This is a genomic window from Kosmotoga olearia TBF 19.5.1 (assembly GCF_000023325.1).
Classification (GTDB): Bacteria; Thermotogota; Thermotogae; order Petrotogales; family Kosmotogaceae; genus Kosmotoga; species Kosmotoga olearia.
On record NC_012785.1, the window covers coordinates 1,730,145 to 1,845,487 of the forward strand.

Consider the following 115,343-nt stretch of genomic DNA (forward strand, 5'->3'; position numbering starts at 1 on the left):
TAATTTAAGGTGATTCTATATGAAAAGACAACTGTTTCTGTTCATCTTCATACTTTTTTTGGTTTCAATCACTAACGCAACATGGCGGGTTGTATCCACAGAAAATAGTGATGTACCTTACGAATTGGTGAAGCTTATTGATACGGCCGAAAGCACAGTTCTTTTGGTAGCTTATTCCCTTGATCTTGACAGGATAATCGAATCATTGAATGATGCAGTTGAGCGAGGCGTTTTTGTTGAGGCAATTGTTGACGATTCTTCTGTTACGAGGACACTGTCAAAAAAACCTAAATTCAAATTACTCACTGACAGTTCTTCAGCGTTGATTCACGCTAAGTTTTTACTGGTAGACAACAGTTTTCTTGTTTTTGGAACCGGGAACTTCTCTCAATCTGGACTGGTTGATGATTCCAATGTGTTCATAATAACTGATAATGAGGAGATTGTACAAGCGTTCACTGAAATATATTCGGCGGTCATTTCTGGAAATAATTATTTCGATGTTTTCCAAAGTATTGAAATTTATCTTACCCCTGCACCGGAATCCAAGAAGCGGGTTATTGAAGAGCTTACAAATGCAAAAGACGAGATTCTCTTTTTATCTTATGCTTTTACAGATCCCGAGATCCTCAGCGTTTTAAAACTCAAAAGCGCTCAGGGGATCGAGGTGAAAGGGGTTATTGATTCCTGGAACAAAAATTCTTCACCCGTCTTCAAATGGGTAACAACGGGAATGCGGGTGAGAGTCAACCCCAACGAGTGGAGGGTTCACGATAAGATAATAATTATCGATAGAAAAACCGCGATTTTTGGTTCCGCCAATCTCACTTTAAGTGCCTGGGAAAGAAATCGAGAAATCATTGTTATAATTGAATTGAAAGAGATTGTAGACAGGCTTATAAATCATTTTAACTACATCTGGGAGGTTTGTTCAAATGATAGTTAGACTTGGACTCGCACAGATCAACACCACAGTTGGGGATTTGAAAGGTAATGTAACGAAGATAAATGAATACATAGATCTTGCAGAGAAAAAAGGAGTTAGCATTCTTGTTTTTCCGGAATTGGCGATTACTGGTTATCCCCCAGAGGATCTCGTTCTGCGCACGGGGTTCATAAAAGATAATCTTTCAGCTCTTGAAAAGGTCAGAGAATATACAATAGATAAGGAACTTCTTGTGATTTTAGGATTCGTTGATTTTGACTTTGAGATATACAACGCCGCTGCGGTTCTTCATAACGGAGAAAAAGTCGCTGTTTATCGCAAAATGCATCTCCCAAATTATTCAGTTTTTGACGAAAAGCGATATTTTTCGGCCGGAAAAAAGGCTTTAATTCTGAGAAACAAAAACCTCCGCATTGGCGTGAACATCTGTGAGGATCTCTGGGTCCCTTCAGGGCCAATAAATGAACAAACGATATTCGGGGCAAACCTCATAATAAACCTTTCCGCTTCTCCGTTCACTGCCGGAAAGTCAAGAAAACGTTTGGAATTATTATCTACACGCGCTTCAGAATACTCCTGTGCAATCGCTTATTGCAACCTCGTTGGAGGCCAGGACGAGCTTGTTTTCGATGGATTGAGCGCGGTTGTTCTGCCAGACGGAAGGAGCTTCATAGCACGAGGGTTTGAGGAGGAACTGTTCATTACGGATCTGGACCTCGATATCGCAACTCGATACAATCTTTATGAAGGAAAGCGGAAAAGCTTCAAAGCGAATGCTGAACTGGAAGAAAAGGAAATAAGCTTCACACTTCGTGATAACATCGAGTTTTTGACTTCTCACAGGATAGCGGAAGGCATAGAGGAAATTTTCAATGCGCTTGTCCTTGGTTTGAGAGACTACGTAAAGAAAAATGGTTTTAGTACCGTGACCCTCGGTCTCAGTGGTGGTATGGATTCTTCTCTTGCAGCTTGTATAGCCGTTGAGGCACTCGGAAGGGAAAACGTTGTTGGTGTGTTGATGCCTTCAGAGTACACCTCCAACACGAGCATTGAAGATGCCAAAATGCTTGCAAAGAATCTCGGGATAAAAACCCTGACCGTTCCTATAACTGCGATTTATCATTCATATCTTGGAACGCTTTCTGATGCTTTTAAAGGAAGAGAACAGGATGTAACGGAAGAAAATATACAGGCACGAATAAGAGGCAACATCCTTATGGCACTTTCTAACAAATTCGGCTGGCTTGTTCTGGCAACCGGCAACAAGAGCGAACTGGCTACGGGGTATGCCACCCTTTATGGCGATATGGCTGGAGGCTTTGCCGTCCTTAAAGACGTATACAAAACGGACGTTTATAGATTGGCAGATTATTTCAACCGTACTAAGAAAACCGAGATAATCCCCAGAAGAGTTTTTGAAAAACCGCCTTCGGCTGAACTCCGGCCAAACCAGACAGATCAGGACACACTTCCTCCATACGAAACACTGGATAAAATCCTGAAACTTTTTATAGAGGAAGGGCTTTCAGCCAATGAAATACTCGAACATGGTTTCGATAATAATACTGTGAACTTCACGCTAAAGCTGCTTAAGAAAAATGAATATAAGCGAAGGCAGGGGGCACCTGGAATAAAAATTTCAAGGAGGGCCTTTGGAAAAGATTGGCGAATGCCGATAACTAACGATTATAATACAACATTTATGGATGGTGAAAACGGTGATTAATGGTGTCGTTATCGATATAGATGGAACTTTTATAGACAGCGAAGAGAAGATCCCGATAGAAAACCTTGAAGTTTTCAGAGAACTTGAGGCTAAAGGCTTACGAGTGATATTTGCCAGTGGTAGGATGCTTACTTCTGTGAAGAATTTTATATCGAAAATCTCTGATAAGGCTTATCCCATAATCGCGTATAACGGTGCTGTTGTGTATGTGAATGGTGAGAATATCTTTAATCAGGTACTCTTACAGGATACTGCTGTAAGGATCGTTGAGCGTGCCTTGAGTAACAATATGTATATTCAAGCATATGTTGACGACAGGTTAGTTGTTCCAAAAGACTGTGAAGAAGCTCGATCCTATGCTTCACATTCTGGTGTTGATTTTATGGTTGTTGAAGATTTGACAAATTATCTTTCTAAACACCCGACCATTAAACTTTTGATGATAGCTCCTTCAGAGCAAATTGATAACCTCAGATTGGAGTTCAGCGAAATTTTTCCTGAAGTCGATTTTGTAAGGTCTTTCAGTACATATCTTGATATTGTTCCCAAAGGGGTCTCGAAGGGGAAAGCCCTGGAGATTCTTTGCAAACACCTGGAGATCGATATCGGAAAATTAATAGCTTTTGGGGACAATGATAACGACATTTCGCTTTTTGAACGTTGTGGATTCTCTATTGCTATGGCAAATGCCACTCAAAGAGCAAAAAAGGCTGCCGATGTCATTGCACCTTCGAACGATGAAGCTGGATTTGCGAGAGTCATGAAAAAGCTTCTAACACTGTGCGATTAGAGTTTCTGGAGGATTTCCAGAACTTTGTGGCTTTTTCTGGCGAGAGAAAGATGTTTTGTAAGTGCTTTGAGATAGTATTCTTCGGCCCATGCCGGAGCGGTCTTCATTTCTTCCAGCACCGAAGATAAGAATTTTAAATCATGACCTCCTGATACGGTAGCGTCTATCGACAAAATCTCCTTGACGAGTTCATCTTTACTTGTAACTTCGTAATTTTGCTGGTCGTTACCCATCCCACAGCGTTCGTTTAGAACCCTCTCACAATACAATCCTTGAACGAAAAGGGCCTGTAGTGAACGTAGGTTTCTGTGTCTCTGGAAGTATTGCTCACTTGCGTGTAGATAATTGAAGAGATGGATGAAATAAAAGGTCGAATCAATACGCCTTTCAATCATGAACCTGAGCGCCGATAACGCCAGGGATTTTCTTACGGAGTCCGGGCTATATCCAGCATTCAAAGCCTTTTCCATTGTGGTTATTATTCCTCTGTTGTGATACAGTCCGTCGTAGATCAATTCAAACACGTCATCGTCAAACCTCATGGCATTTCCACACCATTTGTCGCTTAACGTGTAGTTCGCGGTTAACTCATCATAAAGGGGAAGAATGACCGGTTGTGAAGAAAGGTATCTAACCATCCAGTCGTAGAAATAGTCAGCATTTTTCGGGCACTTTATCACGAGTTTATAGGCTTTCTCAACAGCTATAGCTTTATGGCCGAGATTTCTCATTTGCCTTCGGGTTGTTTCTTCCACTTCGATTATTCCAAAGAAAAAGAGGAGATCTTCGAGTTCCGGTTTTAATGCGATTGCCTCTCCCTGAAGTTTTTTGAAAAGCGCTACGGCTTCCGGGGTCTGGCCATAAAACAAAGCCCTTCCAAATTCTTCGAGTTCGCCGTCGGCACTGGTTGATTTTTCAGGTTTTGTGTATTCCCATAGATATCGCTCTCGTATATTGTAAATCGCCTGAGACAGAGCAAGGAAAAGATGTTCCGGATAATGTTCTCCTATCTCGAAAGAAGCGGAAAGAACCAGAAGAGCATGGTTTGTGGGTATCGATTTCAGATTGCTCCCTTCTCTGTCCCACTCCACATAACTCTTTTTCCAGATCCTGAATTTCATTTCCCTTACGAGAAAATCCACCAGACTCTCGAGTTTTTCTTTTTCTACCGCACGCTTTATTTTTTTGAATAGCAGGAGCTCATCCATGTTCTTTAGCTGTTCCTGTCTCATAGTTTCCCTCCGAATCCTCTTTTTCTTTTCTTTTTAGAGGAATAATAATAACATCAGCCATAAAATATCCTTCCTCATTTTTAAGACGGACGATGATTGTATCGACTGAGTACGATTTTTTGCCTCCGAATAAATGAATAAGCCGGCCTTTCCAGAAGCCATTGCTAGAGATTTCCTTCTTTACAAGATTTCTTTCTTTCAAAGTTATCTTCACGAAATTGGGTACTAATTTTTTTCCATGAACCTCGGATAAATCCGTGAATCCATTGTGTTTGAGCCACTGGTTGTTAGCGTAAATAATACGACCTTCAAGATCCACAGCAACCAGCATTTGTTGCATATGATACAGCAAGTCAGATTTCCTTAGGAGTTCGCCAAGTAATTTGTTCAGATGTTCGTTTGTTCTTATGGCGAAAACAACCGCAATTTCTTCTCCTTGAACATTTTTAACTATTTGTGAGGAATATTCAATGAGTATTTTTGTGCCCTTTTCGTCGACCACTTCCAGTAGTTCGTTATCGGTAATTTCTTTCTTTTTCCACACAAGCGTTATGAAGTTTTTCAAAAGTTTGGGTTTTATGTCTTCTGCCTGTAATCCATAAACGCTGTCGAACTCCACCTTAAAGAACCTTTCGGCGGCTTCGTTCATGTATATAAGTCTACCATTAATATCTAAAGCAAAAGCAACCTCTCTCACATTCTTCAGAATCAGTGAATGCAGTTCCAGTTTTTCTTGAAGCTTTCTTCTTTCTGTTACATCCATTGCGACTACAAGCTCAAGTTTCCCCAGCTCAGTTTCGATTAGAGTCCTTTTGGTACTCGTAATGAAGAGACTGCCATTCCTTTTTATCCGCCATTCATCGCCTTCCCATCGTTTGTTTTTTCTAAGGATGTTCTTTTGTTCTTCAAGCTCTTTCTCAGTAAATTTTAAATACAATCTTTCAGGGGTGCCTAACATTTCTTCGAGTTCGTATCCGTGGGATTTCGCCGCGAATTGGTTGAGATAAACGATTTTTCCTTCTTTATCAAGCGCCATGGCTATTTCTTCGGCATTGTCCAGAAAATTCCACTGAAAGGCGATTTCTTCGCGATTCCTTTTTTCCTGGGTTATATCCATAAATGTGAATTGTGAGACAACCTCTGCGCCATAGACCATTTCTGAAGTGTTGCACCTAACATAGCGTATATCGCCTAAAGAGGTCTTCAGGGTAGTTTCCAAACATTTGATGCTTCCGGAATTGAGTTTTTTTATTGTTTTGACATTGGTTGTTAATTCATCAAAGACCATTCTGGAGAGCTCGTCTTCAGAATATCCAAGGATATTCTGGGCGACACGGTTAGAAAAAATAATCCTATGATCTCTCTTTCTTATCACAAGGATACCACAGCCCATACTGTTAACGAGATTAAAATACTTTTCTTTCTCGAATTTCAGCCTCCTTTCAAGACCTTGTTTCTCAAGCATGAAGAAAACAACACTGCTGAGATAATGTAAATAACCGGGACCTTTGATCAGGTATTCAAAAGTCTTTAAATTGTATTTTTTTACCTTTTCGATATCTGAAAGCAAGAACAAATAAGGTACATTGCCTTCACGGCACTTTTGGAGGATTTCCGTGTTTAAAAAGTCAAACACGAGAAGGTCTGAATATTTCCATAGGTCATCGTTAATCTCTTCGATATATCTAACATCAAAGCTATCCGGGAAGGCTTCCAGGAGCCTTTTTGCATCTTTCTGACTTTTGCCTACGAGTATAATTCGGGAACCATATGTAACCTCTAACAAAAAGTATCACCTCTTCATTTCCTGAATAAGGAAAACACTCCTCCTTACATTACAGCCAGGTTCCCTTAAAGTAATTTAGAATCCTGCTGAACTTGTCAATCTAATTTTAACACAAGACCACTCATATCTCGCATTTCACTGTTTTGGAGGATGTAAGTAAGGAGAATCAGAGCATTTGTTGTTCTGTTTGTTCAAAAAAGTTTTTTTGGAAAAAGTTGTAAACAAACAAGAATCCGGGATAGGAGACAATTTTAGCCAGAATTAGTAGGTTACTTTAGTATAATGAATGTATATCAAACGATTTGTCACAACATTTCTTACAAGGTAAAACATAGAGGCGAGAGAATGAGGCGGTTTATTTTCCTGGTAGTTTTGGTGATTCTTGCAGTTTTTGGAAGTTGGATTTAAAGAACCTGTTAGGTATAATACATGAATAAAACAAGTCTAATAAAACAAGTCTGATGCATAGCTTGAGGTGATGTTAATGTTTAATTTTTCGAGAACTCCGAAAGTAATGAAAGGTGCGGAAAGTATCCATCTGGAAGGCAATGATAACGCTGTTCTCTTGATTCATGGTTTTACAGGAAGCCCTTTTGAGCTCAAAGAACTTGCTCATTGTTTGAACGAAAGCGGTTACTCCGTGGATGTCCCAAGGCTGCCCGGTCATGGTACGGTTATTGAAGATATGCTAACAACAAGGTATCAGGATTGGCTGAGAAAGGTAGTCGATGCGTACATTGATTTGAAATCGAAGTACAAAAAAGTTTTTGTGGGCGGGCTCTCCATGGGTGGAACGCTTACATTGGCGTTAGCTGAGATATTTGGTGATATCGATGGGATATTCCCTCTGGCTGCCCCTATAAAACTGAACAGAATGGACTTAAAACTAACGTGGTTAATGAAGTATTTTGTCAAAACTCGGCCAAAAGACCCAAAGGGCAACGTTGAAACTGTTTCGTATGATGCCGATCCTATACCTCAGGCGTGGGAAATGAACAAACTTATGGCAATGGTTAGAAAGAATTTGAGAAGGGTGACAGCCCCCTGTCTCGTGGTTTATTCTAAAAAAGATGGAACCGTACCGTATAGCAATGCAGAGCTTGTATACCACGGTATTTCATCGGAGAAGAGGAAGCTTGTGTCCCTTGAAGAAAGTGGTCATATAATTACCATGGATGTAGAAAAAGAAAAGGTTTCGTCGTCTGTGATGGAATTCATAAGAAAAATAGAAAAATAACAAGCCCCCTGGTCGGGGGCTTGTTTGGTGGAGCAGGCGATGAGACTCGAACTCACAACCTCCGCCTTACCAAGGCGGCGCTCCACCGATTGAAGCTACGCCTGCTCGTTCAGTGAGTATAATATCATAGACCTTAAAATCTTTCAACCCGTCATCCTGGGTTATTGTTCTTTGGGTATCCATCTTACCTTTGGCTTTCTGGAAGCCGTAACTTCATCAAGGCGTTTTATAGGTGTGTTGTACGGGGCATTTTTAACGAATTCCGGATCTTTTTTTGCTTCTTCAAGGATCTTTTTTACCACCTCAACGAAATGGTCAAGATTATCTTTGTTTTCTGTTTCTGTTGGTTCTATCATTAAGGCTTCATGAACGATAAGAGGGAAGTATATAGTTGGTGGGTGTACACCGTAGTCCAGCATCCTTTTAGCGAGGTCGAGAGTCTTGATCCCATATTCCTTGACTAATTTTGTGCCATCGAGTACAAACTCGTGTTTGCACAAACCTGGATAAGCTGTTGGTATCAATTCAGAGAGCCTTGTCCTGAGATAGTTAGCATTTAGAACAGCTATCTCACTTGCATAGGTTAGACCATCTTTACCAAGCATAAGAATATAAGCCAATGCCTTAACAACCACGCCAAAATTTCCATAGAAACTCCTAATTCTTCCGATAGAATGTGAGAGATCGGTTTTCAGGATGTAACCCTCGTCTGTTAAATCCACTACAGGTATCGGGAGAAACTCCTTCAAATGACCTTTAACGCCCACCGGCCCGCTTCCTGGACCTCCCATGCCGTGCGGTGTGGAGAATGTCTTATGCAGGTTGAGATGGACTATATCGAACCCCATGTCGCCGGGCCTGACCTTTCCCATAATAGCGTTCAGGTTAGCCCCGTCATAATAGAGGAGGGTGCCATTTTTATGGGCCATTTCAGCAATTTTTATAATGTCCTTTTCAAACAAACCCAGGGTGTTCGGGTTTGTAAGCATTATAGCTGCGACACTTTCATCCAGAGCAGCCTCGAGGTTATCGAGATCAATTATTCCATTATCGTTGGACTTGATTTCTACTACCTGGAATCCGGCCATAGAAGCCGATGCAGGATTTGTACCGTGAGCCGAATCCGGGACGATGACCTTTGTTCTTTGATTCTCACCCTTTACCTCGAAATACTTTTTGACTATAAGCATTCCTGTCAATTCTCCGTGGGCGCCTGCAGCGGGTTGAAGAGTGAAGGCATCCATACCAGTAATCTCTGAAAGGAGAGTTTGGAGCCTGTACATGACCTCTAGAGCGCCTTGAACTTTTTCAATGGGTTCGTAAGGATGAAGCAACGAAAAACCTTCGAGTGCGGCGATTTTTTCATTGAGTTTAGGGTTGTATTTCATGGTACATGAACCTAACGGATAGAATCCGTTATCCACTGAATAGTTCTTTCTGGTTAACTCAGTATAATGCCTAACAACATCTATTTCACTGCACTCAGGGAGTCCTGGTAATTCTTTCCTTAAAAGATGTTCAGGTATGTAGTCTGAAGGACGAATTTCGTCTTTTTTCTCCTCGGGTAGTGTGTATCCTGTTCTTCCAGTGACTGATTTTTCGAATATAGTCATAATATCTCCTCCAGACGTCCAAGAAGAAACTCGATATCTGCATTTCTTACAGCTTCCGTGGTGCAGAAAAGCGCACAACTTTTCATCTCTGGATACCATTTCTCTAGATTCAAAGGTCCGAGAATTTTATGTTTCATGAGTTCCGAATTAATAAATTCCACATCTTTGTTAAAACTTATAACGAATTCATGGAAGAATGGCCCACTGAATACCTCCGTAACTCCTTCGAGCTTCAGTAATCTTTCTTTCAACGAATGCGCTTTGGCGAAGGATTGTTCAGCTACCTCACGAAGCCCTTCTTTTCCCATAACACTCATATATATGGCAGCAGTAACAGCATTGTGGGCATGATTGGAACAAATATTAGATGTTGCTTTACTTCTCCTGATATGTTGTTCCCTCGTTTGAAGCACCATAACGTACCCTGTTCTTCCTTCAGTATCTTTTGTCTCTCCAATGATTCTTCCTGGCATCTTTCGGATGTATTTTTCCAAAGTAGCAAAGAAACCAAAACCAGGGCCACCGAAGTTTGGAGGGTTTCCCAGTGGCTGACCTTCACCGACAACGATATCGGCACCAAGCTTTCCAGGGGCCTCAAGAAGTGATAGTGCAATCGGATTAGCTACAACTATGAACATAACTTTTTCCGGAAGCAACTCACGAATAATTTTTAGATCCTCAATTACTCCGAAAAAATTCGGATAACCAACAATTACTCCGGAAACATCATCTGTGAGTTTTGATTTGAGTGTTTCAAGGTCGATATTCCCGCTGTTTTTATCAAAGTTGACTTCTTCAACCTTTATGTTTTGTCCAGAACAATAGGTTCTGATGACTTCCCTATATTCAGGATGCACATTTTTTGCAACAATAATTTTATCTTTCCTATTTGTCCTTACGGCCATAAGAGCCGCTTCAGCGACAGCTGTTGCCCCATCATACATAGAAGAATTGGCGACTTCCATTCCTGTAAGCTCAACGATCATCGTCTGGAACTCGTAAAGAGCTTGCAAGGTCCCCTGGGAAACCTCAGCCTGATAAGGCGTGTAAGCAGTGAGAAATTCGCTTCGAGATGCGAGAGCTTGAACTACAAATGGAATGTAATGATGATATATACCACCACCACGAAACACTGCCAGTTGTTCGAGATTTGTATTTCTTTCGGCAAGAGATTTCATTTCACGATAAACACTGAATTCATCCGAACCTTTTGGTAGAGCGAGTTCAAAATCAAAAACCTTCGGAACATCTGAAAAAAGCTCCTCAATACTGGGAACTCCTATCGTTTCTAACATCGATTTTATTTCTTCCGGGGTGTGAGGAATGTAAGAATGACGTTCTTTCATGTCATTCCTCCTCTTTACAAAAAGCCTTGTACTCCTCTTCGTCCATGAGCTCGTTGAGTTCATCAGAATTTGAAAGCTTTATCTTAAAAAGCCAGCCTTCTCCTTCTGCATCCTGATTTATGAGTTCTGGTGTCGTGTCAAGTTCTTCATTGATTTCAACAATTTCACCGGATACAGGAGCGTAAATATCACTTGCAGCCTTAACAGATTCAACCGTACAAACAACCTCTTCTTTACTCACAGTTTTTCCAATTTCCGGAAGTTCAACATAAACAATATCTCCGAGATGTTCCTGGGCGTAATTCGTTATGCCTACTGTTCCAATTTCACCTTCGATGGAAATCCATTCATGAGACTTTGCAAACTTTTTCATGACAGATAACCTCCTTTTATTAACCTTTTGATTTTACTGAACCTCTATAAAATGGTGTTTTGGTTACAACCGCTTTTACCATCTTGCTCCTTATCTTAATCTCAACTTCTGTTCCTCTTTTCCAGTATCCTTTCTTGAGATAGGCCAGGGCCACTGGCTTTTTCAATGTCGGCGAAAGCATTCCACTGCTTACCCAACCAATTTTTTCTCCATCAGCGTACACCTCGTAACCGTGCCTCGGGATACCTTTTTCAACGAGCTCTATTCCGCGAAGCTTGTATTCCAAGCCGTTTTCCAACTGCTTCAGAAGTTTGTCCTTTCCGATGAAATCTTTGTCCAACTTCACTGTCCATTTAAGGCCTGCCTCTAGAGGAGTTATCTCGTCGTTGAGCTCATTACCGTACAACATATAACAGGCTTCAAATCTCAATGTATCTCTTGCTCCAAGCCCGATGGGTTTAACGCCATAGGGGGCACCTATCTCAAGGATCTTTCGCCAGAGGGGAACAGCCCCTTCAGGAGATGTGTAGAGCTCAAACCCATCCTCTCCGGTATAGCCTGTTCTGGAGATGATACAATCGATTCCAACAACCTTTCCTTCTGTGAAATGATAGAAAGGAATTTCGCTGAGTTTTACCTGTGCTATTTCCTGCAAAAATTCTTCCGCCCGGGGGCCTTGGAAGGCCAGCTGAGCTGTTTCAGAAGAGATGTTTTTGACTTCGACATTGAATCTGGCAGAGTGTTTTTTTACCCACTCAAAATCTTTGTCTGTATTTGCCGCATTAACCACGAAAAGGATCTTGTCCTCAGAGAACCTGTACACAAGGAGGTCGTCTACAACGCCGCCGTTTTCGTTACACATGGGTGTGTAACAAATCTCGCCATTTTTTAAACCGGAAACGGAATTCGTTACAAGATAATCTGCAAAAATAAGTGCGTTTGGTCCGGTGATCTCAATCTCCCCCATGTGAGAAACATCGAACAGCCCGGCTATGTTCCTCACCGTGTTATGCTCATCAAGTATAGAGGTATATTGCACAGGCATTTCCCAGCCCGCAAAATCCACCATTTGCGCGTCCAGTCGCAGATGTTCTTGATAAAGAGGAGTTCTTTTAAGTTTTTCCATCGGTTATTGCTCCTTTCCTCTATATTCTTTGAGAATATTCTTTGCTTTTTCCAACATTTCATCGGGTACAAGTACATCCGTGATTGAACCTTCCCCAAAGTAGATTGTATCAGTGTATGCAATGTCCGAAGGTTGCAATCTCACCTCAATTCCTTCATTTTCAAGAATGCCTTTGATCAGCTTTGCTTCATAGAGCTGAATAGCTTCTTTAAGCTTTTTCATGGCTTTCACCTCACTTCCGATTAATTATAGCACCGACCGATAAACTTAGTTAATCAACATAAAGCCTTAGCTTAAATGAGATAAGGCGATTAATGTGCTATAATCACGCCAGATTTTAGTATGCGAATACTATCGCAAGGAGGTATCAATAATGATAAAGAAAATTGCTGTAATGACAAGTGGTGGGGATGCCCCGGGAATGAACGCTGCGATAAGGGCGGCTGTGAGAACTGCCGTCACTGAAAACATAGAGATTGTGGGAATTAAAAGAGGGTACTCCGGGCTTTTAGACGAGGATTTCATAGAGATGAGCTACGCATCTGTTGGCGGGATTATGGAAAAGGGAGGTACAATTCTCAGGAGTTCCAGGTGCGAAGAGTTTCAAACCACTGAAGGCAGGAAGAGAGCGGCAGAAATATTGAAAAAATACGGTATAGAAGCATTGGTAGTAATAGGAGGAGAAGGGAGTCTCACCGGGGCCATGCTTCTTTCGGAAGAAAATGACATTCCCGTAATCGGCATCCCAGGGACGATAGACAACGATATAGCGCACACGGATATGTGTATCGGAGTAGATACCTGTTTGAATACCGTTATTGGCAACATTCAAAAACTCAAAGATACCGCTTCATCTCATGAAAGGGCCTTTATAGTAGAGGTTATGGGCAGGCATTCGGGTTATATCGCTCTTGCTTCCGGATTAGCAACGGGCGCGGAAGCAATACTGATCCCGGAAATCCCGGTAGATTATGATGCCATAGCGGAAAAACTCTGGAACGAAAGGAAACGCGGGAAAATAAATTGCATTGTCGTGGTTGCTGAAGGTGTGGCAAGTGCCTATACGGTCGCAAGGCATATGGAACATCGAATAGGCTATGAGACGAGAATAACCATTCTTGGACACGTCCAGCGTGGTGGCTCTCCGACTGCTTTTGACCGCATCCTTGCTTCAAGAATGGGTTACGAAGCGATAAAGGCGCTTCAGGAAGAAGACTTCGGCACAATGATTGCCCTCCAATCAGGAAAGATGGTAAGAATACCTTTGAAAAAGGTTCTTTCCGAGAAGAAAAAAATCGATGAAAAACTAATAGAAATGTCAAAAATCCTTTCGTAGGATCGTAGGAGGAGACACCATGAGGAAGACGAAAATAGTTTGTACTGTTGGGCCGGCAACAGAAAATCCCGATATGTTAAAAAAACTCATAGAAGCTGGCATGAATGTGGTGAGATTAAACACTTCGCATGATGATTTAGAACATCATCGTCGGAGAATTAGAACAGTTAAGAAAATTCGTGAAGAACTTGCTGTGCCTATCACTATATTACTTGACCTTGCCGGCCCAAAGATAAGGACGGGAGACTTTTCTTCAGATACGGTTGTTCTTAAGAAAGGAGACCTATTCACTCTCACGACAGAGGATATTGTTGGTGATGATAAGCGAGTGAGTGTAAGTTACAAAAAACTACCATCTGAAGTTAATTCTGGAGACTTCATCCTCGTAAACGACGGAAAAATAAAGTTGAAGGTTGTAGAAACGAACGAGACAGAGATAAAAACCACCGTCGTTAACGGTGGGGAAATAACGCACCGTAGAGGAATAAACGTTCCTGGAATCGATCTTGGAATAGAAGCTCTTACTTTAAAGGATAAGGAATTTATAAAGTTGGGCATCGAAGAAGGCGTAGACTACTTTGCACTGTCTTTTGTCAGGAAACCCGAGGATGTTATCGAAGCTAAGAAGATCATTTCAAGCTTTGGTGGCAGCATTCCGATAATTTCGAAAATAGAAACAGTGCAGGCTCTAAAAAGAATAGAGTCTATCGCTGAGGTCTCAGATGGTCTTATGGTAGCTCGGGGTGATCTTGGTGTCGAAATTCCTGTGGAAGAAGTTCCAATAGCTCAAAAAAAGATAATACGCGCAGGAAATAAAAATAGAATCCCGGTAATAACAGCTACTCAAATGCTTGAATCAATGATAGAAAACCCTGTTCCTACAAGAGCAGAGACCACGGACATCTCCAATGCAATAATCGATGGAACCGATGCGGTGATGCTCTCAGCCGAAACCTCTGTTGGCAAATATCCTATCGAAGCAGTGAGTGTAATGCATAAAACCGCATTGTCCACAGAAAAGTATATTCGTGCCCACCCCTATCTTCTCCAATGGACTCGCGAAGATGTTGTCACCGACGACCATACGGACGCTATATGCCGCGCGGCGTGGGATATAAGCGAAACATTAAAAATAAAGCTTATCGTTTCGTCTACCTATACAGGGCACACGGCAATAAACGTTTCCGGTTTCAGACCACGTTCGCACATTCTGGCAGTTACCCCAAACAAGAATACGTACCACCGCCTTGGAATGGTCTGGGGTGTAACACCCATGCTATTAGAGCTCGGTTCAACGATAGACGAAATGGTGAAGATTGCCAGTGAAAAGGCCAGAAAGCTCGACCTTCTTGATCCGGGAGATAATTTCATAATCACTGCTGGTGTTCCACTTGGCAAGGCTAACACTACCAATATGTTGAAACTCGAAAGAGCTTAAATTGACAATTAACCCATAGAAATGAAACTAAGAGGATTGCTTGCATTTTTAATAGAAATACGTAGTTTTACTAGTATAATCGGCTTTATTTCCGCATATTACAGAATATTCGCGTGTTATTCGTTATTTTTGTTCTTGAAGAATAACTATGTCTGGTTTATCATTAAATTAGCAGACTCATATAAAGAGTGCTAATTTATAAAAATCAGAATTTATAAAAGTCGAAAGGAGGTAACAGTATGAAGGTTATTCCACTCGGAGAGAGACTTCTCATCAAGCCAATAAAGGAAGAGAAAAGAACAGAGGGCGGTATTGTTCTTCCCGATACTGCCAAAGAGAAACCGATGAAGGCAGAGGTTATTGAAATTGGTAAGGACGTCGAGGATATCGATATCAAAGTTGGCGATAAGGTTATATTTTCCAAATACGCCGGTACTGAGATCAAGATCGATGACGAAGACTATATATTGATTGATCAGGATGATATTCTTGCCAAAGTCGAAGAATGAAAGGGGGTAGTGTGAATGCCAAAGATTCTTAAATTCAGTGAAGAAGCGAGAAGGTCTCTCGAAAGAGGTGTTGACGCTGTTGCAGAAGCTGTTAAGATAACCCTTGGTCCTAAAGGGAGAAACGTTGTTCTTGAAAAGAGCTGGGGCTCTCCAACCATCACGAACGACGGTGTTTCCATTGCCAAAGAGATCGAACTCGAAGATAAGTTTGAAAACCTTGGAGCTCAGCTCGTTAAAGAAGTTGCCTCCAAAACAAATGATATAGCCGGTGACGGTACAACCACCGCAACAGTTCTTGCACAGGCCATGATTAAAGAAGGTCTGAAAAACGTTGCTGCCGGTGCTAACCCGATACTTGTCAAAAAAGGAATCGAAAAGGCTGTTACCAAGGCCGTTGAAGAGATCCGCTCTATGTCCAAGAAACTTTCCAGCAGAGAGGATATAGCCCATGTTGCTGCTATTTCTGCCAACGATCCCGAGATCGGTGAACTCATAGCTGAAGCGATGGACAAGGTTGGAGAAGACGGAGTTATTACCGTTGAAGACTCCAAAACCCTCGAAACCTACGTGGAATTTGTTGAAGGTATGCAGTTCGACAGGGGTTACATCTCTCCATACTTCGTCACCGACCCCGAAAAGATGGAAGCTGTTATAAAAGAACCCTATATCCTCATCACCGACAAGAAACTTTCTGCGGTCAAACCCCTTGTTCCTATACTTGAAAAAGTCGCACAGACCGGTAAACCTCTCGTAATTATCGCAGAGGATGTCGAAGGTGAGGCTCTGTCTACCCTGGTTCTCAACAAACTGAGGGGTACTCTTGAGTCTATCGCAGTTAAGGCACCTGGATTTGGCGACAGAAGAAAAGCCATGCTTCAGGATATCGCCATCCTGACCGGTGGAACTGTTATCAGTGAAGAGGTCGGCCTTACACTTGAAAATGCCACACTTGATGATCTTGGTACCGCTGGAATGGTGAAGGTCAAGAAAGACGATACCATCATTGTTGATGGAAAAGGTGAACCCGAAAAGATCAAACAGAGAATAGGTCAGATTAAAGCTCAGATCGAACAGACAACATCTGAATACGAAAAGGAAACCCTTCAGGAGAGACTCGCGAAACTCGCCGGTGGTGTTGCCGTTATCAAGGTCGGTGCTGCAACAGAAACCGAACTCAAAGAGAAGAAGCACAGAATCGAAGATGCTCTCAGCGCTACTAGAGCAGCTGTCGAGGAAGGAATCGTGGCCGGTGGTGGCGTTGCTCTGGCGAGAGCTAAAAAGACCGTTGAAAAACTCATCGATGAGGTTGAAGATCCTGACATGAAGATCGGTGTTAAGATCGTTTACAAGTCTCTTGATGTTCCGATGAGACAGATCGCTGCTAACGCCGGTCTTGACGGAGCTGTCATCGTTGACAAAGTTCTTTCTGTTGACGATCCGTCCCATGGATACGATGCACTCCGTGACAAATTTACCGACATGTTTGAAGCTGGAATCGTCGATCCAGTCAAGGTTACAAGGAGCGCTCTCCAGAATGCAGCATCTATTGCTGGTATTCTACTTACAACAGAGGCTGCTGTTGTTGAGAAACCCGAAGAGAAGAAAGAAACTACCCCACCGATGCCAGAGTACTGATGAAGTAATCCATTGAATCAATTAAGGGAGAGCGTTTAACGCTCTCCCTTTTTGTTCCTCAGGCACATAACAACAACTCTAATTTCAGTTGATACATCCATCCTGAAGGTAAACACATTCACCCCTGAGCACACATGGGATTATAGAAATCGCAATTACGGATAGTAGGGTGTGATTATCTGGCGTTAACTAAAGTAACAAGAAATATACGCCGGTATACGTTGATTTTCTCCCGAATTCGTGGTATTATTATATTAGATTATTTAGGATTCGACGCGTGAAATCATCAAGGAGGTGAGAAGCGATGAGAGAAGAAAGAAAAACAATCTTCAGAACCAAAGACGATCTCAGGATCAAAACTGATGAAGAGCTCAACCTCCTGGAAGTAACGTTCAAAGACAGGAAAAATCTGCCTCTTTCCAAGCTTCAGGGTTGAAGCTTCAGAGGAAATAGCATCGCTATTTCCTCGCTCCCCCACTTTTTTCCTCCATTGCTTTTGATAATTTGTCATTTTGGAATTAAACAGTTCAATTTTGAATATAAAGTTCAGTTAATGTATAGTGATGTATAATTTCTTTAGAGGCTTTACCTAACCCCTCGGTATTTCAATGTAGAAGAGGGGATTCTGTTGTTTATAGCTTTAATGAGAGATAGCTCACAACGATCAAAAGGAGTGTCTTCTTTGGAATTGCCAACCGTTTCAGTTATTATTCCGGTAAGAAACGAAGAGAATTTTATTGGAAAATGCATAGAGTCTTTTCTGGATCAAGCTTATCCTGAAAATAGGTTTGAAATAATTGTTGTAGATGGAATGAGTGAGGATAATACGAGAACAATTGTAAAGGAGTATATGTCTCGTTATAAAAACATAAGACTGTATGATAACCCGGATAAATACACACCAAATGCTTTGAACATAGGTATTAAAAATGCTTCCGGAAAAATCATTATGCTTGCCAGTTCCCACGCAATATACTCCAGAGACTACATCTCCACCTGTGCGCAAAAAATTGTCGAAGAAAAAGCGGAGATTGTCGGCGGAAAGATGATAACACTTCCCAGAAATAGTAGTATAAAAGCAAAGGTAATAGCCTCTGTATTGAGTAATCCTTTTGGTGTTGGTGGCGCCAAATACAGAATCAGATGTGATAAAGAATCTTATGTTGATACCGTTGCTTACGGGCTTTATAAAAAAGAACTTTTTGATAAAGCCGGACTCTTCAACGAAAATTTGGTGCGAAATCAGGATATCGAAATGAATCTGCGTTTAAAGAGAATTGGAGCCAGAACTTTGTTGGTACCTCAAGTAAGTTCGTATTATTATGCTAGAGATACTTTTACAAGTTTGTGGAAGAATAATTTTGCGAATGGTTTCTGGGTAATATACAGCACGAAGTTTGCAAAAGTACCCTTTTCTTTTAGACATTTAATCCCTCTTTTCTTTGTTCTGTTTTTGGTTTTAGGATGTTTTCTGTCGATGTTTAGTCCCATCCTGGCTAAACTTTATATGGTTGTATTGGGATTGTATATGTTGCTAAACGTGTATTTTTCTCTGAAGATAAGCTTTAGACTTAAAAATTTGCTGGCATTTCCATTGGCTTTCTTTACTTTTCTTAGTTTGCATGTTTCTTATGGGATAGGTTCTTTAATGGCTTTGATCAAGCTAATTTTTGTACGACGTTCATACCAGTAAAAATTAGGTGGCACCACAAATGCCCTGGAGGTTAGTTATGCAGATAGTTGTTGTAGGATATCTTCATAAGAAAATGGATAAAAGGGTTTTTAGGACGGTAAAGGCTTTTTCGAGACACTTCAAAGTACTATACATTTATTGGACAGAGGATGCAAGTGAAAAATCTTACACAGAGGGAAACATTGAATATTTGCCAGTTTACCACAAACTGTGTACAAACCCCTTTAAGGAGTTTGTGAACAGGTACAAGTACGAAAGAGAGGTTTTGAGAATTGTTGATAAATTGTCATTTGACCTTGCTTATATACACCACTTTGCTACCGTAAAACCCTTGGCTATTTTTCGATTGCTTTCCAGAAAGAACGTAAAAATAATTACCGATTTTCATGAATATGTTCCAGAGGAATATCTTTTTGGAGTTGAACAAATTCCTAGATCTATAAAAATGTGGTTGGGACAAAAGCTATACAGACATATGATAATGAAGTCAGACGGAACTGTTTTCGTTTCAAAGAAATTCTTGGAAGATGCTAAAGAATGGAAACCTGATTTGAAGGCTTTTAACTTTCCAAATTACGGGAATCTTAAAATTCCACCAATTAACCAAATCAAAAGACAAAAAGAAGTGATTTTTGCTGGGACTACGGAAAGAAAAATAGAAAATGAATTGAAAATATTTGAAATATTAAATTCCAAAGGATTTTCGATTGTTTCCATTGGCACTGATATAAAGGCTCCTTTCGAAATAAAGAAGCTCCCCTTTTTGAAATATGAGAAGATGATAGAAAGAATTTCTAATGCAGCATTTTCAATAGTCTCGTATAGTTGTAGAAATAAGAAAGGAAATTACTTGAACAAATACGTGTATTCCATGCCAAATAAGTTCTTTGATTCGATAGCTGCGGGAACACCGGTGATACTCGATAAAGATTTTTTGGGTATGAGAGAATTAATTGAAAATGACGGAATCGGTGTTGTAATAGATCGAGATAATCCAAAAGAAAGTGCGGAAAAAATTACAGCCTTTTGGGAAAGTAAAGTGGAATATGAAAAACTTCTATTAAACATAAGTCGAAAGCAAGACCATTATGTTTGGAATGAAAAGAAAGAAAGAGAATTTATCGATTTTATCATGAGAGTTATAGATTCCTAAGAAAGGAAGAGATAACAGTGAAGGTTCTTTCAGTTATCGGAGCGCGTCCACAATTTATCAAAGAGGCAGTAGTGGGAGAGCAATTAAGGGCACTTGGAATGCGTGAAATTCTTGTTCATACAGGTCAGCATTACGACGTAAATATGTCTGATGTTTTTTTCAAGTATCTCAAACTGAAAAAGCCTGATTATTACCTTTCTGTGGGTTCTGGTACCCACGCATATCAAACCGGGACGACAATGATCAGGCTTGAAGAGGTTGTGATTAAAGAAAAACCCGATGTATTGATTGTGTATGGAGATACTAACGCTACCATAGCTGGTGCTCTTGTAGGGGCAAAACTAAAAATCTCTGTTGCTCATGTCGAAGCTGGTTTAAGGCAGGAACCCAAAGATATGCCTGAAGAAATAAATCGGGTAGTTACTGATCATATCTCCAGATTTTTATTTTGCCCAACAAAAAGAGCGGTTGATAATCTCAAATCAGAAGGGATATCCAAAGGTGTGTATTTTGTTGGAGACGTTATGTATGATCTTTTTCTGAAGGTAAAAGATAGTATAGACGTTCAAAAAGTTCTCAAAAAGTATAGATTACAGAGAAAAAATTATATCCTTGCCACTGTCCATAGAGACTTCAACACAGATAACGAAGAACGATTAAGAAATATCCTAACGGCATTGGGAGAAATATCCCGTGAAATTCCTGTTGTTTTTCCCATGCATCCTAGAACGAAAAAGGTTATAAATCAGAAAAATCTGTGGAATTTGTTGGGAAAGACCAGAGTAATAGATCCAGTACCTTATCACGAGCTTGTAGCTCTGTTGACAAATTCTTTGAAGGTGATAACAGACAGCGGTGGATTACAGAAGGAAGCGTACTTCGCAGGTGTTTCGGCAATAGTGTTAATGCCGGATACAGGGTGGATTGAACTTGTAGAAGCTAATTGGAACTATCTGGCTGATACCCAAAAAGAGTTAATAGTTCAGAAAGCGCTGGAAAGTTCTTTAAATAAATGTCCTTTCGAACAATTTTATGGTCAAGGTGACGCAGGAAAGAAAATAGCTGAGATAATATTGCGTCATCAGAAATAAAATCAGAGACTATTAACATCCTGCAATGATAAGAATGATCATAACAGTTTTTTTATAGAATTTATAAAAAGTACTAGACAGTAAAATGGTAATGTTTCCAATGTCAAAATTTGTTGTTTTTCCGAAGCACATCATAATCAAAGTGATTTGAGGTTGAGTATGAAAATATTAATATTTTCAGAAATGTTTCCAAAACCAAATGCTCCTTCAAGTGGAATATTTGTGAAAAAAAGATTGGAATACTTGTTGAAAGAAAAAAGAATGGATTTTGATTTTGCACCAATATCGACTTTTGATACTTCACTAATTTCTTTTGTCAAAAGACTTAAAAAGATTCCAAGGATCGAATTAACTGATTTTCTGGAAGTGGAGCATAAGAAATTCAAAGTTTTTCAGGTTCCTCTTAAAACCGTAACAAGATATGAAATGATAAAAGGAAAAACAAAAGCATGGATCAAATATGCTGAAGAAATGATGAAGACATTGGAACAGAATTTTAAGGTAAGTGATTACAACCTGATTCACGCACATAGAGCTTTTCCGGAGGGTCACGCCGCTTTTCTACTCAGCGAGAAATATAAAATACCTTATATAGTTACATCTCATGGCAGTGAAATTCACTCAGCTGAAAACGATTTTCTAAAGCTCATAATAGATATTTTGGAAAATTCATCAAAGGCTATATTTGTTAGTGAATATCTTCGCAAAGACGCAATAAAAAAAGGTTATAGCGGTAGAAAATCAGTTGTTATACCCAATGGAATAGATACTGATATTTTTAAACCAGTAGATAAAACTAAGGCTAGAAAAAAATTAAACATTTATCAAAAAGACTATAAATATGTTGGTTTTGTTGGTAATCTGATACCTATAAAGCGGGCAGATAAACTACCAGAAATATTTCATGATATATCCAGAAGTATTCCAAATATCCATTTTATTGTTGTTGGTGATGGGTATCTTAAAAGAGATATAGAGAAAAGAACCAAAGATCTTCAGATCACTTTTACCGGTAGAATAAAACCTGAGAGAGTCCCTATTTATATGAACGCTATGGACGTTATGATATTGCCAAGCAGAAATGAAGGATGGCCGTGTGTTGTTCTTGAAGCTCAGGCTTGTGGTGTACCTGTTGTTGGTAGTAGTAACGGAGGAATACCTGAGGCTATTGGAGACAATGATATGATAGTCACGGAAGGTCCGAATTTTGAAAACCGTTTTGCAAAAAGGGTCATATATGTTTTAAAAAATTCTGTATCGCCTAATAAACTAAGGCGAAGGGCTGTAAAATTCAGTTGGAAGTCCATGGTTAGAAGAGAAATTGAGATATATTGTGAGGTTGCCAACTTTAGATTCTAATTTAGAGGTGAGGTTATGGATATAGCTTTAGTATCAATGGATAATCCATATCTTGTTGGAAGAGGTGGTAAACACATACATCAATTACTACTTGAGAAGGGATTAAAACAGTTAGGACATAACGTTAATACTGACTACTATGTCCTGCCTTCCAGGTTCAAATGGTACACTTGGCGTTTGTTTGGGAAGGTATATGCCTTTAAGAAAAAAATGTTGGATATAGAAAAATGGTATCGTAATAAGGAATTTAGAAAATTTGATATTGTGCATGCCCACGATGTAGTTTCGGGAGTAGCAGTTTCTAAAAAGACTAACACACTAGTTTTAACTGTACATGGGTACTTCGCGAGAGAAGTAATAAACTATGGTGCGTATTCTGAGACTGAGAGAAAAAAGGTTTTCTCTTTAGCGATGGATTATGAACGCAAGGCTGTGGAAGAAAGTAAAGGAATTATTGCAGTGGACAGTAGAATAAAAATATACCTTATAGAAGAGCTTGGGTGCCCAGATGATAAGATATTGGTTATGTACAATGCGGTTGACACTGATACATTTTGCCCCGTTACAAAAAATGAAGTTCATAGAATTCGTCAGATTCTAAAACTCCCTCAAAACAAGTTTATTGTTCTGGTTCCGAGGCGTTTTGTTAAAAAGAACGGAGTAGTATTTGCCGCAAGAGCATTGCGCTGGATAAAAGATAGGGATATTCATATGATTTTTGCAGGTGGTGGACCTGAAAAAGAAAACTTGTTATCAGAACTTGAAAATGACGATAGAAGTACGGTTTATGATGTTATAGATCATAATCAAATAGTAAATTACTACAAAGCGGCGGATGTTATTTTGATTCCATCGATAACATCGGATGGTGTAGAAGAAGCAACTTCTCTTGCTATGCTAGAGGGCATGGCTAGCGGAAAACCTGTTATATGTAGTAATATTGGTGGTATGGCTGAGGTTATAAAAGATCAAATCAATGGAATTTTAGTTGAACAAAAAAATCCAGAGGAAATAGCAAGGGCAATTTTGATATTGAAAAATTCAAATGAATTTGTTGAAAGACTTTCAAGTAACGCGCGGAACTACGTAGTAGAAAATCATTCCTATATAAAACACTCAAGTAAGATATTAGAATTCTACGAAAAGATCTTGCAAAAAATCTGAATTTATTTGTCTTTTCAAGGAGGAAGACATTTTGAAAAAGAACAAACCAGTGATTTTATTAGAAGGGAAATATGGACCTGGAAATCTTGGGGATGATATTTTAATGATTGTTTCTTCTAAAGTTCTTCTTGAATGTTGCCGTGATTGCGAAATAGTAATAGAACTTTCTAAGCCTGAGATAGTAAAGAATTGGCTTTCCGGGGTTACTTTATTAAACCATTTCGAATTGAAGAAAGCCCCAGTGTTGAAAGTGCTTGGAGGAGGAGGACAATTTTATTCGTTTCCGCTCTCTTGGAACATTGAAAAAACAAAGAAAGGATTAGGAGTGCGCAAATTAGTTCATGGAAGAAAAGTTCTTTCCGCTTTAAAAAACAGGCTAGGAAAGATTCGAAAGCATTGGCTAACAAAATCAGTTGATACTGCTATTTTTTGTGTTGGAGTTGGGCCTTTTGTTGAAAATAGTCCTCAACAAGAAGAAGCAAGAAATATGTTAATGAAAAGTTCTTACGTTTCAGTTCGAGATAGTAACAGTTTTGCTATTTGCAAAGCTTGGGGAATTCGCAACGTAAAACAATTTACTGATCCAGCATTTCTTTACGAATTCTGGAGAGATGCTAATATACCAGCGAATGAAATAAAATTTTCAAATATTGAGCGATCAATAGCCTTTATTCCACGATATTGGCCACATGATGAAATTGGTCAATCTTATTTGAAGCCAATGTTGAAAGTAGCAAAGAAACTTAACACCCAAAACATTAAGAGCATTTTTTATTTTTTCAGTAAATATTATGATAGAGAAATCATTGAGTTTGTTGATAATCAAGGGTTTAACGTGAAAGTTTGGGATCCTGAGACAAATCAGAAACCTGCAAGGTTCGTTGAACAAATTGCTGAACAAAATATGCTCGTTGTTTCTGCTAGAGCACATGGAGTGATATTACCGGCAATTTTTGGAATCCCTGGTATAGCTGTTGAGATAGAACCAAAACTTGTAAATGTTCATAGAATGTTACCTAGAGGAACCAAACTTTGGCAGAAACCTTTTAATCCTGATTCTCTTTTGAAGATGATTCAAGAAATGTTGGAAAACAATGATGAATTCCGGCGATTGGTTAATGAAGATGTTAGTTATAATCACAATATTGCTCTTGAAGCTAAAGCGGATATTCAACGATTTATCAGAGATTATTTAAAGAAACAACATCATGTTTAAGTATACAACGAAGGGGATTAGCATTTGAGTAAGAAATATGTTCAGTCAGTAGCGGCTGGTGCTATATATATAACATTTTTCACATTAATTTCCAAAGTACTTGGATTCTTTCGAGAAGTACTTGTAGCTGATCTTTTTGGAACTTCATGGCGATTGGATGCAGTAATGATTGCTCTTACTCCTGTCCAGATAATATCTGGAGTAATATCTGCTGGTTTAATAACAGTTTTCATCCCCAAATATATAAAAATTAAAGATGCCAGCATTGAGGAAGCAAAGCACTATGCCTGGGCTATCATAGTTATTTTTGGCCTTTTGTTTTTAGTTTCAGGTATCCTTCTATATTTCTTTTCAGAGCAGTTTATAAAGCTTTTTGCTCCGGGATTTTCCCGAAAAATTGTTGAATACTCAGCAAGAAAGTTAAAAGGCTTGTCCGTGCTTCCTCTAATAATGGGTATTCAGCAAATACTTTCAGGCATCCTCCGGGCAGAAAGGCGATTTTTGCAATATACGTTGGCCCAGCTCTTTTTCAATATAGTTTCTATTCCGGTTATCTATTTTACTGCTCCTTACTTTAACGAAGCTTCATATATACTTGCATGGGTTATTGGAAACTTAGTTGTTAGCTTAGTACTACTCCTTTTTTCAATTGGACAAATCCAGCCTCATCTCAGATTATTTTCAGACGATATAAGAAATACTCTTGTTCTCACATTTCCTCTTATCCTATCCAACGGTCTAGGTCAAATTAACAATATAGTTGATAAGGCATTTGTTTCATTCTTGCCGTCAGGGCGTGTATCCGGTATGCAATATGCTGATGCTCTTCTTGGAATAGTATCTGGGGTTTTTTTAATGAGTTTTATGACTACAACTCAAACCGAATTATCAGAGTTTTTGGTAAGAAAAGATTTTGCAAAAGCTGAAGAAAGAATGAAGAAAACAACGCACACGCTTCTCAGTCTTTCTATTCCAATAGTGTTGTGGATAACGTTCATGGGGGAGCCTTTAATTAAGCTGATTTACGAGCATGGAAATTTTACGAATGAATCAACATCGATAGTTGTAATAGCTTTGATAGGATATAGTGCTAGAACAATAATATTACCAATTGGGCTACTCTCAAGACAATATTTCCTTATTCAAGGGAAAATAAAATTTGCCACTTATTTGACGGTGCTTTCAGTGTTGACTAATGTTTTTTTTGATTGGTTGTTAATTAAACCATTTGGAGTAGGCGGCATTACTGGTAGTACATCGATTGTAACTTTTATAAATACAACTATCTGGATATTGTTGGTTAGAAAGGAAGGAATTTCCTTTTTGCCTTGGAAAAGAATAATAACGCTTATAGTGAGTTGTGGAACCATTATCATTACCTCACTGTTGATTAAAGCGTTGACTAATGATTTGATATACATAATTTTTGGCAATTTTGCTTTTGCGATTCTTACAATCTGGTCTACTTGGGATATAACAACGTTTATCATAAGAAAAACATTTAGCAAGTTACTGAGACCGAAAAAGTGATTAAGTAATAAGTCATTGAAAAGGAAATATAAAAAAAGAACCTTATCTACATGAAACTTCTTCAGAAAAACGAAGAAGAGCTATACAGTAAATTCATTCTGATTCTTTCATAAACTTCTTTTTTGGACTTTTTTAGAACATAGATTGACTCTTCTTTCTTATCACTTCGTTGTTTTTTGCTTTGGCAGGAACAATTTTTTTGTTATAATTCACTCAGTGAATGATTAAACGAGGTGAGAGTATGAACATAGGGGAATTCTCCTTTTTTAACCCATCACCAAACTTTCGTGAAATGAGTATCTTAAAAGCTATTGCGGAAACTCCCAGCATCTCACAAGAACGCCTGGCGGCTGTTGCAGGAGTTGTTCCTTCAATGATTAATAGATACATTAAGGACTTCGAGGAACAGGAATACATAGTGAAAGAAGGAGAAAACAGGAGAAAGATGCAATATATCCTCACAGAAAAAGGAAGATTCAGACTGCAATTTCTTACCATTTCGTATCTTCGTGAAGTTGCAAAATTGTATGTGCAGTCTCGAGAAACCTTTGGTGAAGTACTCGATAAATTGAAAGATGAAGGTTATGAACGGCTCCTTCTTTATGGGGCTGGAATAATAGGCAGCATTCTTGTAGATGTTTTGAGAACCGAAGGATTTGTACTTGTTGGATTCGTGGACGATTCACTTTTCAAGCAGGGCAGTTTCTTTCATGACCTGAAGGTGTACTCTCCAGAGGAAGTATCAAAATTAGAATACGATGGAATCATAGTGGCTTCTTTTAAACATGCTGATACTATTTCAAAGAATGCTATTAGAAATGGCATGAAGAATATTATGGTCTTTGAAATTTCCAGCTCTGGAACGGTTTCTATAAGACGAATAAATGGAGGGAGTACAAATGAAAGTACCGCTGTTTGATATCATAAGACAGTATGAAAAACTAAGGCGTGAAATCCTGGAAGCAATCGACAGCGTGATAAGTTCTGGAAGAGTGATTCTTGGAGAAAACGTGCGAAAACTTGAAGAGGAAATTGCAGAATTTGCTGGAGTAAGGCATGGAATTGGTGTTGCTAATGGCTCAGACGCCCTTTATATCGCCCTTAAAGCCCTTGGAATTGGTGAAGGAGATTATGTCATAACGACACCATATACCTTTTTTGCTACGGCAAGTTGTATAACGCGTAATGGGGCTACTCCTATCTTCGCAGATATCGATCCTGAAACTTTTAATATTAACCTTGATCTGGTGGAAGAGATTCTCAATTCTCATCCCCAGAGGGAAAAAATCAAGGCGTTGATTCCTGTACATTTGTTTGGCCAAACTGTCAATCTGGAAAGATTGGAATATATCAGGCAAAAGTATGGAATCAAAATACTTGAGGACTGCGCCCAGTCTATAGGATCTACATGGACATATTCTGATGGTACTGTAAAGAAAAGTGGTTCAGTAGGAGATGCCGCAATCTTTTCTTTCTTTCCTACGAAGAATCTTGGGGCTTACGGCGATGGCGGAATGATCATTACAAACAATGATGAAATAGCAGAATTCTGCAGAAAATTCAGAGTGCATGGCTCGAAGGTCAAATACCACCACGACGTTGTTGGAATAAATTCCAGGCTTGACGAAATACAGGCAGCTGTACTAAGGGTTAAATTAAAGTATCTTGGTGAATACATCGAGAAGAGAAGAAAAATTGCGAAGTGGTATGGGGAAGAATTCGGCAGAAAAGCGTTAGTTGTTCGAGAACCGAGAACCGAGAACCGAGAGAGGAAGAACCGAGAATCTGAGAATCACAGAACACGAGAGTTCAGTAATTCTTTTTCTCGGACTCTCGGACTCTCGGACTCTCGGATTTTTATAAAGATCCCCTCCGTTCCTTCGGATAATTCCCACGTTTTTCACCAGTATGTTATTAGAGTTGGAAACGGTCAAAGAGATGCTCTAAGAGAGTTCTTGAGAGAAAGAGGCATAGGAACTTCGGTGTATTATCCCATGGGTCTTCATCAGCAAAAGTGTTTTGCATATCTGAATATTCCAGAAGGTTCTTTACCTGAGACGGAAAGAGCTTCCAAAGAAGCTATAGCCCTTCCGATTTTTCCAGAACTTCAAAAACAGGAAATCGAATATGTGGTTCAGACGATAGAGGACTTTTTCAAGGGGTGATATTATGAAAAAAAATATCTCGTTGGGAAAAAACGTTGTCATCGAGGAAGAAGTTGAAATAGGTAATAACTGTACAATAGGTCATAATGTGGTGATTAGAAGGGGAACGATAATCGAGGACAACGTGACGATCGGAGATAATACAGTTTTGGGTAAAGAACCATTTAAAGCGAGTACGAGTGCCACTACTTCAGTGAAGGAATTGCCTCCTCTGGTGATTGGCAAAGGTTCGATAATCGGTGCCGGTTGTGTTATATACAGAGGGGCAAAACTTGGGAAAAACTGTTTTGTTGGAGATCTTGCAACCATAAGAGAGGATGTTGAAATAGGTGATAAAACGATTGTGGGGAAAGGCGTAAGTGTTGAAAATGGTACAAAAATAGGAAAAAGGGTAAAGATTGAAACGGAGGCATATATTACAGCTTTTTCAACCATAGAAGATTACTGTTTCATTGCACCGGAAGTTACTTTTACCAATGATAACTTTCTCGGTAGAACAGAAGAGAGAAAAAAATATTTCAAGGGACCTGTTCTGAGAAAAGGAGCAAGAATCGGTGCCAATGCCACCATCTTGCCTGGAATAGAGATAGGTGAAGATGCCCTTGTAGCTGCTGGAAGTGTTGTTACACGAGATCTTGAACCAAGAAAAATTTATGTTGGTGTGCCAGCAAGATATTTTAAAGACGTTCCAGAAGAACAGTTGCTTGAAAATCAGGAATATTATGAATAATAACGAGAATCCGAGACCCGAGAGACCGAGATTATAGAAGATCGGGTCTAGGGTCTTGGGTGCAGGGTATAGAAAGAGCTGCGAGAACCGAGAATCCGAGATGGCCGCTACGCGGCGGGAAAGCACGCTTCGCGTGGGTGTGCCCAGCTGCACTGGGGTAAGCACGACTTTGTCGTGGATTAGCACGTTGGCGCGTAGGTATGAACTGCTTCCCGACAATGAAAAACAGCAATTCATTACAGCCACACAAATTTGGCTTGTCATCCTGAACTTGATTCAGGATCTCGTGCTTAAGAAAACAAGATTCTGGATTAAACATCTCCAGAATGACAGTTTTTCACCTACTCCGAAGGAGTGCTCACCCTTGGCGAAGCCAAGCTTACCCACGCTTAGCGTGCTTACCGGATTCTCGCCTTCTCGGCTCTCGATGTTTTTTCGTACAACGCACAACGTACAACCAACAACGAAATATAAGGGAGGGAAGAACATGCTGAAAGAGAAGATTCTCAATAAAGAGGCTGTGGTAGGTGTTATTGGCCTGGGATATGTAGGGCTGCCTCTGGCCGTGGAAAAAGCAAAAGCTGGATTTAAGGTCATTGGATTTGATATTCAGCAAAAAAAGGTTGACATGGTAAACAGAGGAGAAAATTACATCGGTGATGTTGTAAATGAAGATCTCGAACAGATTGTCAAAGATGGAATGCTTAGAGCTACGACTGATTTCGATGAATTGAAAAACTGTGATGTGGTTGCAATATGTGTTCCAACACCTTTGGACAAATACAAACAACCAGATTTGACTTATGTTGTGAATTCCACAAAAGAAGTGGCTAAAAGGCTTCACAAAGATATGTTGGTTGTTCTCGAATCAACAACGTATCCGGGAACTACCGAAGAAGTCATGAAACCCATCCTTGAAGAAACCGGTTTGAAATGCGGTGAGGATTTTTATCTTGCTTTTAGTCCTGAAAGAGTTGATCCAGGAAATATCAGATACAAAACCAAGAATACCCCGAAAGTTGTTGGAGGGATAGGTGAAAAATCAACAGAAGTAGCGAAACTCCTGTACGAGTCTGTACTTGATGCTGAGGTTTTTGTAGTTTCTTCGCCAAAAGAAGCTGAAATGACGAAGATCCTTGAAAATACTTTCAGAATAGTGAACATAGCTCTAATAAACGAGATGGCGATTGTTGCGAACAAGATGGGAATAAATATATGGGAGGTTGTGAATGCAGCTTCCACCAAACCCTTTGGTTTTATGCCTTTTTATCCTGGTCCGGGAGTTGGGGGACATTGTATTCCCATCGATCCTTTCTACCTTACCTATATTGCCCGAAAGTACAATTATCATACCCGCCTTATAGAACTGGCAGGAGAGATAAATGACTTCATGCCTGAATATGTTGTTGACAGGCTTATGAAACTCCTGAATGAACAGAAAAAATGCATGAATGGTGCGAAGATTGTAATGCTGGGTATCGCTTACAAAGGTGATATAGACGATATGAGAGAATCCCCAGCCCTTAAGGTCCTTGGACATTTAGAAAGAAATTTAGCTGATGTTACCGTTGTTGATCCTTATGTGAGTGAGTTTAGATGGAACGGTGAAATAATAAAAACCGCAAAACTCACTGCCGAGCTCATTAAAGAGGCTGATGCAGTTATTATCACCACTGCTCATAAACATAAAGTTGATTACAAGCTTGTTGTTGACAATGCCAAGCTGATATTCGATACAAAGAATATCCTGAAAACCCTGGGAATCAGTGGAGAGAATGTGGAAGTACTGTAAGTACATTGTTCGAGAGTCCGAGAAGGCGAGAATCCGAGATGAAATTTAATGGGAAGGATGATTTCCTTGGCTTTTTCTGATATGGAGCTTTATGAGGTCGCGTTAGATTTTGTTGAGGAGATTTATAGTATTACAAAGAAATTTCCTGAGGAGGAAAGATTTGGACTTACTTCACAAATGCGACGAGCAGCGGTATCTATTCCATCAAATATCGCCGAAGGCAACGGTAGAAGATATTCAAGGGAATATTTACATTTCTTGTACAATGCTAGGGGATCTTTGATGGAGTTAAGAACCCAAATTGAAATAGCAAATCGTTTAGGCTATATTTTTCCAGAAGAGCATGACAATTTATTAGATTTTTCTGAGAAGGTCAGATTAATGCTTCAGAAACTAATTGGTTCTATACAAAGGAAAGTCTGATAATTCTCGGGCTCTCGGATTCTCGGTTCTCGTTCAAAGGAGGTGTTTCGGTGAGGTTACGTGCCGCATTAATCGGTTGTGGGCGTATCGGGACGAAAAAGCATATTGAGGCGTTTGCTGGTAATGCTGATAAAATAGAGCTCGTCGCGGTATGTGATATTGTGAAGGAAAAAGCTGAAAAAGCAGCAGAAGAGTATAAGAAACGTTGTGGGTTACATGAAAACGAATACGTACAACCCACAACCCACAACCCACAACGTACTTACAAACCACAAGTTATTACTGACTATTCTGAATTACTTGATAAAGATATCGATTTTGTGACCATTGCCACAGAGAGCGGGAATCATTATCGTATAACCGTGGATTTTCTTTCTGCCGGAAAACATGTCCTCGTTGAAAAACCAATGGCTTTGAGTACCAAGCATATGGACGAGATGATTTCTTTAGCCAGTGAGAAACGGCTAAAACTTGGAGTGTGTTTTCAAAATAGATTCAATCCTCCTATACAGGAATTAAGGAAAAAAATTGAAAGCGGTGCCTTTGGGATAATTTTCAATGCTACTGCCCGAATTCTCTGGAATAGAAACAGGGCGTATTACGAGCAGGCATCCTGGCGAGGTACGTGGAAAATGGACGGTGGAACTCTCATGAATCAATGTTCCCATAACATAGATCTTTTGCAGTGGATGCTCGGCGGGAATGTAAAGCGTATTTACGCTGTTACCAGGAATTACAACCACGATTATATAGAAGCAGAGGATTTTGGCGTGGCTATTGTTGAATTTGATAATGGTACGGTTGGAATAATTGAAGGAACCGCAAATGTGTATCCAAGAAATCTTGAAGAAACGCTGTCAGTATTTGGCGAAACCGGGACGGTTGTAATAGGAGGACTTGCCGTTAACAGAATCCAGACATGGAGATTTCCAAACGAGGAAGAACACCCCTTTATGAGATTACCCGATCCGGAGACTGTTTATGGCAATGGACACGTACCTCTTTTTGAAGATTTTGTTGAAGCAATTGTTGAAGACAGGAAACCCTATGTTTCTGGAGAAGATGGAAAAAAAGCTGTAGAGATAATTCTTGGGATATACAAATCTGCCAAGGAAGGGAAACCGGTTGAATTTCCTATCGGAGAATTCTCAACTGAAGATATGAAGAGATAGAAAGAAACAAATTCTAAGGATTTCATGATGGTATGAAGTGGATAATTCTAAGAAAAGAAAAGCAGGGGAGTGCAATCGCTCTCCTGCTTTCTTAAATTACAAAGGCTAAGTTTATCCGAATTTAGCGTTCTTCAACATCTTCGATAACAAAATCTCCATTGCTTTCCAGACCGACGGTGTTTCTGATTATTGTGTTTTCCAGTAAAGGAGATTCACCGTTGAATCTCAAAAGCGAATCGTCGTTTATTTCTTTGGTGGTTTTTATAACACTTTCGGCAGCTTCGTCTACTACCACACACTCCCCTGTTTTTGGATGATAGAGCACCAGACGATAACGACTGCTTCTGGCGTGTTTATAACCTTTTTTGGTGAGCTTCTGCGCAAATTTCTCAGCTTTTTCATAGTCGTCGAAACGTTTGACGTTTTTCAGTTCTTCAACGTACTCAAAGGTTCCTTTAACGTCCAGTGCTGCCTTTCCTTTCGCAACAAAATAGAAGAGTGTTTTTGTTTTGTTCATATCCATCACCCGCCTTAATGTCATTTGGCCTTTCACGAGTTTTTGACTCCGGAATTCTTTGTTATGTTCGAAGTGTTATCATGAATTTCAATTTACGGGTTGTTTGTGGGAAAATATGAAAGAACAGCAAAAAACAAAAAGGAGGAGTCAGAAGTGTACGAAGAATACAAAAAAGAAATTGTTGAATACGGCAGAAAGATACTTAACTCAAACCATGTTGTCGGTACGTCAGGAAATATAAGTGTTAGGATAGGTAATACAAGTCTTTTTGCGATTACTCCCAGTGGAATGCCATACGAAGAATTAACCGTTGATGACATACCCATAATCGATGTCAAAGGCGAACGCATCGAAGGAACAAAAAAACCATCGATAGAGGTTCGAATGCATGGACTTATATACGAACACTATCCGGATGTTAGAGCGATAGTACATACTCATTCTGTTTATACCACGGTTTTGTCTCTTATTCGCAAACCGCTGCCGATAATAAACGAGACCATGGTAATGGTAGGGGATGTTCCGGTAGCGGAGTTTGCACGCACCGGAAGCCTCGAACTTGCAGAAAATGTCACTAAAGCTCTTAAAGGTAGAAGAGCAGTTATTCTTGCGAATCACGGATTGCTATGTGTCGGAAAAAGTTTGAAAGAAAGTTTTGCGCTTTGTGAAGAGATAGAACGGGATGCCCAAATCTATGTCCTCGCATTGTCAACGGGTATGAGCGTTCATATTATCCCAGAAGAAGAAGCGAAAAAAACCCGTGAGTGGCTTTCAAAAAACTATGGGCAATGATCTTTTAGCAATTTCTCAAATTTAAAAGAGCCGGGGAACTTTATGTGCTTTTATAGGGTTGTTGATAGGCAAAAACTTTGATTGGCAGTAGAGTATTTATCTTTTTTTAAAGCAAGGGGGACTGCTATGTTCGAAGCATATGTAAAAATACTTGAGAAGAAAAAGAAGGTATTTATACCACTTCTTGTGGCTGTAAATATCCTCGCAATAATAGGAGTTTTCCATGTTCGTATCAATCCGGATTTTAAGGAGTTGTTGGCATCGGATTCTGAAGCAAAGAGGAATTACGAAGCCATGGTGGAGAAGTTTGAAACAGGCAATCAGTTGATATATATGCTGGAACTTCCGAAAAATCCCTTTGGCGACGTTTCTGTTTTCAAAGAACTCAGATCCCTTCAGTCTGTTCTTGAGAAAGAAGAAGATATAGCCAGCGTTTCGGGACCAGCACCCCAAAAAATCTTTTCTGGGTTAAGGCTTATTGATATAGGTGAAATAGATGAAAGCGATTTGCCGCTTCTGGAGGATTTTCTCAAGGATATGGGAGAATTGAATCCCATTGTTGAGAGAAGCGGGAAACACTATGCGGTGTTCAATATCTTTCTCAAGCCGGAAGTGGATGATTCAAAGGCTATAAAAGATGTAGATGAACTTTTTGCCAGCCATTCTTTCAACTTCAACGCTTCTGGGGAGTTTTATCTTCAAAAGAAGCTCTCAGACTATATACTATCGATAATAGTTTTTTTGCCTCCTCTGGCAATTTCGCTTATTTTTTTGGTCTTTAGATTCCAGATGGGATCGATTAAAGCAACCTTTCTTTCAATATTGCCTGCCGGTCTTGGAGCCCTTTGGACCATGGGAGTGATGGGGTGGTCTGGCCGACAGATTTCAGTTGTGACCATACTTGCACCAATATTCACCATAGTCATGGGAAGTGCCGACGGGTTGCACTTCATGTCCCATTTTTTGAACAGGATCGAAGACGGCAAATCCGGAAAGCCTGCCGTGCAGAAGGCTCTTGATGCCGTGGGAGTTCCCATGATAATGACTACCGTAACAACGATTGGGGGATTCATGTCCCTGATGGCAACGGGTAATAGTGCTATGGGCGAGCTTGCTATCTTTGCTTCGCTTGGGATTGCCTTTGCAGGTATTGCCACGTGGCTGTTTTTGCCCCTCGTAACTTTAAACATTACTCGCTTTAAAGTAAAGCACGGAAAACATAGAAGCATAAATAACTGGTTAAAAAAAACTTTGGGGAAAGCCTATTGTTGTAATAGCCATCGTGGTGGTGCTTCTATCAATTCCAGGAATAAACCTGCTGAAGGTCGAATTCAATCAGCTGGATATTTTTAAGAAGAGAACGGAGGTTTATAAAAGTTTCATGGCAATCCAGAGGGTTTATGATGGAGTAATCCCGGTGTTTGTTACCATAAAAACGAACAAGGATCAGTTAGACCCTCAAACTGCCGAGAAAATCGCCGAAAAAGAAAGAGAGCTTTTGGATTCTGGCCTGGTTACAAAAGTCGTGTCGATTTACGATGTTATGAGTAATCTGAACAGGCATATTTACAACCTTAAAGAACCTTCCTATCCAAAAAATATAGGCATTGCCAATCTTCTCTATGTAGCGATCACTTCGCAGAAAGGGAATCCTATAAAGAATTTTCTGATCCGGAAAGAAAACCTATCCCGTATGATGGCTTTCCCGGCTGATCTGTCTGATAAAACCATTGAGGGCATTGAAGAGATAGTCAGTTCATGGAACAGTTTTGATGCGACATATACAGCTATTGGCATGCCCTTTATCATGAAAGAGATGAATGATAGCGTTGTTCCCAGTCAGGTTACATCGTTGCTGGTGGCACTCGTTTTTGTCTTTGTTATGCTGTTTATAACCTATAGAAGTATCCTTCATTCGATTTATGGAATTCTGCCCATCGGGTTAACTCTTATAACGCTGTTTACGGCTATGGGAGTTTTCCAGATACCGTTGAATATAATAACGTTGACCATGGCCAGCATCACAATTGGCGTTGGAATAGATTACGCCATACATTTCACATCGCTGTTTTTGAAACACAGAAAAGATAATGATCCTGAGGAAGCCGTTGAGAAAGCATTTAAAGATACTTCACGTCCCATAATGGCAAATGCTCTTGGATTGGCCATAGGTTTAACGGCACTCCAGTTTTCGCCTTTGAGAACCCATAGTTATCTTTCGATCCTCATGTGGGTATCCATGGTTTCAGCATCGATATTCACACTTTCTCTGCTACCGACAATTTACAGGCGTAAATCGACAAAAAGGCGTTGATTAAACGAACTTAGAATGGCCTTGACATTTTATTTCAATAACGATAGAATAAATTGACCCTTGCTCAGTACGTGGGGTGTGCCCGTACTTAGCATGAGGATAAATGTAAGGAGGAATAAAGATGGGTGTTAACAAGGAAGAAATCGTCAGGGAATTTCAGATTCACGACAAGGACACAGGTTCTATCGAGGTACAGGTAGCCATTTTAACCGCAAGAATCAAACATGTGGCTGAGCATCTTAAGAGCCATCCGAAAGATTTCCATTCTAGAAGGGGCCTTTTGAAGATGGTTGGAAGAAGAAGAAAGATGCTTCGCTATCTCAAGCAGAACAAGCCAGAGGTTTACAAGGAAGTTATCGCGAAGCTCGGTCTAAGAGGCTAAAAGTATAATACTCAAGGGGGAGCGGACAGCCGCTCCCTCTTTTACTTGTTTTATGAATAACTGATATAATAAAGATGGATAAAAGGAAAAAAGAGGTGTTAAAATGAACGATTATCGTGTTTGGGAAAGGGAATTTTTTGGAAGGAAAATCATTGTGGAACACGGAAAAATGGCGAAGCAGTCTCATGGTGCCTGTTTTGTTCGATTTGCAGATTCTGCCATTCTTGCAACGGTAAATGCCAGTGAGGAGCCTCTTCCTCAAGCTGGTTTTGTACCGCTTACGGTCGAGTTTCAGGAGAAATTCTACGCTGCCGGTAAGATTCCCGGTGGTTTTGTTAAGAGAGAGGGGAAACCAAGTGAAAACGCCATACTATCAGCGAGGCTGATAGATAGGCCTATCAGGCCGCTGTTTCCGAAGGGTATGTCCAATGAGGTTCAGGTTATCGTGACGGTTCTTTCCGCAGATCCCGATAATCCGCCTGACACAATTGGAATATTTGCAAGTTCGTTAGCCTTGAACATATCGCCTATTCCATTTGACGGTATGGTTGCCGGTGTCAGGGTTGGCTATGTTGACGGCGAGTATATATTCTTCCCGACCAGTGAAGAACTCGAGAAGAGCGAACTTGATATAGTGGTTGCCGGTACAAAAGAAGCCGTTACTATGGTTGAAGGCGAAGCGAAAGAGGTTTCCGAAGAAGTCATGTTGAAAGCGCTCATGAAAGCTCATGAGGCAATCAAGCAACTTGTTGAATTTCAGGAAGAAATTGTTTCGGAGTTCGAGGTTCAAAAATGGGAACTGGAAGTACCCGAACCACCCGAAGGTTTCATAGAAGCTTTCGAATCCCTCTTGGATGATCAGGAAATCATTGAAAGAATGCTCACACCAGGAAAGAAAAATAAAGGTAGAGCCCTTAAAGAATATAGAAATGCGATCATTGAAGAGATGAAAGAGAAATTTACAGATAAGTGGTCTGAAGATGAGTTTGTCGAAAACGAGCATTTCCTCAAAGAACATTATGAAGAAAAAGTAAAACATCTCATGCGTCGTTCAATTGTTGAGCGCAATTTAAGGATGGACGGTAGAAAGACTACCGAGATTCGCCCGATAACATGCGAACTGGACATTCTTCCAAGGACGCACGGTTCTGCTCTGTTTACCAGAGGGGAAACTCAGAGTCTTGCAACTGTCACACTTGGGGCACCGATAGACGAGCAGATAATCGATACCCTGTTGGAGGAAGGCTCAAAAACTTTCATGCTTCATTACAACTTCCCACCTTTCAGCACCGGTGAAGTCAAAAGAATGAGGGGACCTGGAAGAAGGGAGATAGGGCATGGCCATCTTGCGGAAAGGGCCCTTAAAAATATGATTCCGCCTGAAGAAGAATTTCCTTACACGATCAGGGTAGTTTCTGAAATTCTGGAATCCAATGGTTCCTCGTCTATGGCGACGGTCTGCTCCGGTTCTCTTGCCCTTATGGCTGCTGGTGTTCCTATAAAAAGGCATGTTGCCGGTGTGGCAATGGGTTTGATTCAGGAGCCGGATGAAACCGTGATTCTTACGGATATTCTTGGTAACGAGGACCATTATGGAGATATGGATTTCAAAGTCGCGGGAACTCGCGACGGTATAACGGCCTTCCAGATGGACGTTAAAGTTGCCGGCGTTTCAGAAGAGATAATGCTTAAGGCTCTTTATCAGGCAAAAGAAGCTAGGATGAAAATACTCGATCTCATGTACGAAACCATTTCGGAGCCGAGAAAGGAGATCTCTCCATACGCACCGGTAATTAAAGTAATGGCTGTTCCGTACGAAAAAATCGGCGAGATTATCGGACCTGGTGGAAAGGTTGTTAAAAAGTTGAGCACCGATTACGATGCAAGAATATTCATAGATGATGTGAAATGCCAGGTCAAAATAATAGGTAACGATCCGGAGAAGGTTGAAAAACTCATGGGAGTTATCAACGCTGTCATTTCCGATGTCAAAGAGGGGCAGGTTTTCGATGGCGTGATTTCCAGAATAGAACCTTACGGTATTTTCGTAGAAATCGCTCCCGGTAAGACAGGTCTTCTCCATTCCTCTAAATTCGGTGGAGATATGAAGGAATTTATCAAAACGAATAATGTTGGTGCACACCTCAAGGTTGAGGTAACTGCCATCGATAATCTCGGAAGAATTCAATTGAAGAGATATGGTGTAGAACTTACAGACGAGCAGAAAAAGTCGCGTGGAAGGAGCTCCGGCAGACCTTCACACTACGGCAATAGAAGACCAAACGGGCACAAAAAAGAGGGCGGAAGAAATCAATGAGAAGCACTGCAAATGTTAAACTCGTGAAATTAGATAACGGATCCACAATCATCTTTGAAAAGAAGAGTGACACCAGAACGGTGTCACTTGCTTTTGCGGCTAAAGTCGGTTCGGCTTACGAAGATAGTCAATTGAGTGGAATTTCCCATTTTATAGAACATGCTCTTTTTAAGGGCACTAAAAAGAGGAGCGCTTACGAGATCAAAGAACCCATCGAAAGAGTTGGCGGTACTTTGAATGCCTATACCGGCAGAATCTCAACAGTTTTTTACGCTCACGTTCCGGATACCCATGCAAAAGAGGCTCTTGAAATTCTCTATGATATGGTGAAAAACCCGGCTTTTTCGAAAGAGGCTGTCGAGATAGAAAAGGAGGTTATTCTAGAAGAGATCGCTGCAACCCACGATGACCCCTTCGACATGATCTACGATCACACCATTCGTGAGATATGGGATCCAAATTACGGGAGGTCAATACTCGGTAGTCTTGAAACAGTTAGAAAGATCACCCCGGAAGCTTTGCGAAAGTTTCACAACAGATATTATAGTGCCGAACATATGGTTTTTGCGATCTCCGGGAATTTTAATGAATCTATAATCGAAAGGGCAGAAGAACTCCTGCGCTCTTTTTCACGAAACGGTAGTACTCCAACACGTATTGAAGGCTACATGAAACCTAAAAGGCTCGTGTCTCTTGAAACAAAGAAAGACCTCAATCAGGTGCACTTACTTTTGTCCAAACCCGCACCTTCCAGGCTTTCAAAGGATTTTGTGGCCTTTCGCATATTCAATGTTCTTTTTGGGAGTGGCATGAGCTCCGTACTCTTTCACAACATAAGGGAAAAATTGGGCATGGTTTACCACATAGATTCCGAATATGTTGCCTATCATGATTTCGGAACCTTCTTTATCAGTGCTTCAACCAATGAACGGCATATTCAGCGCCTGGTTGATAGTGTCCGGTTTGAATTGGAGCGTCTTGCGAAAGAGGGTGTGTCCGAAAACGAGTACCTGTATGGGAAGGAAAGGCTTAAAGGAAAAATCATGCTCGCTACCGAGAGTACATTGAACTCTTTGAGTTTGTACCTTGATGAGGTTATAATCAATGGTAAGCCTAAAACGGTGGAAGAAATCATAAGCGAGATAAATTATTTAAGTCTCGGTAAGCTCAACGAAGTAATTGAGCGCTACCTTTCAGGCGATTGGAACATTTCTTTGTTAGTACCTGAAGATCTCCAGGAAATAGATCCTGTTAAGCTTAGCTTCAGCATTTGAGCAGGTTTTAGACTTAGTTTTTTTGTAAAATTAGATTCACCAGCGCTAAGCTTATGTTTCTTGTTGGGAAAATCCCGAAAAAATTCTTTCAGAGGGTTGACAGGCATGAGAGGTAATGGTAATATAGTTAGCGCTGGAGATAAGAGGGTCATTGAAAAATGGATAGCGGTCCCAAGGAAGAAAACTTTGAGTGGAAAGAGAGCCATGGATGGAGGGTTTGATCCTGGCTCAGGGTGAACGCTGGCGGCGTGCCTGACACATGCAAGTCGTACGGGCGGACCCCCTTCGGGGGGCGAGCCAGTGGCGAACGGGTGAGTAACACGTGGGAACATATCCGCTGGTGGGGGATAACTACCCGAAAGGGTAGCTAATACCGCATAAGCCCGAAAGGGGAAAGGTGCAACAGCATCGCCAGTGGAGTGGCCCGCGGCCCATCAGCTAGTTGGTGGGGTAAGAGCCCACCAAGGCGACGACGGGTAGCCGGCGTGAGAGCGCGACCGGCCACAAGGACACTGAGACACGGGTCCTACTCCTACGGGAGGCAGCAGTGCGGAATATTGGACAATGGGCGAAAGCCTGATCCAGCGACGCCGCGTGCGGGACGAAGGCCTTCGGGTCGTAAACCGCTGTGGTAAGGGACGAATAGCCGGTGGAGTGGAAAGCCACCGGAGGAGACGGTACCTTACTAGGAAGCCCCGGCTAACTACGTGCCAGCAGCCGCGGTAATACGTAGGGGGCGAGCGTTACCCGGAATCACTGGGCGTAAAGGGAGCGTAGGCGGCCCAGCAAGTCGACTGTGAAAAACCGGAGCTCAACTTCGGTCCTGCGGTCGAAACTGCTGGGCTTGAGGACAGTAGAGGGAGACGGAACTGCCGGTGTAGGGGTAAAATCCTTAGATATCGGCAGGAACGCCGGTGGCGAAGGCGGTCTCCTGGGCTGGACCTGACGCTGAGGCTCGAAAGCCAGGGGAGCGAACGGGATTAGATACCCCGGTAGTCCTGGCCCTAAACGATGCTCACTAGGTGTGGGGTGCGTAGAGCACTCCGTGCTGAAGCAAACGCGATAAGTGAGCCGCCTGGGGAGTACGCCCGCAAGGGTGAAACTCAAAGGAATTGACGGGGGCCCGCACAAGCGGTGGAGCGTGTGGTTTAATTCGATGCTAAGCGAAGGACCTTACCAGGGCTTGACATGCTGGTGGTACTGAACCGAAAGGGGAAGGACCCACCGTTAGGTGGGAGCCAGCACAGGTGGTGCACGGCCGTCGTCAGCTCGTGCCGTGAGGTGTTGGGTTAAGTCCCGCAACGAGCGCAACCCCTGCCCCTAGTTGCCAGCGGTTAGGCCGGGCACTCTAGGGGGACCGCCGCCGACGAGGCGGAGGAAGGGGGGGATGACGTCAGGTATCGTGCCCCTTATGTCCTGGGCGACACACGCGCTACAATGGGACGGACAGCGGGGAGCGAGGCAGCGATGCTGAGCAAATCCCTGAAACCGTTCCTCAGTTCGGATTGCAGGCTGCAACCCGCCTGCATGAAGCCGGAATCGCTAGTAATCGCGGATCAGCCATGCCGCGGTGAATACGTTCCCGGGCCTTGTACACACCGCCCGTCAAGCCACCCGAGTTGGCAACACCTGAAGACGGGTGTCCCAACCGAAAGGAGGGAGCCCGTTTAAGGTGGGGCTGGCGAGGGGGGCTAAGTCGTAACAAGGTAGCCCTACCGGAAGGTGGGGCTGGATCACCTCCTTTCTAAGGAGTCAAGTGCGGACCGCTATCCATCTTTGAGTGACGCTTTGGAGGGCTCGTAGCTCAGTCGGTCAGAGCGCACGCCTGATAAGCGTGAGGTCAGTGGTTCGAATCCACTCGAGCCCACCAGCGTGGGGACATAGCTCAGCTGGGAGAGCGTCTGCTTTGCAAGCAGAAGGCCAGGGGTTCGAATCCCCTTGTCTCCACCATAAGCGAAACTCTCAGGTCATTGAAAAGTGCATAGGGAAGGTAAAGGTACAGAAGGCGCACGGTGGATGCCTAGGCAGCAGGAGGCGAAGAAGGGCGTGGCAAGCTGCGAAAAGCCACGGGGAGGTGCAAACGACCGTTGATCCGTGGATGCCCGAATGGGGAAACCCACCTACCTGAGAGGGTAGGTATCTCCGAAAGGAGAGGCGAACCCGGTGAAGTGAAACATCTCAGTAACCGGAGGAAAAGAAATCAACCGAGATTCCCTGAGTAGCGGCGAGCGAAAGGGGAGGAGCCTAAACCGTGGTAGTGTAGAAGCCTGCGGGCGTTGCTACCACGGGGTAGAGGGACGCAACTGGGCGAGGCCGCAGACTCGCCGGGGAGTTACAAACCTTGCATCTAGCTGAAGGGTCTGGGAAGGCCCACCGGAGAGGGTGAAAGTCCCGTAGGCGAAAGGTGCGAGGCTCCCTGGGTTGTGATCCCGAGTACCACGGGGCACGAGGAATCCCGTGGGAATCAGGGGGGACCACCCTCCAAGGCTAAATACTCCCTGCTGACCGATAGCGCAAAAGTACCGTGAGGGAAAGGTGAAAAGCACCCCGGGAGGGGAGTGAAAGAGGACCTGAAACCGTGTGCCGACAAGAAGTGGGAGCCCGAAAGGGTGACCGCGTGCCTTTTGATTAATGAGCCTGCGAGTTATCGTAGCTGGCGAGGTTAAGCCGGGAGAGGCGAAGCCGAAGGGAAACCGAGTCTGAAAAGGGCGAGGAGTCAGCTGCGGTAGACCCGAAACCGGGTGAGCTACCCATGGGCAGGTTGAAGGTGGGGTAACACCCACTGGAGGACCGAACCAGTTGGCGGTAAAAAGCCATTGGATGACCTGTGGGTAGGGGTGAAAAGCCAACCGAACCCGGTGATATCTGGTTCTCCCCGAAACGTGTCTAAGCACGGCCCTGCATGGTCAGTGATGGGGGTAGAGCACTGGTTGAGCTAGGGGGGCAACCTCCGACCTCAGCCAAACTCCGAATACCATCACTCAAAGTGCAGGAGACAGACTACGGGCGATAAGGTCCGTGGTCGAAAGGGAAACAGCCCAGACCACCAGCTAAGGGCCCGAAGAGGTGGCTAAGTGTTAAAGGAAGTGAAGAGTCGAAGACAGCTGGGATGTTGGCTTAGAAGCAGCCATCATTTAAAGAGTGCGTAACAGCTCACCAGTTGAGGCTCTTCGCGCCGAAGATGTAAGGGGGCTGAAGCCACCCTCCGAAGCTGTGGGACAGCAGCGAAAGGCTGTTGTCGGTAGGGGAGCATTGCGCGGTAGGGCGAAGGCAGACCCGCGAGGGCTGCTGGACGAAGCGCAAGAGAGAATGCAGGCATGAGTAGCGAGAGGAGAGTGAGAATCTCTCCCCCCGAAAGCCTAAGGGTACCTGGGGAAGGGTCGTCCGCCCAGGGTTAGTCGGTACCCTAAGGTGAACCCGAAAGGGTTAGCCGATGGGAAACCGGTTAATATTCCGGTACCAGCTAATAGTGAGGCTTGGGGCGTGACGCAGGAGGATAGGCCTCGCGTACTGGTTGCACAGTGCGTCCAAGCGTCAAGGCCGATGATGGAGGTAGGCAAATCCGCCTCCGGAGGCTGAGGCGTGATGGGGAGCTTCTTCGGGAGCGACGAGGTTGCGTTCACACTGCCGAGAAAAGCGTCGCAAGCCGCTTGAGCTATTAGCTGACCGTTCCGCAAACCGACACAGGTAGGCTGGCTGAGAAGGCTAAGGGGAGCGGGATAACCCCCGTTAAGGAACTAGGCAAAATGGCCCCGTAACTTTGGGAGAAGGGGTGCTCTCTGGTGTGAATAGCACCGGGGAGCCGCAGTGACAAGGCTCCGGCGACTGTTTACCAAAAACACAGGACTCTGCTAACTCGAAAGAGGAAGTATAGGGTCTGACGCCTGCCCAGTGCCGGAAGGTTAAGGGGAGGGGTTAGCCCGAAAGGGCGAAGCTCTGAACCGAAGCCCCGGCAAACGGCGGCCGTAACTATAACGGTCCTAAGGTAGCGAAATTCCTTGTCGGGTAAGTTCCGACCTGCACGAATGGCGTAACGATCGGAGCACTGTCTCAACGGGGGGCCCGGCGAAATTTCAGTCTGGGTGAAGATGCCCAGTACTCGCAGCTAGACGGAAAGACCCCGTGGAGCTTTACTGCAGCTTGGTATTGTACTTTGTTGTGGTGTGTACAGGATAGGTGGGAGGCTGAGAACCCGGCTCGCCAGGGTCGGGGGAGCCGCCGGTGGGATACCACCCTCGCCACAGCGGAGTACTAACCTGGTGGTGTGAAGAGCACCACAGGGACAGTGCTAGGCAGGCAGTTTGACTGGGGCGGTCGCCTCCAAAAAGGTAACGGAGGCGCACGAAGGTCGGCTCAGGTTGGTTGGAAACCAACCGGAGAGTGTAAGGGCAAAAGCCGGCTTGACTGTGAGGCTGACAGGCCGAGCAGGAGGGAAACCTGGTCCTAGTGACCTTGCGGCACTGAGTGGAAAGGCCGTTGATCAGCGGATAAAAGTTACCCCGGGGATAACAGGCTAATACCGCCCGAGAGTTCACATCGACGGCGGTGTTTGGCACCTCGATGTCGGCTCATCGCATCCTGGGGCTGGAGCAGGTCCCAAGGGTTAGGCTGTTCGCCTATTAAAGCGGTACGTGAGCTGGGTTCAGAACGTCGTGAGACAGTTCGGTCCCTATCTGCTGCGAGCGGAGGAGGCTTGAGGAGGGTCACCCCTAGTACGAGAGGACCGGGGTGAGTGGACCACTGGTGAACCAGCTGTCGTGCAAGCGGCAGTAGCTGGGTAGCCAACGTCCATGAGCGATAACCGCTGAAAGCATCTAAGCGGGAAACGTGCTCCAAGACGAGGCCTCCAAGGGTCGTCCGAGAAGAGGACGTAGATAGGCTGGAGGTGTAAGCCCCGCGAGGGGTTGAGCCGACCAGTACTAATCACCCGAGACCTTTACCTATCCCTATGCACCTTTGAGTGATTTGAGAGTTATCCTGGGTGCCGATACCGGAGTGGGAAACACCCGGATCCATCCCGAACCCGGCCGTTAAGCCACTTCGGGCCGATGGTAGTGCGGGGGCAGCCCCGTGCGAGAGTAGGTAGCGCCCAGGGTTTTATGGGAAAAGGGAGAGCGAAATGCTCTCCCTTTTTCGTTGTGCGTTGTACGTAACGACCGAGACTCGGGAGTCGAGAACCGAGATCCGGTGAAGAAAAATTAAAGAGCGAGAATGGATGTTGGAGACTGGAGCTTAGATAAAGATCGGGTATAGGGTCTGGGGTCTAGGTTGTAGAGAAAATATTGAAAAGCAGAGATCTGAGAAAAAGATCGTTGTCGGTTGTGGGTCGTGCGTGAAGGCCAAAAAAACGAGAATCCGAGATGGCGAGAAGGCGAGAAGGCCGCTACGCGGCGGTACGAATCCCTTTCGGGATTGACACGAACTCCTGCGGAGTTGACTAGAACCACTACGTGGTTGTTCTGAACCGCTTCGCGGTTGATTTATTACAACCTCGGAAATCTGGCTTGTCATCCTGAACTTGATTCAGGATCTATCATTCATGACTTTCGTATTCTCGTACTCTCAGTTCTCGAATACCGGATCTCGAATCTCGATGTTCTTAGCGAATAGCTTACTTTGTTTTTGATCAGGGAAAATGTTAAAATTCTGTGTAGGAAGTATCGTAATAGAAACTTTCAAAGATAGGATTTTCAGGCCGAAGGGATAGAGGGTTGGTTTTATGGGAGAAAGCTTTGTACCGCTTAGCGAGGTTTCCAAACTTGAGATTGTGGAACTATTGAATATGATTTTTCACGACTATGTGTTAAAGATGCACTGGAGTCTCGAGAATCTTGAGAGGGAGTTAAAGGAGAATGATGTATCCCTTTCTGATTCTTTTGTCATGTTTGAGGACGGTAGGAAGATAGGGATCGCTTTGTTGAGTGTGCGAAGAAAGAGGTGTCGTATTGCTTACATGGGGATTTTAAAGGCGTATCGCGGTACTGGACTTGGATTCCGCATGATGGATAAAATTGTTAATATATGTAAATGGCACGGTGCAAAGGAGATTGTACTTGAAGTCCCGGAAATGGACAGACAGGCCGTGCGTTTTTATGAAAAGTTTGGATTCAGAAAAAACCGGAGGCTTGTTACGTTCTATAAAAAACTTGTCAGAAAGGTTGACGATGGGAAGTACGAAATCAAAAGCGGTGAATTGAATAAAGTGGTGGAGCTGGCTTACGAAAGCGTCTCACGTTTTAAGAGGAGGCCAAACTGGCATAGAGAGCCAGAGAATCTCAGGTGGTTGGAAGGTTATGAAGTATGTAAGGTGAAGGATAATGAAGGAAATGAAATAGGCAACTGTGTCTGGGGTTGTAAAGATGATGTTATCTATTTTATGGAGATTCTACCCGGAAAGGATGCCGGGTTCGATGAACTCCTTGATATATTACTGGATAATTTTTGCAAGAACTACAATTACATTATGATACCGCTTGTTCCTGAAGATGATCCTTTGTATGAATCTGCGATGAGAAAGGGATTCGATACAGTTGCATGGCATATAGAAATGGTTCTTAAACTTCATTGAACACGGGAGGTTGGAAAAAGTGCGAGTTATTGAAAGCCCAAAGGAAATGCAAAAAATTGCCATAGATATTGAGAGAGAAGAAAAAAGCCATGGGTTTGTACCTACGATGGGGTATCTGCATGAGGGGCATCTCTCCCTCGTCAGGCAGGCAAGAATGGATAATGTTGTTGTTACGGTGAGCATTTTTGTAAATCCCACACAGTTTGGGCCCAACGAGGATTACGATAGATATCCCAGAGATGAGGAAAGGGATCTTTCTTTGTTGAGAGATCTTGATGTTGACTATGTTTTTATTCCGAAGGTTGAAGATATGTATCCGGATAATTACTCCACATACGTTATTGTTGAAGATCTGACGGATGTTCTTTGTGGTGCCAGGCGTCCTGGACATTTTAAGGGGGTCGCCACGATAGTGGCAAAGCTGTTCAATATAGTCAGACCCACGAAAGCCTATTTTGGCCAAAAAGATGCACAGCAGTTCAGAGTGCTCAAGCGAATGGCACGGGATCTGAATTTTCCGGTAGAACTGGTGGAAATGCCTATCGTCCGGGAAAAGGATGGCCTTGCTATGAGTTCAAGAAATGTGTATCTATCTCCCGAGGAAAGACAGGAGGCCTTGCTCATACACCAGGCGTTGCTCGCCGGACGAAAGCTCATAGAGGCGGGAGAGTTTGACCCTGAAAAGGTTAAATCGGAGATGTTAGCAATCTTGAGCAAAGGCCAGCGAATAAAGTCTGACTACGTCGAGATTGTTGATGAGGAGACGCTGTACCCTATCGAAAATCTCGAAGATACCACTAACGGGAAGGTTATTTTAGCCATCGCCGCATTCGTTGGGAAAGCCCGACTTATAGATAATGAAATTGTAAATCTAAAAATGAAGTAGTTCTTTCTGGAAGTTCAGGAGATAATCCATAAGAACGAGGCCGGCTTCCGGATTTTTCTTTATCGCTGTATTGAGAAAGGTATCTTTGTCTAAGACTACTATCTTTGATCCTTTGTTTGCTACTGCGGTGACATCCCATTTTCCGGCACAAAGGGTGTGGATTTCACCGAAGGATTCGCCTTTAGTTATCTCCTTTAACTTTAGGAAGCCGTTTTCTCTTTTTTTCACAAGACGAATCTCACCTGATATGACGAAATAAATCGCATCAGCTATTGTGCCGTTTTCAAAGATGACCATCTCATTTTCGATGATTCTCAGTTTGTTCGAGTATTGATCCTGAATATAACGCAAAAAGTCTTCGGAATAATTTGGGGTGCCAAAAGTAACTACGAAAGCCGATTCTTTCAAGCCGAGAGCCCTCAGCATTTCATGAACGTATTTGGAGACGTAGTCAGGGGCTTCCTTCAGCAATTTGAGCATGAGCTCTATGGCACGGTCATTGCCCTCACGGCTTATTTCAGCAAGTGCCAGAAACATTCTGACAGGTCTTTCAAGGGGCGAGTTGGCAAACTGGCTGAGATAACTTTCAAGGTATGCAATTGCTCCATCGTAATCGCCCTTTCTCAAAAGGCTTACAGCTTTTCTGTAAAGAGGTTTCTCGCCTATTATGAGTGGCGGGTACTTATCAATAAAAAATTGGCGTTTTGCCGTGAGATGAGCCAGAAGTTCTTCAACAGAATTGTTTATTTCCTCATTTCTGTTTAGATGATAGGAAAGGCTTTCGATTATCCTTATGATTGCGTGATGAAGGACTTTTGGATGTTTTTTCATGAAATCGACAATTTCTTCTTTGCTTCCACACAGGAGAACTGTTTTTCCAACAGCGTAAACATCCCCGCTACTGTTAAACGTAACAAGACTTAACGGATCGATAAAATCTCCAGACATGAAAATTCTGTCTTCATCATTTGGATTTTTTAGTATCGCACCACCACTTAAAACAATATAGAATTGGGATATATTTTGCCCTTTTCTAGAAATCTTTTTGTCTGCTTCAAAGGTGACTTCTTTCACTTTGACACCTGCCTCTTCACAGAAATTTAGAAATACCGTGCGCCAATTCGGCGCACGGCTGACAGATTACCACAGTTTCAATTCTTTGATACCCTTCTCAACGATTTCTTTAGTGTCTCTTGCTATCACAAGTTCCTCGTTTGTCGGAACGATGAGGACTTTTACTTTAGAATCAGGAGTGGAGATGATTTTCTCACAGGATTTACAGTCGTTTGCTTTTTCATCCAGGGTGATTCCTAAGTAACCAAGATATTTTTTGACGACATTCTCACGAAGATAAGGGCTGTTTTCGCCGACACCAGCGGTGAAGGCTATCGCGTCAACACCGTTCATAGCAGCGGTGTATGCGCCTATGTATTTGGCTATTCTGTATTCGTAGATATCGTGAGCGAGTTTACACACAGGATCGTTGGCAATAGCACCTTCTTCTATCTCACGCATGTCGCTGTATTTACCGTCCGTTAGGCCAAGCATTCCGCTTTTTTTATTCAGCAGATCGTTAATTTCTTTCGGGGTTAAGCCTTCCTGTTCCTGAAGGAAAACGACAATTGCTGGATCAATGTCACCGCTTCTGGTGCCCATAACGAGCCCTTCAAGGGGGGTAAATCCCATAGATGTATCGACAGAACGACCGCGATCTATTGCGGCAATTGAAGCTCCGTTCCCGATATGAGCGGTTATTATTTTTAATTCATTTAAGGGTTTCCCGAGGATTTCTGCTACTCTTGCAGCTACATATCTGTGGCTGGTACCGTGAAATCCGTACCTTCTGATCTTGTACTTTCGATAGTATTCTTTCGGGATAGCGTATAGATAAGCTTTTTCCGGCATTGACTGGTGAAAGGCTGTGTCAAATACCGCTACATGAGGGACATCTGGCAATAATTCCATGGCCGCTTTTATACCCTGAATGTTTGGTGGGTTGTGAAGAGGAGCAAGAAAAGCGTTCGCTTCGATCTCTTTGATTACCCTGTCATCTATCAAAACAGAGGAAGCGAATAATTCTCCACCATGGACCACCCTGTGACCGACGGCATCGATTTCATTGATATTTTCAATAACACCTGTTTCTTTGTCTGTAAGTGTTTTAATAACGAGATCGAGCCCTTCTTTGTGATTGGAGATTACTTTTTCAATGGTGATCTTTTCTTTCCCTTTTTTGTGTTTGAGCCTTGAACCATCGATTCCGATTCTTTCAACGATGCCCTTTGCCAGAACTAATTCGTTCTTCATATCGAGCAGCTGGTACTTTATTGATGAGGATCCGCAGTTAACAACGAGAATTTTCACCAACGCCACCTCCAGCAGATTCAGGCTTTATTTGAACAACCTAATAGTCTCATTCGTGCTTTGATAACTTCTTTAACGTATTCCTTAGCTGTCTTGAAATATTTTCTCGGGTCAAATTCGCCAGGATTGTTGGTTAAGAATTCTCTAAGACCAGCAACATATGCCATTCTTAGATCTGTATCGGTATTGACTTTGTTGATTCCAAATTTAACGGCTTTCTTCAGTATATCCGAAGGAACTCCTTTGGCTCCTTTGAAGTTAGCACCATAACTTTCAGCAAGCTTTACAATATCTTCTGGAACACTTGAAGCTCCATGCAGAACGAGAGGAATTCCTGTGAGCTCTTTGACCTTCTTCAATCTATCAAAATCCAGTTTTGCTTCACCTTTGAATTTAAAAGCGCCATGACTCGTTCCAATAGCTGGAGCAAGGAAATCAACGCCCGTATTTTCAACAAATTCCTTCGCTTCGTTTGGATCAACTAATACGGCTTCGTGTTCAGCAACAACGACATTATCTTCTATACCAACCAATCTTCCAAGCTCTGCCTCAACGGAGACGCCAACACTATGAGCTATTTCCACTATTTTTTTAGTTTCTTCAAGATTTTTCTCAAAGGGGTATTCGGAAGCATCTATCATGACAGAAGAGTATCCTGCTTTAATGGCTTCCATAATAATGTTAAAATGTTTGCCGTGATCCAGATGAAGTGCTACCGGAACCGGTACAGTATTTGCAAAAGCTCTTACCATCGAAACGAAGAGTTGTGCTCCTCTTCTGATATCACCATTTCCAGCGTACTTTATCGCACCTTCAGATGTTTCAATGATTATTGGTGCATTTTCTTCAATACCCGCGTCAATAATAGCGTGTAGAAACTCAAGATTGTTGATATTTAGCGCTGGAACAGCATAACCCTCTTTACTCGCCTTTTCAAGAATATCTTTTGTGTTGACATACGGCATAATATCCCCTCCTTCGGTTATGATTATAACATCTCAATATTTATGTCAGAATATGCTTACACGTGTAACCGATGTTTTCATACAATGTTTGCTCTCCATTTTCCGGTACTTTCAGTAACAAGTCCTTCGAGCTGCAACCGTGTGAGTTCCAGTAGGAGTTCAGTGTGTTCAAGTTTGGTGTGTTCTAGAAGCTCTGAAAATTCAAGTTCACCAAATTCGGAGAGTACTTTTAAGACCGATGACTTTATTTGAATGTCCTTGGATGAACTTCTAGAAACAGTAGGAAATTCTTCCAATATGTCTTCAATCGATAAGATTAGTTTGGCGCCATTCTGGATTAACCAGTTCGTCCCTTCTGAACTTCGTTTGTTTATATCTCCGGGAATAGCAAAGACATCACGTCCATTATCCAGAGCTAGTCTGGCAGTGATAAGTGAACCACTCCTCTTTGTAGCTTCCACGACGAGAACGGCTTTCGATAAGCCAACAATGATTCTGTTCCTCCTTGGAAAATTGTATTTCATTGGAGGAGTACCAGGAAGGAACTCGCTTACTATACAGCCATGTTCAGTTATGAAAGAGAATAGTTTACGATTGCTTTTTGGATAAACGATGTCTATTCCAGAGCCGAGGACTGCCACGGTCTTTCCAGTTGATTGCAGGCTTCCGCGGTGTGCTGCTCCGTCTATCCCCACAGCCAGACCGCTGATTATGCAAAGTCCGGCATTATCCAATTCACGCGAAAAACTTTCAGCCAGTTTCAATCCGTATTGTGTGGCCTTGCGAGAACCAACAATAGCCAGCGAATTTTCTTCATTGAGTATATCCGGGTTTCCTTCATAAAAAAGAACTGGAGGTGGAAAAAGACTGGCTTTCAGTTTTTCAGGGTATTGTTGGTCCTGAAAGGTTATGAAATTTCTGAATTCTTTGAGTTTTTTTTCGACGCTTCGGCATTTTGAGATTATTTGCTTCTGCTTTCGCTCGTTCAATAGTTCTATACGGCTGGTTGTGAGTTCTTTTAACCCGATATTATGTGATTGCAAAATCGAGAGATCATCAACAGTTAGATCTCCCGCTAAAGCCAGTATCGCGTATTCTAACCTATTCATAGCTCACAGGATAAATGCGCTCAAATCCTCATCGGCCAGGATTTCTTTTATTCTCGTGTTTACGTAATCTTCGGTGATAATAACCTTTGGTTCAGAAACGTCGGGTGCTTCAAAGGAGATTTCCTCGAGAACCTTTTCTACAACTGTGTACAATCTTCTGGCCCCGATATTTTCAATCCTTTCGTTCAGGTCATGAGCAACGCGTGCGATTTCTTTGAGACCTGCTTCAGTGAATTCAAGGGTGATCCCTTCTGTTTCCAGAAGGGCTTTGTACTGTTTGGTGATAGCGTTTTTGGGTTCTGTGAGTATTCTCAGGAAATCCTGCTCTGTCAAAGGGTTCAGTTCAACGCGTATGGGAAATCTACCCTGAAATTCCGGTATGAGGTCGGAGGGCTTCGCAAGATGGAAAGCACCTGCTGCAATGAACAGTATGAAATCGGTCCTTACAGGTCCATATTTGGTGTTAATCGTTGTTCCCTCGATTATTGGCAGAAGGTCTCTCTGCACACCTTCTCTGGAGACATCGGGTCCGTGGCTTCCGCGGGCGGTAACTTTGTCGATTTCATCTATGAAAACGATACCCCTGTTTTCAACTCGTTCGATGGCTTCTGCGATAACCTTATCCATATCCAGAAGTTTCTCGGATTCGATCGGCAGAAGGACTTTTCTGGCTTCTGCTACCGACATTCTCTTCTTTTTCTTTCTTTTTGGGAGCATGTCGCCAAACATGCCGGACATATCTATTCCCATTTCTTCCATACCGGGAATCATTATCATCTGCTTTGGCTGTTCCTCAAGTTCGATTTCGATCTGGAGGTTTTCCAGTTCGCCGTCTCTCAATTTTTGACGATATTCTTCCCTTTTTCTCCGCAGATTTTCCGCTTCTTCCGGGGAGATTCTTTGCTGGGGGACGCCCTGGAAGAGTTCGAAGATGTTTTTCGGCTGGCCCGCTCTGTGTTTCAATCCTGGGACAAGCGCTTCAAGTATCCGGTCCTCTACGAACTGCTTTGCTTTTTCTTCTACTTCCTTCATTTTTTCCTGTTTTACCATGTTGACGCCAAAGGCCACCAATTCGCGGATCATGGAATCCACATTTTTACCGACGTAACCCACTTCTGTGAAGCGGGTGGCTTCAACCTTTATGAACGGGGATTTTGATAATTCCGCCAGTCTCCTGGCAATCTCGGTTTTACCCACACCGGTAGGCCCGATCATGAGGATATTTTTGGGTATGATTTCCTTTCTGACATCTTCCGGTAGTTTCTGCCGTCTGATTCTGTTTCTCAAGGCTACCGCTACGGCACGTTTCGCTTCCGCCTGGCCTACGATGTATTTGTCCAGCTCTTCGACTATTTTTTTTGGGGTAAGCTGTGCCAGATCTTCGTCTATCTGTGGCATTATTTTTTCACCTCCAGGGCTTCTACGGTGAAGTTCGAGTTGGTGTAAATGCATATCTCACTCGCTATTTTCATCGCCTGTTTGGCTATTCCTTCGGCATCCATGTCTGTATTTCTGAGTAGGGCCTGGGCAGCGGCAAGTGCATATGGTCCGCCAGAGCCGATAGCGATGACGTTTTCATCGGGTTGAATCACTTCGCCGTTTCCCGAGATAAGTAAGATATTGTCCGTATCGGCAACGAGAAGTAGCGCTTCAAGATTCCGGAGTATCTTGTTCGTTCTCCATTCTTTTGCAAGGTTCACTGCTGCTCTTAAAAGGCTTGAATTGCTTTCGCGGTATTTTTCTTCGAATTTTTCGAAGAGCGTCAGGGCGTCGGCTACCGAACCGGCAAATCCGGCAAGTACTTTGCCGTCTCCAAGTTTTCTCACTTTTCTAGCTGAACCTTTCATTACCGTTGCGCCGAGAGTGATTTGCCCATCACCTGCAATTACCGTTTTACCGTTTCTTCTGACAGCGAGTATCGTTGTTCCATGCATTTGTTCCATTCTTTCACCTCCAGTTTCAATCAGGTTTCAGGGCTTCTTTAACTATCAAATCGATGAGTTCTTCAAATCCCATCCCTGCGGCCCGGGCGGACACCGGCAGATCGCTGAGGTCCGTTAAGCCCGGGATGGTATTTACTTCGAGAAAGTAAAATTGATTTTCTTTAAGTATGCCGTCTATCCTGGCGAAATGCCTGCAACCCAGAGCGGTGAATATTCTTTTTGATAGTTTCTTTATCTCCTCTTTGAGTTTATCATCTATGGGGGCCGGAACAATAAATTCCGTGAGACCCGCTGTATATTTTGCTTCGTAATCGTAAAAGCGCCGTTTGGGTTTGAGTTCGAGAATTGGCAGAACGACAGGTTGGCCACCTTTTTCAATGATGGATATCGTTAGCTCACGTCCTTTTATATACTCTTCGAGTATCAACGTTTTGTATTCTTTTAGAACTTTCGTGGTTTTGTTTTGAAGCTCCTCAAATGTGTCGCATATATAGACTCCGATGCTTGAGCCTTCGTTCGCTGGCTTTATAACCGCAGGAAAGTGTTTCCAGCCTTCCAGTTCTTCTTCTGAGGTTATGGTCTTCCAGCGGGGCATGGTGATCGTGTTTGAAAGGAGTTTGTAGGTGAGGTTTTTATTGAAACAAATGGCGCTAACGAGACTATCTGAGCCAATGTACTCTATGCCGAATAGTTCGAGAAGGGACTGAATTTTGCCATCTTCGCCAAATTTTCCGTGGAGCGCGATGAAGACCAGATCAGTATCCCTGAGCTTTGCAAGTTCGGTAATATTATCGGCTCTCAAGTCGAAAGCATCCACGATGTATCCGAGCTTTTCCAGAGCATTTATAACATTTGAACCACTCTTCAAAGAAATAGGCCGTTCCTTCGAAAGCCCACCATAAAGCACGGTGATTCTTCGACGAAGTTCATTCATTTATCGGGAACTCCTTTTTGCATTTTTCACAGTAAAGTACTTTTTTACTTCTTCTTTTAAACTTGAAGAAGAGTGGGTCTCCACAAACTTCGCACTTCTTGCCAGCGGGTTCGCGCCAAAACATCTTTCCGCAATCTACACATTTAAAGTAGGTTTTTCCCTTTTTGCTTCGCATTTTTTTGACAGAACCGCCGCATTCTGGGCATTTTGCATCTACGTATATGTCTCGTGTGTAGGTACATTTAGGATATGCAGAACATGCTATGAATGAGCCATATCTTCCTTTTCTTATGACAAGTTTGGAGCCGCATTCAGGACAGGTTTCATCTAATTCGTTCTTTTTGTTGTTGGTTTCTATAATGTCGTGAAGGATTACCTTGCCTTCTATGATGGGGGCGAATACAGTCATGTCAAGAGATTGATTTTTGCCGCATTCGGAACATTTCAAATAGCCGCCGTATCTTCCAAATACGACCTTGAATTCGCCACCGCAATCGCATTTTCTGTCGGTCGGGTATTCTATTTTCAACTTTCCGTTCTTTATATCCTGTTCTAGCTTGTTCAGATCCTGCGCGAAGTTTTCGTAAAACCTTAAAACAACTTCCTTCCATTGGCGTTTGGCGTTTTCAATCTCATCCAGTTCTTCTTCCATGTTAGCCGTGAATTTTTCATTTATAATATCCGGGAAGCTTTTTCCGAGAAAGTCGGCAACTATGTTCCCTAAAAGCGTTGGCCTGAGCTCTCTGCCGGATTTTACCACGTACTTTCTTTCGAGCAATGTAGAGATTATTGTAGCGTAGGTTGAGGGACGACCTATGCCCTTTTTCTCTAATTCCCTTACGAGTGAGGCTTCTGTGTACCTTGCCGGGGGTTTCGTCTGGTCTTCTTCCCATAGAAAGGTGTCTGGTTTTATTGTTTTCCCTTCTGGAACGATAGCGGTTTCGTGGTTACCGTTTGTTTTCTTAAGAATACGTTCAAACCCGTCAAATACACAGTTTCTGGTGGTGTATTTGAAGACGTATTTCCCATTTTCATCGGCTATTTTTATCGTAGTTACATCATATTCCGCCGCTGCCATCTGCGAAGCGAAGAAACGTTTCCATACGAGTGCGTAGAGGCGAAGGTGATCACCGGAGAGAAGTTTTTTCGCCTTAACCTCTTCCGGTGTGCGTTCAGGATATGTAGGCCTTATAGCTTCGTGGGCATCCTGGACATTTTTCTTTCTGGATTTCTTCGTTTTTGCAGTTCCGAGGTATTTCTCTCCGAATTTTTCCAGAATGAACACTTTCGCTTTTTCTTTTGCTTCCTCCGATATTCTGGTTGAATCTGTTCTCATGTAGGTGATGAAGGCTATATGACCTTCCGGGGTATCGATGCCTTCGTAGAGTTGTTGTGCTACTTTCATGGTCTTCGAAGCGCTCCAGCCGAGTTCGTTTATGGCAGTTTGCTGCATGGTCGAGGTTATGAATGGTTCAGGTGGTTTGATCTTTTTTCTTGTTGTTTCAATACTGGAAACTACAAAAACGGATTGTTTAAGTTCGTTTAGGATTTTATCGCGTTCTTCTTCCGTTCTGATGGATTTATTGCTGAATTTCTTTCCATTTATTTCGAGAAGCTGTATCTTTTGTTCACCGACGCGCATGAAGATTTTATAAAATTTATGGGGCTTGAATGCCGCGATCTTGCTTTCCAGGTCAGATATGAACTTCAAAGCCACCGTTTGAACCCTTCCGGCACTGAGTCCGCGAGAAACGGTTTTCCAGAGCAATGGGCTTAGCTTGTAACCAACTATCCTGTCCAGGATTCTTCTGGCAACCTGAGCGTTTACTTTGTTCATATCTATCGTTCTTGGATTTTTAACGGCTCGCTTTATCGCATTTTCGGTGATTTCGCTGAAAATGATTCTGTTTTTCTTTGTTTTGGGAAGGCCGAGTATTTGAGCCACGTGCCACGCTATTGCTTCACCTTCTCTATCCATATCTGAAGCAAGAAGAACCTCTTTTCCTTTTGCTTTTTCTTTCAGCTGTTTGACAACCTTTTCCTTTCCCTTAAGAATTCTGTATGTTGGGGTGAGGCTGTTGAGATCGACACCGAATTCAGATTCGGGAAGGTCTCGAATGTGTCCTTTTGATGAAGTTACCTCGTAATCCTTGCCAAGGTATCTTCCGATGGTCTTGGCTTTTGCGGGGGATTCAACTATAACGAGTTTTTTGGACAAGATATCACCTCATTGTGCTGAACTGTCACGGTTTTTCATGAAGATTCTGCGGTTTAAGAACCTGTCGTAATTACTCCAACCGTAACCAGAAGCGTTTGATTCTCGATTTTCTATTTCTCTGAACTGCGCGATTTTGGAATCCAGGTTGTCAGCCATATGGAGAACTATGGCTTCTGTGGTTTTTGGAACCACGGGTGACCCCCACTCCATTTCGCCATGGTGCGACAGAATGAGGTGTTTCAATTCTATAAGAAGGTCTTCCGGGAAGTCGCGAATCCTACCGGCATAGTGCGTAATCATTTCCGAACCGATTGTTATATGGCCTATGAGCTCCCCTTCGTCGGTTTTATCTATTCCAGCCTGATTGAGCGAATATTCCCTGACCTTTCCGATATCGTGAAGCATCGCGCCAGCTATGAGCAAATCTCGATCAAGGGATTCTGCATATTTGTTTGAGAGAAAATCGCAGATTTCTACAACATCCAGCGTATGCTCTAAAAGCCCGCCTTTGTACGCGTGATGGACGGTGACCGCTGCTGGAGAGGTGACGAAATGTTCAACGAATTCTCTGTCTTCCTCGAAAACGCATTTCAAAAGCTGCTTCAAAGGTTCGTTTTTGATAGAATTCAGGTACTTTTCCAGAGATTCATACATTGATGGAATACTTCGTTTGGTGGTTGCGAGAAATCTCGACGAGTCGTACATACCATCTTTGAGCAGATCGAGACCATTCTGGCTGTCTAGGTTGAGCTGAAGTCGTTCCTCATAAACAACGATTCTCCCTCTAACCCTGACGAGCGAACCTATATCTATTTTTGCATCGTTTTCTTCTGCAGAATGCCAGTCTATTCCCCTTATCGTTCCGGTGCGATCAGAGAGAGTCATGAGAAGAAATTTCTTTCCATCGCGGGTTTGCTGTAAACGTTTGGAAATAACTTTCAGATCCAGTGTTACATTCATTCCCGGTTTGAGGTCGGAAACGAAAGGCATGGGGGTATCGGATCTTTGTGTCTCGTTTATTTTCTTTACCACTTCTTCTCCAAGGATATCCTTAAGTTTCATTTCATTACTCCTTTCCAGTATATAACCTTGGCACGCGGGCGGTTATTGTACAGGTTATTTCGTAGTTTATTGTGTTCAGTAAATCGGCTATTTCTTCTACCGTTATTCTTTCTTCGCCTTGTGAGCCAATCAGTACAACTTCATCGCCTATTTTTGGTTTTTTGTGCAGGTGCGTAACGTCTACCACGAATTGATCCATACAGACTCTACCAAGGATTTTACAACGTTTTCCGCCGATTAGCACTTCGCCACGGTTGGATAATCCCCTGCTGTAACCATCCCCATAACCCACGGGTACGGTGGAAACCACCATTTTCCTGTCCGCGATAAAGGTTCTCCCGTAACTCACGCTGTCACCTGGCTTTAAAGTTTTGACGTAAGATACAGCGCTTTTCCATGTTAAAACGGGCTTAAGTTCCGGAATGACGAAATCTCCGGAAGGTTGCAAACCGTAACTGGCTATGCCAAGTCTTATATAATTATATTCCTCACGGTTAAACCGCAATGAACCCGCGCTGTTACATAGATGTTTTACAGGAATTTTTATCCCTTTGCTTTCAAGGGTTTTCACCGCGGATTCAAAGGCTTTTCTCTGCTCTATAGAAAACTGTTCTATTGCTTCATCAGCGACGGCAAAATGTGAATAGATTCCTTCTATGCTAAACCCATTTTCCAGAAGGTATTCTATCAGCGATGTGCATTCGTTAGCAGAGGGACCGATACGCTTCATTCCGGTATCCACATTTACATGGACCTTCAGTTTTCTGATCTGGTTACCAAGGACACTTTTAATTCCTTTCATCTGTTCTATCGAGTAGGCTGTGATTGTAAGGTTATTTTCAAGTGCTAGAGAGGAGTATTCTGGATCAAAATAGTTAAATACCAGTATGGGAACGTTTATTCCATGGTTTCGCAGTTCGATTCCTTCTTCTAAGAAAGCCACAGCCAGCATGTCAATACCGGATTCAACAGCAGCTTTTGAAATTCCAACAGCTCCATGGCCATAGGCGTTGGATTTTACCACGGCCATAACTTTTGTGGGTGAAACTTTTCGCTGGAAAAACTCTAAGTTTTGTTTGTAAGCTTTCAGATCTATTTCCAGATAGGTTCTCCTGCTCAACATATACACCCTTGAAAATAAAAGCGCGCTTTGCGCGCTTTTATACTGCTCTCTGGACTTTTCCGGCTTTAAGACATTTGGTACAGACTCTCATCTTTTTGACTTCGCCATCAACTATGACTTTGACCTTCTGGACATTTGGTTTCCACCAGCGTTTGTTTTTCTTATTGGAATGGCTGACAGTATTACCTGTAGTCGGCCTTTTCCCGCAGATCTCGCAGACCTTTGACATTGTGATTGCCTCCTTCCAAAATGCATTCTTTTACATTATAGTTGAGATGTAGTTGTTTTTCAACGGTTATTTTACTACATGGCGAAATTATAGTAGGAATCAAAACTTTAAGGAGTGATGAAAATATGGGTATCAACACGTTGTGTTACCTCTTTGATCTTGATGGAACCCTGACTACCCTGGATGACGATACTTTTATTAAGATCTATTTTAAGCTACTTTCGGAATATTCCCGGGACAGGGTAGACCCAAAAAGATTGTTGGCAACCATATTAACAGCCGTTAAAAATCTTGAGGTAGAGGTTGAGACGCGGGAAAACAATTACCAGCGTTTTATGAGGTTTTTCTCTAAGAAGATGGGAGACAAGAGCCAGCAATGGTATGAGAGCTTTTTCAACAAATTCTATGAAACGGATTTTGACGGGCTTGAGACTTTTATAAAACCGCGGGAAAATGCAGTGAAAGCTTTGCTGGAGTTAAAAAAACAGGGGCACAGAATTGTTCTGGCAACCAATCCGGTCTTCCCATACATAGCTATCGAAAAAAGGATTCGATGGGTGGGTCTCACTCCAGAAATATTCGACCATATTACCACGATGGAGAACAGCCATTTTGTTAAACCATTGCCGGATTATTATCTAGAAATCATGGAAACTGTCGGCGTTTCGCCGAAGGAATGCATTATGATCGGGAACGATGAGATAATGGATGGCGCCTGCAGAAATGTTGGTATTGCATATATCAATGTTATGGAGCTGGAAGTGTTGTTGAAGGATCTTTAGATTCTTGCTGGAAAGATACTGGTGAAACGAAAAATTTTTTACTTCTCCCTGGTTCTGAATGGTATACTTTTTGGGGAGTGATTATATGACGCGTTTCTTTCTTGTCCTGTTACTTTTGATGTCGAGTTTGGTTTATGCGAAAGGTGCGTCAAACACACTGGAGATCGGTACTTACACTTTTTACTACCTTTCTCCTGATAGTATCCCTAACAATCTTTTAAAAGCCCTCATAGTAGGACAAACTACAGATAGAAAGCTTAAAATCTTATATGAAGGGCGTGAATTGAAGTTGACCTTGCCAGGAATAACCTTTCCGGAAGAGGAAAGTGAGACCATTTGGAGCATGAGGAAGCTTCTGACTGACAGGCTTTTGCTTGGCGAAGAAGTATATTTGACTTTTTCGGAAACCATGAGAGATGAGACGGGAAATTTGACTCCATTGCTGTGGGTTAAATTTGAGAATGACGTCTTCTTACTTCAATCTTTGCTTCTATCCAATGGGCTGGTTGAATTTGATGAGACTACCTGTCCTAAGGATTACAGGGATTTTTTAAAAGCCGCTGAGTTATTTGCAAAAAATAATGGACTTGGTATCTGGACTTCTGAGGATGGAAGTATAAAAAAAATTAAAGTACTTGGGTTCAGTGATATTGGAACCAAGACTGTGAAAGCTTCGTTAGGAGATCTAGTAATAGTTGAAATAAGAGAACTTTATGAAATGGGAAGAGGAATCATTGTTATTGAATCACGAGCGAATGAGGTGGAGTTATCTGGAGTGAGGTTAGCGATACTTTCTGATGTTGATGGATCTGAAGAGGATTCTTTTATCTTTGAAGAAAAGAGAGTTTTAGATAGTGGTGAAAAGATTGTTATAGCTGTTGCGCTGGATAGGTCAATGGTTGAGGTGAAGAATTACGATTATGTATGGGAAACCACCATAGATAGTGAGAGAGGCAAGTTGAAGATTGCTTATCCCGATGGTAATTACGATATTTTCGAATACAAATACGATAGAAAACTGGATGGTTATGAGGTAACACCGATAGTGGAATAGTTATAAATTGAGTTCAACCATTTTATCTCAGTTTATTTGTGGCAGTACATAACAAGAGTATGAAGAAGGGAGGTACGGGTGTTCTTTCTTCCCCGGTTAAACGGGAAGCGTTTGGATGCCGAAAGCCTATGAAGTTTCTGAGAGTATTTTTTCTGGTGTTAATATTCATGGTGTTTGTGGAGACGGTTTTTGGGTTTGAAGCGTTGGCAACCGGTAAATCCGCGAAGGATTTTGGGGGTAATACGGTTTTGATCGTTCATTATCATCGTTACGATGGAAACTATAATGGTTGGAATCTTTGGGTATGGCCTCATAAACCGCAAAGTCTTGAGGGGAAGAGCTATAAGTTCACAGGTAAAGATGATTTTGGAGTACTGTCTATTGTTGTTTTCCAGGACAGATACACGCAATTAGGTTTCATCGTAAGGTTGAGGGAATGGGAAGCAAAGGATATTAACGCCGACCGATTTGTCGATATTCCGGAATCAGGTGTTGCCGAAATATGGGTTTTGGAAGGAGAAATGGAGTATTACACAGATCCTTCTAACGTTGATCTTAGTCCGAGGGTGAAGGCGGCATTTTTGGATAGTTTTCAGGAAATTTATGCCTACCTCTCAACTCCTTTTAACACCAACAAATGGAAAGGAAAACTTTTGATCAGTATTGATGGAAAAAGCGTGGCGGTTAAAGATGTAACAAAAGCAGATCCAACGGACATTTCTACTACAAAATATATAAAGATAATCCTTGAATCGCCCTTAAAACCAAAGGATGTTTCAAAAGATATAAAGTTGAATATAAGAGGTTACATTGAAAAAACTGTTATTGTACGGAAAGTCCTTGACGATGATGAATTTTATTACAGTGGGGATGACCTTGGAGCAAACTATTCACCTCAGCGTACCGTTTTCAAAATCTGGTCACCGGTTTCTTCGAAAGTGGAACTACTCCTTTACGATGATTTCAATTCGGAAAAACCGTCAAAGGTTGTGGAAATGCAAAGAGCCTCTGAAGGGGTATGGACAGCTACTGTTGAGGGAGATCTTCACCTTACAGCATATAAATATCGCTTCTATTCCTACGGTAAGATCAGGGAAACCGTGGACATTCATTCCAGGGCGGTTACCAGAAACAGTGAAAAGTCTGTAATTGTTGATCTATCCAAGACGAATTTTTTCGGTTGGGAGAAGGAGGTAAAACCAATCCTGCTCGCTCCGGAGGATTCTATAATTTATGAAATTCACATCGCCGATATCACCGCTGATCAATCAACGAATATCGTTCACAAGGGGAAATATCTCGGACTTACCGAAAAAGGCGCAACGGGCCCCGAAGGAGTAAAAGTGGGGCTTGACCATCTTGTGGAATTGGGAATTACCCATGTCCATATAATGCCGATTCATGATATTTATTACATCAAAGAAGGCGAGCCGGATCAGTATGGCTGGGGCTATGATCCCTATCTTTACTGGGTTCCCGAAGGGCATTACAGTACGAATCCTTCCGATCCTCTTTCAAGAATCGTTGAGGTAAAAAAGATGATAAAGGCCCTTCATGAAAATAATATCAGGGTTATCCTTGATGTGGTTTATAACCATACTGCTCAAACCGGCCCGGGCTCTCCTTTCGACCAGACGGTTCCTTATTACTTCTATCGAACAGATAAAGCCGGGAATTATACGAATGGCTCAGGTGTTGGAAACGAAATTGCCACCGAACGACCGATGATGAGAAAGTACATTGTTGATTCACTGCTTTACTGGGTTAGGGAGTATCATGTTGATGGTTTCAGGTTTGATCTTCTTGGCCTGTTTGACAGGAGAACAGTTTTAGAGATAGAAAAGGCTCTCCATAAGGTGGATCCAACGATACTTCTGTATGGTGAACCCTGGGGAGGCTTTGGTGCGAAGGTTACCTTTACCAAAGGCGATCAAAGAGGGACCAATGTTGCCCTTTTTAACGATGGTTTCAGAGATGCCATCCGGGGTAGCGTTTTCAATAAGACGGCGAAAGGCTTCGCGTTTGGTTCAAGAGGGAAGGAAACAAGAATTAAACGCGGTGTTGTGGGCAGTATAAAATACGACAGCAAAATCGTTGATTTTGCCGCGGATCCTGAAGAAACGATAAACTACGTTTCTTCCCACGACAATCAAACCCTCTGGGATAAGAACCTGAGCGCTATGTCGAGTGCTTCCGAAGAGTTTCTTAAGTCAGCCCAGAAATTATCGAATGCGATCATTTTGCTTTCTCAGGGAATCCCATTCCTTCACGGCGGTAGCGACTTCTGCCGGACCAAGTATGGTAACGAAAACAGTTATAATGCCGGAATTGAGATCAACAAATTCGATTGGGCGAGAAAAGTCAAATTTCTGGATGTTTTCGAATATTACAAAGGGCTTATAGAGCTCAGGAAAAAGCACATCGCCTTCAGGATGAGGACGGCAGAGGATATACGCTCGAACCTTACCTTTATAAACACGCCGCAAAAGCGCATGGTAGCGTTTATTATAGACGGCAGAAAGCTTGGAGACACCTGGAACAAAATTCTTGTGGTTTTCAACGCCAACACTTCCCCCGTTTATTTCAGGTTGCCGGATGGGGAATGGGAAATGGTTGTTGATGGGAAGATTGCCGGGATAGCCACAATAAAAACCGTTAAGGGTATCGTAAGGCTTGATGGAACAAGTGCGTATGTGTTTCATAGTAAATAACATAAAATGATGGGCATTTTGGAGGTGCACCATGTACAGAAGCTCTGTAATAAGGGTTCTTGAAACCGGCTATCTGGATGAAACCCGTTCCGCCGCACTGGAGTGCAAGAGGATACTGGAAGCGCATGGGTACAAACTGGCTAAACAACTGGATGTGGAACCAATTATGAGCAATTTGAAGGACGCTATATATACCTTAACGCGGGAGACAGGGCTTGTTGTGATTCTTGGCGGAACCGGGTTGTTAAGTCAAGACATTTCCCCGGAGGCTCTTCTTTCGATCATCGATAAACGTGCGACAGGTCTGGAGGTCGCTATGATCCACAGTGCTCTGAAACACGATCCAGGGTTGGCGCTTTATCGTTGTACCGCCGGTACGATACTGAATTCGGTGGTTTTGTGTATCCCGGGGTTTGTGGAATCAGTGTCGTGGCTTTTAGAGCCTATTCTGGATAGTTTGAAGGTGCTAATAGATCAACTGAATCAGGAGGACGGATAAGGTGTTCACGAAGTTTAGAGGAAAATATGTAGCAATTGAAGGGGTTATCGGGGTAGGAAAGACAACGCTCGTGAGGTATCTCTCTCAAGAGTATGCACTGCCGCCAGTTCTTGAGGTTGTTGAAGAAAACCCTTTTCTATCGAAGTTTTATGAAGACATGGAACGTTGGGCTTTTCAGACCCAACTTTTCTTTCTTGTGAGCAGGTTCGATCAGCAGGAGAAGTTGAAGAAAACTCTTCAGATGGGAATGGGTGCTGTTTCTGATTATATATTTGATAAGGACAGGCTCTTCGCCAGCCTGACTCTGAAAGGTGAGCATCTAGGCCTTTATGAAAGAATTTTTGGGCTTCTCAAGAGCCACACGCCCACGCCGGACCTGGTTGTTTATCTTTATGCAGATATTGATGTTCTCATGGAAAGGATTGCTTTGAGGGATCGACCTTTCGAAAGAAGCATGGATAGAGGTTATATTTCGAACCTTGCCGAAGCCTATGAAAGCTTTTTTGGGAACTACGCATGCGCGCCGGTGTTGAAAATCGATACGACAGAAATGGACTTTGTGAGAAACCACAGTGATCTCAAAAAGATATACTCGTTGATAGAGGAGAGATTACCATGATAATAGGTATTTGCGGAAATATAGGAGCCGGGAAATCTTCTTTGACATCGCTTTTACAAAAAGAATTGGGATTTACAGCCGTTTACGAAGCGGTAGATGAAAACCCATTCCTCGAAGATTTTTATAGGGATATGCATAGATGGGCCTTTCATTCTCAACTCTTTTTTCTAATAAAGCGTTTTGATTTCCTGAAGAAGGTGAAGGATGAGGGAACGGTTATCCTGCAAGACAGGACTATTTACGAAGATGTTGAAATATTTGCCCGAAACCTTCATATGATGAAATACATAGATGAAAGAGATTGGAAGCTGTATCATGATACCTTTACAACCCTTTCGGACCATTTAACCCCGCCTTCAGGACTGATATATATAAAATGCTCACTGCCGACGCTGTTGAAGCGTATCCAGAAACGCGGCCGGGGTTACGAGTCGGATATCGATCCCAGGTATCTGGAAAGGCTCAATAATCTTTATGAAGAATGGTTTAGCAGATTTGAATTATCTCCAAAACTTGTGGTTGATGGTGATAAATTGGATTTCGTGGAAAACCCAGAGGATAGAAAAATAGTTTTGGAACAGGTTAGCGGTTTTGTAAAAAATATTGCAACAGGTGTTCAATCAAAACTTTTCAACGGTGGCAAAACATAATTCGGCAAAACATAATTCATTGTAAAAGAAAACGTTAATTTGGAAAGCTGCCGACAATAAACGATCCCTGAGTTTGGGAATGTGGTGATTAACCAATCTTAAAGGATGTTAACCGATGTAGCGAGTTGTTTGCTATAATTGACTTTTATTGCTGTTTTTTGCTATATTTGAATGGGGGATTTCTAAATGTCCCCGGGTTTTCTTATTAAATGTGAGAAATTATTGTCAACATAGAGGGGGTGCACGGAATGAAAAGGTTTTTGGTCGTCTTATTGGCTATTCTTTTGTTGACCCTCACAGGCTTTGGAATTGAGCTAAAGATCAACACAGTTACCGCAAAGCCTTTTATCACGGGGCCAGGTGGAAGGGTATTGTTACGTTGTGATGCTAAAGGTTCAAGATTGCTTGCCTACGAATGGATTGTCATGGATGGGAAGATACTGAAAGATTATGGAAATGGCGTTGCAATCTGGCAAGCTCCAGAAAAAGATGGTGCGTATAAGATACGTGTCATCGTTGATAATGGTATTGAGAAAGTTGAGGGAGAGGTTGTTGTAAAAGTTGACAGTACCTCAGAGAATCGACCACCATTTCAGCCTGATGTTATTTTTCCAAAAGACGGTGTAGAGGAAATACCACTAGATGCGTTGTTATTCTGGGGAGCAGATGACCCGGATGGAGATGTTCTTTTCTACAATATCTATCTGTCAACTGCTACACCTCTTACTGAACCGATTGAAATCGGTTATTTCACACCGGATTACCCAAATACGTTTGCACCTGAACTTGAAAGTAACAAATGGTACTACTGGAAGATTGTAGCTGACGATGGCAGAGGGATGCAATCGGAAAGCCCCGTTTGGTCCTTCAGAACCTTTGATTTCCCACCTGAGTTAGATCTTCCAGAGCAGGTTGTAACAGAAGGAGAACTGCTTTCTGTAAATCTTGAAGAGCATGCCAGCGATCCTGACAGCGCTGACTTGAGTTTTGCATTGATTTCGGGACCTGGAACGGTTGAGAATAGCAGCTACAGTTACACGCCGGATTTCGATGTTGTCGAATCAGGACCGGACGCCTCCAGAACCTTCCTGGTTAAAATAGGGGTAACCGACGATTACGGCAAGAAAGCCTCTTCTGAATTCGTGCTTACAGTTCTTAATAAAAATCGTGTACCTTTTGCTCCATTCAACTGTTTTCCGGCAGACGGAGCAACTGAATTGCCAACTGATACGGTGCTAAGCTGGGCCAGCAAAGATCTCGACGGTGATGAACTTTTTGCTGATCTGTACCTTGGGGAATCCCCAGACGATCTTCAGCTTGTAGATTCGGGAATTCAGGGAACAGTTGAAAATGTGGACGAAACGGGTGCAAAAGACTATGCTTTCGAGATTCAACCGATTTTGAAACCTCACACAAGGTACTTCTGGAAGGTTGATGTTTACGATTATGCTGATTCTACGAGTAGCGAGATTATGAGCTTTGAGACCCTTAATCATCTACCTGAGCTCAGTGTACCGGATCAGGAAGCTACGGAAACTGAAACCGTGGTAGTTAAACTGGGTGAGTACGCCCATGATCCTGACGGAGATTCTTTGAGCTTTAAACTCGTTTCTGGAGTTGGCGCTCTCATTGAAAAGGAAGACGGTGTGTATTACGAATACAAAACAGATTATTATGCTTCAGGAACGTATATTGTTGAAATTGAAGTTTCTGATGGTATAGATTCGGTGTTAGATCAATTTACAGTTACTGTATACGATCTCAACCAGGCACCAATGGTTGACCTTGTTTCTCCTGTTGATGGGGCAACCAATCAGGGGCTTGAGCTGACTCTGAGATGGATTGGTAAAGATCTTGATGGAGATAAGATCGTATACGATGTTTACTATGGTATCGATGGTTTACCAGATGTAGCGGTCATAGAAGGTATTGAGGATACGAGTGTTACGGTTACGCTCGAACCTCACTCGAAGTATGTGTGGAAAGTTGTTGCCCATGATGTCAGACCTGATTCACTTACCGGCGAAAGTCAGACATGGAGTTTCACTACCCTGAACAATCCACCTGATTTGCTGGATGCTGAGTTTGACATCAAAGAGAATGAAACTCTTGAGATTGACTTCAGGGATTACACCACAGAAATTGATGGCGATCCTCTTGCGTACGAGTTGCTTTCAGGCAACGGTACTCTCACGCCTGAAGGTCTCTATAGCTGGACACCTTCCTTTGAAGCATCCGGGACTCATTTCATAAAGGTTAGTGTTACTGATGGAATCGATGGTGCCGTTAAGGTTTACAGAATAACCGTGTACGATGTCAATAGAATGCCAACCGTTGAACTGGTTGCTCCTGAAAACGGGGCCGTTTTCGACGCTGCAGAACAGCCTGAAGTGAAACTTACATGGAATGCTTCTGATCCCGACGGTGATAAACTGCTCTTCAACCTTTACATAACTGATCTGATAACTGGCGAGACCCTGTCTTTCGACGCTCTTGAGCACTTAGAGAAGAGCTTTGCTCTCAAACCACACACAAATTACCAGTGGAAGGTTAAAGTCTGGGATGACAGACCGGATTCATTGAGCAGCGAAACCGATGTGTGGAGCTTTGGAACAATCAACCACAAACCTGAGATAGCAATCCCGGACGTGAGTATAAACGAAGGAGCCACTCTGACAGTAAATCTACTTGATTACGCTAGCGATGTTGACGGTGACGTTCTCGGCTTTGAAGTTGTCGAAGGCCCCGGTGAAATCATTGATGGTAGTTATGTTTACACACCAGACTACGATACAGCTGGCGAGCATTTAGTTAAGGTTAGCGTAACTGACAGTATAGATGAAGTTGCTACTGAGTTCACAATCACTGTCGTGAACGTTCCTCAGAAACCCATCTTGATTGAACCGGAAAACGGAACAATAAATGTGACACCGTTTGTAACGCTCAAATGGACACATTCCGAATACGACTACGAAGGAATTCTGTACGATGTTTACTTCGGTGAAACGGCTGATAGCCTGGAAAAGATTGCTGAAAACACGGCGGATACTGAATTAAAACTTCCAAGGTTAGAATACGGTAAAACCTACTACTGGAAAGTTGTAGCGAAAGATAATGGATTTGAAGCCGAAAGTGATGTATGGTCATTTACGCCAACTATCTTTATCGACGTTCTCTGGAAACATCTGCAGGACGGATTGATTTATTCATCTGCTGCCTGTCTTGAAAATAGCCCAATTTACAACATTGTGGATGGAAAACTCTATGCTTACAATCCAGAAAACGGCGAGGTAGTCTGGAAATTTGAAACTGGTGCTCAAGTAGAACAATCAACGCCATCTATTGACGATTATGGCACCATTTACTTTGGTACCACAAATGGTGTTCTCTACGCCGTAAATCCAGATGGTACGGAAAAATGGTCAGTCAAGCTCAACGGTAAGATAAACGCCAGCCCTGCTATATCTGGTGATAGGACCATTTACATTGGTACAGCTAGTGGATACTTCTACGCTGTTTCTCCTGCGGGAACTATCCTGTGGGAACTCAAAATAGGTTCGAAGATTGTTTCCAGCCCGGCTGTTGGAAATGATGGAACGGTTTACTTTGGTGCTGCAGATAAGAAGCTTTATGCTGTCGATTATGCTGGAAACATTGAATGGAGCTTCGAAACCGGTGATTGGGTCGAATCAAGTCCTGCGATTGCCGAAAATGGAGACATTATTTTCGGTTCCGATGATGGAATCCTCTACAGAGTTGATAGAAATGGAAATCTCGTGTGGACATTTGAAACAGCCAATCCAATAAGAGGCGGAGCAGTTATAGGACCTGATGGAACGGTTTACGTAGGATCTTATGACTGGAAGCTCTATGCTATCAATCCTGATGGTACCGAACGCTGGAGCTTCGAGACCAATGGACCCGTTCACTCCGTTCCGACGTTGACAAAAGATGGAAACATTATCTTTGGTTCCATGGATGGAGGCCTTTACTCTCTGAAATCCGATGGAAGCATTAAATGGAGGCTTATAACAGATGGCTGGATCTGGGCAAGCCCGCTGGTAACTGATGATGGAACAGTGTACATTGGATCCCACGATAGATATATGTACGCACTTAGCGATGATAATGGTGGCATCGCTAACGGCCAGTGGCCAACATTTGCACTCAATAGTGCCAGAACTGGAAATCTCCAGCCTGTAGTAATACCTCGTGAAGTTCTTGACATTTTGAGCGATTCCCTCTATATAGTGAAACTTAAAGAGTTTGCTGACTTCAACGTTGAAACACTAGTAAACAATGGAGCTGTAAAAACCGAAAGTGGTTATGTAGTTTGGGAAAGCGCAGTGAAAGAAAAGCTAGAAGCTCTGACTGATATTGATGGAAATATTCCAATTGTCGATCTCGGAGAAGCAAGTATAAAGTATGTTGTTGATGAAAACGGTAATCTCTATGCCGGACCAGTCGCCGATACAGCCAAACAACTGGCTCTGCTCGCAATTCCAGCAAACCTCAACTACAAGGACTTTGAAGGGAATTACTTGAGTACTGAAGTGGTTTCCGAGCCGAAAGACGCCGCTCTTGAAACCTCTATTAAGACAACGCTGCTTATGGCTTTGATCAGCGAGGAATACAAAGAGCTTCTTGCAAATGGGGTTGTAACGGGTGGTCCGGAAAATTACTACGAATTCTACAATGAGCCTGTAATCTTCTATAACGCCACGGGTACCGACATCACGATAACCAGGGCATGGCTCATCCACATATGGAAACATGAAAAGGTCAGTGAGGAATACCTGAAGTACGCCGATGAGTGGAACAAGAAATGGTCACCAATCGTTCCAGATGCCAGTACAGGTATCGAATTTAGTAAGACACTAAAACTGACCTTTGAAGGTGTAGAAACAGATTCCGTTTTTGTCGAAACCTACAATGAAAACTTTGCTTCTCCTAAGATCCTGCTCAAGGAGAACGAAACGATTCTCGAAATCTCCGGTATCGGGAACACGAAGAGCACGGTCCTGCTTGACGATGAGTTCCCAACCACGGTCGAGATGAAGTCGATCAGTAACTGGCTCGTGACGAGGCATGTAATATCCATTGCAACACTTGGTGGAATTGTCGAGGCTTCTGCCAGTGAAATACCGGCTGACGGTTACGATCAGAATCCACAACCTGAACAGGTGGTGTTCACACCGGGTACCAACAGATAAGTTAAGTAAGTGCGATTGAGTTTCCCCGGGGCTATTTAAGCTCCGGGCTTTTTTTGAGTATGGTGCGGAAAAATCATGTATAATTGCTTCTGATTGCTAACTTTTTGGGGGTAAGTATCAGTGCAGAGAGTTTATATATTGAATGAGCAGATGACACCGGCATTGTTTAAACTTGCGTGGCCTACCATCCTTTCTATGCTGTTCCAGACGCTGTACAACGTCATAGATGCTTTCTGGCTGGGAAAGTTGGGAAAGATAGCCATTTCAGCTCCAACGATAGCGTGGCCTGCCATATTTCTTTTGATTTCTCTTGGGAGTGGTCTCGGGGTTGCCGGACTTGCGATGGTATCCCAGTATGTTGGGGCGGGGGATTTCAAGAAAGCGTCAAAAGCTGCAGGACAGATCATATTGATAAGTACAATATTTGCGACAGTTATTGGGATTATTGGTGGAATATTCAGTGGTGGTATTTTGAAGCTCATGAGGATTCCACCGGAGATGTTTGACAGCACCAGGATCTATATGCAAACCATATTCTTTGGTGCCCCATTAACCTTTGGAACTTTTGCTATTGCGTCCCTGTTTTCCGGTTGGGGTGATACAGTTACCCCAATGATATTAACGGGTCTGTCGGTTCTTTTCAACGCCGTGCTAGACCCTCTGATGATTTTCGGTATCGGTTTTCCTCGGTTTGAAGTATTTGGAGCTGCACTGGCAACAGTTATATCCCGTGGAGTGGTTGTCATTTTCGCGCTGTACATACTTTTTAGTGGTAGACGGGGAATAAAACTGACGTTTCACGATATGGTGCCAGATGTTTATATGATCAAGAAAATATTTTCAATTGGGTTTCCATCATCGTTGGGGCAATCAGTTACCGCTTTTGCCTTTTTAATAATAATGGCAATAATATCCAGATTTGGGCCTGTTGCCACTGCTGCAGTGGGTGTTGGTAATAGGGTTACTTCTATTGCGACAATGTTTTCTTTCGGCCTTGCACAGGCAACATCAGCTATGGTTGGTCAGTACCTCGGGGCAGAAAGAAATGACGATGCTTACAGGGTTGTATGGAAATCTGCGGGAATAAATATGGTTATTGTGGGTGCTATGTGTACTGGAACTTTTTTCTTTGGCAAAGAAGTAACCGCGTTCTTTATAAATGAACCGGATGTACTGGTTGAGGGATTCCGGTATTTTCGGATCGTGTCTCTTTCAATTCCATTTTATGCCACTTTCAATATATTCGATGCTGCTTTGAGGGGTTCCGGTTATACGGTCGCTTCTATGATTTTGAATATCGTCAGGCTTTGGGGTATACGCCTACCTCTAATATACTTATTTGGGTTGTCAATGGGAACTCTTGGAATCTGGTATGCAATGCTGATCAGTAACATTTCTATCGCAATTGCAGCTGCTTTTGTTATAAGTTCTAAAAAATGGCTTAAAAAGGTGATATAGAGAACAAAAGCCGTGGATACGCCACAGCTTTTGTTCTGTTTTTTTTGAGGGTGAATTAGACAGTGATCAGAGAAAGAGTCTCTTCGTAATCATCAAGCCAGTATGCTTCAGGATTTCTTTTCAGTATCAGGAATTTGTTGTAGTTTTCGGGTTTAGCCGCCCTATGGTATTTCATATAAATATGTTCGTCATCAAGACCAACAACTTCAATTTTTCCTGTCATATGGGACATTGCAAAACGTGCTCTTTTAGCTAATCCTGAAACCATTGCGGTCGCTTTTCTGAAGATCTCGTACCCTTCTTCGATCGGAACAGAGTAAGCTTTGTTACCTTTTGTCGGTCGGCATTGGAAAACATAATAAGGTGGAACCCCTATAAAGGAAAGTTTTCTGAACAGTTCAGCGAGTGTTTCTGGACTATCATTAATTCCGCGGATCAACGGAGTCTGGTTTGCCAGTTCTGTGCCTGCTTCTTTAAGGAGATTGATTGCTTCGATGGCAACATCCGTTATCTCTCTTGGGTGGTTGAATTGAGTCATTATGTAAATACGTTTTTTGGGAGTACTGTATTTTTTGAGTAGTTCTATGAGCTTTGGATCGTCGATAATCCTATAAGGGTTGAAAGCGACCATCTTTGTTCCAATTCTAATAATCTGAACGTGATCAATTTTTCGCAACCTGCTTATTATGTTTTCCAATTTACTTGTTGAAAGCATCAACGGATCTCCACCAGAGAGCAAAACATTCGTAATCTCTTTGTGTTTTTTTATGTATTCCAATCCGGGTTCAACATCAATCATGATTTCCCGATTTCCAGCAAGAAAAACCCTCTTTCTAAAACAGAAACGGCAAATGCCGCCGCAAACACGTGAAACGAGCATCAGAGCAGTATCTTTGTATTTATGTTCCAGCCCGGGTGCAACCGTATACTTGTGCTCGTTGGAAGCGTCGAGTTCTCCCCATTCGATGAGTTCATCCATCGATGGAATGATTATCCTTTTGATGGGATCGTTGGGATCGTCCCATTTGATTAAATTCAAGTAGTATTCGTTAGTCCTGAATACAAATTTTTCCGTAACCTTTTTTAGCTTTTCTTTTTCAGTTTTATCGAGTTGAGAAATCTGGTCAATTCTGGTGAGATATTTTGGATTACCCACGATAACAGCACCTCCCTGAATTTTTGAAAGTACAAAAAACTTACCCGGCATGTAAACGAGCCAGAATTGGATGAACGGTTTTTGAGCGTATTACGAAAGTAAAACCATTGACATTTATGAAAGGGGTTTAAGAAGCTCTCCTCTATTATACCATATTGGAATCATCTCTTGTTCTCAATTAATGCTGGTCACAAGGATTTCAATTTTTGTAAAAGGCTTTAGAAACAGAAAAGTTACCGTAATGCCTCAAAAATAAATCTACTTGAAATAGATTGGATGCCTCAAAATAGAATCTACTTGAAATTGAGAGGGACATAGTTGAGGATCCCTCCTTTCGATTTGTCAATCTGGATGCTCAGTAATTGCTCTTGCAAATGTGTTATTATACTCTTGAGTTTGTAAATGTCTAGGGCTTCGTGTTGTCTGCGAAGCCTGTCTTTTTTATCTTGGTCAACCCAGGGAGATCGCATGATCCTTTCGTATGGTGTAGTAGGACGGTCGTATTTCTTGCTTACCTTGTTTCCTTTTCTAATTTTCTCAACGATTTTCTGATTTGGCTGAAAATGATTATTGTACAGATTCAGCGACGCGTACAACTCCTTCAGTATTTGGAATTCTTCCTCTGTATCGTATCTGTAATATCCAACGGCTCTTCTTACAACAGACCAGTTCTTTTGTTCGACATGACAATTATCATTCTTGTTGTAACTCCGGGTTCTGGTGAATAGAAGCCCTTCATCTTCACAATAACGGTATAGGTGTCTGTTAATGAATTCTGATCCGTTATCTGAGTGAATACCTAATAAAGTGAAAGGAAGCGTTTTCCTCAACTGAATTATAGCTTTTAATGTCCAGATTTGCGCTTTGTTTCTTATTGGTGCCACTACACTCCAACCACTTGCTACATCTACCATGTTGAGGCTGTAGCAAAAATCACCACTTACACTCCCGCCATCATGCCCAACGAGATCAATCTCAACAAAGCCTGGTCTTGTATCGTCCCACTCGTAATGTGTTTTTATTCGTATGTGCTTTTTCAGAAGAGTTCCGGGTTTTGTATGAGATCGTCCTTTGAGTTCCATCTTTTTCCTCTCGCTGGTTAACAATCTATCGATAGTGGAAGCACTTATATTAAGAAGCTTCCTCTTTGTTTCTTCAGTCAATGTTAGATGCCCATTACGAACAAGATTATCTATTACTTCGTCCATCACTGCTTCGAGCCTTTTACCACACGGAAAATCCATTATCTCCCATATCTTCACGAGTTTCACGAAGACTTTACGATCATATTTTTTCTTTCGGCCTTTTTTCTTGCTGGGTGAGGTTGTCTTTCGCTTTTTCAAGGCTCCTCGTAGTAAAAACGATGCGTAACTACGATTATACTTGGTAACTCGGGTGAATTCATCTAGAATCTCGGATTTTTCTTTTTTGCGAGCTTTTCTGTACCTTTTTGAATAATCTTCCACCACATTTTTCATATCTAACCTCTTCATCTTCTCGCCTACCTTCTTTGGTATTCGAGAAGATTATCCCTCTTTTTCGAGTAGATTTATTTTTGACGCAACGTTCCCTTTTCGAGTAGATTTTTTTTGAAGCAATTCGGTTACTTGACCTGATAGGGATTCTTCTGGTAATATACAACAAAACTTTTTCATAATCGCAGGGGAGAGAATTTATGGTCAAAGAGATGCCTGTTTGTTTGAAAAAAGAAAATTCAAAGAAGCATGTCAAACGGTGTTGCCCGGGTTTTTCCGTCGGCAGCACAGTTTGAACGTGCTGTAGATAAAGGAGGAACGCCGGGCGAGAAATCGCCCGGCTTTTTTTATATCAGAGGAGGTGTTTGTGGTGAGGAGAACAACTTTCTTGGTAGTCGTTGTAAGTATTCTTTTGGTGAGCTTGACGTTCGGAAGCTTGATCGATGAAATCAAAGAACGAGGTGTGTTGAGAGTAGGTCAGGACGCCGGGTATATGCCCTTGTATGGAACCGACATGTACGGTAACCGTATAGGACTTGAAGTTGACGTTCTCAAGATTATGGCAACACTTCTTGGTGTTAGACTCGAATTCGTGGTTGTGAACTGGGATGGCATTATTCCTGCGTTGCTGTCTGAAAAATTCGACATCATCTGGTCCGGGATGACAATAACAGATGAGCGGGCTAAAAAAGTTGATTTCAGCGAGCCTTACCTTAAGATTGGTCAGGTTCTTGTCTACAACAACAGGAAAATTAGTTCAGTTCCTTCTCTGGAAGAGCTGAATAATCCCTCTGTAAGAATTGCAGTGCAGCTAGGAACTACAGGAGATGAAGCGGCAAGGAGGTTGTTCCCCAGAGCAAAAATTTTAACCTTTGACTCCATGGATGAAGCAGCTTTTCAGGTTGCTTCGGGTAGGGCTGACTTCACGGTCGTGGATTCTATATACGCACAGTACGTGGCGAAAAAATACGATCGTCTGAGTGTAGCTGATGGATTCTTGACCAGTGAAGAACTTGGGGTTGCGATTAGAAAAAATGATCCTGAAACATTAAATTGGATCAACAATTTTATCGAAGGACTTAAATCATCAGGATTCATGGAACTCCTGGAAGAAAAGTGGTTTGTTGAATATGAACCAGAATTGTAAGTATGAGGTGAAAAGATGCTGAAGTTCATGTCCAGAGTGCTTTTAGTGATCACGGTAACTTTGATATTCTTTTCTATTTACGCCTCCCTTTCGAAGGTGTATCCCTTTAATTGGTCGGTGATACTGAAGTATCGCCGACTCTTTTTTGATGGATTGATGACAACACTCCGGTTGAGTGTTACAGCGCTTGGGTTGTCACTCTTGGTGGGTTTTATAATAGCACTTTTTAGAACTTCCAGGATTTTAGTTCTGGAAGAGCTCGGTATGATTTATGTTTGGTTTTTCCGAAATATGCCTCTTCTTGTAATCATTCTCCTGATCTACTACGGAATTGGTTCTGTGGTAGCAATAAACCGTTTTTGGGCGGGAGTGATTTCCCTAGCACTTTTTGAAGGTGCTTATGTAGGTGAAATATTCCGTGCAGGAATAGAAGCCGTCCCTCGTGGCGAAATTGAAGCTGGTGAAGCATTGGGAATGTATAAATATCAGATCATGGGATCGATTATTTTTCCAAGGGCTTTAAGGATTTCCATTCCACCTCTTGTCGGACAGATGGTGAGTCTTGTAAAGGATAGTTCTCTCGTCTCAGTAATTGCACTTGGTGATTTGACTATGAGAGCAAGGCAGGTAGGTACTCAAACACTTGCAAGCCTTGAAGCGTATCTAGTGCTGGCAGGATTTTACTTAGCCATAACCTCCCTTCTTTCCTTGGTCGGGAGGTATTTAGAAAGGAGGTTGGCTATACCATGAATTCTCTTGTTTTAAGTGTCAAGAATATCTCACAGTTCTTTGGTTCTTTTCAGGTATTAAAAAATGTATCAATCGATATACATCAAGGTGATGTTGTAGCTATACTCGGTAAATCAGGAGCAGGTAAAACAACGTTACTTCGGACTATGAATTTGCTTATTGAACCGGAGTCCGGAGATATATTTTTCCGTGGGCAAAAAGTAAGTAGAAAGAAAAAGGTTATTCGTTATGTTCGGTCACGAATAGGTTTTGTTTTTCAGAATTTCAACCTGATAAGCCATCTAACTGCTCTTGATAATGTTGCTCTGGGTCTGGTGAAGGTCAAGGGAATGAAATGGTCTGAAGCCAGAGAGATCGCCGCCAGGAAGCTCTCCGATGTGCACCTTTCGGATAAACTGGGAAGTTATCCATCACAGCTGTCAGGCGGTCAGAAACAAAGAGTGGGAATTGCCCGGGCCCTCGCCATGGAACCTGATCTGATTCTTTTCGACGAACCTACTTCCGCTCTCGACCCTTCTCTTGTAGGAGAGGTAATGGGCGTGATAAAGGAACTTTCTACAAGAGGGATCACCATGGTTGTTGTTACTCATGAAATAGCCTTTGCTAAAGGTATAGCCAACCGCATTGTCTTTATGGAAGATGGTCAGATTGTTATCGATACTTCCCCCAAAGAGTTCTTTGATTCCTCTTCAGAAAAGATTCGCGAGTTTCTCGATGGGATTCTGTGCGGTGTGTGATAGCGGGATAAATCAGACAATATGATAGAATCATTTGTGTATTGGCAGAAGATTTTGAAAATCCCTTTTTGAGGAAGTGATTATGGGTCTTTACATTGTTATCACTGCGGATATTGTGGAATCAAGGAAACAGAAAAAATATATGAAAGAGCTTTCCGGGAAGCTAAAAAAATTAAAGGTGTCATCGGCAATAATGCCGTTTACAGTTTCAAGGGGAGATGAGTTGCAGGCGGTCCTGGGGTCTTTTGATGAACTGCCTGCTGTCGTCCGCCGATTGAGGTATATCGTCAGGCCTCTTGAATTGCGGATCGGGGTTGGAATTGGTGAAATAGATACAACGGGTTTAAACAGGGCGCGTTCTTCGTGGGAACTTAGTGGTGAAGCTTTTTTCAACGCAAGGGCTGCCCTTGAAGAAGCCAAGAGCTTGAAGATCAGTCGAACTTTTGTTAAGAGTGGTATAGAAACCCTGGATACATCGCTGAACACGATATTTTTGCTTCTTGATACAATTGTGGATGACTGGACCGAAAAGCAATGGGAAGCTGTCCATATATACGAACAGCAGGGGACGTATGAAAAAGCCGCTTCACTTCTGGGAGTATCCATTCAGAACGTTCAGCAACGCTGCAAAAGCGCAAAATGGAAAGTTGTGCGTAAAGTTGAACAGAATATAGCTTTCCTTCTCAGCGTTTTTCTAGATAACCGGCGATGATTTCAATGGTTTGGGGTTGAAAAACATAAATTCAATTAAAAATAGTTGAAATCGTACGTATCAACCCGGGCAGGTAGAAGATCGGAGGTTCGATGGTTTGATACCGTTATTGCTATCGATTCTGGGTCATGTTATGGCTGACTTCATCTTTCAATCCGATAACATTGCGGATGAAAAGCGCAGAATGTGCGTAAAAGCGCTCTTTGTTCATTGGCTTGCTGTATTCGTAACGCTTTTCATATTGTTGCTGGCGTATGATTTCAAAGTGGTTTTCTGGTATGCCCTCTGGTTATCGATTATACATATAACCCTTGATCTTTTTAAGGCGCTTTTTGAAAAGGTAGGATCTCCTGCCAGGGAGCTTTTTTTGTTTTTCATAGATCAGATTATGCATCTGGTTGTAATCGTGTTTTTTCTCCCTATATTTACCTTCGAGCTTAACGAAACTTTTAGTAAAACTATGAGCTCAATTTCAAAATATGCCGGTATTGAGCTATCGCAGCTGCCTGTTGAAAAGATTCTTTTGGTAGCTATAATCTACATATATGTTCTTTTTGGCGGCGCGGTTTTAATGAGGAAGCTTATCAATTTTATATACAGGAAAGAAGATGGCTCTCTTGAAAGGATCGCGGGGTCATCATCTGTTTTGAAGAACGTAAAAACCGGGAAGGTTATAGGGATATTTGAAAGGGCCATTGTTTTGACTTTTTATATAACAGGGAATGTGGCTTCGATTGCTTTCGTTATTGCTGCGAAATCCCTTGCCAGATTCAAGAACTTCGCTGAGAAAGATTTTGCTGAATATTATCTGATAGGTACGCTTGCCAGCGTTTTGATTGCCATGATCGGCGGTATCATCCTGAAATGTCTGGGAATTTGAAAATCTGCTGAAGCTTGCCGGAGACCGAGGTGAATCTTCTGTAAAAGTACTCTTTTGATTTTTATTCTACTTAACGTATAATAATATATGAGAGGCAAATACCAAAAGGAGGAGAAAGCATGGAATATAGAAAGGTTGGAAAATGGGGAATTAGAATCAGTGAACTTTCTCTTGGTTCTTGGTTGACCTTTGGAAACCAGCTTGACATTCGTGGAGCTAAAGAGTGCGTAAGGGAAGCTTTTAAAAATGGAATTAACTTCTTTGACACGGCTGAGGTGTATGCCAATGGCATGGCAGAATCAATGCTTGGAGAAGTTTTGAAAGAGTTCAGAAGAGAGGACATAGTGGTTTCGACGAAGATTTTTTGGGGTGGGGAAGGACCGAATAAGAAAGGGTTGTCCCGCAAACACCTGCTGGAAGGAACCTGGGGATCTTTGAAACGACTTCAGCTGGATTATGTAGATATTTTATATTGCCATAGACCAGATCCAGAAACCCCTATCGAAGAAACCGTTCTCGCAATGGATTATCTTGTAAGAAACGGCCTTACTCTTTACTGGGGAACGTCCGAATGGAGTTACGAAGAGCTTGAAGCAGCTCATAAGGTCTGTAAAGAGCTCAACTGCATTCCTCCGATTGTAGAGCAGCCGCAGTATAATATGCTCGTTAGGGAAAAGGTTGAGAAAGAATACGCGCCTATTTACGAGAAATACGGCATTGGTTTGACAACGTGGAGTCCCCTTGCATCGGGGGTATTAACCGGAAAATATAACAATGGTATCCCCGAAGGGAGTAGATTGGCGAGGTTTTCCTGGTTGAGAAAGAGTCTTGAAGAGAAGGGACTACTCAGTGATGAGACACTTTCAAAGGTTCGAAAACTGGAAAAGATTGCAAAGTCACTTGATGCTAAATTGTCTCAACTGGCTTTAGCCTGGTGTTTAAAGAATCCTCATGTCAGCAGTGTAATACTGGGAGTCAGCAGTGTGAACCAGTTGCATGAGAATATGGCAGCTCTTGAGGTGAAAAGCAAATTAACCGATGATGTGATGAATGAGATAGAGAATATTCTTTCAGGCAAATAACGAAAAAGGGGGCTAAACCAGCCCCCTTTTTAGGTCGGTGGTGTTGAGAACATGAAAGAAGAAATCATGGAATTCATCGAGAAGACGGTTTATGAGTATGAATTTCAAGGAGCTGTTGTTGGTATTAGCGGCGGGATAGATTCAGCCGTTGTCGGTAAACTCTGTGTTGAAGCCCTTGGGCGCGATAGGGTTTATGGCCTGATTTTGCCAGAAAGAGATTCATCACCGGAGACAGTGAGCGATGCAACACTTGTTTGTAAATATCTTGGAATAGATTATGCGATCAAACCCATCACGAAGTTACTCAGGGTTATGGGTGTTTATAAACTTGAGCCCGCTGCAATGTTCATCCCCAGAAAGCTTCAGGAAAATTATGTGAGGAAGAAAATGAGAGAGCTTTCGTATTCCGACAACCCTTTTATTGATGATCTTGAAAGTAAAGGTAATGCAGAATTTTTGAAAGGGCTGGCTTATTACAGAGTCAAGCATCGTGCGAGAATGTGTATGTTATACCTTGAAGCTGAGAGGCGAAACTACGTCGTTGTTGGCACTACCAACAAAACAGAAGAAGCCACCGGATTTTACGTTAAGTGGGGAGATGACGCGGTGGATGTAGAGCCGATAATGCATCTCTACAAAACACAGGTCTATCAACTGGCCGAACTTCTGGGTGTTCCTGAAAGAATTCGGAGAAAAGCACCTTCGCCGGATTTGGTTCCCGGCATTACAGATGAATTTATGTTTGGTATGAGCTATGAGGAACTGGACAGAATTCTCATGAAACTGGAAAAGGGGAAAACCCTTAAAGGTGAATCGAATGAAAATGTTGAAAAGGTGAGAAAAATCCTTGAGGCTGCTAAAAAAAGGAAACTCCGACAAATTAGCCTTCGGTAGATCTGCGTCGTATGGTTTACAACGATAAATAGAAGATCAGGATAGGTCGAAAACTCAGAAAAGAGCAATAATAGTGCCCAAAATATGTTCCCGTAAAATCAGCGATTAGATCCCCGAACTCAGCGCAGCCTCTTCCTGAAATGAAGTCGTAAGCTTCTTTTCCTACCCCGAGCAGTGTTGTAAAAAGAAAACCGCCTACTTCTCCAAAAAAATACCTGGATATGCCGTAGGCGGTGAAACTTACCGAAAAATGCAAATACTTATCGTACCCTTCAATGGAAAACGCAGCAGTCGCTATAACAAGCAATAATACCAGGAAAATAAATCCTTTGAATTTCACAATACCTAGAATGTCCAGATGACCTGCAGACCACTGGTAAAATACTCAGGCAATCCCTGTCCAATATACAGGTTTGCTGGATAGTCTTTAACCCACATGAATCTGAAGAATCCCGATAGGTAGAGATCGTTCATTACAGGAGCTATGATTTGCATTCCAACACCAGGAGCTACATGCAAATCTCCAACGCCAGGGATATCGGGCTCTCCGTCAACCGTGTCAACTAGAATTCCAAGAACACCGAGAGCATTGATGGCAATACCTCCGGGAATTTCGGTAATCGTATAGTACAGATCAACGCTTCCGAATGCTGCTTTGTTATTTAGTGCACGCATTGCAATTTCGCCGTTGAGAATAAAACCGTAATTCTCAGCAAGCGGTATCTGAATGCTCAAACTGCCCCCGGGTAGAGATACTTTTCCTGTTTCGAGCTTGGTGGCATGAAGTACAAGACCACCACCCACCAGGATATTAGCGAAAGAAAAACTGGCAATGATAAGGGAAAGTAAAACCAATAAAAGGCCTTTCTTCATGTTCCTTCACCTCCTATTCTGAACTTCTTACAGGGAAATTATATCACAAGAGCTATGATATCTAACAAGGGGGTGAACAGATAGCCTATACTGAGTAATGGAGTGTTAACTTCAACCTATTGTCATTCTAACAATATGCTCCTTGTGCATTCATCGCTATTTTATCGAGTTTTAGGTGTTTGCAATCTTCAATGCGGGTTTTTGATTTCTAATTCCTTTTGCTAATAACTTTACCAATCGACTCTGTCGTTTGTATTAAGTGTTAGTTCCCTAAAAATATTCTTTATAGCTTGGTAGAATAGAAAGAAAAGGATTATCATATATTTCAGTGTAAGAAGCAGGTTCTGAATTGGTATGAAAAGTGAGGTGTTGTGGCTATGTCGAAGTTTATTTTGATAGGTGCGGGTGGAGCAGCGGGAGCGATAAGCAGATATCTTCTTTCTAAAGTGGTTAACTCCCTTGCACCGATTGGATTGATACCGTGGGGAACAGTACTGGTGAATGTTATTGGCTCTTTTTTGCTTGCTTTTCTCATGATTTCATCTGCACAAAGGGTTAGTATAGATCCCCGATATATTTATCTTGTCGGAACCGGTTTTCTGGGGGCTTTTACGACTTTTTCGACCTTTTCATATGAGTTCATCACTCTCATATCAAAGTCTTCCTTTAGAGGGGCGTTGTATTTTCTACTTACAATTTCACTCAGTGTAATGGCTGCATACTTCGGGTTCATTTTGGGGAGGGGTAGATGATGAAAATGAAGAAGATGAGCGTATATCTTGGCGAAAAGGATAGGTACCAGCACAAGGAAATGTACGAACACATCCTTGAAATTTGCTACAACAACGGAATAAAAGGGGCAACGGTGATAAAAGGTATTATGGGATTCGGTGAAAAAAGACATATACACAGGAACGATTTTTTTACCCTTTCTGAAGATCTTCCAATTGTAGTGGAAGTAATTGATGTGGAAGAGAGGATAAATTTTCTGGCATCCAGGGTAAGAGAACTACCATTTGATGGGCTAATAGTGATTCAGGATGTAGAGGCATATTATGTAACAGGGAAAAAGTAGGGAATTTGTTGCTTCCAATCATGATAGTATTGTATGTAGGTTATTTATAACGGAAGGATGTGGTTTTGTGAAGAAATTCCTGATTATTTTGGTTGTATTTGTTTTAGGGGTATTGGGTTTTACCAACAGCATTATTGCCGAACTTACTGTTGATGGAACAATTACAGGGGTTCATGCTTTCCAGGTTGGATACGATGAGTACGAAAGTGCTCTTCAAGGGGCTCTGGCGAATTACGAAAGCCAGGGACAGAGTATCGACAAGTATTTTGGAAAAGAATCGCTGCCAAGCGAGATACAGCTGGGATATAGTGTCCTGAAGGTTTTGCTTGATAGAAAGGTTATGGCCTTTTTTGCTATGGAGCAGGATGTATTTCCAGATGAGGCTCAGGTTCAACAGATCACAGATGAGCTTGTTTCAAGATACATCTCGGATGAGACAACCAGAGCACAGCTTGAGATGTATTACGGTTCTATAGAAAACTTTAGAAAGGTCGTTGAGGATATTGTGTTTGTGAGAACCCTTAGCCAGAATGTCTTCAATGCAATCGTTCCGGATTATGATGCGAGTGCAACGGAATATTTTGAAAAAAATAAGACTGACATTAAGAATGAATACGAAAGTGTTAACGCAGCTCATATACTTGTTTCAACTGAAGCAAGCGCGATGGAGCTGAAAGAAAAGATACTTTTAGGGGAGCTTTCTTTTGAAGAAGCAGCCAAAAGGTATTCTCTGGACCAATACTCAGCCCAGCAGGGAGGAAATATTGGAGAGTTGAAACATGGTACCGTGATTTTAGAATTTGAAGAGGCAGCCTTCGCTGCCACTCCCGGTGAGATTGTAGGGCCGGTGAAAACCGATTACGGTTATCATCTTATAAAAGTGAACAGCAAGACCACTTTTGACTCATATGAAGATCTGAAGAATAGCAAGGCTTATGAGGACATAATGAGTCGGTTTGAGAATGAGGCCTTTCTTGGCTGGATAACAAAGTATAGACAGGATAAAAAGATACACTATATCATTTACGAAGAAGATCTGAAAACCTTTGGCGAACTGGCGAATCTGACCGATCCTGGGAAGTTCTATAACCGCATCGTTAATTCACTGTTCGATGAAAACAACGAATTGAAAGCAGGGGTTCCCGGGATTATCGCCGCGTTTTATATACAAATGGCGGACGATGAGCTCAAACAATATGAATCTCGTGAAGAAGCTTTCAAAACGATAATAGGAATTTGTGAGAGATTGCCGGAAGAGGAAAAGGGTGTTGAGCATTTTTCCGAATTAAAGGATAAAGCTGCGGAAAACGAAAACGTTAAACAGCTCCTGGATTACGCTGAAATCCTTGGAGTCGATTCGATTGAAAATGTGCACCTCAGGTTAGAGGAAATCAGGAATTACATGCGGGAAATCATGAATAAGGCTAAAAAAGTGGCATGGTATCTTTACGACAAAGCTCCTGATTCAGAAAAACTTCTAGAATATCTTTATCGTTTCGATTCCGATAATCCTAAAGCCGTTTATCTGTACACGGAGAATTTTTACAAAAATCAGGTTCAGCCTGTTCTGGCGGATTCTGATATATTTTCGAGCTACATAAATGCATACAAACAATACCTTGGTGAAAATGCTACGGAGACGCTTCTCGGTTACCTGATTAAGGGATTGGAAGGAAGGCTTGTTGAAAAAATCGTGGAAGACGAAAGTGTATCTGAAGATCTGAGGAAATCCGCGCTTGAGTTACTCGTTGACGCCTATGAAAATGCATGCAATCTTCCACTGGATAATAGGTTGAAACTTCAGTATCTGGGAACCGAGAGAGATTATCTCCTGAAGCTTTCGGAATTAACTCCTGAGGCCACAGATGTTAAACAGTTGTTGGATGCTGTGGATGAGAGATTGAAGGAGCTTCGGTAGTTTTTCCGCCAAAGAAAAAGCGCCCCAGATGGGGCGCTTTTTTAGCTTAAATTCAATTTGAATATATCGGAAGTTCCTTAAAGAGGTTGAGAACATCGGTTGTGATGTCAAAGGCTTCCGTAAATCTATCAATGAATGGGCTGCTTATTCTCGTGAAGAAGTTCAAGGGGGCGGTTGTGGTATTTATCTCAGGTTGCATAGTTGTGCTATCAAGAGGAACAGCAACCTGACCTGATAACGTTACCCAGGAATCTACTAAGTTGTAGGATAAACCGCTTCCTGCTGTGATGTTACTATCTATAAAGCCTTCACCACTTACATAGGTTTTGTAAGGATCCTGACCAGCAGGTATTTCCCAGCTACCGATATTTTGGAATACACCGTATGTGGTTGCAGCGGCGGGAATGAATTGTTCAATATTTGTTGAACCTATTAGTTTGTAATCGACGCTTACGTTAAATACCGCAAAGAGTTTTTCCTCACCGGTGAAGGGTTCGGTTGTGGTGACATAAAGCTCCGGGGTTGCAGCGGCGGTAACTTGGAGGTTGGTAAATGTAGCCTCGTAACATGTGACGGTTGCACTTGTTGCGCTATCAACGGTAAAGTTTCCAAGATAACCCAGATATCTTGCCATGCCAGTCTCCGAACCGACTTCATAACTCGGAGTTTCGGTAGGATCATAAAAAAGAACATAAAGATCGTAAGGAATACCTTTCAAAAGGTAAATGCTTCCAATCTCAAATGTAGACTGAGTGGAATCATAAGTTGCCGTAATGGTATTCACAATATCTTGACTTCCCGCAATGGTCACAATGGTTTTTACTGTATATGATTTGCTGGATGGATCCGCATCGCCCGGAAGTATGCTGGGTGTAAACGGGCTTGGTAACTTTGCAACAACCCTGACCCCGCTCTTGTCACCATGTAGTTTATCGGAATTCAAATCCCATTCTGTAGGTCCACAGGCTGCTAAAATGAGTAATACTGTGACTAGCATGAGAAAAAGTTTTTTCATATAAGACCACCTCCACCATGAATTTCAATCAGAAGATATAATCAATTTTACCATTTTTACCATCTACCAAAAAATGTTGCTCCCCACATGAACTCGATATCGATGTTCTGATCGGTGATAGTGTTGTTGAGATTTGCGCCAACACCAAGAGAGAGACCCATATTTCCTGCGGTAAGTTGGAATCCTCCGCCAACGACGACGTCACTGTTTGTCCAGTTCAGATCGACGTTGTAGCTCACGCCTCCCCTCAGCGCCAGAGCGTCGAACAACTTCAGATCGAGGGAGATACCAGCGTACCTGACGTTCATTCCAGCTCTGGTACCGAACTCTATTCCTAGCCTGAAGGGAAGGGTTACTATTCTGAATCCTACGAACAAGTCGAGTTTTTCAGCTGTGCTGTTAGAAAGGCTTGTCCAGATCAAGGCGTTGTTGAAAGCGGCGACGTATTGCACAAAATCACCTGTAGCTCCGGTTATTCCAGCACTTGCCATGAGCCAGTAGGTATCCAGACCGGGAGTGGTTATATCTTCAACATCGAGCTTCAATTTTACTCCATAATTGGTTGTTGGTGATAAAGGTCCGGAAACGGTATAACTTATCGAACGATAATCATTGACAAGGCCAGCGTCCATGACCCACTCGAGGATTCCGGCCATTCCACCCTCAGAGGGATCGAAAAAGAGAATATGGAGTTCGCGTTCAACGGTTTCAGAGCCGGCTCGACGGTATTCGAGCACTTGTGTGGACACTGCGGAGTTTAATATCCCATAAAGGTCTGAAGGGCTTCCGTAATTTGCCCAGTAACCCGTTGCCAGAATTGAATTTCCGCCAGTCTGAACAAGGAACGGGTCAAAGGAAAAACCTGTAACCGATAATAGACCCAGAAGAATTATGAGATAATATTTTTTCATTCAATCACCCCTCGGATACATTTACCCCGGTATCGTTCTTGATTAACTGTTTTCGGGTACACAACTCTTTGAACTCTAAGAATCTTTCTTCGCGAATGGCATTTCTGAGTCGGTCGGTGAAATCCAGCAAAAAATGCACATTATGGTAACTCAGCATCATTTTTCCAAGGAGCTCATCACGTGAAAACAGGTGATATATGTAACCTTTTGAGTAGCTTCTGCAAACCTTACAGTTGCACTCAGGATCGATGGGTTCTTTGGAAAACTTGTGCCTGGCAGCTTTGAGATTGATTTTTCCGGACCATGTTAATGCTGTTCCATGCCTTCCCATTCGCGTTGGAAGGACGCAGTCGAACATATCGATGCCGTTCTCGACAGCCATGATTATCATATCTGGCGTACCAATTCCCATGAGATATCTTGGCTTATCCTCCGGAAGGAGTTTTGTTGTAAACTCGAGAATATCCCTGGTCACCTCAAAGGGTTCACCAACACTCAAACCACCTACGGCGAATCCATCGAAATCCATGGCTGTAATTTCCCTGGCGCTCTTTTCGCGCAGGTCTTTGTAAAAAGCACCCTGAACGATTCCAAAGAGCGCCTGAGAACGGTCATGATACGCTAAGCACTTTTCTGCCCATCTGGTTGTCCTTTCCACCGATTCTTGTGCGTAGGTTCTGTCTAACTCAGGCGCGACACATTCGTCGAATGCCATCGCTATATCCGATCCGAGCGTCATCTGTATTTCCATGGATAATTCCGGTGTCATCATGATCTTGGAGCCATCGATGGGCGATTTAAACAGAACACCTTCGTCCAGAACTTTTTTATCTTTAAGGCTGAAAACCTGAAATCCTCCACTGTCGGTGAGTATAGAATTATTCCAGTTCATGAAACTGTGCAGACCGCCAAAGCTTCTTATTACCTCGAGACCAGGCTTTAAATAAAGGTGGAAAGCATTGCCAAGAATGATTCTTGCCCCAAGCTCCTTTAATTGCTCCTGCCAGAGTCCTTTGACGGTAGCGTTGGTACCCACAGGCATAAACACAGGTGTTTCGAAAACACCGTGTTTTGTTTCTAGCTTTCCAGTTCTCGCGGATGTTACCGGGTCTTTTTTTGTGACGGTGAATTTAACCATTTCTCTTTTTTATCACCTCGAGTATCCTCCGGTAGGAGGCTTCGATTTGCTTTTCGAGATGGTCCATTTCTTCTTTGATCCAGTTACAGTACCGTGGATCTTTCAGTGACTTCATGTTGATCATTACGTTGGCCTTTGCGACATAATAAACTGCGTACAACAAATGTGCAGCACTTTCAGCGTCGGAAATAGCGTTGAGATTGCCCCATTTTGCCAGTCTTTCCACGTTCACTATGACATTTTTACAACGTCTGGCAAGATCGAAGGGCACTTCGATGGCAGTTTTTAAAGCTTGTTGGATCTTCACTGTTCTGACGGCTTTTTCTTCTTCAGAATTTTTAGGAAGCCTGTAAGCTGCCATTACCTGATCGAAGGCTTGAACGTCCTTATTTACGAGATCACAAAGGTAGCTCATCTCGTTGCCGAAGATTTCGAGACATGCTTCCATCTGACTCTCAACGTCTTCGTATCCTTTCTTGCCGATGGTAAGGTTCGAAACCATAGCACCAAGTGCAGCGGCCAAAGCAGCCGCAACAGCTCCAACAGCGCCTCCACCTGGAGTCGGTGATTTCTCGGCAACTCGCTTTATGAAGTCCTTAACGCTTAACGAGCAAAGATCCATCCAAATCCCCCCTGTTGTATTATTTTTTGCCTATTATTTTCATTCCAGAACTCGTTCCAATTCTGTCGGCGCCCGCAATCAACATCCTTATCATATCTTCCCTGGTTCGCACACCGCCTGAAGCTTTTACCTTCACATTATCTCCCACGACGAATTTCATCAGGGAGACATCTTCTGCTGTTGCGCCGCCTGAACTGAAGCCTGTGGATGTTTTGACGAAAGCGGCTCCAGCTTCTTTTGCTATAACGCACGCAGCGATCTTCTCTGCCTCTGTGAGCAACGCCGTTTCAATTATAACCTTTACGACCTTGTCTTTTGCGGCTTTTACCACCTTTGCGATATCTTCGAAAACCAGGTCGTAAAGGCCCGCTTTGAGGTAACCGATATTTATAACCATGTCAAATTCATCGGCACCGTGATTCAGGCTCCACTCCGTTTCATAGACCTTTACATCGGTCGGAACAGCGCCAAGAGGGAATCCGATGACAACAGCACGCGCCACATCAGTGCCTTCAAGAAGCTTGGTGACTAACGGAAGATGACAACTGTTGACACAAACACTGAAGAAGTTGTTCTCTCTGGCTTCCATACAAAGGGTTTTAATCATTTCGGGGGTAGCATCAGGTTTCAACAGGGTATGATCGATATAACGAGCCAAATTAAGCTCTCCAGAGAGCTTGCGATTGATCGGTTCATAGCTTTGGTTCACCCTTTCTATGACCTCTTTAATTGTTTTTTCAAGCATGAATTTATCCATTTTTTTCACCTCACAAACCCAATTCTTTTGAAATTCCCTGCATCGCTTTGAGCGATATTTCTAAAAATTCATCGAGAGATAGTCCAAGATCTTTACAGCTTCGCATCTGTTCCCTGCTTGCACCCTTTGCAAAGGATTTTTCCTTGAACCTGTTTTTTAAGAACTGAACGTCTAAGTCGGAAAGCGTGCTTCCTCGACGAATAAGAACGGCTGCAACGATAAATCCCGTTACGGGGTCAGCAGCATAGATTGATTTTTCCAATAAGGTTTTCCTTTCTTTTTTACCACAGTGGGCAAGTATCGCATCTTTTACTTCCTGAGGAACATCGTAGGCTTCGAGCATTTCAACGGTTTTTAACCCATGCTTTTCTGGATTGTTTTTTGTTTCTTCATAGTCCAGATCATGAAGAAGCCCTGCGAGTCCCCAGAGTTCTTCATCTTTACCGAAATGTTTAGCCAATGCTTTCATCACCGCTTCCGTAGCCAGCATATGCTTGATAAGATTCACGTGTTTGATCTCTTTCTTTACAAGCTCCATCGCGAATTCTCTGGAAATCATCTCGCACCTCCGAGACATTTGTTTCTTTTTTTGAGGCGAAACTGTAATACCTTCCCTTTCCTATTATAACGTGATCTAAAAGCTTAATGCCAAGTGTTTCTCCAGCTTCTTTTAATCTTTTTGTGATGGCTTCATCTTCTTTGCTTGGGTTTGGGTCACCCGATGGATGATTGTGAACGAGAATGATTGCAGCGGCTGATTTTGATATAGCCGGCTTGAATACTTCCCTTGGATGCAGGAGGGAGCTGTCGAGGGTGCCGATAGTTATGGTGTTCATTCCTGAAAACATGAGTTTATTGTTTAAAGATATAACCCTTACCATTTCCTGGGTGAGTGTGGTCATGTCGTGGCATAGGTAATACACACTCTCTGGATCCGCTATCTTTGTTTTTGAGGTTTCGGTAAGTTCTTTGAAAACCCTATGGCCGATTTCGAGAGCGGCTTTTAAGGTTACGGCCTTTGCCTCTCCTATTCCCTTAAATTTTGCAAGTTCTTCATAACTCGCGCTCAGCAATCCGGAGAGTGAGCCGTACTTTTTCAACAATTCGGAACTTAATGCCATAACATCCATGCCTTTTGTTCCGGTTCTCAAAAGAATGGCAATCAACTCGGTCTCGCTCAAGTTGGGCGCACCAACAGCGAGTAAACGTTCTCGAGGCATATGATTATTTGACGATTTCAATCGTAGTACCCCCTATTCCTCAGGATCTCCCATATGCGGCCAATGGGTAACCCCATCACATTGTAGAAATCACCTCTTATTTCTTTGACGAACAACGCACCGTAGTCCTGTATACCGTAAGCGCCTGCCTTGTCCAGGGGGATTCCGGTGGCGACGTAGTAATCTATGGCGTCATCAGGGAGATCCCTGAACGTTACAAAGGTTTTTTCAACAAAAGTTATTTCTTCATTATCAGGAAAAAGCAATGCTACCCCAGTGTACACAATGTGGGTTTTGCCTGAAAGCCTTTTCAAGAAAGCTTTCGCCTCGGTTCTGTTAATTGGCTTTCCGAGTATCTCGTTGTCGAGGACCACTACAGTGTCCGCTCCAATTGTAACAGAGTCGGGGTAGATGTCAGAAATGCTTTTGCACTTCTTTACAGCTAGCCTCATCAGTTCGTTTTCCAGGTCACAGGCGTCGATGGTTTCATCAACATCTTTGGGGCTGACGCAGACAAAATGCACCCCAAGATATTTCATCAATTCTCTCCGACGTGGTGATGTGGATGCGAGAACTACTTTCTTTGACTTCATAACAAATCACCGATCCTTTTCAATACTGTATACGCCAATATAGCGTTTGCTATTGCTGAAATAGTTCCGATGATAACAAAATACGGATAAAGGTACATAATGGCAATGCTTTTAACAATGAACCATGCGGCAATCGCCAGCTGAACGGAATTGTTTATAATAGCTCCTGTCATGCTGATCCCAATCAGTCCGAACTTGCCTGACTTACCCATCAGCCACATGAAAAAAGTTCCTATTTCGATTCCCAGGAACCCCATGAAGAATCCCGGGGTTGCCAGTTTTCCCATCAAAGTGTTACCGATGACACTTTTTAAGGCAGCCAGAAACAGGAGCTCTTTCAACGTTCCACCGGGTATGGCGAGCAGGATTATCACGTTTGAGAACCCCCAACGGCCGCCCGGGATTGGCAATAAAAAAGGTATAAAGCTTTCAACAACGTATATAGCGGATCCCAGGGCTATTAAAAGTGAGAAAGAAGCAATTTTTCTTGCATTCATCTTGTTATCGCATCCATTTCTGTGTCGCCCTTTTTACCGTTAGAAGGAATAATGATGGTAATTTTGTTTGGGAGACAGACGATGGGAATATCAGGATGCGAAATCCAGCCGCTTTTAACGCACAGTTTCTCGGGACAATCTGATTCAATCACTCGCACCGATCCTTCACTAACTTCTACGACCATGTGGTCAAGGACATTGTAGGTTGCCTCTTTTGTGAGATCTAAAGTCCTGTAAAGCATTCCATCGTGGTAAATCTCAGCAATATTTTGAGCCAGGCCAGGAGATTTTCCTGAAAAAGCGAATATGGTAACCACGAGAAAAATTATCACCAGCAAATCTAAAGGCCTAAATAGCCTGTATTTCATTTTTTCTGATACACCTCAAATCCCGGTGATTTGTACGTACTCAGATCTTCCATAACAAGCATGACAAGAGCGCCATATCTGGGGAAAAAGGTTATCCCGGGTGAGGTTCCTATAACAAAAGCCGCCGTGGCAAAGGCATCAGCTTCCAGAGCGCTTTTGCTTATTACCGTTGCGCTTATCACACCGGATCTAGCGGGTCTTCCCGTGGTAGGATTGAAGATATGATGATATCTGATTCCGTCTTCAATGAAATATCGTTCGTAATCGCCCGATGTGGCAATTGCTCCATCATACATATAAACATACTCAATCACGTCGTCAGCCCTATCGCTTCTGGGATTCCTGATTCCAATTACCCACGGCCTTTTTCCGTATTTTGGTCCGATTATGCCTATATCACCGCCGGCATCGATGAACCCGGTGGCGGTTTCATCCATAGACTTAATTCTGGCAATAGCAAGATCAACTGCGTACCCTTTTGCTATACCCGAAAGGTCGAGTTCCGCTCCGTTGAGGATCCATACCTTGCTTGAGGATACATCGACAACGATGTTTTTGTATCCTACACGCTCGAGAGTTTTCTCGATTTCTTTTTCGGAAGGGACTCGCTTTTTGCTTGACGAACTATCGAATCCCCAGAGTTTGGTTATCGGGTAAATCGTGGGATCAAAAGCTCCACCGGTTTTTTCGGCTATATTGATTACTGCGCTGAGTAAAAAGGCAGTCTCTTCATCCACTTCCATTCCATTCTCACCGGCTTCCGCCATACTCTTCACTATTCCTCTATCTGATCCAAACTTTTTATCGATTCGGGTTATTTCTCTGAAAGCTGCATCGGCAAGAATCACGGGGGAAATCTTCTCCGATGCCACCTTTATGGTGACATAAGTGCCCAGTAGATATTCAGTTCTCGTGTAGTATTCCTCAGGTCGGTTCTTCAGGTAAACAAAAATAAGGGTCGCAATAGCAGCGACCATGAGTATTGAATAAAGGATCGTTCTTCCTATCAAAGAATCACGGGAATCTCTTTTCCGCAATTGGAGCACCTACTTTCCTCGGTAAGGTTTGCTATTTCAACGTCGAAGCCTCTGCGTTTTATCAGAGATGTACCGCAATCAGGACAATAAGTAGTGTTGAGATCTTCTGATGGAACGTTCCCTATATAAACGTAGTTAAGATGCTCTTTAGCCACGTTGTGGAGTTCGTTCAATGTTTTAACATCAGTGGGTGGAATTGTGTATTTGTAGTTGGGGAAATATCTGGTTATATGCAACGGGATGTCTCTGGAGAGCGAAGCCAACCATTTTGCTTCTTCACGCATTTCGTCCAGGCTGTCGTTTTTTCCCGGGATAATAAGGGTGGTAATCTCCACATGAACACCGGCAGATAACACAAATTCTATGGTGTCAAGTACATGTTTTTTCGAAGCCCCCAGTTCTTTTGCATAGAATTCGTCATTCCAGCCTTTAAGGTCAATATTCATAGCACTTATAGACTGGACGAGTAATTTCAGAGGTTCCTGCTCGATGTAGCCGTTGGTTATAAGAACGCTATAAATTCCCTCTTTTGCTGCTGCTCGCGAGGTATCCAGAACGAATTCAAAGGACACAGTGGGTTCATTGTAGGTAAAAGCTAAACCAGGAGTTCCCTCGGATCTGGCTATTTCTATCAATTGGTGTGGAATCACCCTTTGAACGATTCTGGGGCGTCCCTTCGATATTTCCCAGTTCTGGCAGAAATCGCAACTTAGATTGCAACCCCATGATCCGACGGAAAATATCATCGTCCCTGGATAAAAATGGTACAGGGGCTTCTTTTCTATGGGATCAGTTCCGATCGATGTAAGTTCACCGTAGTTCAGAGAATAAAGCATACCTTTGACATTCTTTCGTGCTTTGCAGATCCCGGTTTCTCCGGGTCTTATAATACATCTATTGGGGCATAGATGACACTGTAAAACATCCCCTTCCAGCTCATCGAAATAAATAGCCGGTTTCATGAGATCACCTCTTGTTCAGGTTAATAGTAGCGAGTAGCTGAAAACCTGAAGATTTTATAAGGTTCGTTGGGTGAAATTCCAGCTTTCAACAGGGCAATCCTTAATTGTTCCTGAACAGTGACAATTCCCGGTAAATCTGGCAATAATACGCCTCGCCGCCATCCAGCTTCAACAATGACACCGTATTTTTTGGGGTCAAGATCTTCGGGTTTGCACTCCTCGGGTTCGCTGAGTATATCAACGGATATCACCAGATTGTTCAGCTCTTCAGGCTGAACTGGTGGGAACCGCGGGTCTTTTGTAGCGGCGGCAATGGCATTATCTCTTATCTCTTCGGCGAGGTTTCGCTTTGTTGGTAAAATCGTACCTATACAGCCTCGCAAATCCCCATTTGCTTTGTGAAGGGTGACAAAACAAGCTGCTCGCCTTTGGGTGAGTTCTTCAGGCAAATTCCCAGAAATGCCTGGATATTCATTCCTGAGTATGTAAGATTCGATTACATGCCAGGCCCATTCAACATATATCGATCTCGCGGTACTCACCCCTTCATCCAAAGAATATCTGCGCGAGTTTGTAGTATTCGAAGGGAACGAATTTTTTGGTGGCTATCCCATATTCCAGAGGAATTGAAACGATTGCATTTCCACGCAGAGCTACCATTCTACCAAAATCCTTTTCGAGAACGAGTTTCATTGCATGAACACCGTAACGGGTTCCAAGTATCCTGTCAAAAGCCGTGGGTGTTCCGCCCCTTAACAGATGTCCAAGAACAACAGAGCGGGTATCATATCCGGTTTTCTCCTTTATTATTTCAGCAAGGTAATGGGCGATTCCTCCAAGACGTATATGGCCAAAGGCATCGACTTCATTCTTATCACCGATGACATTTTCAAGGTCAGTGGGTTTAAATCCTTCCGCAACCGCTATGATCATGTAGCTCTTTTTATCCATCCTTTCATTCACGTACCTGACGATCTCTTCAAGAGTCATCGGGTATTCGGGGATTAGTATCAAATGAGCACCAGCTGCAAGTCCTGCTTCTAATGTTATCCAGCCTGCTTCTCTGCCCATGAGCTCAACGAAGAGAACTCTCCCGTGGGATTTTGCTGTTGAATGAAGTCTGTCTATGGCATCAGCACCAACGTTCACCGCTGTATGATAGCCAAATGTGTAATCGGTGTTGGAAACGTCGTTATCTATGGTTTTTGGAACACCTATAACCTTGTAACCCAGAGAGGATAACTTTGCTGCGACAGACAGAGTATCGTCTCCACCAATAGCGATGAGGGCATCAAGCCCGAGTTTCTCTATGTTTTCAAGCATTTTATTCTTGTTTTCCTCGCTTTTAAAAGGGTTTGTTCTTGAGGTACCGAGTATCGTTCCACCTATGATGTGAATCCCTTCGACGTCATCGTCAGTAAGTTTTGTGACCTCGCCAGTAATCAGCCCTTTCCAACCGTGCATTATCCCGATAATTTCTATGTCTTTGGGAGCTGATTTAACGATTCCACGAATAACCGCGTTTAGCCCCGGACAGTCTCCACCACCTGTAAGAATTCCGACCTTCATTTTCATTACCTCCTGCGCTCTAGAAGTGAGATTCAAAAAGAACATTTCGTGTATAATTATACCATGAACATCTATCTCTCTCCGAGAGGAGGAACGCTTGTATGAAGATCAGTAAAAAGAAAATTTTAGAGTTGTTAACTTCCGGGAAATACGTGCCGTCGACCTTTAAAGCTATCGCTAAGATTCTTGAGGTTAAAGATAAAGATGATAAAAAGAATCTAAGAAAGCTTTTGAAGGAATTAATAGAGGAAGGAAGGATAATCAGGGATTCTCGTGGAAGGTATGTGATTCCTGGCGAAAATATGGTGATTGGAGATATACAGTTTACCAGAAGAAGATTCGGGGCTTTTGTTTCCAGAGACGATGGGGAAGAGGTATACATTGCCTCAGACGATACGGGGTTCGCCCTCGATGGTGATCGTGTGCTGGTGGAAATAACAGGAACGTATAGAGATCTTCCGAAGGGTTGTGTTGTAAAGGTTTTGAAAAGAGGTCGAACCAGGATAGTCGGAACCTTTGTAACCAGAGGATTGTTCGCTTTCGTGATACCTGATGATCCGAGGATAAAATACGATTTCTATGTTCCACCGGAAGGGTTCAACGGTGCCAAACCGGATGAGAAGGTGCTTTTGAAGATAACCCGGTACCCTTCGCCCGGGAGAAATCCGGAAGGTGTTGTCGACAAGGTACTGGGTAACGCCATGGATCCAGCCGTTGATCTACCAACGGTTATTTTCAAGCACAATCTCCCTGAACCCGGATATTTTCCGGAAGAGGTTTTAAAAGAGGCGGTTAAGGTAGCGAAGCCTCCTACCAAAAAAGAGATATCGAAAAGGAAGGACTACAGAAAAGATAGAATTTTTACGATTGATGGTGAGGATGCAAAGGATTATGATGACGCGATAAGCATAAAAAAATTGAAGAACGGGAATTATCTTCTCGGGGTGCACATCGCAGATGTTTCTCATTATGTTAGGGAAGGAAGTGCGCTTGATAGAGAAGCTTACGAAAGGGGTACCTCGGTTTATCTTCTTGATACGGTTATTCCCATGTTGCCTTTTGAGCTCTCGAATGGCATTTGTTCTCTGGTAGAAGGTGAGGACAGGCTTACCCTTTCTCTGGAGATGGAGATCGATCCCGGAGGGAAAGTGGTAGATTTCAAAGTTCATGAAGGGGTTATACGCTCCGTAAGACGACTTACATACACCGAAGTAAACAGATTTCTTAATGGAGATAATGATCCGGATCTCCTGAAACATCTCGAACCCGTAAAAAAAGAATTGCTTGTGGCGAGAGAGCTGGCGAGGATATTGAGGGATTGGCGTAAGAAACGCGGTTCGGTGATGGACATATCTTCGCGAGAGGTGAAAATACTGTTTGATGAAAAAGGGCGCGTCGTGGATATTCTTCCTCAGGAACGTGGAGAATCCGAAATAATGATTGAAGAGTTTATGATTAAAGCAAATGAAACCATCGCCGAGATCTTCAACACTCAGGATATTCCCTTTGTTTACAGGATTCACGAGAAACCCGATCCGGAGTCTATTATTCAACTAAAACATTATCTTGAGGCTATTGGAATGAAGCTGAGAATACCCAAGAATATTCATCCAAAAGTACTTCAAGAAATCCTTGAAAAAACGAAAGATCATCCTCTTCACAGTTCGATTGAGCGAATACTCGTTCGCTCTATGAAACGTGCGGTTTATTCCGAGAGAAATATAGGACATTTTGGCCTTGCGTCCCAGGCTTATACACACTTTACATCGCCGATAAGGCGTTACCCTGATCTGATAGTTCACAGGTTGCTAAAAAAAATAATTGAAAAGGGACATTTCAGCCCCGAGGAAATAGACCGTTATGAGAAAGAACTGCCAAGAATTGCTCAGCACTGTTCAAAGAGGGAACGGATCGCCAACGAAGCCGAATGGGATCTCCTCGACATGAAGAAAGTTGAATACATTAGCTATCATATCGGTGAAATCTTTGATTCTGTGATAACAGGAGTAACGAAGTTCGGTTTGTTTGTGGAAATACCTGAAAAAATGCTTTCCGGTCTAGTGCATGTTTCAACCCTTGATGATTACTATGAGTACAACGAAACACAGAATATTCTCGTGGGAAAGCACAAAAAACGGGTTTTCAGGATAGGAGATGGAGTGAAAGTAAGAGCGGTTCACGCTGATAAAACAACCATGGAGGTTGATTTCGTTATTGTTGAAAAGGAAAACAATAAAAATAACAAAAGGAATAATTCTAAAAACAAAGCAAAGAAAAGGAAGAAAAAACGGCGTTCTTAGTTCGGAGTAAAAAAACTGATTTTTTGCAGAGTATTACGTCCTAATTCGGTTAAATCAATTGTTGACCTTGTCTTTTTAATCATTGAGATACGTTTTCTGTATGGTATAGTTTATTTGAGGAAATGAATGGAGGCGATGTGATATGGAAGTAATCAGAATTACCCATAAAGGAAAGAGTTTTGACATAGATGAATTGACTCCTTTCGCAATAGCGATATTGGATCTCGTTTACGATGGTGATCTAAAGGTTGCAAAGGAAGATTTGAAAGGGACAACCCTTGAGGCTCGTTTGAAGGTTATAGAGGAATTGAGTGAGGAATTTCCCGTTCTTGAGCCCACGGTTTATGCTCCCATCGAATATCAGGAATTCAAGCTGTATCTAGAAGAGGCGAAACTGGATCTTTCAACTTTTAAGAACGGGACCTTTAGTGGATTTCGCGACAAGGTAATGGCACTTGCGGATAAAAGCGAATATGGCGAGGCACAGGCTTTTCTGCAAATGCTATACGATGCAGGACTCGATCAGGCAGCTATGGCTGAGATGAAAGGAACGCTTTACATCGAAGAAGGAAAGATTGATGAGGGAATAAAATGGCTAGAAGAAGCAATAGAGAAGAATCCCGCCCTTGTTTCTGCCTATTCTGCCCTTGGCCAGGCTTACTTCAATATGGGGAAGTATGAAGAAGCAGCTCAATACTGGGAGAAGGAGCTGATTCTTGTTCCTGGCAGAGTGGTTACCTATTTTATGCTTGCGGACGCATATTCGCTTTCAGGCCAGAATGATAAGGCAATAAATGTTTTAAAGACGCTTATTAGCAACGATCCAAACAATCTGCTGGCAAGGTATCAATTGATAGAACTTTACAGAGAAATCGGCGAGGAAGAAGAGGCGAAGAAACTCAAAATGGAGATATTGAATGCGATACCTACCCATACAAATGATATAGAGATTTGGGCCCGGGTGCAGTTTGAGCACGGTAATTATGATAGAGTAAAAGAGATTATTGAAAAGTTTGTTGAGACGTCTCCTGACATGCAGCATCTCAAACTCCTGCTGGTTATTCCCTATGCGAAAACCGGAGACACACAAAAGGCTTGCAGATTGTTGAAAGAATTCAAAAACAACGAGATGTGGTACTATTACGGTAAGAAGGAGCTTTTTGATGAATTCCTGACAAACGATGAGAGAAAGGCTTGTGGAATCCTTTGATGGCTGTAGTTTCCTTCATCTTTGGTCTGGTTTTTGGAAGCTTTTTTAATGTGGTAATTTATCGATTGCCGAGGAAAGAATACACCATAAATAGACCTGCACGGAGTTTTTGTCCTTCGTGCGGCCATGAGCTGGTGTGGAAGGACAATATACCATTATTGAGTTATATTGTTCTTAGAGGAAGGTGCAGGTATTGCGGAACCAGAATACCGATAAGATATCCAGTAGTAGAAGCTATTACAGCGGTTTCTTTTACAATCAACGCGCTTATATTTCCTGTTCCGCAGGCGCTGGCCCTTGATCTGGTTGCGGCGGGATTGATTATTTCGAGCTTTATCGATCTGGAACATTACTTGATACCCGATACGGGAATAATCCTTATCGGGATTGGTGCGGTTCTCTTTTCCTATTATCAGGGGAGATTTCCAGAAATTTTGATTCATGCTGCCCTTGTGACTGGGGCAATGGTCGCGTTTTTCTTGATTGCCAACGCCGTGAAGAAAGATTCCTTTGGTTTTGGTGATGTTGAACTTATAGGTGCACTTTCCCTGGCAAGTGGTTTACTTGGGTCCTTATATACGGTTCTTTTTTCTTCGATAGCTGCTCTTCTGACGTATCTGGTGATTATTGGGGTGAAAGGTGAAAAATTTGAAGGAACGAAGCAGATTCCTTTTGGCCCGTTTATAGCTATCGGTGGGTATACCGCTATTCTTCTTCTTGATGAACTCAGGCTTCTTTATGGATTGGTGGGGTAGAATTCCCCGATTTTTCTTTAAGTGTCGATTTTAGTGGTTAGATTTTCAAGGAAGTTTTCTACTACCTTTCTCCGGGATCTTTTGTCAAAGCAATACATTGCGATAACCATTGACTGGGCCTTGAGACCGAGCCTTTTTGCCAATTCAGAATAGCTCTGATTTTCCAGTCTTATACCCCACTTCCGGTTGTATCTGATATAATTCCTGATAAATTCATCTACGAGTTCTCTTGTGGTTTCGTCTGTGGAAAAATAACTGTTGAGGAATTTTTTTGTCTTTTTTGGTGGAAAATGATTAATGAATAACATCGCCAAGGCTTTTCTTGCTTTCTCGTAATCTGAAAGGGTATTGCAAGCGTAAAGGAAGTACGACCAGATGAATTTTGAGTCCAACTCCTTTTCCAGATTTTCTGGATCATCCAGTAGTGTAAACAATCTATCTATGGAACCTTTTCTTGTTAAATTCCGAAATAAATCTCTTCTTCCAGCAAAGCAACTGTAAGCGGTAAACACTTCTTTTTTTCTTTCTAATGGGTTTAAGTTATAGAGTTTTGAAAGATAGATTCTGCTTTGTTCGTCTATTCTTATTTTCACCCATTCGCTAACTATCGGCCCGGGAGCTGACATGGGATCAACATGAAGATTCAGCCCGGCAATAATCTTTCTAAGAGTTTCTCCTTTTATTGTTCTCGTTTTTCCGTGAATTATCCTTGAAATATTTTTCCGATCGATCCCGGTCAATCTGGAAACTTTTGAGATATTTCTAATGTATTTATCCAGATATTCCCTTAATTCATGTGATACTTCGTATTTTGAATTACCGGTGGAAGAGAACAGAGAATAAATCTTTCGGGCCTTTTCAATTACCAGTTTCGATCTTTCTTTTTCCCATTCCGGCAGTCGTGTTATAAGACCAACAATTGTTCGGGACAGCGGAACAAGACATCTTTTTCTTGTTTTGCTAAGCAGAGTAAAAAGGGTGTGTAGGACGTAAAAATTCCACGGTCTATCCGTAAAGTATCCAGCAAGATAGGCGGCTTTTTCTGCAACTTTAAGTCCAAGTACAGGGTGTTCTTCCCTGGAATACCATGCAATGGCATTAAGAGCGAGAATCATTCCAGCGGGATGTTTGGATTTCTCAGCCATTTTGAAACTCTCAATAAATTTCTTGATACCTTCGCGAGTTTTTCCTTTCTTCACAAGTTCTCTTCCCACATTGAGCAGAGTAAAACTCAAAGCATTTTCTTCCATATTGTTGAGCTTTAATTTTCCAAGACAACTAGTATAAGGTCCTTCAACTTTTGAACAGTATAAAAGCAAAGCATTTATCGTCAGCGTGTAACGTATCTCAGGGGTGATTTTATGGAGGTTTTTCCGTAACGATATATAGATCGGTCTTCCTTCCTTGTATCTTCCTGATTTTAGAAGAAGGGACAATTTTCGAGTCAGTAAGGCGTATCGCAAGGAAGGAACCAAACATTTTTTTAATGCTTTGTTGATCATCGCCAATGCTTCTTCGTATTTTCTCTCTCCTTCAAGTTTCAAGGCAACAAAAAAACTTCTCCATACCCTGTCCTCATCGTTGGACGGGGTGGAAAGTTCCTTTTCAACCACGTAGGTGAAAAATGGCCTGCCGAATCCGCCAAAGGAAAAAAGAATTTTTGTAACCGTCAAAAATCTTCGATTCATGAATTTTGCTCCTGAACTAAATCTTGACAACAGTGAGGTGTTATCTATCACATTATAATATTTTCCTATTTTCAAAGAAAAGTATATCAATGTCTCTCGCTAAAAACGAACAATACAGAAACCCTGAATCTTGAATATCAGAATAACCATTGTACCCTCTGTTTGAGGAGGGGATGGTTATGGTGAAGAAAGGGTTGATTTCGGAACTCGTAATAGTTTTGGTAGTGTTTCTCTGGTTTCTAATGGGTTCAACAACCGGTGTGAATATTTCTGTCAGTGATTACGACCCGCCTGATGGAGAGGTTGTGGATGGAGTTATTTTCACAACGCCGTGTATCGTGGATTACGATCCACCCGATGGGGAAGTTGTGGATGGAGTTTCAGAATTCAGGTTTGAATTGTGAAGGGAGAGATTTCATGGCACCAAAAGCAAAGGATAGTAGTAACAGTACGTCACTTGTTAAAGAACTTGAAGAAGAAACGGAATCAATTGTTGAAGAGGTTTACGATGAACAAGTAGTGTTTTAGTTGAAGTAAAGCGCCCAAAAAGTGCCTGTTTTTTTGGTAGATTACATATACAGGATGTGATTGCATGAATTTTTTTAGCCTGCTGTTGTTCTCAAGCTTTTTCAGTTTAGTTGCTTTGGGAGCAGTAACTGAGAGAGTTTTGGTGGTTGGTGTTGAGAATCCACCGTATTCTTTTTATGATAAATCAGGAGAACCCCAAGGAATTAGCGTAGATATGTGGAAGCTTTGGTCTGAAAAAATGGGGATAGAAGTTGAATACATAATTATGGATGATGAGCAAGCAGAACGTATGGTGAAATTAGGGACAGCTGATATCACAGATGGTCTTCTTCGTTCTGAGGAAAATGAAAAGTACTTCGACTTTTCACAACCCTATTTGAAGGAAACGGTTAACATCTACTATCATAAAATGTTATCAGGGATAGGTTCTCCAAGGGATCTTTCTGGTTTTACAGTAGCTGTTGTTAGAAGTGAGCCTTTTTCAAATGATTTGCCCAAAGAAAACATAAATATCCAATATTATGATTCCTGCGAAGAGGTAATAAAAGCCGTTGTGGAAGGAAAGGTGAAGATATTCATAATGAACGATATTTCAGCAAGTTATTATTTGATAAAGTACGGTATAGAAGATGAATTCAAGAAGACCTCACCTTCCTTTTTGCAAAATTTGTATGCTGCCGTAAAAAAGGGAAAAAAAGAGCTACTCGAAACGGTTAATAAAGGCTTGAAGCAGATAACACTTGGTGAGAGAAGGGAAATAATAGAAAAGTGGAACGGTGTAGTACCATTCAATAGAGAATTGAAAAAGTATTACTGGTTAGCGGGAATTTTGGCACTTGTCTTTTTTCATATGGTAGTCTTGAAAATGATATACAGTTATTTTGAAAAAAACTCTTTAGAATTCAGAATGCTCTGGAGAAGATGAAAACAGAATTGAAGTTGAAAAACAGAGATATAGATTTTTTGTACGACCATTCCACGGAGATGACAACCAGATTATCGCACGTACTCTCGCTGTCATCACGATTAACCGATGCGGCTTTGAAGAATGACGAAGTTTTTTTGAAAGAGTTGCTGGAAATGGCAATGAAGCTTATTCCAACTGCGGATTACGGTAGCATATCTGTAATTGAAGACGGTAAATGGAAGTACGTTCATGCAATAGGACACGATATTGAGAAACTCAAAGCCATCGATTTAAAAGAGGAATACTTCGTTGATTTATCAGATGGACCAACCATAATCAACGATCTGCTTCATAGAAATTATTCTAAAATGCCTGCAAAAATTGCAAGAGCGATTGAAGAAGCGACGAGAGCTTTTGAGGAAAGCATGGTCGTTAGGTTGACCGTAAATGGTAAACTCATTGGCGGATTCTCTCTGGAAATTGCAAAAGGAAGCAAAAAAAGGTTTACCGAGGAAGATCTACAAATCTTTACCGCTCTTGCTGAACTCGCTAAAGCTTTCCAGACCATAAGACAATATATTATCATGCAGGGGAAATTCCAGAAAGAACTCGTTTTTTCGGTTGTAAGAATACTCGATTTGCACGATGCCAGTACGAGGGGGCATTCTGAAAGGGTAGCAGAACTTGCAGCGCTAACCGCGGAGATACTTGGGTTACCCAGCAAAGATATAAAAGATGCTTATTGGGCTGGATTAGTTCATGACATAGGAAAGCTTTTGATACCGAAAGAAATTTTGGACAAACCCGCAAAACTTACGGACGAAGAATTGGCGCTGGTCAAAAAACATCCCTTCTGGGGTTATAAAGTACTTGTCTCCTCTGAAAGGATGGAGAAATTGGCAAAATATGTTCTGTATCACCACGAACGATGGGATGGGACAGGGTATCCTCAGGGGTTGAAAGGCGAAGAGATACCGCTGATATCGCGAATATTGGCTGTGGCAGATGCTTATGATGCAATGAGAAGCGACAGAGCTTACAGAAAAGGGTTGACAAGGGAAGAAGCTATAAGAGAACTGCAAAAGAATGCCGGGAAACAATTCGACCCGAAATTGGTGAAAACGTTCGTAGCCATTCTTCTGGAAATTTTGAGTGAATATTCTGAAACAGGTAAGGTACAATAAAACATACCACGGGAACAATTCCCGTGGCATGTTTTTACCCTTGATAAATCGAATTTACTTTATGTTGTAGAAAGAATCCAGACCCAGGAACTTGGCGTCTTCTCCCAGCTCTTCCTCGATTCTAAGAAGCTCGTTGTACTTGGCAATTCTTTCGCTTCTTGAGGCTGAACCTGTCTTTATCATGCCGGTATTTGCCGCTACTGCAAGATGAGCGATGAACGTGTCTTCTGTTTCACCGGATCTGTGGGAAATAACACAAGTCATTCCGTGTTTCTGAGCGTACTCTATGGTATCCAGAGTCTCGGTAACTGAACCGATCTGGTTGAGCTTTATCAGGATAGAGTTGGAAGAGTTATTTTCCACACCCTTCTTAAGTCTTTTCAAGTTGGTAACGTACAGGTCGTCTCCAACGATCTGGACTTTTTTGCCGACTCTTTCGTTGAACTTTGTGAAGGCTTCCCAGTCTTCCTCGAAGAATGGGTCTTCAATGCTGATTATCGGATATCTGGAAACGAGGTCTTCATAGTAGTTTATAAGATCTTCCGAAGTCATTTCCTTGCCATCGATGTAGTATATGTTTTTCTCTTCATCGTAGAATGAACTTGCTGCACAATCAAGAGCAACAAAAATCTCTTCTCCCGCTTTGTAGCCAGCGTTCTCAATAGCTTTTATAATGTACTGAATGGCTTCTTCATTGTTGGAGAAATTCGGAGCGAAACCACCTTCGTCACCAACGGCAGTGACGTGTCCGTCAGCTTTCAGCAATTTTTTCAGGTGTTGGAATGTCTCCACACCTGCTCTCAGAGCGTCTTTGAAGGTTTTGAAGCCTGCCGGGACAATCATGAATTCCTGGATATCGAGATTATTGTCTGCGTGTTTACCACCATTAATGATGTTCATGAAAGGGACCGGAAGCTGTTTGGCGTTGACTCCGCCAAGGTATTGATACAATGGAAGGCCGAGGCTTTCTGCTGCTGCTCTAGCTACCGCCATGGATACGCCAAGGATCGCGTTGGCACCGAGTTTTTCCTTTGATTCCGTACCATCGAGTTCCAGGAGAATCCTGTCGATCTCTGTTTGGGCGAAAGCGTTCATTCCAATGATTTCAGGTGCGATAACCTCGTTCACGTTGTCTACAGCTTTCAAAACACCTTTACCGAGAAATCTCTTTTTATCTCCATCTCTCAATTCGAGAGCCTCAAACTTTCCAGTAGAGGCTCCTGATGGAACGATTGCCCTTCCATAGGCTCCATCGTCCAGCCAGACTTCAACTTCTACTGTTGGTGTTCCGCGTGAATCGAGAACCTCTCTTGCGATTACATCAACTATCTGGGCGTACATATTAACACCTCCTGTATTCAGTCGGGAATTACCAGAGTACCAACTTTCTCGCCAATTATAGCACGCAGCAGATTTCCGCTGGTAAAGAAATCGATAACGATGATAGGTATTTTATGTTTTTTGCAAATGGAAAAAGCTTCTATATCCATTATCTTTAAATCCCGTTCAATTGCTTCGGTGAAAGTGATTCTGTCGATTTTTTTCGTGTCAGGATGTTTCTTTGGATCGAGTTCGTATACACCGTCAACCTTGGTGGCTTTTATTATGATGTCAGTATGAAGTTCAATTGCTCTGATAGCGGCTGCGGTATCGGTGGTGAAGTAGGGAATTGTCGTTCCTCCACCGAGAATAACGATGTTTCCTTCCCTCAGAAGTTGTTCTGCTCTGCTGTATTTGTAAGGCTCGAAAGATGGGAACGAGACAATCGATGAAATTGCCACCGCTTTCAATCCCTTTGAAGAGAGATAATCCTTCAGATAGAGTGTGTTAATCAGGGTTCCCAACATCCCGATCTCGTCGGATACGGTGGGAGAAATATGTGTTAGCTCTTTGCCTCGGAAGAGGTTGCCTGCACCTATGACGATTGCAATCTCGATTCCACGTTCCTTTACGCCGCGAAGTTCGTTAACGAGATATTGTAACCTTTCTTCGCTGAATCCTTTATTGCCCTCGCCACTAAGGGCTTCACCACTGAGTTTTAACAATACTCTCCTGTACATAGCACCCTCCAAAAAAAGAGGTGAGCAATGCCCACCTCTTTATCTTTCATTATTAATCGCTTTCCCCAACTTCCCATCTAACAAATCTGCTAACCTTTATATTTTCACCAGTTTTGGCGATGGTTTCAACAATCAGGTCTTTGATTGTTTTACCTTTTTCAAACACATATTCCTGCTCCATGAGACAATTTTCCTGGTAGAAGGATTCGAGTTTGTTTTCAATAATTTTGTCGATTATGTGTTCGGGTTTTCCGGAATTCTTCATTTGTTCACGATAGATTTCCTTTTCCTTTTCAATGACATCGGCTGGTACATCTTCTCTTGAAATCCAGCGTGGAGCCATTGATGCGATCTGCAGAGAGATCTTGTGGGCGAGTTCCTTGAACTCATTGGTTCTCGCAACGAAGTCGGTATTACAGTTGAGCTCGAGCATGACACCGATTCTACTGTTGTGGTGGATGTAAGAGTAGATTATTCCTTCACCGGTAGCTCTTCCTGCTACTTTGTCAGCTTTCATAGCACCTTTCTTTCTCAGGTATTCCTTTGCTTTCTCGAAATCACCGTCATTTTCCATAAGAGCCTTCTTGCAGTCAAGCATACCGGCTCCGGTCATGGCTCTCAGCTTTTTTACCATGTCAGCGGTAATTTTTGCCATTCTGTGTCTCCTCCTTTCTAACATCTCCTTATGGATTATATCTTAACTTGAGAAAATAATATTTCAAAGTCGTTAAGTTGAACCTGAAAATTTTCTTTTCAGGGCTTCCTCAACGTATGGAGGAACCCATAAAGAAACATCTCCACCGAAACTTGCAGCCTCTCTAACAATAGAAGAAGATAAGAAAGAGTATTTAGGATCCGTCATGAGAAAAACCGTTTCCAGGTCGGCGTACATGGCCTTATTGATGTGTGCCACCTGAATCTCCATTTCAAAATCGGAGATAGCGCGAAGACCTCTAACTACTATCTTGATACCGGCCTTTCTAGCGTAATCTACCAATAACCCTTCGTAAGAATCTGCTCGAGCGTTTTGAATTCCTTCAACCGCTTTTTCAACCATCGACAACCTTTCGGAAAAAGTAAAAAAGTATCTTTTGTTGATGTTCTTCATTACCAGAACAACAACCTCATCGAAGATCTTTGAAGCGCGTTTTAAGATATCCATATGACCGTAGGTTATTGGATCAAAGGATCCGGGATAAATTGCTTTCACCTTGACTCCCCCGTTTCTGGTTTCTCTTCGAGTTGCAATTCTATCCGTTTGTTCTTTTTTAGTTTTTCTCCTATTTCTATTAGATCAGCCAGCGTCATTTTTCCAAGCTCACGCATCATGGAATTATAAAGCCGGAACCAGACATATTTTACAGTACAATTCGGATCTATATCACATTCTGTATTTTCTCTTACGCAGACGTATGAATTCATTGGTTTATCGAGTTTGAGTATTACATCCCTCAGGTAGATTTCGTTGGCCGGTTTGGCGAGTACATAACCACCATAGCGTCCCCTTGTTGCTTTAACGAATCCTGCGTCCCTGAGCTCTGCGAAAATCTTTTCCAGAAAATCTCTCGGGATCATGTCGCGTTCCGCTATTTTTGCCAGCGATAGTTTTGGATTGCCGCTTTCAGCGGCAAGTGCAAGCTCGTAAAGCGCTCTGAGAGCGTAGCTGCTTTTAACGGTGAATCCCATGGATTACACCTCCGCATCCATGGCTTCTTCTGTTGCCAGAAGGGCATCGACGAATTCTTCCGGATCGAAGGGTTTTAAATCATCGACACCTTCGCCAACACCGATGTATTTAACGGGTGTTTTAAGCTCTTTTTTTATTGCGAAAACAATACCGCCCTTGGCTGTACCATCGAGTTTCGTTAGAACAATACCCGTGATGTTAACTGTTTCAGCGAACTTTTTCGCCTGCACCAGCCCGTTTTGCCCCGTTGTCGCATCTATAACCAGCCAAACATCGTGAGGGGCACCTGGTAGGACTCTTCCAATCGTTCTATGAACCTTCTTTAACTCTTCCATGAGGTTATGTCGGGTATGCAACCTTCCGGCGGTATCGATTATGACAATGTCCTTTCCCTTGCTTTTTGCGTGCATAACGGCATCATAAGCCACGGCAGCTGCGTCTGCTCCCTGGCCCTGTGAAATGAAATCAGCTCCCACTCGTTCGCTCCAGACCTTTAACTGTTCAACGGCCGCTGCCCTGAAGGTATCTGCCGCCGCCAAAACAACACGTTTTCCCTGTTCTTTGAAAATCCTTGAAAGCTTTCCGATTGTGGTTGTTTTTCCCGTACCGTTAACTCCCACGATCAGCAGGACGTATGGTTTGGGTGCTTCCTTTTTTTCTTCTTCTTCTTCTTTCAGGATGTCTATGAGAACTTTTTTTAAAGCTGTATTTGGATCTTTCACTTCTTTGACCTTTTCTTTTAAACGCTCTATTACCTCTTCAACGGTTTCAACACCCATGTCTGAAAGAATTAAAAGTTCTTCGAGTTCCTCAAGGGTTTCCGCATCAAGTTTTTCGAGACTTAGAATGTTCTTGACTTTGCTGAATACGCTATCACGGGTTTTTTTCAGACCTTCTTTTATCTTAGAAAGGAATCCCATGTTAATCTACCTCCGCCACCTTTGCAGGATCGTATTTTTTCAGCAGTTTTTCCACGGTTTCAAGGACTGAATCATAACCTTCGGAGATAGAGACTTCCACGAGTTGTTTTTCGGTCCGGAGTTTCAGTTCTATGAGCCCTTTTGTGAGTTTTTTACCCACGGTGATCCTCAAAGGTATTCCTATGAGGTCTGCATCTTTGAACTTAACACCAGGGGAAGCCTGCCGGTCGTCCAGGAGAACCTCGTATTTCTCCTTCAGAAGTTCGTACAATTCCTCTCCAACCTTAGAAATCTGTTCCTGAGATGGATTCACCATGGTAATGATGATATGGAAGGGTGCAATGGAAAGGGGCCATATCATACCGTGCTCGTCATGCATCTGTTCAACAACAGCACTCATGGTTCTTGAAATTCCCCAACCATAACATCCCATTATATAAGGATGATTTTCGCCATTTTCATCTGTGAAATATCCGTTCATCTTTTCGGAGTATTTGGTCCCGAGCTTGAAGATATGCCCTAGCTCTATACCTTTGGTCATCTTCATTGGTTTTCCGCACTTTGGACAGGGATCGCCTTCAACGGCTAGTTTGAGATCGAACCATTCATCAACAGAAAAATCTCTACCTAAACAGACGCCCTTATAGTGATAGCCTTCCTTCATTCCACCAACAACGAAATTTCTCAATGGTTTTACTGTGAAATCGGCTACGATTTTGACCTTGTCGTTCATACCCACAGGCCCTATGAATCCTATCGGGACGCCGAAGTTTTCAAGAACTTCTTCCAGAGTTGCCATTGTCAGGGTCTGGTCCTTCAAATGTGCCTTAAGCTTGGATTCGTTCAGTTCCTGATCGCCTCTTATAAGAGCCATTACGAACCCTTCTTTGCCCCTGTACAGCAGGGACTTTACAATCTGCTCCGGTGTTACTTTCAGGAAATCCGCAACTTCCTGTACGGTTCTGACGCCGGGTGTTTCAACCAGTTCAAGTGCCTTTTCTTCCTGAACATCAGGATCTTCGTCGCTGAGCATCATGTATTCAGCCTTTTCGTCACTTGCCGCATAGCCACAATCACAGTAAAGCAACGTTGACTCGCCTGTGTCTGCTAGGGCGTTGAATTCATGTGATTCATCTCCGCCTATTGCGCCAGTATCCGCTTCAACGACGAGATATTTAAGACCTATTCTTTCCATGATTCTGCCATATGCTTTATAGAAATCTTTATAGGCTTTATCTAAAGACTCCCAGTCTGTGTGAAAACTGTATGCATCTTTCATGAGAAATTCTCGTGCCCTTATCAAACCAAAGCGTGGCCTTATTTCATCCCTATATTTGTTGGCTATTTGAAATAGAGAAAGAGGAAACTGTCTATAAGATCTTAATTCATTCCTTACTATGCTTGTCAGTAACTCTTCATGTGTTGGACCGAGAGTAAAATCACGTTCATGACGATCCTTGAATTTCATCATTTCTGGACCATAATCGTCCCATCTTCCGGATTCGAACCACAGCTCCGCAGGCTGAATGATGGGCATGAGAATCTCCTGGCAACCGATAGCTGCCATTTCTTCACGGACGATTTGCTCCACTTTTTTTAATACCCTGAGTCCGAGCGGCAGATATGTATAGACTCCAGCTGCATTTTTCCTTACAAATCCTCCCCGGATTAAAAGTTTGATACTTACAAGATCGGCATCGGAAGGTGCTTCTTTTAGTGTAGGGGCATACAACTGTGAAAAACGCATATATTCGATTCTCCTTTCGTTACCAAAATAGACTATTTCGGTTGTGATTATAACATGTCCAGACATAGTTTTCCTGATTTGTTATAATCTAATTGAAGTTAACAAGTTGAATTAGTGAGGAGGGAAACAGAATGTCTATTTTTGATCTCAAAAAAGAAATTCAGGAATATGTTCAAAAGGTAAAAAATTCAGCTCATTATCTCGAAGAGAGATTTCCTGAGAATCCAAAGATAGGTATTATCCTTGGGTCCGGTTTGGGTGATATATCCAAAAGTCTCGAAGATCCCATTGCAGTGCCTTATTCTGAGATACCTGACTTTCCAGAATCAACAGCTCCCGGGCATAAAGGAGAACTGATTTTTGGTAAAATCAGTGATCAACCGGTTATCCTTATGAACGGAAGGTTCCATTATTATGAGGGTTATGATATGCGTACCGTGACTTTTCCGATACGTGTCATGCAGGAACTTGGCGTCCAGATTTTAGTGGTTACCAATGCTGCTGGTGGACTCGATCCCGATTTTGAAGTAGGTCATCCGATGATAATAAGGGATCATATAAACTTCATGGGGAATAACCCGCTGATTGGCCCCAATATTGAAAAATGGGGGCCAAGATTCCCGGATATGAGTGAACCCTATGACAGAAAACTCAGCGAATTAGCCGTTCTTAGTGCTAAGGAGCTTGGTATCGGAGTATATCAGGGTGTTTACGTTGGTGTTTCCGGGCCGAGTTTCGAAACCCCGGCAGAGCTCAGGATGTTGAGACGCTTTGGAGCTGATGCTGTTGGAATGTCCACAGTTCCGGAGGTTATAGTAGCTAAACACGCGGGAATGCGTGTCCTGGGGATTTCTGCCATCACAGATAGAGCCGTTCCTGACGATTTGAAACCTCTTACAGCGGAAGAGGTTATAGAGGTTGCGAACAGAACGGGGAAACAGATTGCAGCAATTATCCTCAAAGTTATGCAGAAGATAAAAGAATCGAAGTGATTTCGAAGATAAAAAACGGGGAGACAGTTTGTCTCCCCATTTTTTATTTGGTGGGTGCGGCAGGGATTGAACCTACGACCTCTTCCTCGTCAAGGAAGCGCTCTCCCACTGAGCTACGCACCCTCCAACGATGTAAATTCTAACATCGACAATTGAAGTTGTCAAGCGTCAGCAACGCCAGAACTTTAGAAAGTGTACTTCGTTCCTTCCGGTGTATCCATGAGTTTTATTCCAAGTTCGTTGAGCCTATCTCGGATCTGATCAGCTTTCTCGTAGTTTTTATCCTTCTTGAATTCTGCGCGTATCTCTATCAGTAGTTTTACGAGACCATCGATGTTTGCACTTACCTCTTCGTCCTTTTCGAGTATTCCCAGAACGGGGCCGAATTCATTTCGGATAAGATGATAGATTTCCAGTTTTCTGTTTCTGTTTTTTGTCTCACCCATTTTATTGATCAGATCGAACATCAAGGCAACGGCTTTTGGGGTGTTAAAGTCGTCATCCAGTGCTTCGATAAAACGTTCTATTTGTTCCTTCACGAAAGGCGTCTTTTTTGAAAACAGTGGTTTGTCACCTTCGGATTTTTCGAAATCCCGGAGTATAGCGTTTACCCTTTTCACCGCTCTCAGGTTTTCAGCGAGCATCTCTTCAGAGTAGTCTATCGGCGAACGGTAGTGCTTGGAGAAGATAAACAATCTGATTGCGTCCTTTCCATATTTTTTGACGGCATCTTTTATCGTGATGAAATTTCCGAGAGATTTTGACATCTTGGAGCCCGCGAGTCTCATCATGCCGTTATGCATCCAGTACCTGGCGAAGGTCTTGCCATGTCGCGCTTCTGATTGAGCTTTTTCATTCTCATGGTGCGGGAATATCAGATCAGCTCCACCAGCATGGATGTCAAAGGTCTCGCCGAGGATGCATGTTGACATCACCGAGCACTCTATATGCCAGCCGGGCCTTCCGGGTCCCCAGGGGCTGTTCCAAAAAGGTTCCCCTTCTTTTGCGGCTTTCCACAATGCGAAATCTTCCGGGGATTTCTTCTTTTCACCCGGCTCGATTCTCGCACCTGCTATCATATCTTCGAGTTTCCTGTGAGATAGTTCTCCATAATTTTTGAATTCCGAGACATTAAAGTACACGTCGCCGTCTACAACGTAGGCAAAACCCTTATCGATCAGATCCTGTATGAATTCTATAATTTCATCTACGAAATGAGTCGTTCTCGGGTGGAAGTTTGCCGGCCTTATCCCCAGAGCCAGAGAATCCTTCCAGTACTGAACGATGTAACGCTCAGCGATTTCCAGCGCATCCACACCTTCCTCATTCGCTTTGATGATTATTTTGTCATCAATATCGGTGAAGTTTTGAGCAAGAATTACCCGGTATCCCCGGTACTCGAGATATCTCCTGAAGGCATCGAAGGTTATGGCGGGGCGGCTGTTCCCGAGATGCACAAAATTGTACACCGTGGGTCCGCAAACGTAGATCCTGACCTCTCCGGGGGTTATCGGGATGAATTCTTCCTTTTTTCCTGTGAGAGTGTTTGTTATCCTCAGCACAGATTACCCACCGCCCTATCTATTCTGTCTATCACTTTATTTCTTCCAAGCAGGTAGAGAATTTCAACGAGTTCAGGCCCTTCGTCCATACCTGTGAGAACCTTCCTGAAGGTGTGATAGAAAAGCTTCCTGTCTGGCTTAATCTCTTTTATCACATTTCTAATAACATCTACTACTATTTTATGGTCCCAACTGTCGAGCTCGTCGAGGCGTTCTTTGATTTTTTTAAGGGCAAGTGCGACTTGTTTTTCCTCCTCGGTTTTAATCGAGAGCTTCATGGTTTCAGGTCCTTTGAAGTAAACGGCTAGTTTTTCGGGAATTTCTTCAAGGGTTTCGACGCCTTTGCGTACAGAGTCCACGGCTTTTCTAAGCCATTTTATGTTCGCTCTTGCTTGTTCTTCCGTCATATACCCTTTCTTGACGATATATGGGATAGCCAGCTCAGTGACTCTTTCTATACTTGTCTGGCGTATGTAAACCCCGTTCATCCAGCGTGCCTTGGTAACGTCAAACACCGCAGGACTTGAATTCAAGCGTTCAAGTGAGAACTTTTCAATCATTTCGTTTTCGTCCATGATCTCTTTACCGTCCGGATGAGACCATCCAAGGAGAACAAGAAAGTTTACGAAAGCTTCAGGCAAGAACCCCTTTTCTCTGAATTCCTCGATGGAGGTATGTCCATGGCGTTTGCTCAGTTTTTTGCCATCAGGCCCGAGAATGGTCGAAACGTGCGCGAAAGCAGGCGCTTCAACCTCAAAGGCTTCGTATATGGCGAGTTGCCTCAAGGTGTTTGAAAGATGGTCGTCGCCACGAATAACGTGTGTAATTTTCATCGTCATGTCGTCTACAACCACGGCGAAGTTATACGTTGGAAGGCCGTTTGACCTCAGTATAACGAAGTCACCTATCGACCCTTCTTTAAAAGCAACTTTCCCTTTTACGATGTCTATGAACACGAACTCCCTTCGTGGCATCTTGAAGAAGATCGCCGGTTGGAGGCCGCGCTCTTCCAGCTCTTTTCTCCTTTCAGGTGTATCAAATTGTTTAAACAATTCTTCAGAATAGTGAGGCGGCTTGCCTTGTGCAAGCAGTTCATCATGTATTTTTTCAATTTCTTCAGGGTAAGCGTATACTGGATAGGCCTTCCCTTCTTTGATAAGTCTGTCACAGTGTTCACGATAGATCTTCGTTCGCTCGCTCTGCCTGTAAGGGCCATAAGGGCCACCAACATCTGGACCTTCGTCCCAGGAAATTCCGAGCCAGAGGAGAGATTCCATCAGTTTCTCTTCAGATTCTTTTGTTGATCTTTCGATATCGGTGTCCTCTATCCTCAAAACGAATGTTCCACCGGTATGCCTTGCAAAGAGATAATTGAATAACGCCGTTCTTGCACCACCCACGTGCAAATATCCTGTGGGACTTGGCGCGAATCTTACTCTGATCATTGTATATCACCACCTATTTCTAATTCTATCAGCAAAGAGAATTCCGGCAATGGTTTTACCATCCCTTATCTTTCCTTCTAAAATGAGCTGAAGAACTTCTTCAAAAGGCATTTCGATGGCATCGATTATCTCGTCTTCATCCGGATTGGGTGCGGAGTTACGCTCTACTTCCGCCAGATAAAGATATATCCTTTCATCAGAGAACCCCGGGGAGGTGTATAACTGAGTCATAAGCGTTATTTTTTTTGGTGAGCAACCTGTTTCTTCCATTAATTCTCTTTTAGCGCATTCTAGGGGATCCTCACCCATTTCGAGTTTTCCAGCCGGAATTTCCAGCAGATCATCTTCAACGGGAAATCTGTACTGTTTAACCATCAATACCCTGTCTTCTAAAAGGGCTACAACA

102 protein-coding genes, 4 tRNA genes, 3 rRNA genes and 1 pseudogene (1 of these 110 only partly in view) are annotated in these 115,343 nt (G+C 42.5%); 60 read left to right on the top strand and 50 right to left on the bottom strand.

The window, feature by feature from the left end; translation table 11 throughout:
* Positions 1 to 19: 19 nt before the first annotated feature.
* Genes KOLE_RS08135 through KOLE_RS08145 form a run of 3 tightly spaced genes read left to right on the top strand, consistent with a single transcriptional unit; the run spans position 20 to position 3,462 of the window.
* Positions 20 to 946 carry a phospholipase D-like domain-containing protein gene (locus KOLE_RS08135; RefSeq protein WP_015868948.1) on the top strand — a complete coding sequence of 309 codons (927 nt, stop codon included), beginning with the start codon at positions 20 to 22 and terminating at the stop codon, positions 944 to 946.
* A complete protein-coding gene (locus tag KOLE_RS08140) occupies positions 936 to 2,672 on the top strand; it encodes an NAD+ synthase (RefSeq protein WP_015868949.1) in 1,737 nt (578 codons plus the stop codon). The genes KOLE_RS08135 and KOLE_RS08140 overlap by 11 nt, the downstream gene beginning before the upstream one ends.
* The gene (locus KOLE_RS08145) at positions 2,665 to 3,462 is read left to right on the top strand and encodes a Cof-type HAD-IIB family hydrolase (protein ID WP_015868950.1); all 798 of its coding nucleotides are present in this window, start codon (positions 2,665 to 2,667) and stop codon (positions 3,460 to 3,462) included. The genes KOLE_RS08140 and KOLE_RS08145 overlap by 8 nt, the downstream gene beginning before the upstream one ends.
* Here KOLE_RS08145 and KOLE_RS08150 read toward each other — a convergent pair.
* Both KOLE_RS08150 and KOLE_RS08155 read right to left on the bottom strand, forming a co-directional pair.
* Entirely contained in the window at positions 3,459 to 4,694 is a 1,236-nt protein-coding gene (locus KOLE_RS08150) for a hypothetical protein (protein ID WP_041288723.1), read from the bottom strand. The two genes, KOLE_RS08145 and KOLE_RS08150, sit on opposite strands and share 4 nt — an antisense overlap.
* Positions 4,663 to 6,480 carry a PAS domain-containing protein gene (locus KOLE_RS08155; RefSeq protein WP_015868952.1) on the bottom strand — a complete coding sequence of 606 codons (1,818 nt, stop codon included), beginning with the start codon at positions 6,478 to 6,480 and terminating at the stop codon, positions 4,663 to 4,665. The genes KOLE_RS08150 and KOLE_RS08155 overlap by 32 nt, the downstream gene beginning before the upstream one ends.
* 484 nt (positions 6,481 to 6,964) lie before the next feature.
* Between KOLE_RS08155 and KOLE_RS08160 the strand changes: the two genes are divergently transcribed.
* A complete protein-coding gene (locus tag KOLE_RS08160; RefSeq protein WP_015868953.1) occupies positions 6,965 to 7,717 on the top strand; it encodes an alpha/beta hydrolase in 753 nt (250 codons plus the stop codon).
* Between the two features lie 28 nt (positions 7,718 to 7,745).
* Here the strand turns inward: KOLE_RS08160 and KOLE_RS08165 are convergent.
* The 6 genes from KOLE_RS08165 to KOLE_RS08190 form a co-directional block, all read right to left on the bottom strand.
* Positions 7,746 to 7,822, bottom strand: a tRNA-Thr gene (locus KOLE_RS08165).
* Between the two features lie 56 nt (positions 7,823 to 7,878).
* Positions 7,879 to 9,330 (bottom strand): aminomethyl-transferring glycine dehydrogenase subunit GcvPB, encoded by a 1,452-nt coding sequence (gcvPB, locus tag KOLE_RS08170; RefSeq protein ID WP_015868954.1) that lies wholly within the window; start codon positions 9,328 to 9,330, stop codon positions 7,879 to 7,881.
* Positions 9,327 to 10,676 (bottom strand): aminomethyl-transferring glycine dehydrogenase subunit GcvPA, encoded by a 1,350-nt coding sequence (gene gcvPA / locus KOLE_RS08175; RefSeq protein WP_015868955.1) that lies wholly within the window; start codon positions 10,674 to 10,676, stop codon positions 9,327 to 9,329. Before gcvPA ends, gcvPB begins: the two co-directional genes overlap by 4 nt.
* Position 10,677: 1 nt before the next feature.
* Entirely contained in the window at positions 10,678 to 11,049 is a 372-nt protein-coding gene (gene gcvH, locus KOLE_RS08180) for a glycine cleavage system protein GcvH (RefSeq protein ID WP_015868956.1), read from the bottom strand.
* 19 nt (positions 11,050 to 11,068) lie between these two features.
* On the bottom strand, positions 11,069 to 12,175 hold the full coding sequence (gcvT, locus tag KOLE_RS08185) for a glycine cleavage system aminomethyltransferase GcvT (RefSeq protein WP_015868957.1): 1,107 nt from the start codon (positions 12,173 to 12,175) through the stop codon (positions 11,069 to 11,071).
* A gap of 3 nt (positions 12,176 to 12,178) precedes the next feature.
* Positions 12,179 to 12,397, bottom strand: coding sequence for a putative signal transducing protein (locus tag KOLE_RS08190; protein WP_015868958.1), 219 nt, complete (start codon positions 12,395 to 12,397; stop codon positions 12,179 to 12,181).
* A 154-nt stretch (positions 12,398 to 12,551) separates the two neighbouring features.
* Here KOLE_RS08190 and pfkA point away from each other — a divergent pair, with 154 nt between their 5' ends.
* The 18 genes from pfkA to KOLE_RS08275 all read left to right on the top strand — a co-directional run bounded on the left by pfkA (position 12,552) and on the right by KOLE_RS08275 (position 32,581).
* Positions 12,552 to 13,511, top strand: a complete 960-nt coding sequence (gene pfkA / locus KOLE_RS08195) for a 6-phosphofructokinase (protein WP_041289001.1) — start codon at positions 12,552 to 12,554, stop codon at positions 13,509 to 13,511.
* 19 nt (positions 13,512 to 13,530) lie between these two features.
* Entirely contained in the window at positions 13,531 to 14,949 is a 1,419-nt protein-coding gene (pyk, locus tag KOLE_RS08200) for a pyruvate kinase (RefSeq protein ID WP_015868960.1), read from the top strand.
* Between the two features lie 239 nt (positions 14,950 to 15,188).
* The gene (gene groES, locus KOLE_RS08205) at positions 15,189 to 15,458 is read left to right on the top strand and encodes a co-chaperone GroES (protein ID WP_015868961.1); all 270 of its coding nucleotides are present in this window, start codon (positions 15,189 to 15,191) and stop codon (positions 15,456 to 15,458) included.
* Between the two features lie 15 nt (positions 15,459 to 15,473).
* Entirely contained in the window at positions 15,474 to 17,093 is a 1,620-nt protein-coding gene (groL, locus tag KOLE_RS08210) for a chaperonin GroEL (protein WP_015868962.1), read from the top strand.
* A 304-nt stretch (positions 17,094 to 17,397) separates the two neighbouring features.
* Positions 17,398 to 17,529, top strand: coding sequence for a hypothetical protein (locus KOLE_RS11830; RefSeq protein WP_015868963.1), 132 nt, complete (start codon positions 17,398 to 17,400; stop codon positions 17,527 to 17,529).
* 237 nt (positions 17,530 to 17,766) lie between these two features.
* Positions 17,767 to 18,786, top strand: a complete 1,020-nt coding sequence (locus KOLE_RS08215; protein ID WP_237697560.1) for a glycosyltransferase family 2 protein — start codon at positions 17,767 to 17,769, stop codon at positions 18,784 to 18,786.
* Positions 18,787 to 18,823: 37 nt separating this feature from the next.
* Positions 18,824 to 19,939 (top strand): glycosyltransferase, encoded by a 1,116-nt coding sequence (locus tag KOLE_RS08220; protein WP_015868965.1) that lies wholly within the window; start codon positions 18,824 to 18,826, stop codon positions 19,937 to 19,939.
* 17 nt (positions 19,940 to 19,956) lie between these two features.
* Entirely contained in the window at positions 19,957 to 21,030 is a 1,074-nt protein-coding gene (wecB, locus tag KOLE_RS08225) for a non-hydrolyzing UDP-N-acetylglucosamine 2-epimerase (RefSeq protein WP_015868966.1), read from the top strand.
* Between the two features lie 159 nt (positions 21,031 to 21,189).
* Entirely contained in the window at positions 21,190 to 22,389 is a 1,200-nt protein-coding gene (locus KOLE_RS08230; RefSeq protein ID WP_015868967.1) for a glycosyltransferase, read from the top strand.
* A 15-nt stretch (positions 22,390 to 22,404) separates the two neighbouring features.
* Positions 22,405 to 23,553, top strand: a complete 1,149-nt coding sequence (locus KOLE_RS08235) for a glycosyltransferase family 4 protein (RefSeq protein WP_015868968.1) — start codon at positions 22,405 to 22,407, stop codon at positions 23,551 to 23,553.
* A 31-nt stretch (positions 23,554 to 23,584) separates the two neighbouring features.
* Positions 23,585 to 24,769 carry a polysaccharide pyruvyl transferase family protein gene (locus KOLE_RS08240; RefSeq protein WP_015868969.1) on the top strand — a complete coding sequence of 395 codons (1,185 nt, stop codon included), beginning with the start codon at positions 23,585 to 23,587 and terminating at the stop codon, positions 24,767 to 24,769.
* A 24-nt stretch (positions 24,770 to 24,793) separates the two neighbouring features.
* Complete coding sequence (gene murJ, locus KOLE_RS08245) at positions 24,794 to 26,299, top strand: murein biosynthesis integral membrane protein MurJ (RefSeq protein ID WP_015868970.1); 1,506 nt, start codon at positions 24,794 to 24,796, stop codon at positions 26,297 to 26,299.
* A 241-nt stretch (positions 26,300 to 26,540) separates the two neighbouring features.
* On the top strand, positions 26,541 to 27,218 hold the full coding sequence (locus KOLE_RS08250) for a MarR family winged helix-turn-helix transcriptional regulator (protein WP_015868971.1): 678 nt from the start codon (positions 26,541 to 26,543) through the stop codon (positions 27,216 to 27,218).
* Complete coding sequence (locus tag KOLE_RS08255) at positions 27,199 to 28,464, top strand: DegT/DnrJ/EryC1/StrS family aminotransferase (RefSeq protein ID WP_015868972.1); 1,266 nt, start codon at positions 27,199 to 27,201, stop codon at positions 28,462 to 28,464. The genes KOLE_RS08250 and KOLE_RS08255 overlap by 20 nt, the downstream gene beginning before the upstream one ends.
* A 4-nt stretch (positions 28,465 to 28,468) precedes the next feature.
* The gene (locus KOLE_RS08260; protein ID WP_015868973.1) at positions 28,469 to 29,194 is read left to right on the top strand and encodes an acyltransferase; all 726 of its coding nucleotides are present in this window, start codon (positions 28,469 to 28,471) and stop codon (positions 29,192 to 29,194) included.
* Positions 29,195 to 29,681: 487 nt separating this feature from the next.
* Positions 29,682 to 30,986: a nucleotide sugar dehydrogenase gene (locus KOLE_RS08265; RefSeq protein WP_015868974.1), complete on the top strand. Its 1,305-nt coding sequence runs from the start codon at positions 29,682 to 29,684 to the stop codon at positions 30,984 to 30,986.
* Between the two features lie 57 nt (positions 30,987 to 31,043).
* Positions 31,044 to 31,409 (top strand): four helix bundle protein, encoded by a 366-nt coding sequence (locus KOLE_RS08270; RefSeq protein WP_237697561.1) that lies wholly within the window; start codon positions 31,044 to 31,046, stop codon positions 31,407 to 31,409.
* Between the two features lie 50 nt (positions 31,410 to 31,459).
* On the top strand, positions 31,460 to 32,581 hold the full coding sequence (locus KOLE_RS08275; RefSeq protein WP_015868976.1) for a Gfo/Idh/MocA family protein: 1,122 nt from the start codon (positions 31,460 to 31,462) through the stop codon (positions 32,579 to 32,581).
* A gap of 121 nt (positions 32,582 to 32,702) precedes the next feature.
* Here the strand turns inward: KOLE_RS08275 and KOLE_RS08280 are convergent, their stop codons facing one another.
* The gene (locus KOLE_RS08280; RefSeq protein WP_015868977.1) at positions 32,703 to 33,098 is read right to left on the bottom strand and encodes a hypothetical protein; all 396 of its coding nucleotides are present in this window, start codon (positions 33,096 to 33,098) and stop codon (positions 32,703 to 32,705) included.
* 153 nt (positions 33,099 to 33,251) lie between these two features.
* On the opposite strand from KOLE_RS08280, the gene KOLE_RS08285 reads away from it, so the two are divergent.
* From KOLE_RS08285 to panC, 13 genes are all read left to right on the top strand, one after another.
* A complete protein-coding gene (locus tag KOLE_RS08285) occupies positions 33,252 to 33,890 on the top strand; it encodes a class II aldolase/adducin family protein (RefSeq protein WP_015868978.1) in 639 nt (212 codons plus the stop codon).
* Between the two features lie 126 nt (positions 33,891 to 34,016).
* A complete protein-coding gene (locus KOLE_RS11235) occupies positions 34,017 to 35,243 on the top strand; it encodes an MMPL family transporter (protein WP_049753271.1) in 1,227 nt (408 codons plus the stop codon).
* Positions 35,244 to 35,271: 28 nt separating this feature from the next.
* Positions 35,272 to 36,204, top strand: coding sequence for an efflux RND transporter permease subunit (locus KOLE_RS11240; RefSeq protein WP_049753272.1), 933 nt, complete (start codon positions 35,272 to 35,274; stop codon positions 36,202 to 36,204).
* A gap of 121 nt (positions 36,205 to 36,325) precedes the next feature.
* Positions 36,326 to 36,586 carry a 30S ribosomal protein S15 gene (gene rpsO / locus KOLE_RS08295; protein WP_015868979.1) on the top strand — a complete coding sequence of 87 codons (261 nt, stop codon included), beginning with the start codon at positions 36,326 to 36,328 and terminating at the stop codon, positions 36,584 to 36,586.
* Positions 36,587 to 36,689: 103 nt separating this feature from the next.
* The gene (locus KOLE_RS08300; protein WP_015868980.1) at positions 36,690 to 38,903 is read left to right on the top strand and encodes a polyribonucleotide nucleotidyltransferase; all 2,214 of its coding nucleotides are present in this window, start codon (positions 36,690 to 36,692) and stop codon (positions 38,901 to 38,903) included.
* Positions 38,900 to 40,177, top strand: coding sequence for a M16 family metallopeptidase (locus KOLE_RS08305; protein ID WP_015868981.1), 1,278 nt, complete (start codon positions 38,900 to 38,902; stop codon positions 40,175 to 40,177). Before KOLE_RS08300 ends, KOLE_RS08305 begins: the two co-directional genes overlap by 4 nt.
* Positions 40,178 to 40,382: 205 nt before the next feature.
* Positions 40,383 to 41,921: ribosomal RNA gene (locus KOLE_RS08310) — 16S ribosomal RNA — on the top strand.
* Between the two features lie 49 nt (positions 41,922 to 41,970).
* Positions 41,971 to 42,047: transfer RNA gene (locus KOLE_RS08315), tRNA-Ile, on the top strand.
* A gap of 4 nt (positions 42,048 to 42,051) precedes the next feature.
* Positions 42,052 to 42,127, top strand: a tRNA-Ala gene (locus KOLE_RS08320).
* Positions 42,128 to 42,166: 39 nt separating this feature from the next.
* Positions 42,167 to 45,120 (top strand): 23S ribosomal RNA (locus KOLE_RS08325).
* A 34-nt stretch (positions 45,121 to 45,154) separates the two neighbouring features.
* Positions 45,155 to 45,271: ribosomal RNA gene (rrf, locus tag KOLE_RS08330) — 5S ribosomal RNA — on the top strand.
* The 16S, 23S and 5S rRNA genes sit together here with 2 tRNA genes alongside, the layout of an rRNA operon.
* A gap of 625 nt (positions 45,272 to 45,896) precedes the next feature.
* Entirely contained in the window at positions 45,897 to 46,745 is an 849-nt protein-coding gene (locus KOLE_RS08335; protein ID WP_015868982.1) for a GNAT family N-acetyltransferase, read from the top strand.
* A 19-nt stretch (positions 46,746 to 46,764) separates the two neighbouring features.
* The gene (gene panC / locus KOLE_RS08340) at positions 46,765 to 47,631 is read left to right on the top strand and encodes a pantoate--beta-alanine ligase (RefSeq protein ID WP_015868983.1); all 867 of its coding nucleotides are present in this window, start codon (positions 46,765 to 46,767) and stop codon (positions 47,629 to 47,631) included.
* Here the strand turns inward: panC and KOLE_RS08345 are convergent.
* The 11 genes from KOLE_RS08345 to rpmB form a co-directional block, all read right to left on the bottom strand.
* Positions 47,617 to 48,705, bottom strand: a complete 1,089-nt coding sequence (locus KOLE_RS08345; protein ID WP_015868984.1) for a cyclic nucleotide-binding domain-containing protein — start codon at positions 48,703 to 48,705, stop codon at positions 47,617 to 47,619. The two genes, panC and KOLE_RS08345, sit on opposite strands and share 15 nt — an antisense overlap.
* Positions 48,706 to 48,771: 66 nt before the next feature.
* Entirely contained in the window at positions 48,772 to 49,995 is a 1,224-nt protein-coding gene (locus tag KOLE_RS08350) for an acetate/propionate family kinase (protein WP_015868985.1), read from the bottom strand.
* Positions 49,996 to 50,015: 20 nt separating this feature from the next.
* Positions 50,016 to 50,960 carry a class II fructose-1,6-bisphosphate aldolase gene (gene fba / locus KOLE_RS08355; protein ID WP_015868986.1) on the bottom strand — a complete coding sequence of 315 codons (945 nt, stop codon included), beginning with the start codon at positions 50,958 to 50,960 and terminating at the stop codon, positions 50,016 to 50,018.
* 77 nt (positions 50,961 to 51,037) lie between these two features.
* On the bottom strand, positions 51,038 to 52,069 hold the full coding sequence (dprA, locus tag KOLE_RS08360) for a DNA-processing protein DprA (RefSeq protein WP_015868987.1): 1,032 nt from the start codon (positions 52,067 to 52,069) through the stop codon (positions 51,038 to 51,040).
* A gap of 3 nt (positions 52,070 to 52,072) precedes the next feature.
* Positions 52,073 to 53,467: an ATP-dependent protease ATPase subunit HslU gene (gene hslU / locus KOLE_RS08365; RefSeq protein ID WP_015868988.1), complete on the bottom strand. Its 1,395-nt coding sequence runs from the start codon at positions 53,465 to 53,467 to the stop codon at positions 52,073 to 52,075.
* Entirely contained in the window at positions 53,467 to 54,012 is a 546-nt protein-coding gene (hslV, locus tag KOLE_RS08370) for an ATP-dependent protease subunit HslV (RefSeq protein ID WP_015868989.1), read from the bottom strand. The genes hslU and hslV overlap by 1 nt, the downstream gene beginning before the upstream one ends.
* 16 nt (positions 54,013 to 54,028) lie before the next feature.
* On the bottom strand, positions 54,029 to 54,946 hold the full coding sequence (locus KOLE_RS08375) for a D-alanine--D-alanine ligase (protein ID WP_015868990.1): 918 nt from the start codon (positions 54,944 to 54,946) through the stop codon (positions 54,029 to 54,031).
* Positions 54,939 to 57,164, bottom strand: a complete 2,226-nt coding sequence (gene topA, locus KOLE_RS08380) for a type I DNA topoisomerase (protein WP_015868991.1) — start codon at positions 57,162 to 57,164, stop codon at positions 54,939 to 54,941. Before topA ends, KOLE_RS08375 begins: the two co-directional genes overlap by 8 nt.
* A gap of 9 nt (positions 57,165 to 57,173) precedes the next feature.
* A complete protein-coding gene (locus tag KOLE_RS08385; RefSeq protein ID WP_015868992.1) occupies positions 57,174 to 58,226 on the bottom strand; it encodes a 3'-5' exoribonuclease YhaM family protein in 1,053 nt (350 codons plus the stop codon).
* Positions 58,227 to 58,230: 4 nt separating this feature from the next.
* On the bottom strand, positions 58,231 to 59,349 hold the full coding sequence (gene alr / locus KOLE_RS08390) for an alanine racemase (RefSeq protein ID WP_015868993.1): 1,119 nt from the start codon (positions 59,347 to 59,349) through the stop codon (positions 58,231 to 58,233).
* A 37-nt stretch (positions 59,350 to 59,386) separates the two neighbouring features.
* On the bottom strand, positions 59,387 to 59,578 hold the full coding sequence (gene rpmB, locus KOLE_RS08395) for a 50S ribosomal protein L28 (protein WP_015868994.1): 192 nt from the start codon (positions 59,576 to 59,578) through the stop codon (positions 59,387 to 59,389).
* A 125-nt stretch (positions 59,579 to 59,703) separates the two neighbouring features.
* Between rpmB and KOLE_RS08400 the strand changes: the two genes are divergently transcribed.
* From KOLE_RS08400 to KOLE_RS08435, 8 genes are all read left to right on the top strand, one after another.
* The gene (locus KOLE_RS08400) at positions 59,704 to 60,360 is read left to right on the top strand and encodes an HAD family hydrolase (RefSeq protein ID WP_015868995.1); all 657 of its coding nucleotides are present in this window, start codon (positions 59,704 to 59,706) and stop codon (positions 60,358 to 60,360) included.
* A gap of 85 nt (positions 60,361 to 60,445) precedes the next feature.
* Positions 60,446 to 61,414, top strand: a complete 969-nt coding sequence (locus tag KOLE_RS08405; RefSeq protein WP_015868996.1) for a hypothetical protein — start codon at positions 60,446 to 60,448, stop codon at positions 61,412 to 61,414.
* Positions 61,415 to 61,542: 128 nt separating this feature from the next.
* Positions 61,543 to 64,125: a type I pullulanase gene (gene pulA, locus KOLE_RS08410; RefSeq protein WP_015868997.1), complete on the top strand. Its 2,583-nt coding sequence runs from the start codon at positions 61,543 to 61,545 to the stop codon at positions 64,123 to 64,125.
* A gap of 31 nt (positions 64,126 to 64,156) precedes the next feature.
* A complete protein-coding gene (locus tag KOLE_RS08415; protein WP_015868998.1) occupies positions 64,157 to 64,624 on the top strand; it encodes a MogA/MoaB family molybdenum cofactor biosynthesis protein in 468 nt (155 codons plus the stop codon).
* 1 nt (position 64,625) lies between these two features.
* Complete coding sequence (locus KOLE_RS08420) at positions 64,626 to 65,243, top strand: deoxynucleoside kinase (RefSeq protein ID WP_015868999.1); 618 nt, start codon at positions 64,626 to 64,628, stop codon at positions 65,241 to 65,243.
* A complete protein-coding gene (locus tag KOLE_RS08425; protein WP_015869000.1) occupies positions 65,240 to 65,893 on the top strand; it encodes a deoxynucleoside kinase in 654 nt (217 codons plus the stop codon). The genes KOLE_RS08420 and KOLE_RS08425 overlap by 4 nt, the downstream gene beginning before the upstream one ends.
* Before the next feature lie 248 nt (positions 65,894 to 66,141).
* Positions 66,142 to 71,106 carry a PQQ-binding-like beta-propeller repeat protein gene (locus KOLE_RS11245; RefSeq protein ID WP_015869001.1) on the top strand — a complete coding sequence of 1,655 codons (4,965 nt, stop codon included), beginning with the start codon at positions 66,142 to 66,144 and terminating at the stop codon, positions 71,104 to 71,106.
* A gap of 120 nt (positions 71,107 to 71,226) precedes the next feature.
* On the top strand, positions 71,227 to 72,564 hold the full coding sequence (locus KOLE_RS08435) for an MATE family efflux transporter (protein ID WP_015869002.1): 1,338 nt from the start codon (positions 71,227 to 71,229) through the stop codon (positions 72,562 to 72,564).
* Between the two features lie 55 nt (positions 72,565 to 72,619).
* Here KOLE_RS08435 and KOLE_RS08440 read toward each other — a convergent pair whose 3' ends face one another.
* Both KOLE_RS08440 and KOLE_RS08445 read right to left on the bottom strand, forming a co-directional pair.
* The gene (locus tag KOLE_RS08440) at positions 72,620 to 73,720 is read right to left on the bottom strand and encodes a KamA family radical SAM protein (RefSeq protein WP_015869003.1); all 1,101 of its coding nucleotides are present in this window, start codon (positions 73,718 to 73,720) and stop codon (positions 72,620 to 72,622) included.
* Between the two features lie 293 nt (positions 73,721 to 74,013).
* Positions 74,014 to 75,198 carry an ISNCY-like element ISKol11 family transposase gene (locus tag KOLE_RS08445; protein ID WP_015868496.1) on the bottom strand — a complete coding sequence of 395 codons (1,185 nt, stop codon included), beginning with the start codon at positions 75,196 to 75,198 and terminating at the stop codon, positions 74,014 to 74,016.
* A 367-nt stretch (positions 75,199 to 75,565) separates the two neighbouring features.
* Here KOLE_RS08445 and KOLE_RS08450 point away from each other — a divergent pair, with 367 nt between their 5' ends.
* From KOLE_RS08450 to nadE, 7 genes are all read left to right on the top strand, one after another.
* Positions 75,566 to 76,342 carry a transporter substrate-binding domain-containing protein gene (locus KOLE_RS08450; protein WP_148208024.1) on the top strand — a complete coding sequence of 259 codons (777 nt, stop codon included), beginning with the start codon at positions 75,566 to 75,568 and terminating at the stop codon, positions 76,340 to 76,342.
* A gap of 15 nt (positions 76,343 to 76,357) precedes the next feature.
* Positions 76,358 to 77,092: an amino acid ABC transporter permease gene (locus KOLE_RS08455; RefSeq protein WP_015869005.1), complete on the top strand. Its 735-nt coding sequence runs from the start codon at positions 76,358 to 76,360 to the stop codon at positions 77,090 to 77,092.
* The gene (locus KOLE_RS08460; protein ID WP_015869006.1) at positions 77,089 to 77,829 is read left to right on the top strand and encodes an amino acid ABC transporter ATP-binding protein; all 741 of its coding nucleotides are present in this window, start codon (positions 77,089 to 77,091) and stop codon (positions 77,827 to 77,829) included. The genes KOLE_RS08455 and KOLE_RS08460 overlap by 4 nt, the downstream gene beginning before the upstream one ends.
* Before the next feature lie 82 nt (positions 77,830 to 77,911).
* On the top strand, positions 77,912 to 78,541 hold the full coding sequence (locus KOLE_RS08465; RefSeq protein WP_015869007.1) for a SatD family protein: 630 nt from the start codon (positions 77,912 to 77,914) through the stop codon (positions 78,539 to 78,541).
* Positions 78,542 to 78,638: 97 nt separating this feature from the next.
* Positions 78,639 to 79,421 (top strand): DUF3307 domain-containing protein, encoded by a 783-nt coding sequence (locus KOLE_RS08470; RefSeq protein ID WP_015869008.1) that lies wholly within the window; start codon positions 78,639 to 78,641, stop codon positions 79,419 to 79,421.
* A 119-nt stretch (positions 79,422 to 79,540) separates the two neighbouring features.
* Complete coding sequence (locus KOLE_RS08475) at positions 79,541 to 80,503, top strand: potassium channel beta subunit family protein (RefSeq protein WP_015869009.1); 963 nt, start codon at positions 79,541 to 79,543, stop codon at positions 80,501 to 80,503.
* 51 nt (positions 80,504 to 80,554) lie between these two features.
* Positions 80,555 to 81,397, top strand: a complete 843-nt coding sequence (gene nadE / locus KOLE_RS08480; RefSeq protein WP_015869010.1) for an NAD(+) synthase — start codon at positions 80,555 to 80,557, stop codon at positions 81,395 to 81,397.
* A gap of 16 nt (positions 81,398 to 81,413) precedes the next feature.
* Here the strand turns inward: nadE and KOLE_RS08485 are convergent, their stop codons facing one another.
* Positions 81,414 to 81,737 (bottom strand): hypothetical protein, encoded by a 324-nt coding sequence (locus KOLE_RS08485; protein WP_015869011.1) that lies wholly within the window; start codon positions 81,735 to 81,737, stop codon positions 81,414 to 81,416.
* A gap of 5 nt (positions 81,738 to 81,742) precedes the next feature.
* Positions 81,743 to 82,270, bottom strand: coding sequence for a hypothetical protein (locus KOLE_RS08490; RefSeq protein WP_015869012.1), 528 nt, complete (start codon positions 82,268 to 82,270; stop codon positions 81,743 to 81,745).
* A 377-nt stretch (positions 82,271 to 82,647) separates the two neighbouring features.
* On the opposite strand from KOLE_RS08490, the gene crcB reads away from it, so the two are divergent.
* From crcB to KOLE_RS08505, 3 genes are all read left to right on the top strand, one after another.
* Positions 82,648 to 83,022: a fluoride efflux transporter CrcB gene (gene crcB / locus KOLE_RS08495; protein WP_015869013.1), complete on the top strand. Its 375-nt coding sequence runs from the start codon at positions 82,648 to 82,650 to the stop codon at positions 83,020 to 83,022.
* The gene (locus KOLE_RS08500; protein WP_015869014.1) at positions 83,019 to 83,345 is read left to right on the top strand and encodes a DUF190 domain-containing protein; all 327 of its coding nucleotides are present in this window, start codon (positions 83,019 to 83,021) and stop codon (positions 83,343 to 83,345) included. Before crcB ends, KOLE_RS08500 begins: the two co-directional genes overlap by 4 nt.
* Before the next feature lie 67 nt (positions 83,346 to 83,412).
* Positions 83,413 to 85,263 (top strand): peptidylprolyl isomerase, encoded by a 1,851-nt coding sequence (locus KOLE_RS08505; RefSeq protein WP_015869015.1) that lies wholly within the window; start codon positions 83,413 to 83,415, stop codon positions 85,261 to 85,263.
* A gap of 52 nt (positions 85,264 to 85,315) precedes the next feature.
* Here the strand turns inward: KOLE_RS08505 and KOLE_RS08510 are convergent, their stop codons facing one another.
* The 14 genes and pseudogenes from KOLE_RS08510 to KOLE_RS08575 all read right to left on the bottom strand — a co-directional run bounded on the left by KOLE_RS08510 (position 85,316) and on the right by KOLE_RS08575 (position 95,952).
* Positions 85,316 to 86,278: a hypothetical protein gene (locus KOLE_RS08510; protein WP_015869016.1), complete on the bottom strand. Its 963-nt coding sequence runs from the start codon at positions 86,276 to 86,278 to the stop codon at positions 85,316 to 85,318.
* Between the two features lie 56 nt (positions 86,279 to 86,334).
* On the bottom strand, positions 86,335 to 87,189 hold the full coding sequence (locus KOLE_RS08515; RefSeq protein ID WP_015869017.1) for a hypothetical protein: 855 nt from the start codon (positions 87,187 to 87,189) through the stop codon (positions 86,335 to 86,337).
* A 4-nt stretch (positions 87,190 to 87,193) separates the two neighbouring features.
* A complete protein-coding gene (tgt, locus tag KOLE_RS08520; RefSeq protein ID WP_015869018.1) occupies positions 87,194 to 88,327 on the bottom strand; it encodes a tRNA guanosine(34) transglycosylase Tgt in 1,134 nt (377 codons plus the stop codon).
* A complete protein-coding gene (locus KOLE_RS08525) occupies positions 88,320 to 88,949 on the bottom strand; it encodes a cyclodeaminase/cyclohydrolase family protein (RefSeq protein ID WP_015869019.1) in 630 nt (209 codons plus the stop codon). The genes tgt and KOLE_RS08525 overlap by 8 nt, the downstream gene beginning before the upstream one ends.
* A 19-nt stretch (positions 88,950 to 88,968) precedes the next feature.
* Entirely contained in the window at positions 88,969 to 89,694 is a 726-nt protein-coding gene (gene deoC, locus KOLE_RS08530) for a deoxyribose-phosphate aldolase (protein ID WP_041289011.1), read from the bottom strand.
* Between the two features lie 22 nt (positions 89,695 to 89,716).
* Positions 89,717 to 90,265, bottom strand: a complete 549-nt coding sequence (locus KOLE_RS08535) for an HDIG domain-containing metalloprotein (RefSeq protein WP_015869021.1) — start codon at positions 90,263 to 90,265, stop codon at positions 89,717 to 89,719.
* 22 nt (positions 90,266 to 90,287) lie between these two features.
* Positions 90,288 to 90,926, bottom strand: a pseudogene (gene radC / locus KOLE_RS08540) (RadC family protein); the annotation flags it as partial.
* 17 nt (positions 90,927 to 90,943) lie between these two features.
* Positions 90,944 to 91,519, bottom strand: a complete 576-nt coding sequence (locus KOLE_RS08545) for a Maf family protein (protein ID WP_041288724.1) — start codon at positions 91,517 to 91,519, stop codon at positions 90,944 to 90,946.
* Positions 91,516 to 92,016, bottom strand: a complete 501-nt coding sequence (locus KOLE_RS08550; protein ID WP_015869023.1) for a Gx transporter family protein — start codon at positions 92,014 to 92,016, stop codon at positions 91,516 to 91,518. The genes KOLE_RS08545 and KOLE_RS08550 overlap by 4 nt, the downstream gene beginning before the upstream one ends.
* Positions 92,013 to 92,384 (bottom strand): NusG domain II-containing protein, encoded by a 372-nt coding sequence (locus tag KOLE_RS08555; RefSeq protein WP_015869024.1) that lies wholly within the window; start codon positions 92,382 to 92,384, stop codon positions 92,013 to 92,015. The genes KOLE_RS08550 and KOLE_RS08555 overlap by 4 nt, the downstream gene beginning before the upstream one ends.
* Complete coding sequence (locus KOLE_RS08560) at positions 92,381 to 93,421, bottom strand: FAD:protein FMN transferase (RefSeq protein WP_015869025.1); 1,041 nt, start codon at positions 93,419 to 93,421, stop codon at positions 92,381 to 92,383. Before KOLE_RS08560 ends, KOLE_RS08555 begins: the two co-directional genes overlap by 4 nt.
* The gene (gene amrS, locus KOLE_RS08565; protein WP_015869026.1) at positions 93,391 to 94,383 is read right to left on the bottom strand and encodes an AmmeMemoRadiSam system radical SAM enzyme; all 993 of its coding nucleotides are present in this window, start codon (positions 94,381 to 94,383) and stop codon (positions 93,391 to 93,393) included. The genes KOLE_RS08560 and amrS overlap by 31 nt, the downstream gene beginning before the upstream one ends.
* A 20-nt stretch (positions 94,384 to 94,403) precedes the next feature.
* Complete coding sequence (amrA, locus tag KOLE_RS08570) at positions 94,404 to 94,925, bottom strand: AmmeMemoRadiSam system protein A (RefSeq protein ID WP_015869027.1); 522 nt, start codon at positions 94,923 to 94,925, stop codon at positions 94,404 to 94,406.
* Between the two features lie 4 nt (positions 94,926 to 94,929).
* On the bottom strand, positions 94,930 to 95,952 hold the full coding sequence (locus KOLE_RS08575) for a 6-phosphofructokinase (protein ID WP_015869028.1): 1,023 nt from the start codon (positions 95,950 to 95,952) through the stop codon (positions 94,930 to 94,932).
* Between the two features lie 101 nt (positions 95,953 to 96,053).
* On the opposite strand from KOLE_RS08575, the gene rnr reads away from it, so the two are divergent.
* The 3 genes from rnr (at position 96,054) to KOLE_RS08590 (ending at position 100,217) form a co-directional block, all read left to right on the top strand.
* Complete coding sequence (gene rnr / locus KOLE_RS08580) at positions 96,054 to 98,252, top strand: ribonuclease R (protein ID WP_015869029.1); 2,199 nt, start codon at positions 96,054 to 96,056, stop codon at positions 98,250 to 98,252.
* Between the two features lie 142 nt (positions 98,253 to 98,394).
* Complete coding sequence (locus tag KOLE_RS08585; RefSeq protein WP_015869030.1) at positions 98,395 to 99,462, top strand: tetratricopeptide repeat protein; 1,068 nt, start codon at positions 98,395 to 98,397, stop codon at positions 99,460 to 99,462.
* Positions 99,462 to 100,217, top strand: coding sequence for a prepilin peptidase (locus KOLE_RS08590; protein ID WP_015869031.1), 756 nt, complete (start codon positions 99,462 to 99,464; stop codon positions 100,215 to 100,217). The genes KOLE_RS08585 and KOLE_RS08590 overlap by 1 nt, the downstream gene beginning before the upstream one ends.
* Before the next feature lie 17 nt (positions 100,218 to 100,234).
* Here KOLE_RS08590 and KOLE_RS08595 read toward each other — a convergent pair whose 3' ends face one another.
* Positions 100,235 to 101,905: a helix-turn-helix domain-containing protein gene (locus KOLE_RS08595; protein ID WP_015869032.1), complete on the bottom strand. Its 1,671-nt coding sequence runs from the start codon at positions 101,903 to 101,905 to the stop codon at positions 100,235 to 100,237.
* Positions 101,906 to 102,084: 179 nt separating this feature from the next.
* On the opposite strand from KOLE_RS08595, the gene KOLE_RS08600 reads away from it, so the two are divergent.
* The 3 genes from KOLE_RS08600 (at position 102,085) to KOLE_RS11685 (ending at position 104,524) form a co-directional block, all read left to right on the top strand.
* Entirely contained in the window at positions 102,085 to 102,309 is a 225-nt protein-coding gene (locus KOLE_RS08600) for a hypothetical protein (RefSeq protein ID WP_015869033.1), read from the top strand.
* A 188-nt stretch (positions 102,310 to 102,497) separates the two neighbouring features.
* The gene (locus KOLE_RS08605; RefSeq protein WP_041288725.1) at positions 102,498 to 103,358 is read left to right on the top strand and encodes a transporter substrate-binding domain-containing protein; all 861 of its coding nucleotides are present in this window, start codon (positions 102,498 to 102,500) and stop codon (positions 103,356 to 103,358) included.
* A complete protein-coding gene (locus tag KOLE_RS11685) occupies positions 103,355 to 104,524 on the top strand; it encodes an HD-GYP domain-containing protein (RefSeq protein ID WP_201030046.1) in 1,170 nt (389 codons plus the stop codon). The genes KOLE_RS08605 and KOLE_RS11685 overlap by 4 nt, the downstream gene beginning before the upstream one ends.
* 54 nt (positions 104,525 to 104,578) lie before the next feature.
* Here the strand turns inward: KOLE_RS11685 and eno are convergent, their stop codons facing one another.
* The 7 genes from eno to KOLE_RS08645 all read right to left on the bottom strand — a co-directional run bounded on the left by eno (position 104,579) and on the right by KOLE_RS08645 (position 110,938).
* Positions 104,579 to 105,865, bottom strand: a complete 1,287-nt coding sequence (gene eno / locus KOLE_RS08615; RefSeq protein ID WP_015869035.1) for a phosphopyruvate hydratase — start codon at positions 105,863 to 105,865, stop codon at positions 104,579 to 104,581.
* Positions 105,866 to 105,882: 17 nt separating this feature from the next.
* Positions 105,883 to 106,584 carry a UMP kinase gene (gene pyrH / locus KOLE_RS08620; RefSeq protein ID WP_015869036.1) on the bottom strand — a complete coding sequence of 234 codons (702 nt, stop codon included), beginning with the start codon at positions 106,582 to 106,584 and terminating at the stop codon, positions 105,883 to 105,885.
* Between the two features lie 52 nt (positions 106,585 to 106,636).
* Positions 106,637 to 107,239: a translation elongation factor Ts gene (gene tsf / locus KOLE_RS08625; protein WP_015869037.1), complete on the bottom strand. Its 603-nt coding sequence runs from the start codon at positions 107,237 to 107,239 to the stop codon at positions 106,637 to 106,639.
* A gap of 72 nt (positions 107,240 to 107,311) precedes the next feature.
* Positions 107,312 to 107,794, bottom strand: coding sequence for a pantetheine-phosphate adenylyltransferase (coaD, locus tag KOLE_RS08630; RefSeq protein ID WP_015869038.1), 483 nt, complete (start codon positions 107,792 to 107,794; stop codon positions 107,312 to 107,314).
* The gene (locus KOLE_RS08635) at positions 107,791 to 108,270 is read right to left on the bottom strand and encodes an RrF2 family transcriptional regulator (RefSeq protein WP_015869039.1); all 480 of its coding nucleotides are present in this window, start codon (positions 108,268 to 108,270) and stop codon (positions 107,791 to 107,793) included. The genes coaD and KOLE_RS08635 overlap by 4 nt, the downstream gene beginning before the upstream one ends.
* Positions 108,271 to 108,273: 3 nt before the next feature.
* Complete coding sequence (gene ftsY / locus KOLE_RS08640; protein WP_015869040.1) at positions 108,274 to 109,191, bottom strand: signal recognition particle-docking protein FtsY; 918 nt, start codon at positions 109,189 to 109,191, stop codon at positions 108,274 to 108,276.
* A gap of 1 nt (position 109,192) precedes the next feature.
* Positions 109,193 to 110,938 carry a proline--tRNA ligase gene (locus tag KOLE_RS08645; protein WP_015869041.1) on the bottom strand — a complete coding sequence of 582 codons (1,746 nt, stop codon included), beginning with the start codon at positions 110,936 to 110,938 and terminating at the stop codon, positions 109,193 to 109,195.
* Positions 110,939 to 111,069: 131 nt separating this feature from the next.
* On the opposite strand from KOLE_RS08645, the gene KOLE_RS08650 reads away from it, so the two are divergent.
* Positions 111,070 to 111,930, top strand: coding sequence for a purine-nucleoside phosphorylase (locus KOLE_RS08650; RefSeq protein ID WP_015869042.1), 861 nt, complete (start codon positions 111,070 to 111,072; stop codon positions 111,928 to 111,930).
* A gap of 48 nt (positions 111,931 to 111,978) precedes the next feature.
* Here the strand turns inward: KOLE_RS08650 and KOLE_RS08655 are convergent.
* The 4 genes from KOLE_RS08655 to KOLE_RS08670 all read right to left on the bottom strand — a co-directional run.
* Positions 111,979 to 112,053: transfer RNA gene (locus tag KOLE_RS08655), tRNA-Val, on the bottom strand.
* Positions 112,054 to 112,115: 62 nt separating this feature from the next.
* The gene (cysS, locus tag KOLE_RS08660) at positions 112,116 to 113,489 is read right to left on the bottom strand and encodes a cysteine--tRNA ligase (RefSeq protein WP_041289015.1); all 1,374 of its coding nucleotides are present in this window, start codon (positions 113,487 to 113,489) and stop codon (positions 112,116 to 112,118) included.
* Positions 113,486 to 114,937, bottom strand: a complete 1,452-nt coding sequence (gene gltX, locus KOLE_RS08665; protein ID WP_015869044.1) for a glutamate--tRNA ligase — start codon at positions 114,935 to 114,937, stop codon at positions 113,486 to 113,488. Before gltX ends, cysS begins: the two co-directional genes overlap by 4 nt.
* A 6-nt stretch (positions 114,938 to 114,943) precedes the next feature.
* Positions 114,944 to 115,343: the 3' portion of an NUDIX hydrolase gene (locus KOLE_RS08670; protein ID WP_015869045.1), read on the bottom strand. Its footprint extends 128 nt past the window's final position; the window shows 400 of its 528 coding nt (coding positions 129-528); its start codon lies off the right edge, out of view; it ends in the stop codon at positions 114,944 to 114,946.

Bases quoted from the DNA above. Each gene is read 5' to 3' on its own strand.
- KOLE_RS08550 (WP_015869023.1), bottom strand. From the start codon at position 92,016: ATGAATGCAAGAAAAATTGCTTCTTTCTCACTTTTAATAGCCCTGGGA.
- pyrH (WP_015869036.1), bottom strand. From the start codon at position 106,584: ATGTACAGGAGAGTATTGTTAAAACTCAGTGGTGAAGCCCTTAGTGGC.
- KOLE_RS08515 (WP_015869017.1), bottom strand. From the start codon at position 87,189: ATGAAAAAATATTATCTCATAATTCTTCTGGGTCTATTATCGGTTACA.
- KOLE_RS08220 (WP_015868965.1), top strand. From the start codon at position 18,824: ATGCAGATAGTTGTTGTAGGATATCTTCATAAGAAAATGGATAAAAGG.
- KOLE_RS08490 (WP_015869012.1), bottom strand. From the start codon at position 82,270: ATGAAGAAAGGCCTTTTATTGGTTTTACTTTCCCTTATCATTGCCAGT.
- KOLE_RS08140 (WP_015868949.1), top strand. From the start codon at position 936: ATGATAGTTAGACTTGGACTCGCACAGATCAACACCACAGTTGGGGAT.
- KOLE_RS08425 (WP_015869000.1), top strand. From the start codon at position 65,240: ATGATAATAGGTATTTGCGGAAATATAGGAGCCGGGAAATCTTCTTTG.
- KOLE_RS08190 (WP_015868958.1), bottom strand. From the start codon at position 12,397: ATGAAAAAGCTTAAAGAAGCTATTCAGCTCTATGAAGCAAAGCTGATC.
- groES (WP_015868961.1), top strand. From the start codon at position 15,189: ATGAAGGTTATTCCACTCGGAGAGAGACTTCTCATCAAGCCAATAAAG.
- KOLE_RS08385 (WP_015868992.1), bottom strand. From the start codon at position 58,226: ATGAAACTTAAGGATATCCTTGGAGAAGAAGTGGTAAAGAAAATAAAC.
- KOLE_RS08230 (WP_015868967.1), top strand. From the start codon at position 21,190: ATGAAAATATTAATATTTTCAGAAATGTTTCCAAAACCAAATGCTCCT.
- KOLE_RS08595 (WP_015869032.1), bottom strand. From the start codon at position 101,905: ATGAATCGAAGATTTTTGACGGTTACAAAAATTCTTTTTTCCTTTGGC.
- deoC (WP_041289011.1), bottom strand. From the start codon at position 89,694: ATGCTTGAAAAAACAATTAAAGAGGTCATAGAAAGGGTGAACCAAAGC.
- hslU (WP_015868988.1), bottom strand. From the start codon at position 53,467: ATGCCACAGATAGACGAAGATCTGGCACAGCTTACCCCAAAAAAAATA.
- KOLE_RS08375 (WP_015868990.1), bottom strand. From the start codon at position 54,946: ATGAATGAACTTCGTCGAAGAATCACCGTGCTTTATGGTGGGCTTTCG.
- KOLE_RS08405 (WP_015868996.1), top strand. From the start codon at position 60,446: ATGACGCGTTTCTTTCTTGTCCTGTTACTTTTGATGTCGAGTTTGGTT.
- KOLE_RS11240 (WP_049753272.1), top strand. From the start codon at position 35,272: ATGGCAATCCAGAGGGTTTATGATGGAGTAATCCCGGTGTTTGTTACC.
- fba (WP_015868986.1), bottom strand. From the start codon at position 50,960: ATGCCGTATGTCAACACAAAAGATATTCTTGAAAAGGCGAGTAAAGAG.
- KOLE_RS08650 (WP_015869042.1), top strand. From the start codon at position 111,070: ATGTCTATTTTTGATCTCAAAAAAGAAATTCAGGAATATGTTCAAAAG.
- KOLE_RS08135 (WP_015868948.1), top strand. From the start codon at position 20: ATGAAAAGACAACTGTTTCTGTTCATCTTCATACTTTTTTTGGTTTCA.
- KOLE_RS08575 (WP_015869028.1), bottom strand. From the start codon at position 95,952: ATGAAGGTCGGAATTCTTACAGGTGGTGGAGACTGTCCGGGGCTAAAC.
- KOLE_RS08415 (WP_015868998.1), top strand. From the start codon at position 64,157: ATGTACAGAAGCTCTGTAATAAGGGTTCTTGAAACCGGCTATCTGGAT.
- KOLE_RS08555 (WP_015869024.1), bottom strand. From the start codon at position 92,384: ATGAAATACAGGCTATTTAGGCCTTTAGATTTGCTGGTGATAATTTTT.
- KOLE_RS08300 (WP_015868980.1), top strand. From the start codon at position 36,690: ATGAACGATTATCGTGTTTGGGAAAGGGAATTTTTTGGAAGGAAAATC.
- KOLE_RS08235 (WP_015868968.1), top strand. From the start codon at position 22,405: ATGGATATAGCTTTAGTATCAATGGATAATCCATATCTTGTTGGAAGA.
- KOLE_RS08255 (WP_015868972.1), top strand. From the start codon at position 27,199: ATGAAAGTACCGCTGTTTGATATCATAAGACAGTATGAAAAACTAAGG.
- KOLE_RS08460 (WP_015869006.1), top strand. From the start codon at position 77,089: ATGAATTCTCTTGTTTTAAGTGTCAAGAATATCTCACAGTTCTTTGGT.
- KOLE_RS08400 (WP_015868995.1), top strand. From the start codon at position 59,704: ATGGGTATCAACACGTTGTGTTACCTCTTTGATCTTGATGGAACCCTG.
- crcB (WP_015869013.1), top strand. From the start codon at position 82,648: ATGTCGAAGTTTATTTTGATAGGTGCGGGTGGAGCAGCGGGAGCGATA.
- KOLE_RS08585 (WP_015869030.1), top strand. From the start codon at position 98,395: ATGGAAGTAATCAGAATTACCCATAAAGGAAAGAGTTTTGACATAGAT.
- gcvH (WP_015868956.1), bottom strand. From the start codon at position 11,049: ATGAAAAAGTTTGCAAAGTCTCATGAATGGATTTCCATCGAAGGTGAA.
- KOLE_RS11685 (WP_201030046.1), top strand. From the start codon at position 103,355: ATGAAAACAGAATTGAAGTTGAAAAACAGAGATATAGATTTTTTGTAC.
- ftsY (WP_015869040.1), bottom strand. From the start codon at position 109,191: ATGGGATTCCTTTCTAAGATAAAAGAAGGTCTGAAAAAAACCCGTGAT.
- KOLE_RS08510 (WP_015869016.1), bottom strand. From the start codon at position 86,278: ATGAAAAAACTTTTTCTCATGCTAGTCACAGTATTACTCATTTTAGCA.
- gcvPB (WP_015868954.1), bottom strand. From the start codon at position 9,330: ATGACTATATTCGAAAAATCAGTCACTGGAAGAACAGGATACACACTA.
- tgt (WP_015869018.1), bottom strand. From the start codon at position 88,327: ATGGTTAAATTCACCGTCACAAAAAAAGACCCGGTAACATCCGCGAGA.
- tsf (WP_015869037.1), bottom strand. From the start codon at position 107,239: ATGGCAAAAATTACCGCTGACATGGTAAAAAAGCTGAGAGCCATGACC.
- KOLE_RS08645 (WP_015869041.1), bottom strand. From the start codon at position 110,938: ATGCGTTTTTCACAGTTGTATGCCCCTACACTAAAAGAAGCACCTTCC.
- KOLE_RS11245 (WP_015869001.1), top strand. From the start codon at position 66,142: ATGAAAAGGTTTTTGGTCGTCTTATTGGCTATTCTTTTGTTGACCCTC.
- KOLE_RS08260 (WP_015868973.1), top strand. From the start codon at position 28,469: ATGAAAAAAAATATCTCGTTGGGAAAAAACGTTGTCATCGAGGAAGAA.
- KOLE_RS08525 (WP_015869019.1), bottom strand. From the start codon at position 88,949: ATGGATCTTTGCTCGTTAAGCGTTAAGGACTTCATAAAGCGAGTTGCC.
- KOLE_RS08605 (WP_041288725.1), top strand. From the start codon at position 102,498: ATGAATTTTTTTAGCCTGCTGTTGTTCTCAAGCTTTTTCAGTTTAGTT.
- KOLE_RS11235 (WP_049753271.1), top strand. From the start codon at position 34,017: ATGTTCGAAGCATATGTAAAAATACTTGAGAAGAAAAAGAAGGTATTT.
- KOLE_RS08150 (WP_041288723.1), bottom strand. From the start codon at position 4,694: ATGAGACAGGAACAGCTAAAGAACATGGATGAGCTCCTGCTATTCAAA.
- KOLE_RS08600 (WP_015869033.1), top strand. From the start codon at position 102,085: ATGGTGAAGAAAGGGTTGATTTCGGAACTCGTAATAGTTTTGGTAGTG.
- groL (WP_015868962.1), top strand. From the start codon at position 15,474: ATGCCAAAGATTCTTAAATTCAGTGAAGAAGCGAGAAGGTCTCTCGAA.
- KOLE_RS08455 (WP_015869005.1), top strand. From the start codon at position 76,358: ATGCTGAAGTTCATGTCCAGAGTGCTTTTAGTGATCACGGTAACTTTG.
- KOLE_RS08305 (WP_015868981.1), top strand. From the start codon at position 38,900: ATGAGAAGCACTGCAAATGTTAAACTCGTGAAATTAGATAACGGATCC.
- KOLE_RS08270 (WP_237697561.1), top strand. From the start codon at position 31,044: ATGATTTCCTTGGCTTTTTCTGATATGGAGCTTTATGAGGTCGCGTTA.
- KOLE_RS11830 (WP_015868963.1), top strand. From the start codon at position 17,398: ATGAGAGAAGAAAGAAAAACAATCTTCAGAACCAAAGACGATCTCAGG.
- pulA (WP_015868997.1), top strand. From the start codon at position 61,543: ATGAAGTTTCTGAGAGTATTTTTTCTGGTGTTAATATTCATGGTGTTT.
- KOLE_RS08535 (WP_015869021.1), bottom strand. From the start codon at position 90,265: ATGATTTCCAGAGAATTCGCGATGGAGCTTGTAAAGAAAGAGATCAAA.
- amrS (WP_015869026.1), bottom strand. From the start codon at position 94,383: ATGAAACCGGCTATTTATTTCGATGAGCTGGAAGGGGATGTTTTACAG.
- KOLE_RS08465 (WP_015869007.1), top strand. From the start codon at position 77,912: ATGGGTCTTTACATTGTTATCACTGCGGATATTGTGGAATCAAGGAAA.
- KOLE_RS08590 (WP_015869031.1), top strand. From the start codon at position 99,462: ATGGCTGTAGTTTCCTTCATCTTTGGTCTGGTTTTTGGAAGCTTTTTT.
- KOLE_RS08280 (WP_015868977.1), bottom strand. From the start codon at position 33,098: ATGAACAAAACAAAAACACTCTTCTATTTTGTTGCGAAAGGAAAGGCA.
- nadE (WP_015869010.1), top strand. From the start codon at position 80,555: ATGAAAGAAGAAATCATGGAATTCATCGAGAAGACGGTTTATGAGTAT.
- KOLE_RS08475 (WP_015869009.1), top strand. From the start codon at position 79,541: ATGGAATATAGAAAGGTTGGAAAATGGGGAATTAGAATCAGTGAACTT.
- KOLE_RS08335 (WP_015868982.1), top strand. From the start codon at position 45,897: ATGGGAGAAAGCTTTGTACCGCTTAGCGAGGTTTCCAAACTTGAGATT.
- KOLE_RS08445 (WP_015868496.1), bottom strand. From the start codon at position 75,198: ATGAAAAATGTGGTGGAAGATTATTCAAAAAGGTACAGAAAAGCTCGC.
- dprA (WP_015868987.1), bottom strand. From the start codon at position 52,069: ATGAATAGGTTAGAATACGCGATACTGGCTTTAGCGGGAGATCTAACT.
- rpsO (WP_015868979.1), top strand. From the start codon at position 36,326: ATGGGTGTTAACAAGGAAGAAATCGTCAGGGAATTTCAGATTCACGAC.
- KOLE_RS08635 (WP_015869039.1), bottom strand. From the start codon at position 108,270: ATGGGATTCACCGTTAAAAGCAGCTACGCTCTCAGAGCGCTTTACGAG.
- gltX (WP_015869044.1), bottom strand. From the start codon at position 114,937: ATGATCAGAGTAAGATTCGCGCCAAGTCCCACAGGATATTTGCACGTG.
- KOLE_RS08250 (WP_015868971.1), top strand. From the start codon at position 26,541: ATGAACATAGGGGAATTCTCCTTTTTTAACCCATCACCAAACTTTCGT.
- alr (WP_015868993.1), bottom strand. From the start codon at position 59,349: ATGTTGAGCAGGAGAACCTATCTGGAAATAGATCTGAAAGCTTACAAA.
- gcvPA (WP_015868955.1), bottom strand. From the start codon at position 10,676: ATGAAAGAACGTCATTCTTACATTCCTCACACCCCGGAAGAAATAAAA.
- rpmB (WP_015868994.1), bottom strand. From the start codon at position 59,578: ATGTCAAAGGTCTGCGAGATCTGCGGGAAAAGGCCGACTACAGGTAAT.
- gcvT (WP_015868957.1), bottom strand. From the start codon at position 12,175: ATGGAAAAACTTAAAAGAACTCCTCTTTATCAAGAACATCTGCGACTG.
- hslV (WP_015868989.1), bottom strand. From the start codon at position 54,012: ATGGAACAAATGCATGGAACAACGATACTCGCTGTCAGAAGAAACGGT.
- KOLE_RS08160 (WP_015868953.1), top strand. From the start codon at position 6,965: ATGTTTAATTTTTCGAGAACTCCGAAAGTAATGAAAGGTGCGGAAAGT.
- KOLE_RS08545 (WP_041288724.1), bottom strand. From the start codon at position 91,519: ATGAAGTCAAAGAAAGTAGTTCTCGCATCCACATCACCACGTCGGAGA.
- rnr (WP_015869029.1), top strand. From the start codon at position 96,054: ATGAAGATCAGTAAAAAGAAAATTTTAGAGTTGTTAACTTCCGGGAAA.
- KOLE_RS08265 (WP_015868974.1), top strand. From the start codon at position 29,682: ATGCTGAAAGAGAAGATTCTCAATAAAGAGGCTGTGGTAGGTGTTATT.
- eno (WP_015869035.1), bottom strand. From the start codon at position 105,865: ATGTACGCCCAGATAGTTGATGTAATCGCAAGAGAGGTTCTCGATTCA.
- pyk (WP_015868960.1), top strand. From the start codon at position 13,531: ATGAGGAAGACGAAAATAGTTTGTACTGTTGGGCCGGCAACAGAAAAT.
- KOLE_RS08500 (WP_015869014.1), top strand. From the start codon at position 83,019: ATGATGAAAATGAAGAAGATGAGCGTATATCTTGGCGAAAAGGATAGG.